Below are 115,343 nucleotides of genomic sequence, written 5' to 3'. Positions count from 1 at the left end.
CATTTTACAATAAAAATATTTCCGGGTAGGGAAAAGATTAATGGAAAAAACACGTATTAATAAATATTTATCAGAAGCAGGGTATTGTTCAAGAAGAGCAGCAGACAAGCTTCTGGAGGAGGGCAGAATAACAATTAACGGAAAGATTCCGGAAATGGGGACTAAAGTTTCAGATGAAGATGTTGTAGAAGTAGACGGCAAACCAATCAGAGAACCACAGGATCAACCGGTATATATTGTTTTCAATAAACCTGTCGGAATTGTATGTACTACTGATACAAAACGTGAAAAAAATAATATTGTAGATTATATCAACCATCCTAAAAGAATTTTTCCGATCGGAAGACTGGATAAGCCCAGTGAAGGATTGATTCTCTTAACCAGCGATGGTGATATCGTCAATAAAATTCTTAGAGCCAGAAACAATCACGAAAAAGAATATCTGGTACGGGTAGATAAACCTATCACACCAAGATTTCTGGAAAAAATGAGAAACGGGGTTCCGATTTTAGATACAGTAACCAGAAAATGCGAGGTTGAAAAAATTGATGATATGAACTTCAGGATTATTCTTACCCAAGGATTGAACAGACAAATCCGAAGAATGTGCGAATATCTGGGGTATGAGGTGAAAAAGCTAAAGCGGATCCGCATCATGAATATCAAACTTGATTTGCCTGTCGGAAAATGGAGAGACCTGACGAATGAAGAATTAAATACATTAAATTCTTTACTTTCAGACTCCAGCAAAACAGTAGATTAAAATGCAGTAAAAGCCTGGAATTGAAAGTGAATATTCATTTTTAATTCCAGGCTTTTATCTTGTATATTATAGGTTTGAACACTTAGCTATTTAATATAGAGTTTCATTCTTTCTTCATATTCCGGCTTCAGTTTCAAAAGTTTCCATATTTTTTTATCATCCGGATAGCTGGTGCGGTAGTAGATGATCTTATCCGCTGAATATTTAAAGTAAGGGTGATTCTTCAACCAGTCTTCAGGAGCGTCTGCTAAAGTATATTTCACAACGCCGGAAGGATCCAACGGGCAGGTTGAAATCAGTTTCTGAACCATTTCCCTATCAATGTTATACGTGTCTAAAATCTGTTGTTTAGTGACAAATCCGCCTAATTTCTTTCTGAATCCTATAATGGATCCGGCGCTTCTTTCATCCAGTCCGAACTCCAAAAGCTGTTTAAAACTAAGTATATTGAGATCTGTTTTCTGAAAATCAGTTTTTTCCTGTTTTATTTTTTCTGAAATTCTGATATAAGGTTTAAGTTCCAGGAATTTTTCCGGAGAAATAACAAAACATTTTTGCAGGTCTTCAGGCTTTTTAAAGCTCCCCTGTAAGTTTCGGTTACGGTAATTAATGATACTGTTTGCCTGTTTCTCCGAAAATCCTAAGGATTGCCATTCCTCCGTACTTAAGATGTTAGGATCAAAAGGATGGTAAGTCATTGTAGCTGTCGTATGTTTTTTTTTAATGTTTTCGGGAGATTTTACAGGCAGTAGTAGGTAAGGTTCAAGTTGTGTGTAGTTCTTGGGAGAAATAATAAAACATTCTTTAAACTTTTCCTTACTGATAAAGCTTCCTCCAAGATAGTTTTTGTATTTTAAAATGGCTTCCGCCTGCCGCTCGCTAAATCCCATTTTTACCCAGTCATTGATAGAGTAGAGATCAGGATTAAACTTTCCGGGAATGCTGATGCTCTTCTTTTCAAAGTTCTTTAATGCTGGGCTTTCTGTCTTTTCATGAATTTCGGGAAGTAAAATATAAGGTTTCAGCTCAGCAAATTTTTCTTCAGAAATAGCGTAACATTTCTTTAATTGTTCTTTTGATATAAAATGACCTCCCACTATCTCTTTGTATTTAATAATGGTAGAAATCTGTTTTTCGGAAAATCCCAGTTTTTGCCATTGCTGCCGGTCCAGTGTATTAGGGTCGAAATCTGATATACGAACAGGAACGGAAGATGCAGTAATGAATTTTACGTCAGGAAAAGATTCTTTTTCCCTGCTGATATACTTCTCAAAAGCCAAAAGGACGGTCAATACGATAACCATCAAAGCAATTGCCCGGTAATAACTTTTTCTCATCATAGGGTAAACATATCGATAAAAATAAAGCAGGGCAATGGTAGGTGACTGAATGAATTATTTTAGAATATAAATTTTTACTATTGGTTTTTAAAATGCATATAGAACCTTTAAAAATAGTAGTATTTAAAGATAAATCAGAAAAATAATAATAACAGTGAAATATATAGGCTGATAACCTATTCAGTACTTTCTCCTAAAGATTCTTTTAGCTTGATAAGTTCAGCTTTTACAAATTCAAGTCTGTCGATAAGAGTAATCGTCTCCGAAATCTTACTATTCGTTGTCAATGCAACACGGGCTCCGTCCAGCGTATATCCTTTTTCTTTTACCAGATGATAGATCATCTGTAAATTTTTGATATCTTCAGGGGTAAAGTACCGGTTTCCTTTCCGGTTTTTTTTCGGTTTTATAATAGGAAATTCCTGCTCCCAATAACGTATCAATGAAGTGTTTACATCGAATGCTTTAGCCACTTCTCCTATAGAATAATACAGCTTGTCAGGTAAATTTATTTTCATTTTACAGTTCCTAATCTTCAAAGATAAATATTTTTTAAAGTTTCATCCAAATATATCTTTCAAACTGGTATGGATCCTCTGTTCAGAAATAAATTTATTTTTTTTATTCCTATGAGTGTGAAAAAATGAATAAACTTATTTTTTTTATGTAACTTGGTGAAACACAAAAAAATACATTGATATGAAACATTATTTCTTTATTTTCGCACTGTTGGTGCCTTTCTTGGCGTTTTCACAGTGGACAAGAACTGAGCTGAGAGCTCAGAAAATTAAAAAGAATCAGGAAAAACTGGAATTTACGGGACTCTATACATTAGATACCAGTATTCTCAGGCAGAATTTAAAAAATGCACCTGCACGTTTTTCAAATGCAAAAGGAATTGTTATTTCAGTTCCTAATGTTCATGGAAGATTAGAACATTTTCAGGTTTGGGAGTCGTCCAATATGGCTAAAGAGTTACAGACTAAATTTCCGGATATTCAATCATATGTAGGGATGGGAGTGGAAGATCCAACGGCCTACTTAAGATTTAGCGTATCTCCGGTGGGGTTTTCCTCAATGATTACCCGGTCGGGTATATCTGAATTTATTGAACCCTACACTGAAGACAGAACCGTGTATGCTGTTTTTGATTCCAATGCCAGAAGAGGTCAGGATAAAGAACCTTTTGAGTGTTCTACCATAGATGAAGTAAAAAAGAATGCTCCAACAGAAAAAAAAAACGACATTGTCAATAAAAGGACATCTGGGTTTAATGTTTTCAGACTGGCACTTTCCTGTACAGGCGAGTATGCCCAATATCATCTAACCGCTGCAGGAACACCGGCAACAGCTACGGATGCAGAGAAAAAAGCAGTCGTTCTTGCTGCAATGAATGCTTCTTTAACAAGATTAAATGGCGTTTTTGAAAAAGAATTGTCTCTTCATTTTAATCTGATTGCCAATAATGATGCACTTATATTTTTAAATGCAGCTACAGATCCCTATCCTACAAGTGCAGGTCCGGACGCTGCCAATACAGGAATAACTTCTGTAGTGAGTGTTTCCAATTTTGACATGGGACATTTGCTGGATAAGAAAAACGGTAATGGAGCAGCATATCTCGATGCATTATGTGGAACCAGGCCGGGAAGAGGGTGGACTGCTCATAACTTTCCCGAAGGAGATAAATTTGATATTGATTATGTAGCCCATGAAATGGGACACCAAATGGGGGCTAATCATACTTTTTCTTATTATTTAGATGGGGATGGAACATCAGAAGTAGAACCCGGCGGCGGAAGTACTATTATGGCTTATACTGGAATTATGGGAGGTGTTTTTGATATTCAATACAATTCTAATGATTATTACCATACTTATAATTTAACAGAAATTAAAAATAGAATTAATAATGTAAGTTGTGGTACAACAACACCTTTTGGAACCGCTGCACCTACTGTTAATGCCGGAGCAGATTATATTATCCCAAAATCCACCCCGTACCTATTAAAGGGAACAACCGATGATAATAACACTGCTTCTTATACTTACACCTGGGAGCAAATGGATGTGGCAGGGAATTCTCAAACCGATACCAACAGCCTTGCTTATCAGGCGAAACCGGCAGGTCCTAACTTTAGAAGTGTAGTGCCCGTTAATAATCCAATACGATATATGCCGGACTTTAATAAAGTCTTAGCAGGTGTATTGTCAACACGTTGGGAATCGGTCTCCAATGTGGCAAGAAATATGAACTTCAGGCTAACAGTCAGAAATAATAATCCAATGGCACCCCAGACCAATAAAGACGAAATGATGGTCTCTGTAAATGCAGGATCAGGCCCTTTTCAGATAACAGCTCCGACATTTGGACAGTCATTAAGCTCAGGAAGTATAGTTAATGTGACCTGGGATGTAGCTAACACTAACCAGGCCCCCATTAATACGGCAAATGTAAACATTAAAATATCTACAGACGGAGGGCAGACCTTTACTACAATTGCTGCCAATACCCCTAATGATGGCAATGAACAGATTACCATTCCTGTAGGATCTACCTCAGCTAACGCCTTTATTATGATAGAAGCGGTAGGTAATATCTATTATGCTGTGAGCCCAAGTTTTGTTATCGACTATACGGTTACTGGTGAAACTTGTGCAACATATACCTATAACGGAACAGCGGTGGCTATTCCTGACGGGCCGGGAGGTTCCAATATATCTTCTCCAAGAATCAACATTCCGTTGATGGTTAATAATACCGGAACGATTACCAGAATTAAAGTAACTCCGGCTGTAACACATCCGAATATAAGACACCTTTCAATAGGTATTGAAAGTCCGGTAGGAACTTCAGCCTTGGTCTGGAACAGACTCTGTAACGGAAATTCAGGAATCACAGCTTCATTCAGCGATACAGGGAATGCTGTAGCCTGTGCTTCGCCGGTTCAGGGAGAAACGAAGTCACATGAATCTCTGGGTGTTTTTAAAGGCCACCAGGCTCAGGGACAATGGATATTGTATGCATCTGATAATAATCCGGGAAGTGCAGGCAGTATCACAGGATGGTCTCTTGAAGTATGCACTCAGCAGACCCAGACGTTGGAAACGAGGGAAGCGGGTTCTCCATTAGCCGATGATATTAAGATCTATCCTAATCCGAGTGATGGCAATTTCTTTGTGAAATCCAGGAATTTAAAAGGAGAGATCAGGGTATCAATGTTTGATGCCAGTGGAAGGATTGTTTATTCCTCAGCGTATCAGAGTGAAGGAAATATGACAAAAGAATTTAATGTAAATGCATCTAAGGGAGTCTATATAATCAGTATTAATTCTGCGAAAGGAATATACAACAGTAAATTGGTTATAAAGTAAATAATAGATTATTAAATTTTTATAAAGAAGGGGTTGGCAATTGCCGGCCCTTTTTGTTTGAAACTTGCAGTTTTTCTTTATTTATAGTATTTTTATAACCCTTCAATCTGTTTTCCCTATTATAGTATAGCGATGAATTCAATCTCTGTTCTTCATATTGACCTTTTCCAGTCTGGTAGAAATACTTCAGATTTTTATTTTAATACCATGAAGGACCATTTGGTGGTGGGACATCGCCATATAGAGAAACCACACAGGCATGATTTTTATGCCGCTGTTCTTTTTACGGAAGGAGAAGGCGTTCACGAAATTGATTTCCAAAAATATGAAGTTTCAAAAGGCAGCCTTTTCTTTTTATCTCCGGGGCAGGTTCATAGCTGGGAACTTTCGGAAAATATTGACGGGTATATTTTCTTTTGCTCTCAGGAATTTTATGAAATGCATTATGTGAATCAGAAACTGAGAAATTTTCCGTTTTTCGGTTCCGTATCTTTTCCCAGAAAGCTCCAGTTGAATGCCATAGAACTTGAGAAAAATATCCGTCTCTTTAAGGAGCTGGGTGATGAATTTCAAAGCAAAAGTATCATGAAAGAAGGGCTGATGCTTTCCCTGATGTCTCAGATATTTATTAATGCCACAAGATTATTTTCAAAAGATTTTGATACATTAGCTTCATCTGCCGGAATATCTTATTTTAAACGTTATCAGGATTTTGAAAACCTGATTGAACAACATTTCACCGAACAGAAATCTATTGCCTATTACGCTTCCTTAATGGGAATCTCTCCTAAGCATCTCAACAGAATCTCCCAGACCGTGGTTCAAAAAACAGCCACAGATGTAATGACTGAAAGAGTAGTGCTGGAAGCCAAAAGAATGCTGATGTACCTCGATGAAAGCCTTGTCGAAGTTGCTTTCAGACTTGGATATGAAGAATATTCTTACTTTGTGAGAGTCTTCCGGAAAAACTCAGGAATGACCCCCACTCAGTTTATAAAGAAATACAAGGCTTAGTTGGAATTAAGCTCAAAATTTGAAATTTATGATGATGGTTACCAGTTTATAATCATATAATAACTGTCCAAATCTCGAATCCCGGTCCTGTATCTCTGAAAATATCAAATATCAATGACTAATTCAAATTCTCTCCCTTGTTATAATGCAAGCTTGAAGGGGCCTTCAAAAGTAGTTTCAAATGAGTCTACCAATTTTCCTTTTTCATCAAAAACACCAATGACTATATTCTGTTTTGAAAATTTAATCTCATTTTCGGGGAACGTAATATTGATATTTCCTTTGAGAATCTGGTCTCCCTTTAAAATAATTTTTTCTGATCCGAAGTAGGTGATTTCTGCGTGGGCCGGACTGATGACTTTTATATGAAGTGTTCTCTTTTCATTGGATTTGTTGAGTAGTGTATAAATAAAGGTATTGGTTATTTTCCCGTTTTTAATGAAAAAAGTAGACCCCGCAGGTTTGATAAATTTGGCTTCCATAGAACCTCTGTCATACATCAGGAATCCAAGGAAACCTATGAGAAGAGCAAGAAAAACGGTGGTAGCCTTCATTCTGGAAGTAAATCTGAATTTTTCCTGATTTTCAATTTCTGCTTCTGTGGCATAACGGATCAGTCCTTTAGGCAGCCCTACTTTGTCCATAACTTCATCACAGGCATCAATACATGCAGTACAGTTGACACATTCCAGCTGTTGTCCGTTTCTGATATCAATTCCTGTAGGGCAAACCACCACACATTGGTTGCAATCAATACAGTCTCCTTTTCCTGCTGCTTTTCTGTCTTCATTATTTCTCCATTTTGAACGGCCTTCTCCTCGTTTAAAATCATAATAAACATTGATGGTCTGTTTGTCAATCAATACTCCCTGAAGCCTTCCGTAAGGACAAACCAGTGTACATACCTGCTCACGAAGCCATGCAAAAACAAAATAAAAGGTCATGGTAAAAAAGATCATGGTGATAAACTTTAGCGGGTGCTCTGAAGGACCCTCTATCATAATCCGGCAGACCTCTTCATATCCTACAATATACATAAACATAAAAGTAGAGATGATCAGTGAAATCAAAATGAATACAGACCACTTTGTCAGCCTTTTTCTTATTTTTTCGGTATCCCATTCCTGTCTGTCAAGTTTCATCTGTTTGTTTCGGTCGCCCTCTATCCAGTATTCTATTTTTCGGAAAACCATTTCCATAAAAAGAGTCTGCGGACATAGCCAGCCGCAGAAAATTCTACCGAATACCACTGTGAACAGCATAACAAAAATGACTGAAGTGACAGCACCTAATGCAAGAATAAAGAAATCCTGAAGATAAAATGGCTGCCCGATGATAAAGAACTTTCTGTCAATAACATTGAATAAGAAAAATGGATTGTTGTTGATTTTTATAAAAGGCAGTCCAAAAAATAGGGCAAGCAAAACATAGCTGGTATAATTCCTGTAATTGGTGTATTTTCCTTTGGGCTTCCGGGGAAAGATCCATTTTCTTTTTCCGGTTTCATCCATTGTTCCTACTGAATTTCTAAAATCTTCATTTTCAATCTCTAAAGACTTGATCGGGTTGGATTCTGCACTCATTATCGTACGCTATAAAAGTATTATGGTAATATTTTCACAAGATCAGTTCTGATTTTTAGCGGAAGAAAAATCCTGTTGATCCTGCTTTTGCAAAGCTCCGAAATCTGAGAACTGGCTCCTAATATGATCTACTTACGAAATAGGATAATTGGGACATTTATTTTTGAAACGTATAATGTATCAAAATGATAAAATAAGTTTGAATCCTGTGGCTGATGTTGTAAATTGCGGGTTTAAAAATGTCATATGAAGAATATCTGTAAAATAGGAATGATAGGTTGGGTTTTCGCATTGGTAAACTGCCAGTCAGTAAATAACGGTAATATGTTTTATGAAGGAGTACAACCGAAAATGATTTCAGATCAGTTCAGTTTTACAGAAGGGCCGTCTACGGATAAAGAAGGGAATGTTTATTTTACAGATCAGCCTAATGATAAAATTTATTATTGGGACTGGAAAAGTAATAAAGTGATCGAGTTTTTAAATAAAACGGGAAGAGCCAACGGAACTCATTTTGATAAAGACGGTTACCTGATCACCTGTTCCGATGATCAGGGGGAAATATGGAAAATATCAAAGGATAAAAAAGTGGAAGTAGTTCTGAAGGGATTTGAAGGGAAAAGACTGAATGGCCCCAATGACGTATGGAATGATTCCGTGGGCGGGATGTATTTTACCGATCCTTTGTATGTAAGGGATTACTGGGTGGATTTTAAACAGGAAACCGCTCACAAAAGCCTTTATTACAGAAACAAAGATGGGAAAGTTGATGAGCTGGATACTTTTACCCAGCCTAACGGAATCGTAGGCAGTGAGAAACTGAAAAAATTATACCTCTCGGATATTGATGCAGGAAAAACGTATGTGTATGATATTTTAGGAGAAGGCCGGCTTTCTGAGAAGAAATTGTTCTGTGAAATGGGATCGGACGGAATGACGCTGGATAAACAAGGAAACCTTTATTTAACAGGCGATGGAGTACATGTTTTCAACCGGGAAGGAAAGAAGATATACCATATTTCCATTCCTGAAAAATGGACCTCTAATGTGACATTCGGGGGAGAACATAATGATATTTTGTTTATTACCGCCTCAAAGTCTGTGTATACTTTCCCGATGAGAGTGAGAGGGATAAAATAATTGTTTGCCACAAATACACCAATGATTGATTCGTGTATTTGTGGCAATTAAAAACTTTTATTTATTAGCCGTATTTAGGTTGTCGGAGGTAACTCCCTGATCCTTAGCTTTTATTGTATTTTGATAAGCAATCTCCATTTTTACTTTTTTCCCCTTCAGTTTTTCATTCTGAAGCTTTCTCAAAACAGCATTCACTTTATTTCTGGAAACTGCCACATAAGAAGTGGTGTCTTTTACTTCAATAACACCTACATCTTCTTTCTGTAATTCTCCTTTTTTAATCAGGTATCCTACGATATCTACCTTGTTTACTTTATCTTTTTTTCCAGCGCTGATATAGATGGTTTGGAAAGGTGTTTTTTCAGGAACTTTAGTAAATCCGGCAACACTTTCTTCAGGTACATCATTTTTGATGAAAGGAAAGTTATCATCTTCATTCATGATCAGGTAGACAAAACCTTTGGCATTCATCCTTGCGGTACGTCCGTTTCTGTGGATGAAAGCATCTTCTTTTGGTGGCAATTGATAATGTACAATAGATTCCACTTCAGGAATATCCAGTCCACGCGCTGCAAGATCGGTGGTAATAAGAATCCTTGCAGAATCATTTCTGAATTTCAGTAAGGCACGTTCTCTTTCATCCTGTTCCATACCGCCGTGGAAAGTCTCTCTGTCGATTCCCATCTGATGAAGAAGTTCAGAGATACGGTCTACCGCGTCACGGTGGTTACAGAAGATTAAAGTTCTTTTATTTCCGATTTTACAAACCAGATTGAAAAGCGTGTCCAGCTTTTCTTCCGGAATAGTCATTACTTTTCTCAGTTGAAGATCTGGTTTTATGTTATTTTCTTTAAGGAAGCTGATGATTTTCTCATCTTTTAACCCTGTAAATGCTGGAATTTCATCCATCGCAGTTGCAGAGGTTAAAACTCTTTGAGAGAGTCCTTTTAAAGAATTGCATATAAATTCCATATCATCATGGAAACCGAGCTCCAAGGCCTTGTCAAACTCATCCAAAACTAATGTTTTAATCGTTTTGGGATCGAAATTATTATTTCTTACGTGATAAGTCACCCTTCCCGGAGTTCCGATTAACACAGCGGGAGCTTCAATGAGATTATTAACCTCAATCTTTTTATCATGTCCGCCATAGCAAACGGAAACCTTAAAATCTGTTCCCATCGCTTTGAAAACCTGCTCAATCTGCAAAGCAAGCTCCCTTGCAGGAACGAGTATTAAAGCCTGGACTCCCTGAACATTCTTTTTCAGGTTTCTCAGAACCGGAAATAAAAAGGCCAGTGTCTTTCCTGATCCGGTAGGAGAGAGCAGGACAATATCCGTATTGTTTTCCGAGGCTTTATAAGTAGATTTCTGCATCTGATTCATATCCTGAATCTGCAGCTTTTGATAGATTGATTGTAGTTCCATGGTGCAAAGGTAGTGAATTTATGAGTGAGAGAGTTTGGATGTTTTGGAGTTTGAGAGTCTTAGAATTTTAGGGTGGGGGAATTTGAAGTGAAGGAATGCTGAAAATTTATACAAAGTGTGACTGTCATTCTGAACGGAGCAAAGCGAAGTGAAGAATCTCAATGTCGTTTTTTTGAAAAGGTAAATAGATATTTTTCTTTGTAGAGTAGAGATGCTTCGACCCCGCTTAGCATGGCATTATTAATACCAACAAGTTGTTGTATTACGGAAAGCCGTAATGTATTTATATGCTCTTCAGATAATTTTGAGGCAATAAAATGAATACCATGAAACTCTACCAAACCCTGGAAAACCAAATTAAGAAAGAACCAAATTACGTTTCCGACAACGGAGAAATAAAAAAATGGGTTATCCTAAATAAAGCACAAAATTTTGATGAAGAACTGATTGGATTGCTATTAGAAGATACTGATTTGAAGGATAAATTTTTCGTAAAAATAAAAGATATATGGGTGTTTAAACAAAACCTTTTCGTCCAGTTTCTTGAACAAAAAAATTATCTGAATGACAGCTATACTCAGTTTAAAAACAAAGTGGGATTAACCATTGATGGAAAACACCTGAAGCAGCGCAATGAAGTATCATTGGTATGGCCATTTAAAGACTGTATTCTGGAGGGTGGACAAAGCCGTGAGGAAGATAAAAGAGAAGAGATTTTCTTCAATGAAGTCCTGGCGCAGGATGAAATTACCGAATTACTGGATCCCAAAGTATTAACCAACGCCAAACGGTTTGATAAAAATGGTGAACATGTTTTTGATCAATTCAGTAGAAATGAAAACGGAACCATTACAGATAACCTTATTATCAAAGGAAACAATCTTTTGGCATTGCATTCTTTGAAAAAAGAGTTTGCTGGAAAGGTAAAGCTGATTTATATAGATCCACCTTATTATTTTAATAATACGGTTGATTCAGATAGTTTTAAATATAATTCGAATTTTAAACTTTCAACCTGGTTAACGTTTATGAAAAATAGGTTAGAAATTGCTAAAGACTTATTAAAAGAAGATGGTTTTATGTTTATTCAAATTAAAACTGACGGTTATGCACATTTAAAAATTCTAGCAGATTCAATATTTGGTTCTGAAAATTTAATAAATAGTATTTCGGTTAAAATGAGCGAAAGTTCGGGAGTTAAAATGGCTCACATAGAGAAACGATTACCTAATGTTTTTGAGCATATTTTGGTTTACTCAAAAAGTAGAAATAGTAAAATAAATCCAATAAAAGTTGAAAAATCAAATGAAGAAGATAATTTAAAGTTTGAAAAGTACTTAAATTATTATTCTAAAATTATTATTGATAAGTCAAAACCTGTTGAGGAATGGAAGATTGTATCTATTGATAAATATTTTGAAATAAATAATTTAGAAAAGCCTGATGATAATTATAAAGAATTTAAAATACAAAATGCGGCAAGAATAATTTATCGAACAAACAATAACTCTTTTGAAAAATTGAATATAAAGGGAAAGCTTGCAAAAATTACTTCTGCAAGAGGTATAGAATATATATGGTGGGAAGGAAAACAAATGCTATTTTTAGAAGATTACATTAATGAATATTTATGTGATTTATGGCTAGATATTAGTACCATAAATTTGAATAAAGAAGGAGGGGTGAATCTTCCTAATGGGAAAAAGCCTGAAAAGTTAATACAAAGAATTATTAATTTGTCAATTGAAAAAAATGATATAGTGTTAGATTATCATTTAGGAAGCGGTACGACAGCTGCAGTTGCTCATAAGATGGGAAGACAATATATTGGTTTTGAACAACTAGATTATGGTAATAATGATAGTATAGTAAGAGTAAATAATGTTGTAAATGGCGAACAAGGCGGCATCTCCAAATCCGTGAACTGGCAAGGCGGTGGCTCATTCACTTACCTCGAGCTTAAAAAATACAACCAGACTTTTATTGAAAAAATAGAAGAAGCAAAAGATGGAGAAATGCTTCTTCAGATTTGGGAGGAAATGAAGGCGAAGTCTTTTCTGAATTATAATGTAGATATTCAGAAGCAGGAGCAGCATATTGAAGACTTTAAAACATTAAGTCTTCAGGAACAGAAGCAACACCTTTGTGAATTACTCGATAAAAATCAGCTTTATGTCAATCTTTCTTCCCTTAAAGATGAGAATTTTGAATGTACAGCGGAAGAGCAAAAAGTAACAAAAGCATTTTATCAACTTAAAAACTAAGCAGATGGCATTTTTACATGAAATATTCAATAATCCGTTTGCCCGTAGAGCTTTGGCAGAGGTTGCGTTACCCAATGAAATTACGGATAATCTGAAATTTGGAATCCGTCCTTATCAGGAAGAAGCATTCAGACGTTATTTATATACTGAAAGGGAAGATTTTGATGGTAAACCGAAGAAACCGCTTCATCTCCTTTATAATATGGCAACAGGAAGTGGAAAAACTTTGGTCATGGCCGGGCTGATGCTTCATCTTTATGAAAAAGGATATAGAAACTTTCTGTTTTTTGTGAACAGTAACAATATTATTCAAAAAACAAAAGATAATTTTCTCAATCCTTATACGTCCAAATATTTATTTAATGAAAAAATAACCATCAACGGTAAAGATGTTTTTTTGAAGCAGATTGATAATTTTGATGAATCAGATCATGAAAATATTAATATCAAGTTTACCACAATTCAGCAGCTTCATATGGATTTAAATAATACCAAAGAGAACAGTATTACTTATGAAGATTTTCAGGATAAAAAAATCGTTCTGATTGCAGATGAAGCGCATCACCTGAATAGCGGAACCAAAACCGGAAACCTGTTTGGAAGCTGGGAGGAAACCGTTTTACAGATTTTACATCAGAATTTTGAAAATATCCTTTTAGAATTTACAGCAACCTTAGATTATGAAAGTCGCGAGATTACAGAAAAATACAAGGATAAAGTTCTTTATAAATATGATCTGGCTCAGTTCAGAACAGATAAGTTTTCCAAAGAGATCAATCTTGTCCGCTCCATGTATGATGAACAGGAAAGAGTTATTCAGGCTTTGATTCTCAATTTGTACCGTCAGGAGCTGGCTGCTATGCATCATATTAATCTGAAACCGGTTATTCTTTTTAAGGCCAAAAAAACGATCAAAGAATCAGAACAGAATAAAGAAAACTTTCATAAGCTGATTGATGGTTTCTCTGAAGCAATGGTGGAGAAAATCAGAAAAACATCTACAGTCTCTGTTGTTCAAAAGGCTTTTGATTTTTTTAAAGCCAAAAATATTTCAAACAGTGAAATTGTAAAACGGATACAGGTTTATTTTAGAGAAGAAAATTGTCTGAGCGCGAATAATGACTTAGAAGCAGAGAAAAACCAGGTATTACTCAATACACTGGAAGAGGAAAATAACCCGATTCGGGCTGTATTTGCCGTTCAGAAGCTCAATGAAGGCTGGGATGTTCTCAACTTATTCGATATTGTAAGATTGTATGAAGACCGCGATGGAAAAGATGGAAGGCCTGGAAAAACAACCCTTTCCGAAGCTCAGCTGATTGGTCGTGGCGCAAGATACTATCCGTTTGTTGTGGAAGAAGGGGGAGATAAGTTTGTGCGAAAATATGATGATGATATTTCAAACGATCTGAAAATTTTAGAAGAATTGTATTATCATACCAAAGAAGACAGCCGCTATATCTCAGAACTTAAAAAAGCGTTGATAGATTCTGGAATATATGAAGATGAAACCAATCTTGAGACGAAATATTTAAAGTTAAAATCTACATTTAAAACCACAGAATTATATAAAAACGGAGTCGTATTTTCAAATAGGAAAATACCTAAAAATTTTGATCGGATAAAGTCCTTTAAAGATTTGGGAATTATAAAACCTAAGTTTAGCCACCAGCTTTCTTCGGGAAGCGGGAGAACTTCCAATGTCTTTTTTGAGTTAGAAAAACAGGTTCCTTTGGATGAAGGAATAAAATCTGAGGGAGTCAGAATTCATGATATTCAGAAACATGTTATCAGATATGCTTTAAGCCGGAATCCGTTCTATTATTTTGATAATCTTTCACGTTATTTTCCCAGTATTACTTCGATCTGGGAGTTTATAGAGGATGAAAAGTATCTGGGTGGAATGGAAATTATATTCTACGGGACTCAAAGTCGCCTTCAGGAAATTTCACATTTCGATTATCTTCAGGCATTGAATGGGTTGCTGCAAAATATAGAGGCAGATATTAAACATAATGCTCCAGATTATGAAGGTTCATCGTTTCAGGCACAGCCTATTCATCAGGTTTTCAGAGATAAAGAAATCAGAGTCAGTAAAGGCAGTGTAAAAGCAGACGGGCAGGAGAATGTGGTTGCTGATGAAGATTGGTATGCCTACAATGCCAATTATGGAACCAATGAGGAAAAACGATTTGTAGAATTATTTGCCAGACGATTTAAAGGATTGAACCAAAAGTTTCAGGATATTCATCTGATCCGTAATGAAAGAGAAATTAAGATCTTTGATAAGTTTGGACGTGCTTTTGAACCTGATTTTATCTTGTTCTGCAGTCAAAAGAAAGATAAGCAGCTGACCTATCAGGTTTTTATAGAACCCAAAGGAACTCATTTAATTGATTATGACAGATGGAAAGATGATTTTTTGAGAGAAATGGGAGATGGAAAGAACACCATTACCATTCATACGGATCATTATTTAATTACTGCTGTACCATTTTACAATCATGAAACTGAAAGAGAGTTTGAGCGAGCTTTAGAAAAAGTCTTTATGGGTTAATACGTTCATCCATCTGATTCGTGAATTTAATAGGGGTTAACAATCAGTGAGTTAATGACTGATTCTGTAAGTATATAACTATTGCTTATCTCAAATAAAAAACGTATCTTTGCAGCCACTTTTTGTGGTAAAGGTCTAAGAAAGTAAAATATTATATATTAATAACTTCCGTATTTTTCAGTCACATTGATTAAGACCGTTGAAAGAGAAGGAATACAAATTTATTTAGAATTATGTCAAAAGAGACAAATTCAGCAGAATTATTATTAAACCAAAACGTAGCACCTGAACAATTTGACTGGGATTCTTTCGAATCTGGTCTTGATGCTGATGCTAGAAAAGAGAAAAGCGATTTAGAAGAGATCTACAACGGATCATTAAACAACCTAGACGATAACGACGTTTTAGTTGGTAAAGTTGTAAGATTAACTGATAAAGAAGCTATCGTAGACATCAACTTCAAATCTGAAGGTGTTATTTCTCTTAACGAATTCCGTTACAACCAAGGCCTGAAAGTAGGTGATGAGGTTGAAGTAATGGTAGACAAGAGAGAAGACAAAACTGGTCAGTTACAATTATCTCACAGAAAAGCTAGAACGCTTAAAGCTTGGGATAAAGTAAACGAACTTCACGAAACTGGAGAAATCGTTAACGGTTTTGTTAAGTCTAGAACTAAAGGGGGTATGATCGTTGACGTTCACGGAATCGAAGCATTCTTACCTGGTTCTCAAATTGACGTTAAGCCAATTAAAGATTACGATCAGTTCGTAGGAAAAACTATGGAGTTCAAAGTTGTGAAAATCAACCCTGAGTTCAAAAACGTAGTTGTATCTCACAAAGCATTGATCGAAGCAGATATCGAAGGTCAGAAAAAAGAAATCATCGCTCAGCTTGAAAAAGGTCAGGTTCTTGAAGGTACTGTTAAGAACATCACTTCTTACGGTGTATTCATTGACTTAGGAGGTGTTGATGGATTGATCCACATTACAGACCTTTCTTGGTCTAGAGTGAACCACCCATCTGAAATCCTTGAGGACGGACAAACTGTAAAAGTTGTTATCCTTGATTTCGATGACGAGAAAACAAGAATCCAATTAGGTATGAAGCAATTAGAAGCTCATCCTTGGGATGCTCTTTCTGCTGACTTGAAAGTTGGTGACAAAGTAAAAGGAAAAGTAGTAGTTCTTGCTGACTATGGTGCATTCGTAGAAATCGCTCCAGGTGTTGAAGGATTAATCCACGTTTCTGAAATGTCTTGGTCTACTCACTTAAGATCTGCTGGAGATTTCGTAAAAGTAGGTGATGAAGTTGAAGCTGAAGTATTAACTTTAGACAGAGAAGAAAGAAAAATTTCTCTTGGTATCAAGCAATTATCTAAAGATCCATGGGAAAACATCGAAGCTAAGTATCCGGTAGGATCTCAGCATGTAGGAACTGTAAGAAACTTTACTAACTTTGGTGTATTCGTAGAGTTAGAAGAAGGTATCGACGGATTAATCTACATCTCTGATCTTTCTTGGACTAAGAAAATCAAGCACCCATCTGAGTTCTGTGCAGTAGGTGATAAATTAGATGTTGTAGTTCTTGAATTAGATATTCAGGCTAGAAGATTATCTCTAGGTCACAAGCAATTGACTGAAAACCCATGGGATAAATTCGAAACTAAATATGCTGAAGGAACTATCCACGCTGGTAAAGCAGTAGAAGTTCACGATAAAGGAGCTTCTGTACAATTCGAAGATGCTGAGGTTGAAGCTTTCTGCCCTTCAAGATTATTAGAGAAAGAAGATGGATCTAAAATCAAAAAAGGTGAAGATGCTCAATTCAAAGTAATCGAATTCAACAAAGAATTCAAGAGAGTAGTAGTATCTCACACAGGTATCTTCAGAGACGAAGAAAAGAAAAACGTTAAAGAATCTTCTTCTAGAAACGTATCTTCTTCTTCAAACAACGAAGAAAGATCTACTCTTGGAGACATCGATGCATTAGCAGAGTTGAAGAGAAAAATGGAAGAAGGTAAATAATCTTTCAACCATTGATCAATATAGAGAGCCGCTCATTTGAGCGGCTTTTTTTATTTAAATATTAAAACGTCTTTCGGAAAATGATAGATAATAGGTTATTAATGGTGTTTTTAACATAATAATACAACAAGACAAAGATTAATCTGTAAGGGCAGTCCAGACAAAAATCAGAAGAATTCTTTCTGTTGAAAAATGTTTAATTGCTCTGTTTTTATTTGTTTTTATTCGTGATTGTATTACTGTTAAATTAAATTTAGAATAATTTCAATTTATTTGTTAATTATTTGTAGATTAGCGGCTTTAATAGTAAATATGAAAAATAGAACTTTACCTCTTTTGTTTGCTGTATTTTCAGCGTTTCCGGCTTTTTTGTTTGGACAGGATAATGAAAAGCTAATTAAAGATTATATTTCTCAAAATAAAATCAGGGAATATAAAAAGTCTGACCTTAATAATATTATTATAGATAATGTAGATCCTTCAAAATCATTGAACGGTGATGTGGTGAAGTTTTTACAAACCTATAATGGTTTGCCGGTTTATAGCGCTGTAGGAACTGTACTTATTAAGGATAACAAGATTGTATATTATACAGACAATTTTATTAAAGATTATACAGCCTCTACACCCAGTACAGCCGTGATCGACAAATCAGCTGCTCTTCAAAAGATTGCCCAGGAACTTAATAATGCAGACATTGCTAATTTCAATATTCTGGGATATTTAGAAAAAAGTAAAGGAAAAGCATCCGCAAATCAAAGACTGGTGTATACAAGTGATACCAATGGTAACTTACGTTTGGCATACGAGTATACTTTGATGGAGCCTAAATCACCCAATTATTGGAATATTGTGGTGGATGCCAATAATGGAAAAATTCTTGAAAAAAATAACCTGACTTTATCTTGTAATTTCCATTCCGATGCCTATGCTTCCGATCACAATCATGCTGATCATTTTGTAAATACACTTATTGGCCCGCAAAATACTATTGCAGATAATAGTTTTTCATTATTTCTGCCTGATGATGCTTCCTATAACGTTTTTCCCTTACCTATAGAAGCTCCGACATTCGGATCGAGGTCAATTCTTAATAACCCCTGGAATTCTACTGCCTCTCCTGAAGGATGGCACTCTGATGGGACCAATCATTATACGGTAACAAGAGGTAATAACGTATTTGCTTACGAAGATGTTGCCGGTACAGCTTTAACAGCTCCTAATTATCTGCCGGGAACTCCCGCAGAAGGAGGTCCGACGAGAAATTTTGATTTTCCCTTTAGTATCAATGGAACGCCGGTAAATAACAGGAACGCATCCATTACCAATTTATTTTATCTGAACAATAAGATTCACGATGTTTTCTATCAGTTTGGGTTTACGGAATCTGCACGGAATTTTCAGCAAAATAACTTTGGAAAAGGCGGTGAAGACGATGATTCTGTATATGCAGAAGCTCAGGATGGCGGCGGAATAAACAATGCCAATTTCTCTTCTCCACAAGATGGATATAATCCTAGAATGCAGATGTATTTGTGGAGTCCCGTAAATCAAAAGTTTTTCTATAACGCACCTACTGCTGCAACATCAAGAACTCCGGGAGTAGGAACTGCTGATTTTGGTAACCCGCTGAGTGCAGCCGGGGTGACCGGAAATATAGCATTATCATCAGTCGCTGACGGATGTACTGCTTTACCCGCCGGATCGCTGGTAGAAAAAATCGGATTAGTTGAAAGGGGAACATGCTCATTTGTCGTGAAAACTAAAAACCTGCAGGATGCCGGTGCTTTAGCTGCTATTATCTATAATAATGCAGCTAATGGCAATACCCTGAATAATATGTCAGGTACTGACCCGTCAGTTACGATTCCTACTGTACTTGTTACAAAAGCTGAAGGAGATTATATCAAAGGCTTACTTGCTGCCAATACCCCCGTAAATGTCACTCTGAAAGATGATCCTGCAACAAGCGTAACTCCGGATGGAAGTTTTGATAACGGGATTGTAACTCATGAATACGGACATGGTATCTCCAATAGATTAACAGGTACCGGAGCCAATTGTTTAAATGCAAATGCAAGCTACGAACAAATGGGAGAAGGATGGTCAGATTTCTTTGCATTGATGCTAACAAACAAAGCCGGAGATAATGCTTCTGTTCCTAGAGGAATGGGAACTTATGCCGGAGGACAGGCTATTACCGGAGGCGGAATCAGACCTGCAAAATATTCTCCTGATTTTGCCATTAACAACTATACATACGGAAATACCAACGGAATGGTATATACCAATACCAGTGGAGGAGTATCCCTGGATGTTCACTCTATCGGGTTCGTTTGGGCTACCATGTTATGGGATCTTCATTGGAAATATGTTGAAAAATACGGCTATTCATCCAATGTACTGGCGAATACAACGAATGGAAGCACCAGAGTATTGCAATTGGTAACAAGTGCATTGAAACTTCAGGCCTGTAACCCTACTTTCGTTGATGGAAGGGATGCGATATTAGCAGCAGAAGCAGCGATTACCCAGGGGCAGGATAAATGCATGATCTGGAGTGTATTTGCAAAAAGAGGATTGGGAGTGACTGCTTCAGCAGGATCAAAAACCAATATCAATGACCAGATTCAGGACTTTACAGTACCTGCAGAATGTATGCTGGCAACGAACGAAGTGAAATCCGCTAAAGAAAGCAAGTTATCTATCTATCCAAATCCTGCTAAAGATGAATTCTTTATCAACTTCCCAAGCAATACTCTTGGAAAAGTAAGTGTAGAGCTTTACGATATGACAGGTAAACTGGTTTCTTCAGAAGATAAAATTTCACCGGATGCTAAAAAAGCAATTTCTACAAGCAATTTAGTGAACGGAACTTATATCGTAAAAGTAAAAGGACTTGGATTCGAAGGAACATCGAAAGTAATGGTAAAAAAATAATCAGATTATAAAGACTGATTTCAAAAATCGCTACAAGCTTGCTTGTGGCGATTTTATTTATCTATTAAAGCAATGCTAAGGTACTTTAATTTATATGTCGTAACTTTGCAGGCTGTTAAAAAAATTATGAAGAAGAAAAATATACTAAAAGGTGTTTTATTTGTCGGAATTGGAGCTAGTATATACGGTATGTTGGCCACTTTTGTGAAAATGGCCTATCATGATGGGTTTACAACTTCTGAAGTGACTACCTCTCAATTCGTATTAGGTTTGACCGGGCTTTTGATCCTGAATTTCATCCAAACCTTAACCTCAAAGCAGAAACTGTCTGTTCCGAGTTCCAAAGAGGTCAGAATGTTGATGCTTGCCGGAACTTCATTGGGCGGAACAAGTCTATTCTATTATATTGCGGTTCAGTATATCAACGTTTCCATCGCGATTGTATTATTGATGCAATCGGTGTGGTTCAGTGTGGTGGTGGAAAGTATCCTGACAAAAAAACTGCCTAATGCAAGAAAAGTAGTGGCCGTAGTGATTGTATTGCTGGGAACGATTCTGGCAACTAATCTTATCAATATGGAAATTGAACTTGACTGGCATGGAGTTTTCTGGGGGCTGATGGCAGCTGCTTCTTATACATTGACTATGTTTACATCTAATACACTGGCAACCCATCTTCCTGTATTCAGAAAAAGTATAATCATGCTGGCGGGAGGTTCTGTTATTGTTTTTGCATTCTTGTTTTTTGCTCAGATAGGGCCAATGTATTCTGAAGGTTTGAAATCCCTGTATTTAAACTTTACAGATAATACGGAACATATCCATCCGTTCAATTATTCAATATTTTTAACATACGGTTTTGTGCTGGCTTTGTTCGGTACTATTATTCCGCCTGTATTATTCAATGTAGGATTTCCGAATGCCGGGTTAGGACTGGGCAGTATTGTTTCGTCTCTGGAACTTCCGGTATCCGTGACAATGGCTTTCGTCTTATTAGGTGAAAAAGTATTTTTGATACAATGGGCTGGAATTGCACTGATTCTGTTTGCGATTGTTTTGATGAATCTGCCTTCTAAAAAAGAAAAAGAGATTTCAGTAGCAGAATTATCTTAAAAATAAGGTTATAAAATAAAAATAAAAACCACTTCTTTTGGAGTGGTTTTTTTTAATTTTAATGATTTAAAAATTAGTGTTATGAAGTACTTTAGAAATATACTATTGGCTGTAGTATTAATGTCAGTACCCAATGGGATGTCTTCGCAGGTAAAACCTTTAGACGCTGTGCTTTCGGAATATCAATATCCTTATGACGTTCATTTTATCAATCTGAAATCTCAGAATAATGATCTGAAAATGGCTTATATGGATGTAAAGCCTCAGAAGGCGAATGGAAAAACCATTATGTTACTTCACGGAAAAAATTTCAATGTAGCCTATTGGGAAAGAACGGCCAAAGATTTATCCGCTAAAGGTTTCAGAGTGATTATTCCTGATCAGATCGGATTTGGAAAATCATCCAAACCGGAACATTACCAGTTTTCTTTTTCACAATTGGCTGAAAATACAAAGGCAATTCTGGATGAACTTAAAATTGATAAAACCATAGTTCTGGGACATTCGATGGGCGGAATGGTTGCAACAAGATTTGCCTTACTTTACCCGGAAAAAGTTCAGCAGCTGATTCTTGAAAATCCCATCGGACTTGAAGACTATAAAACTTTTGCTTCTTATCAGAATATTGATCAGGCCTATCAGTCGGAACTTAAAAATACTGCCGAAACCTATAAAAATTATCAGCTCAAATTTTATTACGATAATCAATGGAAAGAAGAATATCAGCCCTGGCTGGATTTGATTGCCGGCTGGACCTTACATAAAGATTATCCAAAGGTAGCATGGGATGCGGCTTTAACTACAGATATGATCTATAATCAGCCGGTTTGTTATGAATTTAAAAATATTAAAACGCCTACTTTACTGATCATAGGAACAAGAGACAGAACCGCAATAGGAAAAGACAGAGCGCCTAAAGATCTTCAACCGAAAATGGGCCAGTATCAGGAACTTGGTAAGAAAACCCAACATGAAATTGCCGGATCAAAACTGGTGGAACTTGAAAATGTAGGACACCTGCCCCATATTGAGGTCTATCCGAAATTCTTTGATGCTCTGTATAATTTTATTAAATAAAGAACCGGCTCAGGCAATTCCGAAGCGAAAGATAGTTTCGGAGGTAATGATTTTTACATTTAAAAACAATGAATAAAAAGAGTATTAAACTCAAAAACAAGCAGGTAAAAAGCGATAATTTCTGGATAGTTTCTTTCTTCCTTATGTTTCTGCTTTTGTTCCTGGGAATGGGTGTTGGAGGTGTTTATTATAGTTATAGTAAATTCAGCAGAAATATCAATTTGGTATCTGATGGGGTCAAAACGGAAGCAAGAATTACAGGATATGAAGAAAGCTGGTCGAAGGATAGTGATGGGAATGGAAGTACCAGGATGTATTCTCCGGTTATCACTTATTATGATTCTTCCAATCATTCTTATACCCTCCACGCTGATTATAGCAGTAGCAGCAGGGAGTGGTCCAATGATGTAACCGTATATTTTGATAAAAAAGATCCGTCAAGAGCCATTCGTGGTGGCTTCTGGCATTTATGGTTCTGGCCTTTTATCATCCTTTGCCTTTCCATGATCCCATTAGGAATTGGATTGTTTATTCTTAATTACTATATCAGATCATTATTGAAAACAGAAAACCGTCTGTATTAAACGGTTTTCTCTTTTTGCTTACATAGTAATAGAGCTGATATTCCGGCTCCTGAAAAAAGAATGCATGAGAATCCTAAATTTTGAATACAACCTGTAATGACCAGTCCAGCACCTATCAATAAATAGTACATAAGGCCTAACAAAGCTCCTGCACTTCCTGTTTTGTTTTTATAACGGATTAAAGCGGTGCTTAGAATATTAGGAATTACTATACTGAAGGCCATTACAATAAAGAAATAAGGAATTAAAAAATAGATTCCGTAGCCCGTGAGTAACCAGACAAATAAGGAAGCGATAAATGATCCCAGTGTGCCTGTTTTAACCAAAGTATGGGGCAGTAGGTTTTTAGACAATAAAAAACGGTTCAGCTGAGCCCCTGCAAATGTTCCCAACGCCAGGATGATACTGCTGTACCCAAAAGCACGTGGTGAGTAATGCTGTTCTTTAAATATAAAAGGAGCCAGTGAATAGTATGAAAATAAAAGAACATTAAAACTCATAATCAGTATACATGATCTGATAATATCACGGTCTTTAACCATTTGTTTTAAGAGATTGAATAACGTAGCGAAGCCTGCTTCTTTTCCGGAATAATGTGTTTCAGAAATCCTTTTTAAAGAGAGTATGAAAAATAGAATAGCTAAAAGATGTAAAGTAACAAAAACCCCCTGATATCCGGTAGAAGAAGCGAGTAGAGATCCCGTAATCATACCGATAACTGGGCTAATAGAGAGGCCAATTCCGATCCAGGAAAATACTTTGCTGATATGTTCTTTGTCATAAGTATCCCGTAGAATGGTTTGGGTGACAATGGATCCTACAGCGATTCCAAACGCAGAAATAATTCTGGCAGCAAGAAGGAATATGAAATCAGAAGCGAATACAGCAGCCAGCGTGCCGATTCCATAGGTAATGAGCCCGTATTCCAATGATTTTTTTCTTCCTATTCTGTCACATTGAACTCCCCAGAAAGCGACTCCGATGGCGAAGGCTATAAAATATAAACTTATGGTAAAGGTCGCAGATTCTTCTTTTATATTAAACCGCTCCTGTACACCGGGTAAAACCGGGCTATAGATGGTTTCTACGAATTGAGGGAGCATTACCAGCAGGGTTAGCAGCCAGAGCGGATTTGTCTTTTTCATTTTTTCTGCAAAGTTTCGAAAAAACTAACGTATATTTATAATGATATAAAAACAAAAAATATCAAAAATAAGACATGGCTGTTTTGACTCAGAATGAAGAATTTAATGCGGATATCCTTAAGGAAAAAGTCATCGGAATTGCTTCGGATATGGTAATGCATGATTCCGGATTTCACTCTCATAAAACCAAGGCACAATTGCTATATGCTCCATCGGGTTGTATGACGGTAACGACTTCCGACAGACAATTGGTATTGCCACCCTTCAGAATGCTCTGGATTCCTTCCAATGAACCTCACAGAGTTAATTTTCGGAATGTTGTCGCTTACAGATCTGTTTATTTCGATGAAAATTATGCCGGAAAGTATATGGCTTCCGGTTTGAAAATTTTACATGTGAATTCTTTATTAAAAGAGCTTATAGAAAGAATTTGTTTTTGGGAATGGACGACTCCCGACGAAAGCCAGGAAGCTATTCTAAATGTATTCTGGAATGAAGTAAAAATAGCTCCGGAAGAGAAACTAACATTGAAAATGCCTGAAGACAGACGTTTTAAGAAACTGACAGAAAAGTGGACCCTGCGTTCTTCTATGCCGCCAATGCTGAAAAATCTTGCAGATCAACACGGAATTGTTGAAAAAACAATCAGCAGAATTTTTAAAAAAGAAACCGGTCTGTCTTATCAGGAGTGGAGACAGCAATGGCGCCTTCAAAGGTCAATTGAGTTATTGGTAGAAGGAAACTCAATAGGTGAGGTATCCCATATTTTAGACTTCTCCTCAGATAGTGCTTTTATTGAGTTTTTTAAAAAACATACGGGATCTACTCCATTGCAATATCTGATGAAAAATGTATAGGGGATATAGGAATTTTGTATCATTGATAATCATTTCGGCAGGCAGCTTGCCAAAGGTTTAACGGGGGTGTACCAGTATTAAACTTCTGTTTCTTGTCTTATGCAAAGACGTTTGAAAAATAATTTACATAACATTGTAGGACCTAACAAAATTACACTATGGAAAACTACAGTCATACAATTACAGTAACAACTACACCTGAGAAGGCTTATGATGCTCTTATACATAAAATTCCTCTCTGGTGGTCTGAGTTGTTTAAAGGATCTTCATCGCAAACCGGAGAGGTATTCACAATAAGATTTGGTGAGCATATTCATAAGACGATGAGAGTGAAAGAACTGAAAGTCAGTTCTAAGGTAATCTGGTATGTGGAAGACTCGCTGATTGCCATTCCGGAATTAAAAAATCAGACAGAATGGATAGGGACAACTATAATCTGGGATATTGAACATAAGGAAAGTAATACACAGATAAAGATTACACATATAGGATTGAATCCGGATATAGAATGTTATGAGATCTGTGCTAATGGCTGGATACAGTTTATCAACAGTCTGAAGCTGTTTCTGGAAACGGGAAAGGGAAATCCCTACAGAGAATATGCAGAAGAAAGCCCTGCCCGATCGTAAGTGGTATATAAAGACACTTATGATTGATTACAAAAAAAAGAAGCTGTTTACATGTAAACAGCTTCTTTTTGTATTTATTGTTGTCTGAATTATTTCTTCTTGTAAGCAGCGTCTTTAATTCTCGCTTTTTTACCTCTAAGGTCTCTGAAGTAGTAAATTCTAGCTCTTCTAACTCTACCTCTTCTGTCAACTTCAATTTTTTGAAGCGCTGGTAAGTTAATAGGGAATACTCTTTCTACACCTACATCACCACTCATTTTTCTGATTGTGAAAGTTTTTGTAGATCCAGTACCTCTTAATTGGATAACTGTTCCTTTGAAGAACTGAGTTCTTGTTTTTTGTCCTTCTTTAATTTCGTAATACACAGTAATTGTATCACCTGCTTTGAATTCAGGGAATTCTTTTTTCGCAATGTACTTATCTTGTACGTACTTTAATAAATCCATTATTAATAAATAAAATGTTAAAGCTAAGCAACTTACACGTTTTTCGTCAGAGGTTGAATAACAGGTTGCAAATGTACAAAATAGTTTTTGAATACACCAAATAATTAATGTATTAAAAACTATAAATTTTTCCTCTCAGTTTCAGTAAAAAATTAATGTTTTCTTTAAACTTCCATCAGCCAGAGTTTATACGGGAAGTCTACTTTTGCCCGAAATAAAAATCAGGATACTGGTTTTTAATGTATTGATTTACAAATTAAAATGCTATACACTATTTAAATATAATATCATTATGAAACATTATTTCTTCTTTTTTTGTTTCGCGGTCCAGATGGCGTTCGGACAGGTTTTGTATCCTTATTTACAAAACCCGGCACCGAATTCTATGATCGTCAACTGGAAAACGTCTTCCGATAACGAAACAACAGTAATTTACGGAGACTCTCCAACCAATCTGAATGTCACTGTGACAGGTACTACCAATATCTTTTCAGATACAGGATATAATAATAATTACTATTACCATACCGCAAAAATTACCAACCTGCAACCGAATACAAAGTATTATTATAAGATCAAAACAGGAACAAGCGTATCCGCTGTCTACAATTTCAGAACACTTCCTTTACCGGGACAAGCAGCAACGACAAACGGGAAAATCCGTTTTCTGATTATGGGAGATAATCAGATTAAAGCAGAGCCAAGATACGACAGCCTTACCCTGAATGCTTATAAAAAATTAAAGGAAAAGTTTGGAGCAGGTACAGATCCGTCGGATAATATTGCACTTACATTTATGGTGGGAGATCAGGTGGATGTAGGAACTCTGGATCATTATGAAAATGTTCACTTTAAAAAAAATATCAAATTATCACCTTATCTGCCGATTCAGACGACAGTAGGTAACCACGAGACCTATGGTACCTTAGGAATGAATTCCTATTATGCTCATTTTTATATCGATGAAATCAGATACAAAAATATCAGCTCAGGAAATGAAAATTATTATGCCCAGCAGGCAGGAAATGTATTATTTATAAGTCTGAGCTCCGAACATACCGGTGCTGCACAACAAACATGGCTGCAACAGATACTAAATGAAGCCAATAATGATCCTACAGTAGACTGGATTATTTCCTTAAGCCACAGACCTTATCAGGCAGAGCAGTATGTAGGAGATATTTCTACCTGGGTAAGAAACAATGCCGTACCGCTTTTGGTAACGTCAGATAAATATTTGATGCATGTTGGAGCGCATCATCATCTGTACCACAGAGGGCAGTTGAAAAATACACCGAATTATCAGATTATTTCCGGAGGAACAGCGTGGGACCAGTATTGGGGAATGTCTAATGAACAGGATTTTGATGATGTTCAGAAAACATTGACAGACTGGACATATCAGATCGTAGAAGTAGATGTACCAACAGGTAAAGTAGATATTGAATGCTATTCTATCGGTGGAATATACAATAAAAAGAATAATGAACTGGTAGACTCTTTTCATCGATATAAGAATCAGCCAAAACCCGCTAAACCTTCCGTTACCAATACTTTTTCAGGACCTGTTACATTACCTTTGACACTGGATGGAAGTGCCTTTTCATCTTCTAACGGAGAACTTTTGAATACCACGCAATTCCTGATCAGTAAAGCGTCCGACTTTTCCGTGATTGAAAAAGAAATTTACAGAGATTTTGAAAACTGGTTCGGAAAAGACGGAAACGGAACCCCGGACAAAACTAAAAATCTAAACGCAGGAGTAGATATCACCAAAGTAACATTAACAACTAACTCTATTCCTAACGGAATCTATTATGTGAAAACCCGCTACAGAGACAGAAATCTGGAATGGAGTGACTGGAGTGATGTAAAGCAGTTTGAAATTATCGGAAGTGTAGTCTCAAATCCCACTTTTACTTTAGATAAAACAGAATATACACAAAATGAACCTGTTGTTGCCACTTTTACAGGAGGACCCGGAAATCAGCAGGATTGGGTCGGAATCTATAAAAAAGGACAGACTCCCGCCACAACAACTTCCCAAAGCTATATGTATACCAACGGACAGACCGCAGGGACGGCAACTTTTACCAATGGACTGCCAAATAAAGGACAGTATTTTGCCGGATTTTTTGCCAATAACGGATATACGGAAATCACCCCGAGAAAGAATTTTTATGTAGGTCCAAAAGTTCAGTTACAGGCTACTGCAGATACTTATCCGGTAGGAGGTACGGTGGTCATCAACTTTGCCAATGGACCTAATCTGCAGAAAGACTGGATCGGAATTTATAAAATGGGGCAAAGTCCGGGAACCACCAATTCCATAAAATGGAGTTATGTGACCACAGCATCCGGAACCCTTAATTTTACAGGACTACCAAAAGGGTATTACTATGCACAGTATTTACTTGAAGATGGATACAACGGGATAGGAGAGAAAGTGTTTTTTAAAGTAGGAGATATCGTTACAGAATTATGGACCAATAAGCCGGTATATACACTGGGAGAAAATATAACCGCTTCATGGACAGATTCTCCGGGGATTATTAAAGACTGGCTGGGAATTTATCCGCAAAATATTCAGACTCCGGATGATAACTTTGTTTCTTACACTTATTTTGACGGAGTAACACAGGGTACCAAAACCATTCAGGGAACAGCAATACCTACAACTCCCGGAAATTACTATATGGTTATGTTTACTAATGATTCTTATACGGAGGTTTCAAACAGAGTACAGTTTCAGGTAACCTCTTCAAGTCTGGGAACTTCAGAAACAAAAAGCACAGAGAAAAATGTTGTTCTGTATCCGAACCCTACGAAACCGGGAGAGCCTACTTTCATTAAAAGTGATTATCCGATTGAAAAAATCGAATTGGTTTCAGCATCAGGAGAACTGCTTTATGTCTCTAAAAATATCAATAACCAGCGTTTTTCTTTAGTCAATGAAAACCTGCCAAAAGGGGTGTACTTTGTAAAAGTACACGGAAGAAAGCTATTTACTTTAAAGCTGATTATCCAGTAAAATCCATTTTTATAATATGAAAAAAAAAGCAGTTTCAGATTTTGAAACTGCTTTTTTGTAAAAATGATTTCCTGTTATTCGAAACCATTATATAAATCATCTTCCTGAATGACCGTTTGGCCGTCGGCAGATGCAAATTCATCTCCTGTATCAGCTAAAATCTTAGAATCCTGAATAAGTTTTCCGTCCGCATTATAAACTTTTAATAAAATCCATTTTCCGTTACGCTCCAGTTCTTTAGTTCCGCTTGTTGTTGTTAACCTGATTTTACCACTTTGAAGGGCGCCGTTTTTAACGACAGCTTTGTTACCGGCTTTGCCTTTTATATACTGCACAATGTTACCGGTAAAGTTATAAGAATTATCCTCTTCCTCTTTAACGGGTTGGGTAAAGGTATACACAATAGCTCCTTTACTATTGTATATGGTCCCTTCATATGTATTTTGTTTCGTATTAAGCTTCTTTTCAGAAATGAGCTTCTGGTCTTCAGAATAATTTTTCGTACTGATCGAAATCCCGTCTTTATATTGAATCTCATTGAGACCCTCATAAGAAGTACCGTTATAAGGCATATCATCCTTATAGGTTAAGGTTGATTTTAATTTTCCGTCCGGGCTATAGAATTTGATTTCCAGGGGAGAATCATCTTTCATTGTTTTCTCGGATACTAGTTTTCCGTTGTCATCAAAACTTTTATTCAGGATAACCGAACCGTTTTTATAAACATCAATAGATGAAATTTGGGTATTATCATAGCTAAACTGGTAATCTTCGCCTTCTATGGGCTTATAGCTGTCATTTTCCTTATCATATTGATAGATTAGATTGGCTATTTTTTTGCCGGATTCATCATAAGTGGTTTTATAACCGTCTTTTTTATTTCTTTTCTGTTCCTGCAGAACTTTTCCGCTTTTAGTATATATTACCCCTTCTTTTATAGTGCCGTCGCTTTTATATTTTTCGATTTTGGAAACTCTCATAGGGTTGTAATAGTAGTCTACCAGCAAATTTTCACCGGAACCTGAATTTCCGGCTCCTATAAATTTTCCTTTTTCTCCGTAGTATTTGGTTTCATAGCTGCTATCCTTACCAAAGGTGGATTCGTACCGGATCCCTTTAATATCCTCATCATAAATAAGAGTTCTGGATGGTAAGGAATTCTCGTAGGTCGTAATGCTGTTGTAGAAATATTCATTTTCAGGATCTTTATAGCTGTATATTTTTCCACTGAATACATCATCAGCTTTGTAGGTCATTTCTTCGATAAGTCTTCCTTTTGCATCATAGGATTGAGAGGGGCCTAGGTGCTTGCCGTTGGAATAAGTAGTTGAGCTCATAACTTTCCCTTCGGGGGTGTACCATGTTACTTTTCCGTCAAAAATTTCATTACTTGGAGTGGTGTCCGAAGCAAGACCTTCCATTTGTAATGTTCCGTTTTTATAATAATCTTTAATAAGGGTTAGTTTCCCTTTTGCAGATGTTTCACGGTAGTATTCCATTTTGTCTTTGGACGTTTTTTCCCAGTTTTCATCGAAATAAGTTCTTTCCTGTGCATATACGCTGACGCTGAGTACTAGTGCAAGTAATGCTGACGTAAATAGTTTTTTCATGTTTTTATTTAAGTTGATTTTTATATGATTAATGTGGTGATCGTATTGAAAATGAAAGCCATAAAAATGGCATATACAGAAACAGGCTGTTGCGAAATAATTTTACATTGAAATGGTGTTTACCTATAGTTATAATATCCGAAGACTATAAAATATACTGTGTTTTTGAATTTGAGCCCACAAATATAAATCAATTTCATGAGAAATACATTAAAAATGAACCGATCTGTTCGTTTTTTAATGTAAATATTTGATTATAAAGTTTTTAATTGCCTGTTGGGAAAGCGTGAGATTCAAGAGTATTTCTGATCATGGGATATATGAGAAAAATTATTAAATTTAGCCAACAGAAAAATCTAATATTTCATGATAGATAAAAGAGTAAAAAATGCAAAGGAGGCCATCGAAGGAATTAAAGATGGAATGACACTGATGCTTGGCGGATTCGGACTTTGCGGTATTCCTGAAAACTCAATCAACGCTTTGGTAGAAAGTGATGTGAAAGATCTTACCTGTATTTCAAATAATGCAGGAGTAGATGATTTCGGATTAGGACTCCTGCTGCATAAAAGACAAATAAAAAAAATGATCTCTTCTTATGTGGGAGAGAATGCCGAATTTGAGAGACAAATGCTTTCGGGAGAACTGGATGTTGAGCTTACTCCACAGGGAACTTTGGCAGAAAAATGCAGGGCTGCACAAGCTGGAATTCCCGCTTTTTATACTCCGGCCGGCTATGGAACTGAAATAGCAGAAGGAAAGGAGGTAAAAGAGTTCAACGGAAAACCTCATATTCTTGAACATGCCTATGATGCAGATTTTTCTATTGTAAAAGCATGGAAAGGAGATCATGCCGGAAACCTTATTTTTAAAGGATCTGCAAGAAACTTTAACCATCCTATGGCAGGTGCCGCTAAAATTACCATTGCGGAAGTGGAAGAATTAGTAGAGCCTGGAGAACTGGATCCTAACGAGATTCATATTCCGGGAATTATGATCCAGAGAATCTTTCAGGGAGAAAAATTTGAAAAAAGAATTGAGCAGAGAACCGTTCGAAGCAAAGAATAAATCTCTGATCATAAGAATATAAAAAAGCGCTGAAACTAAATTCAGCGCTTTTTTTATGCTTGCGGGCTAAGTGTTTTTCTTTCCCCGATTTGTTGCCGCCACATGGCATAATATAATCCTTTTTCAGCAATTAATTTTTCATGAGATCCGGTTTCTACGACCTGACCACGTTCAAGAACGTAGATTTTGTCCGCATGCATGATCGTACTCAGACGATGGGCAATAAGAACCGTAATCTGCTCTTTTTCTCTGGAAATATCTTTGATCGTAGAGGTTATTTCTTCTTCAGTAATACTGTCCAAAGCAGAAGTTGCTTCATCAAAAATTAATAAATGAGGCTTTCGTAAAAGAGCTCTTGCAATCGCTATTCTTTGCTTTTCACCACCACTCAGTTTCAATCCGCCTTCCCCGATAACGGTTTCAATTCCTTTTTCAGCTCTTTGTAACAAGGAGGTACAGCTTGATTTCTGTAAGGCGATCTGCAGCTCTGTTTCCGTAGCTTTTGGATTAACAAAAAGAAGATTTTCCCTAATGGTTCCTGCAAAAAGCTGGGTGTCCTGAGTCACAAAACCAATTTGATTTCTCAATTCATCAAAATCAAATTCTTTTCCGTTGATCTTATTATAAAGAATATTTCCTTCCTGAGGCCTGTAAAGCCCAACCAGTAATTTTACCAGTGTACTTTTCCCCGAACCGCTCGGTCCCACAAAAGCTATTGTTTCTCCATTCCTGACTTCAAAAGAAATATTGTTTAGCGCTTTGTACTGAGCAGTCTGATGTTTAAACGAAACATTCTTAAATTCTAATTCCTCAATAGCACCAATTATTTTCGGGTGAATAGGCTTTTCTTCCACCTCTTTTTTCATTAAACGGTCAAAATTCTGGAGAGAAGCTTCAGCTTCACGATAAGAAATGATGATGTTCCCGATTTCCTGCATCGGTCCGAAAATGAAGAACCCGTAAAACATAAGAGACAGATATTGCCCGGGAGTTACAATGTTTTTAAAAATAAGAAATAATAAAGTCAGGGTAATCATCTGCTGAAGAAAATTAACCATCGTTCCCTGAATAAAGCTTAAAGAACGGATGCTTTTAACCTTTCTGAGCTCAAGTCCAAGAATTTTATACGTATTATTGTTGAGACGGGTGATTTCCTGACTGGTTAATCCCAGACTTTTAACAATTTCTATATTTCTTAAACTTTCCGTAGTACTTCCTGCTAAAGCTGTAGTTTCCGAAACAATATTTTTCTGGATACTTTTTATTCTTTTGCTCAATAAATTGGTAACAATGGCAATAAAGAAAATCCCACAGATGTACACAGGCATAATGGACCAGTGTAAGCGGATTGCATATACTGAAACGAAAATAATACTGACTAAAATACCAAAGAAAATATTGATGAAATTGGTGATGAATTTTACCGTATCTTCTCTTACTTTTGTTAAAATAGATAAGGTTTCACCACTTCTCTGGTCCTCAAATTCCTGAAAGGGCAACGCCATAGAATGTTTTAAACCATCCGTAAAGATTTTAGCCCCGAACTTCTGAGTAATCACACTTACCACATAATCCTGAAAAGCTTTGGCAATTCTGCTGACCATGGCAGTTCCGATGAGTAGTCCTAAAAAATAAAAAGCACCATGGTAGATTTTATTTCCGTACAAATAATCGTTCAGATTTCTGGGAAGGAGCTTTTCCTTATCAAAAAAATTAGGATGAGTAACCAGCTGATCCAGGATATTTCCTGTAATAGCCGGAGCAAATAAAGAAAAAACCTGATTAACGGTTGCCAGAAATAAAGAAATGGCAATTAACCATTGGTAAGGTTTAAGGTATTTAAAAAGTATTTTCATTCTGCTAAATAATGATACAAAATTAAAGATATTATTTTGACTAACAGTGTTAATTGTTAAGCATCACAAAGTCCTTTTGTATTCTGGCGAAAATAATTAAATTGCAGTCTAAGTTTTTATTATGCTTACAAAAGAACAAATTGCCAAAAGAATTTCAAAAGAACTGAAAGATCGTTATTATGTAAACCTGGGAATCGGAATTCCTACTTTAGTTGCCAACTATGTTCCGGACGGTATTTCCGTAGAATTCCAGAGTGAAAACGGAGTGTTGGGAATGGGGCCGTTTCCTTTCGAGGGAGAAGAAGATGCAGACATCATCAATGCCGGAAAGCAAACCATAACCATCCTGCCTGGAGGCTCATTTTTTGATTCCGCATTTAGCTTCGGAATGATCCGTGGCCAAAAAGTGGATCTTACGATTCTTGGTGCAATGGAAGTTTCAGAAAACGGAGATATTGCTAACTGGAAAATTCCCGGAAAAATGGTGAAAGGAATGGGAGGAGCAATGGATCTTGTGGCTTCTGCTGAGAATATTATCGTAGCCATGATGCACGTAAACAAAGCTGGAGAAAGTAAAATCCTTAAAAAATGTACACTTCCTCTTACAGGTGTAAATTGTGTGAAAAAAGTTGTTACAGAATTAGCCGTATTAGAGGTGACACCGGCAGGTTTCAAACTAGTGGAAAGAGCACCGGCAGTTTCGGTAGAAGATATTATTAAAGCTACAGAAGCTGATCTGATTATTGAAGGGGAAGTTCCTGAAATGCAATTGTAGCCATCAGAAAAGTTAATGATTATAAATAATAAAGCAGTAGAGATTTTATCTTTACTGCTTTTCTTTTAATATCCTTTTAAACAGAGCTCCGTAGGAGCAATCTGTTCATAGTTTAATATATTGTTTAGAGGAAGAAGCTCCGTAGGAGCGACCTGATAATTTGATTAAACAACAGGTCATCTTATTTATTATCCTGAGCCCCAAAAACTTTCTGTAAAATATTCGTCGTTCTCATAGCAGGTGTATTTCTGATTCCGCTTTCTTTTTGGGCAACCATTTTGAATACTCCGTTGATGGTTTCTGTCGTTACATATTCGTTAAGGTCAGTAGTTACAGATTGTCCTGTAAAAGTATTGTATTTTGAAATCAGATTTTTCCATACCGTATCTGCTCCTACTTTTCCTAATGAGGCTTTTACTTTTGGCTGGAAAGCCGTAAATAGCTGGCTTTGTGTCTTTCCCTGAAGATAACTGGTGGCAGCGTTATCACTTCCCAACAAAATGTTTTTGGCATCGGTGATAGTCATGGTGGTAATAGCATTGGTAAAAATAGGTGCCGCTTCCGTTACAGCATCTTCGGCAGCTCTGTTCAGTAATTTTACACCTTCATCTGCAAGACTTCCCATTCCTATAGAACGCAGGGTAGTATCGATTTTTCTTAATTTTTCGGGCATTAAAATTTTTACCGCTTCATTTTTGAAAAAACCGTCTGTTAATGCAAGTTTTTTAACTCCGTCTGTCACCCCTATATTTAAAGCCTCTTTTAATCCTGATGAAATTTGAGTTGAGGTCAGATTTCCAAGATTGGCTGTAGAATGAGTGGAAATAGTAGCGGCGGGAGTAGTAGGATTGGCAGCTGTAGAACCTTTAGTCTTTATCGGGGTGTTAAGATCGACACCTGTTTTATCTTTAACCGTAGATTTTATAATATCTAAAAGTTGAGCCTGTGCAGAGATCGAAAATAATAATCCGGCTGCTAATAAAATGCTTTTTCTCATCGTATTTTTTTTACAAATTTAAATGTTTATTTGTTGTGGTCGCTTTGACTTATCAAAAAATAAACCATAAATTTTTCTTACTGTTTTAAACCGTTTTAAAAGTGCGATAAACAGTAAATCAAAGGTTTTTTTTTAAATATATTTCCAGATGTCAGGTTATTTTAATCATTCAGCCCGTTTTATGATATCTTCAATGTTTCTAACCTGTTTTCAGGTAAATACCTTATATTAATTTGTAAAAATGAGCCCATAAGTTTTAGAAAATAATTATCTTAGCTAAAACCTTAACCGTATCCCATGACACGAGTACTTTCAGTATTTTTTATATTGTTTTTAAACGTAATTTTTGCTCAGAATAAATTGAATTTAATTCCCTATCCCCAAAATATTCAGGTCAATGAAGGCAGTTTTCAGATTCCTGATGTATTGAATCTAAGTAGCGATTTGCCCGAAAATGAAACGGAGTATTTTAAAAAACGTTTATCATCAACGGTTAAATGTAAAGATTCACGGAAAGCAGATGCCCGGATAATATACTCAGAATTACCGAAAACTCCTGCCGGAAAAGAAGAAGCTTATATTCTTGAAGTCACTCCTCAGCAGATTCATATTAAATCTTATACTAAGCAGGGCTATTTTCTGGCTCTTCAGACCTTGATTCAATTGTTTGAAGAATATAAAACAGTTAAAAAAATTCCGGCTTTAAAAATTGAAGATCAGCCTAAGTTTGCATGGCGTGGAATGCATCTGGATGTTTGCCGTCATTTTTTTACGGTAGATGAAGTGAAACAATATATCGACTATTTGGCTATGTATAAGCTGAATACTTTTCACTGGCATTTAACGGATGATCAGGGATGGAGAATTGAAATCAAAAAATATCCGAAGCTGACACAGATCGGTTCAAAACGTAAAGAATCGATGATCGGGGCTTATGTGGATAATACTTTTGACGGAAAACCTTATGGGCCTTACTTTTATACCCAGGAACAAATCAAAGATGTGGTAAAATATGCTCAGGAAAGACATATTACAGTGGTTCCGGAAATAGAAATGCCGGGGCATGCACTGGCAGCATTATCGGCTTATCCGGAACTGGCTTGTACTAAAGGTCCTTTTGAAGCAGCTACCAAATGGGGAGTGTTTGATGATGTATTTTGCCCAAAGGATGAAACGTTTACCTTTTTGGAAAATGTTCTGGATGAGGTGATTCAATTGTTCCCGTCCCCATACATCCATATTGGGGGTGACGAATGTCCGAAAACAAGATGGAAAGAATGTGCACACTGCCAGGAATTGATCAAGAAAAATAATTTGAAGGATGAACATGGCTTACAGAGCTATTTTATTCAAAGAATTGAAAAATATGTGAACAGTAAAGGCAGAAAGATTATCGGTTGGGATGAAATTCTGGAAGGAGGACTAGCTCCGAATGCTGCGGTAATGAGCTGGACAGGAGTAAACGGTGGGATTGAAGCGGCAAAATCAAAACATTTTGCGGTGATGACACCAGGAGCATATTGCTATTTCGACCATTATCAGGGTGATCCGCAATCAGAACCGAACGCTTTCGGTGGATTTACTCCATTAGACAAAGTGTATTCTTATAACCCGATTCCTGGTGAATTGGATGCAGAGCAGGCAAAATACATTATGGGTGTTCAGGCTAATTTATGGACAGAATATATTTTAGATTTTAAACAGGTTCAGTATATGATATTCCCAAGATTGATGGCTCTTTCTGAAGTAGGGTGGGGAACATCAGATCCTAAAAATTATAAGGAATTTGAAAACAGGGTAATTGGTCAGTTTAAGGTTTTGGATAAAATGAATGTGAATTATGCCAAGAGTATTTATAATATTTCAGGAAAAGTAATTCCTTCCGATAACGGTATTGCCTACGAATTATCAACCTCACAAAATTCAGACGGTATCCGATATACGCTGGATGGGACAACGCCGACCATTAATTCTAAGACTTATCAGACTCCCGTTGCCATTCCAAGCTCTTTAACAATAAAATCGGCTTATTTTGAGAATGGGCAGCTGAAAAGTGCCATTTCTTCACAACAATTCACGATTTCAAAAACAACAGGTAAGAAAATTACTCTTGAACAACAGCCAAGCGAAAACTATTCTTTTGGTGGAGCATTTACCCTTATTGATGGGATTATCGGGAACACAAGACAGTTAGGAAAAACATGGTTAGGCTTCAATGGAAAAGATGTTGTGGCTACCATAGATTTTGGTCAGAAAACCAATTTTTCCGAAGTGTATTTTAATACCTTAGAAAATAAAGGAAGCTGGATTCATCTTGCAAAATCGGCAAAGATTTTTGTTTCCGATGATAATATGAATTTTAAACTGATCAAAGAGATCGGAAAAGAAGAAATTCAAAATGCTAAAGGAAAGATCAGGTTGAATGTAGGAGCACAAAATGCAAAATACCTAAAAATTTCTATTGAAAATGCAGGGATTATTCCAGCAGGAAATCCTGGAGCAGACTCAAAAGCATGGCTATTTGTTGATGAAATTGGCGTAAATTAGGCGAAGTAGAATTAAGTACCATGCAGGATACCACACTTTCTTCAGAATTTTCCTCTTCCCCGGACCTTGTCGAGAAGTTATACCAATACGGAATAACAAAAAACTACAAGGAAGGTGATGTTATACTGGATGAAAATACTTCCATCCGCTCCATTCCTATCGTTATGAAAGGAATGATTAAAGTAATCAGAACAGAAGAAGACGGACGGGAAATCCTGTTGTATTATATTCAGGCAGGAGAAAGCTGTATCATGTCTTTTCTGGGTGGAATGCACAATGAAAGGAGTATTGTGAAAGCTGAAATTGAAGAAGATGCAGAGATTCTTTTCCTTCCTGTAGATAAAGTTTCTTTATTCATAAAAGAGCATCCTGAGTGGCTGGATTATATTTTCAGATTATATCATAAACGCTTTGAAGAATTATTGGATATTATCAATGCCATTGCTTTCAAAAAAGTGGATGAAAGATTACTGAATCTTCTTCATAAAAAATCAGAACTTACCCATTCGGAAATCATCAATACAACCCACGAACAGCTTGCTAATGAATTGGGAACAGCCAGGGTAGTCGTATCAAGACTTCTCAAACAGTTGGAAGAAGAAGGAAAAGTTAAGCTAGGCAGAAACAAAATTGTTCTTCTGAAATAACCATTGTCATTGCGAGCTGAAAGCGAAGCAATCTCAAATCTCGTAAAAATTTTTATAAACCACAAAAGTCACAAAAGTTCTTTGAAAATCTCATATTTTCACAATCACCACAACTGAAAGTACTCATATTCCCTCTCCTCCGGAGCTAATCTTGTAGAGGTTTATAGTTCAGCTCCTTTTTTCAGATCATAAAAATGTTGTATTGTTTACGATGCTTTTTTGATGCTTTTTTTGGTTAAACACCATTAAAATTTACTTAATTCAATGATGAAATCTTTGATCATTTCAATGTTTTTGATATAGACGCAAAGACTAATTTCTTAAATACGATATTTTAAGGGAGCAAAGATTTGAATCAACTTTGTTGATTCTTATTAAGCAAACCTCTAACATATAGCTTCATCAGCGACTTTGTCGCTTTCTTTGCTCACTAGAATATACTATTCAAATTAAACCTTTGCGTTTCAAAAAAATAAATACCATTAATCACTATTGAGGTTTAGGCTTATATCGAATTCACATGATTTTAAAAACTCCTAGAAGATTAGCCTCCGGAGGGCGAAATCTATGATTTTGACGGGGTGTTAAGGCAAAACTTTTATCTCAGGTCTACAATCCCTTTGTGCCATTTGTGAATCCTTAGTGGCATTTGTGTTTAAACTCCTGTTATGTAACAAAAGTAGCTGTAGCTTCGTGCAAACATTTCCATTTTTGCATCAAATTAGTTGAATTAAAAAATGGAAATTATAGGGTATGCAGCATCAGTTTTAATAGGAATTTCTCTTGGACTGATAGGAGGAGGCGGAAGTATTTTGACGGTCCCTGTACTGGTTTATCTCTTTGGATTAGATGCTTTTCTCGCAACAGAATATTCTCTTTTTATCGTTGGAATCAGTAGTATAGTGGGCTCCTGGTCGTATTTCAAAAAAGGAATGGTTAATTTTAAGATAGCTTTTATATTTGGGTTGCCTTCTATTATTTCAATCTTTTTGACCCGGACCTATTTACTGCCTCTCATTCCTGAGGAACTTCTCAGTATACAAGGTTTTATATTGACCAGGAATATTTTTTTACTTCTGGTTTTTGCAGGGTTAATGATTCTGGCTTCTTACAAAATGATCAGAAATAATGTTTCTGTTGAAACGTCGGAACATGCTTCTGCTCAAAATAATATGCTGTTGGCCGCGGGAGAAGGTTCGCTAGTCGGTGTTTTAACCGGACTGGTTGGAGCAGGAGGAGGTTTTATGATCATCCCTGCGCTGGTTAATCTTTTGAAAGTTCAGATGAAAACAGCAATAGGAACTTCCCTGGTTATTATTTCCCTAAACTCTTTAATCGGATTCTCTTCATCCATGAATACAACGAAAATAGAATGGAATTTATTAATGTCTATTGCTGCTATTGCAGTTGCAGGGATTATAATAGGGTCACAGCTATCTAAGAAAATTGATGGCAAAAAACTGAAACCTGCATTTGGGTGGTTTATCCTGATTATGGGTATCTATATTATAGCTAAAGAAATTTTTTTTTAAATCTTCTTATGTAACAAAAGTAACTGTAGAGGAAAACAGAAAGCGGGAAATTTGTATCAAAAGAACAAAGTCAAAAATAAATAAGATGAAAATAGAACAGATTTATACGGGATGTTTAGCCCAGGGAGCATATTATATGAGCTCAGGTGGGGAGGCTGCTATTTTAGATCCTTTGAGAGAAACACAACCCTATCTTGAAAGACTGGAAAAGGATGGAGTAAAGTTGAAATATATTTTTGAAACGCACTTCCATGCTGATTTTGTGAGTGGTCATATTGATTTAAGTAAAAGAACAGGGGCTCCGATTGTTTACGGGCCTGCAGCAAAAACGGAGTTTGAAGCCATCATTGCTGAAGATAACCAGATATTTGAAATTGGAAACATTAAAATTAAAGTTCTTCATACACCTGGGCATACCCTGGAAAGCTCTTCCTATTTGTTGATTGATGAATCTGGAGTTGAAAAAGCGTTGTTCAGTGGTGATACTTTATTTCTGGGAGATGTAGGGCGTCCGGATTTGGCTCAGAAGGCAACAGATATGACCCAGGAAGAATTGGCTGGGTTGCTGTATGACAGTTTATATGAAAAAATTCTGCCTTTAAATGACAAAATTATAGTGTATCCGGCTCATGGAGCTGGTTCAGCATGTGGTAAAAATATGCAGAAAGAAACGGTAGACACTTTAGGAAACCAGAAGAAAACCAATTATGCTCTTAATCAAAAAGATAAAGAAAGTTTCATTAAAGAAGTGACCGATGGACTTTTACCTCCACCACCTTATTTTGGTATGAATGTGATGATGAATAAAAACGGATATCATTGTTTTGAAGAAGTATTATCAAAGGGTTTACGAGCTTTTGAACCAGAACAGTTTGCGGAAATGGCAGAAGCTTCAGGAGCTTTAATTTTAGATGTCAGAAGTAATTTGAAATTTGTTAAAGGGTTTATCCCACAATCTGTCAATATAGGATTGGATGGTGATTTTGCTCCCTGGGTAGGCGCTTTGATTGCTGATGTAAATCAACCTATTCTGCTGATAACGGAAGAAGGCGATGAAGAGGAAGCGGTAACCCGATTGAGCAGGGTAGGATTTGACCATGTTTTAGGGTTTTTGGAAGGCGGATTTGATGCATGGGAAAAAACAGATAAAGAAATGGATTCTGTCAACCGTATTTCTGCGGAACAATTTGAACAGGAAATAAAAGAAAAGGATGTGAAGATTATTGATATAAGAAGGGAAAGTGAATATAATGCAGAACATATTCATGAAGCATACAGTAAGCCCTTAGCTTATATTAATGAATGGATTCATGAAGTACAGCCTGAAGAACATTTTTATATGCATTGTGGAAGTGGTTATAGAAGTACAATGGCGGCAAGTATTCTTCAGGCAAGAGGATATAGGAATTTTACTGAAGTGGAAGGTGGTTTTAAAGCAATAGCTTCCACAGGTATTCCTACTAGTGATTTTGTATGTCAAACCAAAGTTTTAAATAAATTAGAATAAAAAATAAATATGTTGGAAATAATAAAAGAACCGTGGCCCTGGTATATTGCAGGCCCGTTGATTGGGCTTACCGTTCCTGCCTTGTTGATTATGGGAAATAAATCCTTTGGGATCAGTTCCTCGCTGAGACATTTGTGTGCCGCGTGTATACCGGCAAATGTGAGTTTTTTCAAATACGACTGGAAAAAAGAAGCCTGGAATTTATTTTTTGTACTGGGGATTTTCTTTGGAGGAATGATGGCCACTAATTTTATGTTAAACCCTGCAGAGATTACTGTGAATCCCAATCTGAAAACCGAGTTGGAAGGATATGGAATTACAGACTACAGTAATCTAGTACCTACGCAGTTGATGAGCTTTGAAAGCCTTCTTACATTACGCGGATTTATGATGATGGTCGTAGGTGGTTTCCTGGTAGGTTTCGGAACACGATATGCCGGAGGATGTACCAGTGGACATGCTATTATGGGACTTTCTAATTTACAATGGCCGTCTTTGGTAGCAACGATCTGCTTTATGACAGGAGGGTTTATTATGGCAAACCTTATTTTGCCTGTCATTCTTTCCTTATAAGTTAAATTTTAAAACGGAATTAAATCATGATAAAAGAAAAAGAACAGGATATTCACTACCAGGAGGCAGTTTGTGTGAATCAAAATGATGTTAGGCAAAAATGGTATCACAATCTGAAGTACCTTACAGCAGGCGTAATATTTGGAATTGTTTTTGTGAAGGCGGAAGTGATTAGCTGGTTCAGAATACAGGAAATGTTCAGACTCCAGTCTTTCCATATGTACGGAATTATTGGAAGTGCCGTTTTGGTGGGAGTGATTTCAGTATGGCTGATTAAAAAATTCAATATCAAAACAATCTATGGAGAACCCATTACCCTGACACCTAAAAAATTTAATAAAGGTCAAATTTACGGGGGACTGATATTCGGTTTTGGCTGGGCCATTACAGGAGCCTGCCCGGGACCGCTCTTTGCTCAGATCGGAACAGGAGCTTTAGCGGTTTCTGTCACTTTGTTGAGTGCTGTTGCCGGAACCTGGGTGTATGGGTATTTCAGAGACAAACTACCTCATTAAAGAATAAAAAAAATCAGATATTCTATCAAAGAGAATGAATTTTAAAATCAAATGATTTGATATATATTCAAATTTCAATAATGATTTTTTTAAACGCAAAGTTTTTTAATTCTAATTTTATATCCTAGTGAACAAAGAAAGCGACAAAGTCGCTGATGAAGTAATATGCTAAGAGTTCGCTTCATCAGAATCAACTTTGTTGATTCCAATCTTTGCTCCCTTACATATCAAAAATAATGATTATTAAACTTTGCGTTTTTATATAAGCAATAACAAGCAATTAATAATGTATATATGCTTTAAAAACTCTCGCAGATGATGCAGATTGTCATTGCGAACCAAAACTGAAAGTTTTCGAACGTAGTTCATGAAGCAATCTCAATTTGAGAAACGTAAGTTCGACGAAGCCCAATCTGCGAGAATATGATAAATCAATATTATTATTATTTCCTATAAGATAAGCTACTGGCGAGGCAAAGATTTGATAGGATGGTTGAAAAAATAAAAGACTGTAGGAAAACATCTACAGTCTTTTGAAGTATAAAACTATGAATATATAAAATTCTCTGCTCCTAAAGCCATATAAAGGTTGATGCGCTCAATCCTGTACTGTAACTCCAGATTGATAAGGCTCATTTCATTTTTAAGAAGATCACGTTGCTTACGGATCAGTACAAAACTGTTATTTGAACCTACTTTTATTTGCTTCTGTGTTAATTCAATATTATTTTTCAATTCATCTATAGCCTTAGTATTGTAAATTATTTGCTTCTCAATAGAATGTAAATTCGATAATGATGATTCTACTTCATTTAAGGCATTCAGGACCGCTTTGGAATACTCTTCAACTACTTGTTTTTGCTGTGAATTTTTTACTTCCACATTCTTTTTTAACTTTTCATTGTTGAATAACGGAGAAACCAATCCACTGCCTACCTTTAATAACGGATTTGAAAATAAAGAATTGATGGATTCCACATTACTTCCGGCAGTTCCCAAAGAAGAACTGATGCTTAATGAGGGAAGTCTTGCTGCTTTGGCTTGCTGTACTTCGTAAAAAGCCTTTTCTATCTGAAACTGGCTGGCTTGTATATCCGATCTGTTTTCCAAAAGCTGAAGCGGGAAAGACTCAGGAATATCATTTTTTACAGAATTAAAGAAATTTTGTGTGGCAAGTTTTCCTTCCGGATATTTTCCGGTGAGCAGCTCCAGCGATCTTCTGGATTGAACGTTTGCATTTTTTACCTTTTCCAGATATCCTTGTAGAGAAATAATTTCTGCTGATATATTGGACAAATCCAGGGCATTAGCTGTTCCTACTTTTTTCTGGATCAGATACAGCTTTTCCAGGTCTTTGGATTTCTGAATATAGCTTTCAATCTTATCTTCCTGAATATTTCCTGCAATATTCAGGAAATAGGCTTTAGCAATCATCCCGGCAATAGATTGATGCAATAATGCATTCTGATGCTTTGCAGAAAAATAATTGCTTGTACTGGCCATTTGTGACGACTTATTTTTACCCCAAAGGTCTATTTCCCAACTGGCTTTTAAGGCAAGACGTCGGATTTGAGCATCACTGACCAAATTGTTGGATGTATTAGCCACAGCACCTACACTTGGATAAAGATCACTTCCCGCAATTTCCATAGCCAGTTCAACCTGATTAAGTTTTTCCTTGGCAATGATGAGATCTGCATTATACAGCATTCCTTCATTAATCAAGGTTTCCAATTGAGGTGTTTTAAGAATCGTGATCCAGTCATAAGAAAGTGATCTTGAATTCGCTTGTCTGTCAAATATCCAGTCATCCGGAATTTCTATATGAGCAGCAATTTCACTTTTTTCTTTAAGTTGGTCCATATTTTCTTTAGTAGGTTCTTTATACCCTATACATGAACTTAAGCTTATGGAAAGTATCCCCAATACAACTAATTTTCTGTACATATTAATGAAGTTTAGGGATTAGGAAGTTGATTTTACTGTTCACACGTACCATTACTTTTCTGATAAGATGCAATGGCTTAATATGATCGGAATAGATTACAGCAGTTCCTCTCGCTCCCACAGTAAGCTGTTTCTGGTCGTCTTCCAATACAAACTTGGCAATAAGTTTTCCATCCGTTTCCGGTAATTGTCTGGCCGTATCGGGAAGCCCTGCAACAGATCCGTTCCCTCCAAGCATTCCTCCTGCATTATTCATAATTCCCTGGCTGGTTGCGTCAATAACATATTCAAGCTTGGCTTTAACAACTTTGCCGGGCTCTGTTTTAAGAGCCAGTTCAACTTCATCTCCCGGCTTTACCGTTTCCAGTTCGTTTTGAGCAAAAAATCCAATAACAGACTGTTGCTTCTGAATGAGAACAAAGGCCGACTTAAAGGGAGCCATAATCGCCCCTTCATTCAACTGAACATTGGGAATAATACCATCTGTAGGAGCCAAAACAACTGTTTGGGCTAAATTCCATTTTGCCTGGTCCAGTTTTGCCTGGATTTCGGAGACAGATGAATTTTCTCCACCATAAGACGCCATAGATTTTGTTTCCAAAGATTGCTGCTGAGATTGGGCAGCACTGATTCTGGATTGCAAGTCACGTACATTAGTGACGGCCTGTTCCAAATCAAATTTATTGGCTGCTCCTGCATCTACTAATTCCTGATACTGAACCACTCTTTTATTAGCGAGATCCAGTTGCGATTGTAAGCCGGTAATATTTTTTCTGGATGCAGAGATATCTGTATCGTAAGAACTTACCGTGGCTTTCATACTGCTGAGTTTAGCTTCCAGTGACTTGATTTCCTGTACATAAGGCTCTCTGTCCAAGACAAATAGAGTATCACCTTTCTTAACCTCCTGATTGGTGCTTACATACACTTTTTTGACTTTCCCAAGAACCTGAGTGGTGATATCCACACTTCTGTTTCCTACTTTAACGTCAGAGGTAATGGGACAAAAATAATTTAAACTTAATATCAACGCTATAGAACCGAAAATCGGCAATGAATACACAACCACCTGAGTAGTAAATGTCCAGGGGATCAGTTTTAATTTTTTGATGAGAAGCCAGCATATTCCGGCATATATTGCGACTAGTAATTCCAGCATGTCTGTTAATTTTCAGTTGTTATTAATTCTTCTTCGATAAGATTTGTGTCTTTTTTCGGGTCATTGGGAGTTTCGTAATCATAGTTGGCCCAGATTAAAGCAACCGGCCATAAAAGGCCTCCAAAAACAAGGGAAAGGAGGCACATACTTTTTATGGCTTTCAGCTGAGGATGATTCTTTTTCTCAGCTACTTTTTCCGGATAGATATGAACTTTCCAGAAAAGATAAATTCCTGCAACGGGTAAAACAAGTAAAATTAACCATGATGCAGCATTTGCTATATTATCTTCTAAGTTGCCTGTTGATGCCTGAACAAAATTGCATGATAACAGCAGGCAAAGAAGGATTGTAATTCTTTGCATAAAATAATTGTATAAGGTAAAATGATATTGAATGTAAAACAGAAGATAACCGGATTGTGGTTACTTTGAATGGTAATGAAAATTAAAGCTTATTCAATAATAGGCGGTGTTTTTCTCATTTTGTTTTTTAATTAATTGTGTGATAGTATTTTGATGAAGCAAAATTAGATTGAATAAAGTGAGAAAAAGTATTCCTAAGTTATTTTTTTCTTTCGTTCCTTTTTTTATGAATACGGGCTGTCATGCGTGAAAGTGAGTTGGGAGTAATGCCCAGAAAATTAGCAATATACTTTCTGTTGGCATTTTGAGAAGTGAAAGGTCTTGTTTCCAGAAATTCTTCATAACGGGAATGTGGAGTGGCAGAACAAAACTGTTCTATGCGGGTCTTTGAGATGTTAATGATCATCTTCAAAGATTTGAGGTATACATTATAAATGCCTCTGTACTGAAATGCGATGTCTTCGAATTCATTCTTGTTGAAGAGAAAGACCTGGCTTTCGATGACAGCTTCTATCGTATATTTTCTTTCGGTTTCTCCGGAATATGATTCAGGAGCAGCCATGATGGATGCTTCTTTTTCTGAGGGTAAAAAAAGATTGCTTTCAACCCCGTTTTCATCGTCAAAGAAAAATCTTAATAACCCATGAGACATGATGAATAAATGGTTAAAGGACTGACCGGGTTCTGCCAGCTTCTCTTTTTTGCGAAGAAGTCTCGGGGTACTGATACTAACCAGAATATTAATTTCCTCGTCAGATAATTCCTGAAAGAAAGCAATATTCCTGAAAGTTTTAAATAAGTCCATTACAGCAGTAAAGATATATAAAAATAATAGATGGATATTCCTTACATCGTGTTGAGGATTTCATAGAAGTTTTTTTTAGATTTGTGGGTATTAACAATTTGAGACACCATGAACAATAACCGAAGAAGTTTTATTAAAAAACTGGGAATTGCAACAGCAGCACTTGCCGTAAATCCATTGGACCTGATGGCTGCCGAATTACCGGAACATTTTGATACCAAAACAGTCAACAAACCCATCGTTCTTTCTACCTGGAATTTTGGATTAAAAGCCAATGAAGAAGCCTGGACTATTCTTGGAAAAGGAGGGAAAGCTTTGGATGCCGTTGAAAAAGGAGTCCGTATTGTGGAGTTAGATCCTAAAGAAAGAAGTGTAGGTTATGGAGGGCGTCCGGACAGAGACGGAAGAGTGACTCTGGATGCATGTATCATGGATGATAATTACAACATCGGTTCGGTGGCTTGTCTTGAACATGTTAAAAATCCAATTTCTGTGGCCAGAGCGGTAATGGAAAAAACGCCTCACGTAATGTTAGTCGGAGACGGTGCATTACAATTTGCCCTTTCACAAGGCTTTAAAAAAGAAAACCTTTTGACCCCGGAATCAGAAAAAGAATGGAAGGAGTGGCTGAAAACAAGCCAATATAAACCTATCGCAAACATTGAGAATCACGATACCATAGGAATGATTGCCTTAGACGCACAGGGAAATCTTTCAGGTGCCTGTACAACCAGCGGAATGGCATATAAAATGCATGGCAGAGTAGGAGATTCCCCGATTATCGGAGCAGGTTTGTTTGTCGATAACGAAGTAGGAGCCGCTACAGCAACAGGCCATGGTGAAGAAGTCATAAGAACGGTGGGAACTCATCTTGTAGTAGAACTCATGAGGCAGGGGAGAAATCCACAGGAAGCCTGTAAAGAAGCAGTAGACAGAATTGTAAAGATCAATCAGCGAAGAAACAAAAACTTGAAAGATATTCAGGTCGGTTTTATTGCAATCAACAAAAAAGGAGAATATGGTTCTTATTGTATTCAGGACGGATTTAACTTTGCCGTGTATGATCAGAAAGGGAACCGCCTTGAAACCCCTGAATTTGCTTTAAAATAATAAAAATATCAATAGATGCGGACTTTATCCGTTTTTACAAAATATCATATTCTTATTTAGCCAAAACTTTAGGATCAAAACAAAATATGAAAAGAACGATTATGGCTTCCTTGTTTTTAATGATAGCATGTAAGGAAGAAAAGAAGGAAAGAGCAGTACAGGCTCAGCCTCCGATAGAAGAGAAAACAATACAGGAAGCAACACCTCAGGCCAGTGAGGCGAAAGATGCGAAAAAATGGTTGGAAAAAAGTATTACAGACTATTTTAAAGGCGATCTCGGAAGCGAAGAAATGAACATGCAGAAGATGACAACGAAAGATTATTTCGATTATAAAACGGATGCTATGAATGTTGATCTGGATGTGGACGGAAGTCTTACTGAAAAAGAATTTCAGGATAAATGGAAATCTAAGTTTGATACAAAAAAGGCCGGAACTGGAGTTGGTTTTTTAATTGCCGGACAGGATTGGAATGAGGTGAAAGTAACAAAATGTCAGTTGATTTCTGAAAATGAAAATAGTCTTCTGTTTGACGTTATGCTTACTGATAAAGAACTTAAAGCTCAATATCCGATTAAAGTAAAAGTCATCAATGAGAACGGTTCTTTTTTAATTGCAGATGTCTATCAGGAAGAACCTAAGTTTAATTAAGTATACAAAAGTAGAAATGTCAAAAATAGAAATAGCATGCTTTAACCCGGAATCAGCAATGATTGCCTTTGAAAACGGAGCGGATAGAATAGAATTATGCGACGGATTGAGCGAAGGAGGAACCACTCCTGATTTTAGAGTGACTCAACAGCTCAGAGAAAAAATAAATATCCCGATTTTTGTGATGATTCGTCCGAGAGGAGGAGATTTTACCTATTCACATGCTGAGTTTGAACAGATGAAAAGTGATCTGATTCACTTAAAGTCTTTAAAGGTAGATGGTTTTGTGTTTGGTATTCTGGATGCTAATGATGAAGTTAATATGGAGCAAAATAAAGCCCTGGTAGAATTGGCAGCACCTTTTCCCTGTACTTTTCACCGGGCCTTTGACAGAGCTGAAGGGTTGGAGGATTCCTTAGAAAAAGTAATTGGGTGTGGTTTTAAAACAATTCTTACTTCAGGTCAGAAACCTAATGTATCCGAAGGAAAAGAAAATCTCAAAAAGTTAGTCGAACTTTCTAACGGGAGAATAGAAATTCTTATAGGAGGTGGGCTTCGTTCTTCAAACCTTGAAGGAATAAGAGCCTTGACAAAAGCAGGTTATTTCCATTCCTCTGCCATCACTGACGGTGGTGCTTTTGCCAATGCAGATGAGGTTGTGGCTTTGAAGAGTAAATAATAGATAAGTCAATTTGTCATTCAGGGTATAGTGAGGAAATTTTATCTGGTATAATTGAGATTCCTTCGTTCCAGGAACTATTAAGCTACATGAAGAATAATTATTTTAAATGCAAAGTTTAATAATCATTTATTTTGATGTTAAGCAGAGCAAAGATATGCGGCAAAGCCGCTGACGAAGCTATGGAGAAAAGATCGCTTCATCAAATCAATTGCAAATTGATCTAATCTTAGCTCCCTTAAAATATAACATTGTAAAAAATAACCTTTGCGTTAAAAAATAAATAATAATTATAAAAACACACGAATGAATGACAGAAAACGAACTATCCTACAAAATAATAGGTGCAGCTATAGAAGTACATAAAAACTTAGGAGTTGGTCTGCTAGAAAATGCATATGAAACTGCTTTGGCTTATGAATTGAAACGGCAAGGCTTTAATGTAAAACAACAAGTGTCTTTACCATTAAAATACAAAGAAATAATGGTAGAAAACGCTTATAAAATTGATCTGATTGTAGAAAATAAAGTAATTATAGAAGTGAAATCTGTATTGGAGCTACATCCGATCTTTCACTCACAGGTACTGACCTACTTGAAACAGGCTGATATAAAACTGGGATTACTTATTAACTTTAATACTGAACTTATTAAGTATGGAATCCATAGAATTGTAAATAAACTTATTAATGAATAAAACTATCCTTTTTGCTTTCCTTTTCATTCAAAATATCTTTTTTGCACAATCTTCAGATAGGAATTTATCTTCTGAAAACTGGCAATTCAAAAGCTCAAAAGATAATAACTGGCTTCCGGCCAAGGTGCCGGGGACTGTTCATCTGGACTTGATGAATAATAAAATTATTGAAGATCCTTTCAAAGATGAAAACGAAAAGAAAGTACAATGGATAGAGAATGAAGATTGGGAGTATCAGACCAACTTCAAGATCTCAGCAAAAGAATTAAAGAACGATAATGTTAACCTGGTTTTTAATGGATTAGATACTTTTTCGGAAATTTATCTTAACGGAAAACTCTTGAAAAAAACAGATAATATGTTCAGGAAATGGGAAATTCCTGTAAAGCAGAATCTGAAAATAGGAGATAATTTGTTGCAGATTAAATTTAAATCAGCAGTCAATACCGGAAAAGAACTGGCTAAAAAGGTTCCGTTTACCATGCCTGAATCACCGCGGAGTTTTGTAAGAAAAGCTCAATATCAGTTTGGATGGGATTGGGGCCCGAGATTGGTGACCACCGGCATTTGGAAAGATATACAACTTGAATTTTGGAATAATGCAAAATTTGAAAATATAAAAATAGAGCAGAAAAATTTATCCAATACCATTGCGGATCTAAATATCCATACTTCAATACAGGCAGATAAAGAAGGGAAATATGCGGTTGTCATTAATAATAAATCGAATATAATTCAATTAAAAAGAGGACAAAATCAGATAGATATTCCCTTTACCATTCAAAACCCTAAACTTTGGCAGCCTAACGGTTGGGGAGAAGCGTATCTGTATGATATGAAATTTTCGCTGCAAAAAGATTCGAAAAATCTTTCTGATAAAACCTTGAAACTAGGGTTGAGAACAATCGAACTGATTCAGGAAAAGGATGAAAAAGGAAAATCCTTTTATTTTAAAGTAAACGGAAATCCATTGTATATCAAAGGAACCAATTGGATTCCAGCGGATAGTTTTTCACCGAGAATTACCAAAGAAAAATATCAGAAACTGGTTAAAGATTCCAAAGAAGCCCATATGAATATGATCCGTATCTGGGGTGGTGGAATTTATGAAGATGATGAATTTTACAAAGCCTGTGATGAAAACGGGATTCTGGTATGGCAGGATTTTATGTTTGCGGGGAGCTTCTATCCTGCAGATGAAGAATTTTTAAATAACGTAAAGGAAGAAGTGAAAGATCAGGTCAAAAGGCTGCAAAATCATCCGTCGATTGCTTTATGGTGTGGAAATAATGAGATTGATGAAGCCATTGTCAACTGGGGATATCAGAAACAGTTCAACTATTCAAAAAATGATTCCATTCAGGTTTGGAAGGATTATAAAAAGTTGTTTCATGAGGTTATACCAGGAGCTTTAAAAGAAAATCTTACAGCAGATAAGAACATCTATTGGCCGAGTTCACCATCCATCGGATGGGGGCATAAGGAAAGTCTTACCGAAGGCGATTCCCATTATTGGGGCGTCTGGTGGGGAGAACAACCATTTGAAATTTATAATGAAAAAGTAGGGCGTTTTATGTCCGAATATGGATTTCAGGGAATGCCTACCTTAGAAACGACCACATCAATGTTTTCTGGAGTGCCGGATCTGAATCTGCAAAATTCAACCATTAAAGCTCACGAAAAACATGGAAGAGGCTGGGAAATCATTAACGGATATATGAAGCGGGATTACCAGACTCCAACTGATTTTGTAAAATACAATTACATTTCTCAATTGTTGCAGGCAAAAGGAATGCAGATGGCCATAGAAGCTCATCGCCGGGCAAGACCTTATAATATGGGAACCTTATATTGGCAGCTTAATGATTGCTGGCCGGTGGTTTCGTGGTCATCTATTGACTATCTGGGAAACTGGAAGGCTTTTCATTATCAGGCAAAAAGAAGTTTTGAACCGATGTTGGTATCTGTATCGGAAATGCCGGAAAGTTATGGTATTTATTGTATCAATGACTTGCTTGATGATATGCAGATTAATTCAAAAGTGGAATTGGTAGATTTTGAGGGTAGGGTTCTTTGGACCGCAGGGGCAACAGCTCGTTTATTGGCCAATACGGGTGAGAAACACATGGAGGTGAAAAAAGAAAACTTTTCAAAATTTGATTTATCAAAAGCGGTTTTAAAAGTTATTATTGAGAATGGCTCATCGAAGTCAGAGACGTTATTCTTCTTTAAGAAACCTAAAGATTTACAACTTTCGCGGCCCAATATTACAATAAAGAAAATATCTCCGACAGAAATTGAAATTTCAACAGATGTTCTTGCAAAAGATGTTTACCTGATCGGAAATACTCATTTTAGTGATAACTTTTTTGATCTTTTGCCTAAAACATCAAGAAAGATTATCCTTTCAAAACCTTTGGATACCATTGAGGTGATGAGTTTGTTTGATACTTTTCAAAATTGAGAAATCACGATATTTTGCAAATATGTTCTATTAGTTTGCCGGTAATTTTAAGAAGGAAATAAGCTTCTGCTTCTCAAAAAAAACAATTCAGGAAAGTATTGAAAGTGGAACAGCAAGTGATCCTGAAAAACATCCGGAATTATTAAAATCTAAAATGACAGAATGAGTGGGAAGCTCTTTAGTATTCGGGCCAGCAGAAATTCTACCCAAAAAAAGATGAATTTTACCTCTTTAACTCAAAAATCAGCCGTAAATTTGCCGTATATTTCTTTATAGTTATGGTAAATTTTGTTCTGATTGCAGTTTGCATTATTGCAGGAATGATATTCAAAGCAACAAAATCTATCCACCCGGATGCCCATAAAGGTATCAATACCTGGATTCTTTATCTTGCTCTGCCGGCAGTTTCCTTTAAATATCTGCCAAAAGTACAATGGACGACAGAAATGTTGTTTCCGATTGCAGCTACCTTTCTGGTTTCGGTGTTCTGTTTCTTTTATGTCATGTTTTATAGTAAAAGCAGGAGATATTCAAGACGGTCTAGAAGTACTTTAGAGCTGGCAAGCGGTTACAGCAATACTTCCTTTATCGGATTTCCGCTGATTAGTGCTTTCTATGGTGAAGGTCTTCTTAGTATTGCAATTATCTGTGACCAGACGATGTTTTTCGCACTTTCAACATTAGGAATTATTGCTGCTGTAAAAGGAGGAAGTAAATCAGGGAAAGTAAGCGCCGTGTTTATTTTGAAGCGGTTAATTACGTTTCCGCCATTGATAGGCTGTATTTCTGCACTGGTATTATCTCAGTTCTTTGATTTAACTTTTGCTGAGCCACTTTTCGATAAACTGGCTGCTACGGTGAGCCCGTTAGCGCTATTTTCTGTCGGATTACAGCTGAAATTTAACGGCTGGAAAAAATTAATTCCTCAAATGTCAGCTTCCATGCTCTATAAGCTGATTTTGGCTCCTGCAATGGTTTTGGGGATGGCTTTTTTATTTGGAATAAAGGGAGATGTGGCAAAAATTACCATATTTGAAGCAGCTATGCCTACGCTGGTTACTTCAAGTATCATCGCAGAACAGTTCAGGCTGAATACGAAACTGACCAACCTTATTATCGGTGTCAGTATTATTGTAGGGTTCTTTACCTCTGCATTTTGGTATGAAATAACTCAATATTTGTTTTAAAATAATTTATAAGATGAGCCTGCAGAGGACGGCAGATCAAAGATTTTATGAATTGGTCTCAGACAGCTCTTCAACAAAGTTGCAGTTTTCTCAGGAAAGATTTAATTTTACACTTTAAATATTTCCCTTGCAATACGTCCAAATTGTCTTACCCCTGAACTTGAAAGGATCTTTTACTTATAAGGTTCCTGAAGAACTAATGCCTGAAATCCAGCTGGGAATGCGTGTTCTGGTGCCTTTTGGAGGGAAAAAGATTTATACGGGACTTGTTTTTGAACTTCACGATAATGCTCCTGAAAACTTTACCGCAAAAGAAGTAATCAGTATTCTGGATGATAAACCTATTCTTCCGGAAGAACAGATCCGTTTCTGGAACTGGCTTTCCGATTATTATCTGTGCAGTCTGGGGGAAATTTACAGATTTGCTTTTCCTTCTTCATTGAAACTGGAGAGTGAAACATATTTAAAACTGAAGCCGGGTGCTGTCATCGATTTTGAAAACCTGGATGTGAACGAGATGTATCTTGTTCAGGCGTTGGAAGTCCGGCAGCTGATCAATCTGGCCGATATTGAAGCATTTATTCCCAAAAAAGATATTATTAAAACAATCAATTCTCTTATTGATCTGCAGTATATCGAAATTGACGAAAAAATTGCTGAAAAATATAAAGCTAAGGAAGTAGCATACGTAAGAATTAACGAAGAGGTTTTAGGCAACCGCAATCTTACTGAGATTCTTCTAAAACTTAATAAAGCTCCTAAACAGAAAGACCTGTTTCTGGCCATTCTGGAAAAGCAGACGGAACATCCCGAAAAGCAGATCAAAAAGGCAGATATGTTCGAAGATGGCTATTTCGGAAGCTCTCATCTTAAAGCTTTGGCAGATAAAGGTCTTGTGGAAGAATATTATATGCAGAAGGACAGGATTGAAAGTTATGAAGGTGAAATCGAAGAGCTGGAAGAGCTTTCCGAACAGCAGAAAATCGCCAAGTCTGAAATTGATGCCGCTTTTGAAGAAGGGAAAAATGTTTTGCTTCACGGGGTTACTTCATCAGGAAAGACCCATATCTATTTAGAAAAAATAGAGGAATGCATTCAAAGCGGAAAGAATGTTTTGTTTTTACTTCCTGAGATTTCACTGACGAAACAGATTACCCAAAGATTAGAAAAAAAATACGGCAGACAGCTGGGGTTTTATCATCAGAAACTTACCGATTTCGAAAGAGTAGAAGTTTGGCGGAGAATTAAGCAGAATGATATCAGGATTCTTATCGGAACCCGTAATGCTTTATTTTTGCCTTATCAGAATTTAGGTTTGATTGTTGTGGATGAAGAACATGATTCCGCTTATAAACCGAGAGAAGCTTCTCCTTATTTCAATGCCAAAGACGCTTCATTGATGCTCGGAGGATTTTATGAAGCGGGAGTGATATTGGGTTCTGCAACACCTTCTGTGGAAAGTTATTACCGGGCCAGAAAGGATAAAATGAAGTATATATTCCTGACCGAAAGATTCGGGAATGTGAATTTGCCTGAATATGAACTGATCAATTTCAAAGAGGCACAGGAATCCAAGAATGTGTCAGGGAATTTTTCTACAAAACTTATTGATGAAATTAAAAAGACAATAGATGAAAAAAATCAGGCTATTGTTCTTCATAACCGTCGCGGATATGCCAATGTGATAGAATGTGAGAGCTGTGGCTATGTTAATTATTGTTCCAACTGTGATGTGGTAATGACATATCATAAAGCAGCTAATGAAATGAAGTGCCATTACTGCGGACAAAGGGCTTCAAAACCAAGAACCTGCCCGAAATGTAATTCTGAAAAACTGAATGAAAGAGGAGTAGGGGTAGAACAGATTCACGAAGAAGTTTCCAAACTCTTTCCCGAAAATGAAGTGGACAGAATGGACGTAGATTCTATGCGCAAGAAGTTTGCCTATGAAAAGCTCTATGAAAAAATCGAAGAGGGCGAGACGGATATTGTTGTAGGAACCCAGATGATTTCAAAAGGATTGGATTTTGACCATATCGAGCTGGTGGCTATTCCCAAAGCTGACTCTTTATTATATGTACAGGATTTCAGAGCAGAAGAAAGAGCTTATCAGCTGATTACACAGGTTTCCGGAAGAGCCGGAAGAATTTCCGGAAAAGGGAAGATCCTGATTCAGACCTATAATCCTGATCATTCTGTCTTTCAGCTGATCAAGATGAACAATCCTGCAAAAATCTATAAATATATTCTTACGGAACGTCAGAAATTCCACTATCCTCCGTTTACCAAACTTATTATGATAGAGCTGAAGCACCGAAGAGAGGATAAAGTAGACCGTGCATCCCAGTTTTTAGGATCTATCCTAAGAAAATATCTGCCGGAAGACTGTGTTTTAGGACCGGAAAGAGCTCAGATTGCAAGGCTGAATAATTTATATCAGTTCCAGATTATGCTTAAACTTCCCCGCGGGAAAAACTATGAGAAGTTTAAAAGCCTGGTTTTGATAAGTTTGAAAGAATTTGATGAAATCACTGCATATCAAAGCATTAAAAAAGATGTTTTTGTTGATTTTTAACAATTTTTAACAAACTTTAAAGTCTTTTATAAGGCGGTTGTGATCCGTTTTATAACAATAATTTCTACTTTTGGACGTTGATTAAGTGTTTGGCCGTTTTATTGAATGATTTAACTTATCATTTTTTATAGCGTCAAAACTATAGAACAAAAAGAAGATAGATGGTAAATTTCAGAAAATATATTTCAAGCGCAGCGGTATTGGCTTCTGGTTTTTTCCTGGCTCAATCTACCGTTTCTACCGTTCTTTACTCTCAGGCTTACGATAATCAGAAAACCAGTTTAAATCTTCCTTCACCGGTAAGTTCGGTGGTGGAGAAAACTGTTTTGTCAGCCAAAGAATTAGTAGACATTAATGTAAACACGATGATGGCGGATCCTGTGCTGAAAAATGCAACCTGGGGATTCGTAGTGTATGACCCGAAAACGAAGAAAGTAATCTCTTCGTATAATGAAAATACTCCGTTGGTTCCTGCTTCTACCACAAAATTGCTCACCACCGAAACCGCTCTAAATTTATTGGGTGAAAATTACCGATGGATGACGCAGCTGGAATATTCGGGAAATGTGGATGAAAATGGGGTGTTGAATGGAAATCTTTATATTGTAGGCAGCGGCGACCCTTCTTTAGGTACTAATAAAGCAGGAGCATGGTCTTATAGGGATATTATTTCAGATTTTACAGGCGGACTTTCACGAGAAGGGATTAAAAAGGTAAATGGTGATATTATTATTCAGACAGCGCTTTTCAAAGGCAATATTTCAGTGCTTCCGGAAAATGTTGTGTGGTTAGAGAATAATAATTACTATCTGCCCGTAGGAACTACTCATGGAATAAATCCCGCGAATGAAAAACTGATTGTTAAAAAAGGAGGTTTTTCTACAGACAGAAAATTTTTCTATGTTTCCCCTTATGCCAATCAGATGGTATATGCTGAAAAATATGACGGAGACGGAGTTTTAACTACGAAACTTCCCGATGCACCGGCTTATCTGGCAAATTCATTCAGAACAGCACTTGTAAAAAGCGGAATTCCTGTGACCGGAAAAGTAACTCCAAAAATGACAGATGCCAGTCCGGAAAGCAGAAAAATGATCTCATCTTATAAATCACCTACATTAAGCGATATTATTTATTACACCAATCAGCATAGTGATAATTCATTAGCTGAAGCATTACTCAGAACCGTAGGATTCCAGAAAATGGGAGATCAGACTTCTGAATCAGGGAGAATAGTGGTGACTGGTCACCTGAAAAATGCCGGTTTTGATATGAATGGCCTGAATTATATAGACGGAAGCGGTCTTTCAAGAAGTAATAATGTGACGCCGATTTCTCAGGTGAAGTTTTTGACCTCTTTAATGGATGAGAAGTACTATAAGTCTTATCTGACTTCTTTACCGGTAGGCGGACAGTCCGGTACTCTGAAAAGAATGTTTATCGGAGGAGGAAACGGACAGGTTTTTGCAAAAACAGGAACTCTGAATAAAGTGAAAACATTGGCAGGTTACCTGAAAACTAATTCAGGAAAGACCCTGGTTTTTTCTTTAATGGTTAATAACTATGCCGGATCTGTAGATATGGTAAAGAAAAGAATGGAAAAAATTCTTGAGCCGGCTCTGGACCTTTAAAAAATATTTATTTTAATATTATAACAGCCTTTTAATCAATGATTAGAAGGTTTTTTTTATATTTGAATCTTACAATATTTCTAAATATGAGAAAATTTTACCTCCTGATGTTGGGATTGTTGCTGTCTCAACAGTATAACGGGCAAAAGCAAGATCAAAACATTGACAGGAAAGGGCTTATTAAAAAGGAAATGAAATCCTTTACCAATAGAATGACCGCCTCAAATGTGAATCCCAATACCTTAAATTATGATCTGCAGTATCAAAGAATGGACCTGACTATAGATCCTGCTTTTAATAGCGTTTCAGGTTCGGTAACTTCTCATTTTAAACCCAGTCAGGCTATGGGGAGTATTTATTTTGATCTTACGAATGTACTTACGGTTTCTCAGGTCCAGTATCACGGGACGAGTATCCCTTTTCAGCAGCTCGCTACAAAAGAAGTTAAAATTGATTTTCCGGCTTCTGTTCCTGCCAATGTTCTGGATTCGCTGACGATTCAGTATTCCGGTACTCCGGATCCTGTTTATAGTACTGTAATGACGGGAAGTCAGGGTGGAAATCCGATTTTTTCTACTCTCAACGAACCTTACGGTGCTCAGGACTGGTTTCCTACCAAACAGAGTCTTAATGATAAGATTGAACGATTTGATTTTAAAATTACAACACCTTCACAGTATAATGTCGCAGCCAACGGTAAAATGATGTCGGAAACATCTCTTCCCAACGGTAAGAAACTTACTTTCTGGAGAACAATGTATGCTACGCCGGCTTATCTGATTGCACTGGGCATAACCAATTATACGAAACTGAATGATACGATGGGAAATCCTCCTTTTCCATTCGTGAATTATGTCTATCCCTCAACAAGTTTAAACTCCGGAAGCATGGCAAATATCCAATGGACGAAACAGATTATGGATGCTTACGAAAATTATTTCGGCCCTTATCCTTTCAGGAATGAAAAATATGGTCATATGGAATACATCAATGGAGGAGGAATGGAACATCAGACCATGTCTTCTATGGGAAGCTGGGGGAAATCTCTTATCGCTCATGAGCTTGCCCATCAGTGGTTTGGAGATAAAGTAACCTGTGGTACATGGAATGACATCTGGCTGAATGAAGGGTTTGCTACATTCGGAGAACATTTTGCCAATGAAAAATTACTGATGAGCAATCAGGATTTTATGAATTTTTTATCGGGACAGATTAATTATATCACCAGCAGCACGGGAGGCAGTGTATATGTTCCGGATTCCGGCCTTTCCAGTATAGGAAGAATATTTGACAGCAGATTAACCTATTCGAAAGGAGGTTATGTTTTAAGAATGTTGAAATGGATGCTTGGAGATGCGTCCTTTTATCAGGCCCTTAAAGACTATCATGCAAGACCTGCTTTGGCTTATAATTATGTAGTAACTTCCGATTTCAAAGTATCACTGCTACAGTCTACCGGAAAAGATTTTACGGAGTTTTTTAATGACTGGATTTACGGACAGGGCTATCCGACTTATACTATTAAATGGCGACAATCCGGAAATCAGGTGATATTTAATATCAATCAGACTCAAAGTCATTCTTCCGTAAACTTTTTTGAAATGCTGCTGCCTGTCAAGGTTACAGGAACAGGAGGACAGACTGCTTATCTGGCATTGAATAATACATCCAATAATCAGTATATAACAGAAGCGGTATCATTTCCGGTAGCCAGTGTTCAGTTTAATTATGAATATCAGATTGTAGAAAAGAATTCTACGGTTTCGCAGGATAATACTTTGAGTGTTTCTTCAGTAGATAAAGAAGATTTTGGGTTGTATCCTAATCCTGCTAAAAATGAACTTTATATCAAAGGAATTAATAAAGCCGCTGAATTTTCTATTCATGCCATAGATGGAAAATTAATCAGAAAAGATATCTATCAGCCCGGAAAATCAATCGGAATTTCAGCGCTGATTCCGGGAACTTATATCTTTACCGTTAATGATAAAAATATTAAATTCATTAAACATTAAAAGGTATTGATACAACGGATCACAACAAAAAGCTTTCATACTTGAAAGCTTTTTTGTTTTCTGAACGCTTTACTGCCTCTTGTTTCAGCTTTCTTAACCTTGTATCTAAACCATTTTTCTTTAAAAATATTTCGCATAATATTGTCAAAATTTCGTGTAATCACCAGGTTTTTAAATCCCCGCCATTTTTCAAGCAGGCTTGATGGAAGTGCCCGGACTGAAACGGAGTATCCTTCCGTTTCGTATTGTATATAATGCCACCATCCGGAAGGGATATAAAGTGTTTCACCCGGGTGCAGAATGGCTTCATAACCCTTTAAGTGCAGAAGAGCGGGATATTGCCTGTAATCGGGAGTTTTAATATTGGCGAGGCTATGGAAATTATACGGGAGTTTATACATCAGATCAGACTGTTCCCAGGGAAATAGCCAAATCCTTTTGATTCCCTGAAATTGGGTGATGAATACATGAGACATGTCGATATCAATATGATTTCGGGTAACTGATCCTTTGCCGCCAAAAAACATAAACGGAAGCCATTTTAATATTTTACCGTTGGTAACATCATTGTAGTAAATATCATCCTTGAGTTCAGGTTTGATAGTTAATAAATTAAAAAGAAAAAGTCTGTGTTCTGTGGGGGTTGAATCTATCAGATCAAGATATTCCGAAAAGGATGTTTGTGCGATAGGGGGACTGGCGACTCTGTCTAAAGAATCAAGTTCACTGCCATATATATTTACTTTCCGGTCACCTGCGATCTCTTTGAAATAGGTGTAATTCCATTTTTTAAAAGCGGGACTTTCCTGATCTATAAAATTTTTGAGAATTACAGGAAGACCTGGCTTCATGTAGTTATTCATGAAATTTCTTGAACTTATATTTTTCATTTTCTGTACAGGGGTCAATCTCATATGTTATAAATTTATAACAAATATAAATATTATCCTACTAAATTAGTAGACTAATGCTGTTAAAACTGAAATCAAAGTCAGATTTGTAGAATAAAACTTATAAAAGGTTTTATTTTACTGCCTTTTTAGTAAATTAGCACATCTAAAAAATTACTAAAATGATCTCTGAAAAATACCTTCAACATTTACAGAATGAACTTCAGAATATTGAGAATGACGGACTTTACAAAAGAGAAAGAATCATCACCTCTCAGCAAAGTGCAGAAATCGAAGCCAACGGAAAGAAGCTTTTGAACTTTTGTGCCAACAATTATCTGGGATTATCCAATAATCCGGAAGTAATGAAAGCTTCTCAGGATATGATAGAATCTCATGGTTATGGAATGTCATCTGTACGTTTTATTTGCGGGACACAAGATATTCATAAACAACTGGAGAAGAAAATTGCTGATTTTCTGGGTCTTGAAGATACGATTCTGTATGCGGCTGCTTTTGATGCTAATGGTGGGGTTTTTGAACCGTTGTTTACCGAAGAAGATGCTATTATTTCAGATGAATTGAATCATGCATCTATCATTGATGGGGTTCGTCTTTGTAAAGCAGGAAGATACCGTTATAAAAATAACGATATGGCAGATCTTGAAGCTCAGTTAATTGCTGCTTCTGAAAAAAAACATAGATTCAAAATCATTGTTACAGACGGTGTTTTTTCTATGGATGGTATTGTGGCTAATCTAAAAGGAGTTTGTGATCTTGCAGATAAATATGATGCACTGGTAATGGTGGATGATTCTCATGCTACAGGATTTATCGGCAAAACGGGCCGTGGAACCCATGAAGCGAATGAGGTAATGGGCAGAGTAGATATTATTACTTCTACATTAGGAAAAGCTCTTGGGGGTGCGTTAGGTGGGTTTACTTCCGGTAAAAAAGAGATCATTGATATGCTGAGACAGCGTTCACGTCCTTATCTATTCTCCAATTCATTAGCTCCGGGAATTGTAGGAGCTGCCCTGAAAGTATTGGATATGATTTCTGATGATACAACACTTCGTGATCAGGTTATGGAAAATGCAGATTATTTCAGAACGGAAATGAAAGCTAAAGGTTTTGATATTCCTGATGGGGATGCTGCTATTGTTCCGGTCATGTTGTATGATGCTCCGCTTTCTCAGAAAATGGCGGAAAAGCTAATGGATGAAGGAATTTATGTAATTGGATTCTTCTATCCTGTAGTACCGAAAGGTAAGGCAAGAATCAGGGTTCAGCTATCTGCTGCGCATACAAGAGAACATTTAGATAAGGCAATTGCTGCTTTTGAAAAAGTAGGAAAGGAGCTGGGTGTGATTTCTTAGTCACTGTTTAGGCAGATTCGTAACATATTATCTTCGGCTCGGCAGCTTCGCTGCCCGAGCCGAAGTCTTTTTGGTATAAATACAGTTTTAATTATATTTTTCTGATCAAAAGAATTTTATTTTTAACAATTATAGAATAAGCTTATCTTTGCTCTTAATTTTTTCTGAATGCTTTATACAATAATCAAAGCGCTGCACATTATTTTTATGGTGAGTTATTTTGCGGGAATTTTTTATCTCGTAAGAATTTTTGTGTACTATAAAGATACCGATGAATTTCCGGAAGAAAAAAAGAAAATTCTGAGAGAGCAGTATACATTTATGGCCGGAAGGCTGTGGAATATCATTACAGTTCCTGCCGGTGTTATTATGGCGGTGTGTGGGCTGGTGATGATTTTTCTGAACCCAGGTCTCATGAAAATGCCGTGGTTTCATTTAAAATTAACCTTTCTTATCGGTCTGGCAGTTTATCACTTCTGGTGCTGGAAGAAAGTACTTCATTTAAAGATACTTAACGGAAATACACTGGAGATAGCCAACATCAAACTTAGACAGGCCAATGAGATTGCTACCTTCATTTTGTTTCTGGTGGTATTCACGGTGATTTTAAAATCGATGGTAATTGAATACTGGTGGCAATTAATTACAGGATTTTTCGTTCTTGTATTTCTGATCATGATGACAGTGAAACTCGTTAATAAAAATAAAAAAAACAAATAATTGTGAAGTAGGATGTACATGTTAGGACATGGCTACTTTTCACATTTTACAAAAAAACTATGATTGCAATTTTAAAGAAAGAACTCTGGAGTTACTTCGGAAACTGGAGCGCATGGGTAATTATCGCAGCATTCAGTCTGATAGCCACTCTTTTTCTGTTCTTTTTCGACAACGATTCTAATATCTTTGAGATCGGGATGGCTTCTTTACAGAGTTATTTCGTATTGGTTCCATGGCTGTTGATGTTTATTATTCCGGCCCTTTCGATGAAAACTTTTGCTGAAGAACAGCAAACGGGAACGCTGAACTGGCTCTTCTCACAACCGTTAAAAGTCTCCGATCTGGTAAGCGGGAAATTCCTTTCCGTATGGATTGTGGGCGTTTTATGCCTTATTCCATCACTGATTTATCTGTATACGGTATATGTTTTAGGAGTTCCGGAAGGAAATATAGATCTTGGGATGACCTTCGGAAGTTATATCGGACTGATCATTTTAATTGCAGCATTCTCCGGACTAGGAATTCTGGCATCTTCATTATCCCAAAATCAGATCATGGCTTACCTGTTGGGTGTTTTCATGTGTTTTATCATGTATTTCGGGATCGAGCAGCTGGCGAGTTATAAACTGCTGGGTGGTGCAGATTTTATTCTTCAGAATATTGGTTTCTACCAACATTTTTTAGGGTTTACCAGAGGCCTCATTGATTGTAAAGACGTAGCCTATTTCGTTCTCGTTATCGGGTTGTCATTAGTATTGTCTAATTATTTTATAAACAAAAAGAAGTAGAATTATGAAGAAGATCAATGCTAAATCTCCGTTTGGAATTTTCTTAATCGTTATTATTCCTTTGGTTATAATTCTGACATATTCTGGAATCAGATTAGATTTAACCCAAGAAAAAAGATATACACTTTCAGATAATACCATCAAGGTACTGGAGTCTGTTAAAAAGCCTTTGACTGTTGAAGTATACCTTGAAGGTGATTTTCCGGCAAGCTTTAAACAACTTCAAAGCGAAACAAAATTTATGCTGGAAGAGTTCCGAAAAATCAATCCTAAAATTGATTTTAAATTTATAGACCCTATCAAAACTAAAATGTCTCAGGATACTTTGATGGCAATGGGAATGCAGCCTTCCATTCTTCCTGACGTGAAAGACGGGAAAATCTCGCAGATTACCCTTTTTCCGTATGCGGTTATCAAATATAACGATGCAGGAGTTTCCATCCCGCTGGTCGTACAACAGGCAGGAATAGATGCAGACCAGCAGCTGACAAGATCCATTGAAGGGCTCGAATACAGCCTTGTTTCCAATATCAAAAATATTGCAGCTGACAGGAAAAAGAAAATAGGAATTCTGGTGAATCAGGATGAATTAAGTCCGGATGAATTTCAGGGATTCGTACATCTTGCAATGGAAAATTATGATGCCGGTCCCATTATTCCTAAAAATCAGACGGAACTTTCATTAGCAGATATTCCTTTACTGAAACAAATGAGTGCCCTTGTGATTGCAAAACCACGTAAAGCCTTTACAGATAATGAAAAAGTAATCCTTGATCAATATATCATGAACGGAGGGAAAACCCTTTGGATGATAGATGCTGTAAATGCAGAAATGGACACGCTCACAAGGTCTAAAAAAGTAATGCCTTTCCCGGTTGATATCAATATGACGGATTTCTTTTTCAATTACGGACTAAGAATCAATCCTGCATTGGTGAAAGATGTGAAGAAGTTTGCCTTATTAAGGCTGGTTACCGGTGAAGTAAGCGGAAATCCGCAGTATACGAGCCTGCCATGGCCTTATTATCCGCTGGGAATTGCTGAAAATAATAATCCGGTTACTAAAAATATCAATCCTGTAAAATTTGAATTTCCGACTTCCATAGACACTTTAGGAGGAAGAAAAAATATCAAAACAAAAGTCCTTTTCGAATCCAGTGAAAGAACATTACTGAAACAGGTGCCAAATTATGTAGATTTAAAAGAAATTGCCAGTGTAGACAGTCTTGGACAAATGGAAAAACCAAGTACACCAAAAATCTTTGCCGTTTCATTGGAAGGAAAGTTTAATTCTGCTTATGCTTCAAGGATTGAAAGAAAATCATACCCCGGTTTCAAAGCAACAAGTCCTGAAAATAAAATGATTGTCATTGCAGACGGAGACGTAGGAAGAAATAAAGTGATCAAAGGAAAGCCGCTTCCTCTTGGAGTAGATTTACTCACCAACGAGCAGTTCGGAAATGAGCAGTTCCTGAGAAATGCACTGGATTACCTGCTGGACGACAGTAATCTGATGGAATTAAGAAACAGAAATATTGAAGAAAGACTGCTGGACAGACATAGAATTACAGAAGAAAAAGCCAACTGGCAATGGCTGAACTTATTGCTTCCATTAGTAATTATCGGTCTTATCGGAGGATTGTTCTTCTGGCTGAGAAAAAGGAAGTTCGGATAAATAATAAAAAAAGAGAAGCGGTAAGCTTCTCTTTTTTATTTGGTATTTGCAGAAATAATAAAATAATCAGGAGTGATGAGGCATTGGCAAGACCTTAAATAAAAAAGAGAGATGTGAAAATCTCTCTTGTATTTTGTAGTATTAATTTTTCAAATTCAGGAAAAAGATTCCTGCTCAGATGATCCAGCTGTTTTTTATTTCTGTGCAATCTCAGAACAATTATTCTTACTTTTGGTAAGCTTCTTTCGGAAGCAGCTCAGCAGTTCTGTAGTAGCTGATATCTGTGTCAAATCGTTGCTGAAGATCACTGAATGTATTATAATCATAATTCTCCCAATTTTCTTCGTTTTCGGGATCTGATGTTTTATCAATGGCAAGTTCTAATGTTCCGTCTTCTTCATAACTGCATTCTATAGCCGCATATTTTTCACCATTTTCATTAGTGGTATACCAGCATTTAACTGTTTTTTCAAGCTGAGGTTGCTGAGTTTCATTATCAATGACCTGAGAACAGATGAAATTTTCAGGATCATCCACACCAAATACAGTTCTTGAAATCAACGGTAATTCATCCACAGAAAGCGAATAAAGCTTATTGGTTGAAATAATAAAACTATCTATAATTTCTCTTTTTTCAACATCAAAAAAGTCCGATTTCTCTTTCAGATATTCAAAAACCTGATTCTCATCTTCGTTTTCACTTATAAAATAATTGATGTTATAGATGCTGTCTTCACTGATGAATTCTATCTCTTTCAATAGATCCGAGTCTTTCTCGTAATAATAGAGATGATATTCATCCAGTTTTGCAGCATTACTTTTGGAGATAATCTCTCCAAAAATGTTTTTGTACACTTTTCTCATTTTTTATCATGTTATTTAGTTTCATCTATTAGTCTAAGTGGGTGAAAGCAAAGATAAGTTTCTTTTTTATTTTATAAGTACCTAGAAAATAGTATTTATTTCGCAAGTATTTTAAATATCCTTTATAAAATCCTCATATTCGTAGTAAAATCTTTCAAATCCTTCCATTTTATCAACGAAGAATTCAAAAATTTCCTGCCATTTATTTTTATTAAAAATTGAAACTCCCTGAATATCAACCCATATTCTGCTGATTACCTTTCCGTTTTCCAATGTAAAATATTCTTCTTTTTGAAAATCACCGATAAAATCTTTCAAAATGTCTTCCAGAGACCAGATCTTTTCATAATATGCATTCCGGAAGATTTCATCCTTCATTTCAATGTCTAAAGAAACCTCTGCTTTTTTGTTGTCTGCAAAGAATTTGAATGAGAGATCTTTAATTTTGGTATCATACAAGATCCATTTTCTGGGAAAAGACTTCCCAAAAGCGGTCCAAAATTCTTTTTTTAATTGTTGTGCCTCTTGTTTACTGAACATAAAGGCAAACTTAATGATTTAATGGCAAAAAGGCAAAAATGTGGGATTTAATACCGATAAAGTTATAATTCCTTCTTTCATTGCTTTGGGTTTTCCTTCCCTCGTTTTCTGTATGCCTTTCTATTCTATCTCTTTTTTCCAAATATTAAACAATTTTCGTATTTTTGCTGTAATGCTTTCAAAAAAATCTCAATATGCTTTTAAAGCGCTTTCATATCTTGTAGAAAAGAGAAATGAAGGCCCGGTTCTTATTTCCGAAATTGCGGAACATAAAAAGATTCCTTTAAAGTTTTTAGAAAATATCCTGCTGGAATTAAAAAAAGCGGAAATTCTGGACAGTAAAAAAGGAAAAGGAGGTGGATATTTTTTAAAAGAAAATCCTGAAAATGTGAAACTGGCCAAAATTATCAGACTGGTAAACGGCCCGATAGCAATGCTTCCCTGTGTAAGTCTTAACTTCTATGAAAAATGTGAAGACTGCAATGAAGATCATTGTGGTTTACATGATGTCCTGATTGAAGTCAGAGACGCTTCACTCAATATTCTGGAAAGAAAAACTTTAATGGATCTGGTTGATTAACCCGGTCCTTTTTTTTGAATTGATAGTCTACTTATTTTGTAGGATAATTATTTATTTGGATATTTGCAGAACTTCAAATGAATAAATTATGGTTTCAAAAGAAGACAGACTTATACCGGAGCAGATTGCAATATTAGTCTTTATTGGCTTTGAATATGGCGGAAGGATTTCTGTTACTATGAATTATGGAACGGGGAATAGAAAAGCTGTAAAAGACTTTACGATATGGTGATCTCAAGAAAAATTCAAATCAGGCTTAATGTTCTTTTTGTGACGCTTGCTCTCATGTCTCTAGTCGCTTTTTCAATGTATGAATTAGGCTATCTCGATGAGCTCTTAACCATTATGGCCAAAGACCATTATATATTCTACTGGATGCTTCTGGTCGGGGTTTTTGCTGAAATTGTAGCCGGATCCATGGGAATGGGCTATGGAGTTATCTGTACCACAACCCTTATGCTGCTGAACATCCCGCCACATATTGTGAGTGCAAGTATTCATTCGGCAGAAAGTTTTACAACTGCAGCAGGAAGCATAAGCCATATCAGATTAAAAAATGTAAGCAGGACGTTGGTAAAAAAACTGGCTGTTCCCGGAGTAATAGGGGCTGTTATAGGGGCTGTAAGTTTAACTTACCTGGGGGAATATTATTCTAAGATCACCAAAACACTTATTGCTTTTTATACTTTATATCTGGGATTCCAGATTCTGTCAAATGCTTTTAAAGAAAAACAAAATAAAGCCTTAAAAAGAAAAACCAATCTGACAAGGCTGGGTGTAATAGGTGGTTTTATAGATTCCTTTGCCGGAGGAGGATGGGGTCCGCTGGTAACCGGTACACTGATTAAAAATGCATTTACCCCAAGGTTTGCTGTAGGGAGTTCTACGGTAGCCAAATTTATTTTAACCATTACTGCCGCAGTTACTTTCTTCCTTACCCTGGGTATTCAGCACTGGAATATTATTCTGGGACTTTTGATCGGAGGAATTATCACAGCTCCCTTTTCGGCAATGCTTACCGCAAAGCTTCCGGTAAAGAAAATGTTTGTGGTGATTGGATTACTGGTGATTATAATGAGTTCTATAACTATTTATAAATCAGTGTTCAGCTGAAAATTTTGAAAAAGTGGGTGAAAATAAAAGCTGCAAAAACAAATTTGGGGTTGAAAATATTTTACTTTTACATCACTAAATAATAAAAAATGAATTTACATATCATTGCACTTTTTAAGTTTAATGAAAATTACCTGATGGAAGCTGTAGAGCTGTTTCAGAAGCTTGTAAAAGAAACAAGGAAAGAAGAAGGCTGCCTGCAGTATGATCTGGTTGAGGATAAAGATAATAAAGGAATTTTCTTCCTGATTGAACTCTGGGAGAGTGTGGATCATCATAACATCCACAATGGTCAGGATCATTTACTGGACTTCCGTAAGGATGCTTCTAAAATGATGGAAAGCTCAGCAGAAGTCTATAAAGGATTTAAAATCTATTAATATAAATGGCGGTTTCAGTATGCTGAAACCGCCATTTTATTAGAAAAAATAGAAAGTATTAAAATAAAAATTATTTCACGATAAGTTTTTTCGTTTCCGAATGACCGCCGTAAGTTATTGTTACAAGGTAATTTCCGGATATAAGGTGAGATAAATTTAAGTCTTGTTTATAAAAACCGGCCTGATTGGTCAGCTCAGCTGAATAAACTTTTTTTCCGCTAAGGTCGTAGACCGCTACATTTCCTTTGTTATTCACTTTTTCTTTGACATCAAACAGGACCGTTACATTTTTATCTGCCGTAGTAGGATTAGGATAAATACCAAAAGAAGCTTTTTTTCCTACTTCAGTGATTCCCAGCGTAGCAGTGATTTTTTTATACTTGAAATACATATCTCCGGTAGTTGCTCCTCCGTTGGTAGTAAAGTACATTCTGTAGTAATCACTTCCTTTTTTAATGTAATATACCACATCGTTTTTCACGTTTCCGATTCCTTTCCATGAATGCCCTATAGTAGTAATTTTGGATGAAAAGTCTGTGTCTGCCGGAATTACGGCTGCAGACGTTGCCTGGGTTTCAGGCTGTACCATGGCCACTTTGATATTAGGATTCTGGATGGCTCCCGAAAGCGGATACATCATGATGTTATTATAAAAAGTGAAGTATTTTGTAAACACTAAATCCCACGTACTTCTTGAAGGCTCCATATTGGGTACTTTAGCTCCTGTAGAGAAAGAAAAGTAATTAAAATAAGCATCGTCGGTACCATTGGCAATTGTTCTTGTTTCTGTAGGTCCCCATGCGTTACCATCCCATTTGGAATATTTGAATGTATACCCTGCATAAGAATCTACAATGGCAAATTTAATATAAGAACCTGTAGCGGTGTATTTGAGAACAAAAATCGCTTTTCCGTCGATATGATGAGTTCCGCCATTATATACTCCCCAACCTGTAGCCGGAAGAAATGGATTGCTGGAAGTTATAGGTCCCTGTTCAAAAGCCCCCTGGCTTAAAGAAGTGGTCTGATCCGGATTGTACAAAGGTTCACCCCATGAAGCCATATTATTAATATCAATATTATCCCATTCAGACAGGCTCGTAGCAGCTGAATACACTTCAATATTAAGAGCATCATTTATTCTTGATCCGAACTCAAAGCTTGAATTTCTATAAAAAGCGATATCCCAGCTGTTTGCCGGTTGAGAAACCATATTGCCATCAGCCAGACTAAAAAATACACGGTTCTGATACTGTGCTCCCATCGACATATTTGCCTGTGTATATCCTAAGGCGTCTGTTTGTGCCACAACGGTCTGCTGGACAGTAAGAGCCAATAATGAAGCCAATAGTAGTTTTGTTTTCATAATTATTTTCAGATTATTATTTAGAATTATTATACAAAAGTATATATATTATTTTTAATTATTCTAAATAAAAACATGACATTTGTCGTGTTTTGTTCCGACTGTATTGTAAAAACAGACAGATAAGCAATGAAAAAGCCGGTAGGAAGGCACCTACCGGCTTTATAAAGGCAAACAATAGTCTTGAAACCTTATTTTTTGATGAATTTGGATTTTACCGCTTTTCCTTCAGCCGTTTCAATAACGGTATAATAAACTCCGGTCTGAAGTCCACTGATGTCAAACTGTTGTCTGTTTAATTTTCCTTCAGCAGCTTTTTGTCCTGAAGCAGAATAAATCTGAACGCTTTTCGGATCTTTTTTACTGATGAATTCCAATGCTGTCTGATCTGTATTGACCACAAATTTAATGTCATCATTAGTTTTTGTATGGTCTGCTACGGAAAGAGTAGAGGAATTGTACACCACATTATCTATTTGTAAGGCTGTATGGGCAATCGTTGGAGTAAACTTAAATACAATATAGGTAGCTGAAGATGCCGGTACCTGGATCGTATAGGTCTGCATTGTTTCGCTGGTTAAAGAAATAGGAGCACCTAAAGAAACAAAAGTAGTCATATCAGTCGGGTTTGACGCCAGTCCAATTTCTATAGTTCCGTTTCCGTTGGTACCGGTACTTTTTGCAGCGGCAAATGACAACGTTTTATCCCCTGCTGGTGCCGCAATTTGCGGAGTAATCAGATAAGACGGTGCACTTGTATTATTCCCCGAATAAGCCTGCACTACTTTATCCGTAGCTGTCGTTACAATCATCAGCGGTGCCGGAGGGAAGGGAAGCGGATTCGTTGCTAGGATAACAGACCAGCCCTGTTGAGGGAAAGTATTGTTCCCGGAAGTAAAATTGTCAAAATTTTCATTGATAGAAGACATTTGTGCCTTTGATGTAATAGCTGTAAATGCTAAAGCTCCTAAAAGTAATTTTAACTTCATAACATTATTTTTATTTAGAATTATTCTACAAAAATATATATTTATTTTTACTTGTTCTAAATAAAGTTTTATATTTGTGAAAATTTTTTTTCCATCTATGAAGAAGAAAGTGCTAACCGTTTTGTCACTATCCATTGCTTTCTGGATGAACGCGCAACAAAAAGATTCTCTTAACAAGAAGAATATTGATGAAGTCGTTATTACAGGGCAATATATGCAACAATCGATTAATAAATCTATATATAAGGTAGAAGTGATTGATGCACAGCAAATTAAAAATATGGCTGTGACCAATGTGGCTGAAGTTTTAAATCAAAACCTGAATATCTTAATAGAACCTAATAAAGGCTCGGGAGATTCCAACGCTAATATTATGGGGTTAAGTGGTGAATATACCAAAATCCTTATTGATAACATTCCGGTAGTAAGTGACCAGGGGATGGGAAATTTAGTAGACCTTACCAAACTCAATGTCAACAATATTGAACGCATTGAAATTGTAAAAGGCTCCATGGGAGTGGAATACGGAAATAATGCGGTAGCCGGGGTAATTAATATTATTACCAAAAAGAGTTACAATAAGAAAGTGAGCATTCAGGCTTCTTTACAGGAAGAAACCGTTAATAAAGACTATGACTGGTTTAAAAAAGGAAACGGACGACATATCCAGTTTTTAAATGTGGGGTATAAAATTAATGATAACTGGTCTGTTTCTGCAGATATTAATCACAATGATTTTAAAGGATATAAAGGAACACTCAGAGGCTATAAATATTTTAGCGAAAGTAACGACGGACTTCGTGGTTATGACTGGCAGCCCAAAGAACAGGTAACGACAAACGGAATTGTCCGGTATAATAAGAACAATACCAGCTTTTATTATAAATTAAACTTCCTTTCAGAAAAGATCAATTATTATAATCCGTTGGTTAATGAGCTTTATCTTGGCGGCGGAAACAGAACATATACTTCTCAGGATATTGATTATAACACCAAAAGATGGATCCATCAGTTTAATATCCAGACCAAACTGGGAAGAATCAATTATAACGGAGACTTTTCTTACCAGACTCAGGAAAGAAAATCACAAAACTATATCTATGATGTTCCTAACAGAGAGGAAGTATCCAGAGATCAGAATCTGACATTTTATAAATCAGATGTCCTGTACTCAAGAGGAATGTTCAGTAATTTCCTGGATAGTGAGAAAATTAATTTCCAGCTGGGTTATGAGTTGGACAGAACAAAAGGTTTCGCCGGTGCCACTACTTTTGAAAGTAATAATAACGGAAAAAATATTGAGCGCTCTATATTCAATTATGCCAACTTCTTATCCGCAGAATGGAACGTCAACAAATGGTTCTCTGTTCGTCCGGGAGTAAGACTGGCGCTGAGTGATCAGTTTGATTCTCAATATAATTATTCAGCGACTCTAAGATTCAAAACCACTCAAAAATCGGATATCCGTGCCGTATTTGGTTCCGCAAACAGATTTCCGACTTATGATGAGCTGTACACTTTTGTAGTGGATAATAATCATGATATCAGAGGAAATGAAAAACTGAAACCGGAAACCGGATATTCAGCTGCTTTATTCTGGGATTATGCAACTGCCCATTCAAATGACTGGAAATTCAATTTCAGTCTCTCGGGAATGTTCCTGAATGTCAAAAACAGAATTGAAGATGTTATTATTAATAACAGCCCGTTACAGGTAACTTTCTTAAATGTAGATAATTATAAATCGATATTATTCGGAGGCGGATTAAATGTAAGGAAAGGTGATTTAACGGTAAATGCAGGAGTCTCATTGATGGGGATTTCCCAGTCTCTTAATACGGGAAATATAGAATCACCGAATGATTATAATTTTTATGGGGAAGCAAATTTAGCCGCCAATTATACGTTGCCTTCTACCAGAACGTTATTTGCTCTTTACTATAAATATACCGGAACTCAGAAGCGCTATACCCACAAAACCAATTCCCAGGATCCAAAAGATCCGGGACAGTATATTCTGGGAGAAATCGGTGATTTCAGTATGCTGAATTTTACACTGAGCCAGCCGTTTTTCAATAATCATTTTGAAATCAGTGCCGGAATCAAGAATATTTTTGATGTGACAAGTGTCAGAAATACAATACAATCAGGTAATGCACATAATGCGGCTGCCAATCAACAGAACCTATTCTACGGTAGAAGCTACTTCGCCAGATTAAACTATAATTTTTAAGGATTAAAATGAAAAAAATACTATTTTCCCTTTTAATAGGCGTTTCTTTTATTTCTCAGTCATGTATTAATGATAATGAGGATGCAGTGATGGTAGCCCCGTCTGACGGAGCTGTTGTAAACCCCGATGTAGGAGGAGCTGCTCAGCCTAACCAGGTCTGGTTTGATCTGGGAACTAATACAGAAGTACTTACTAAAAGAACAGACTGGGATTTTGCATTCTATTCAGGAAATGAGTTTAAAGTAGTGATCAATTCCTCAATTATGATGGCAGCCGGAAAAATTCCTAATGCTGCTAATATAGATCTAGTAACTGATGCAAGCGTTTCCGCATTAAAAGATAAAGTACAGGTAGCCAGTTTTGATCCTGCTAATGAAGCATATATTGATGATGTGAAAGGAAATTTCCCTTCAGGCTATACCGCTATTGAAGAAATCAAAGCTAATGATACTGAGAATGCCGTGTACCTTGTCAATATGGGGAAAAAGATTTTTACAGGTACCATAGCCACAGGATCTGTAGCGACAGGGGGAGACAGCAGAGGATGGATGAAAGTTCAGATCGTGAAATCGGGAGCAGATTATAAAATAAAGTATGCCGAACTCAATGCTACAACTCATAAAGAATTGATCGTTACTAAAAACAAAGCATACAACTACAGCTTTGTGAGTCTGGAAAAGAACAGCGAAGTTACCATACAGCCTGAAAAGAAGAAATGGGATATTTGTTTTACTGTTTTTACCAATATTATTCAGGGAGCAGGAAGCTATATTTATGCAGATTTTGTAACGACGAATAATGTTGCCGGTGCAGGGGCTTACGAAGTAAAAGTCAATTCGGGATCCGGAGTGGAAGCCTATAATAACTTTAAAACTTCAGATATTGATCCTTCTAAATTTGTTTACAATGACCAGAGAATAATCGGAGGGAACTGGAGAAATCCGGTAGGAACCAACGGACTTGAAGTATATGGTGACCGCTTCTACATTATTAAAGATGCAGAAGGCTATTACTTTAAATTAAGATTTACCAGACTTACCAATACTGCCGGAGAACGGGGAAGGCCTCAATTTGAATATAAACCTTTATAGAAATCAAATAATTGTATATCATGAAAAAATTCATCCTTGCAGCTTCTGTACTTATCGCAGTATACTCATGCAAAAAAGAAGAAGGTGCTAAACAAGAAAATACGACGGAAGCTGCTTCTGAAGCTCCCAAAAGCAATAATAAAATTGTAACGCTAAGCGGTGGAATTACAGAAATTGTGAGTGCTTTAGGGCATGAAAAAGAAATTGTAGGAACGGATGTTACCAGTACTTATCCTGCATCTTTGAAAGCGACAGCTAAAGATTTAGGGCACATGAGATCCATGACGATTGAGCCGATTATGGCTGTAAATCCTACCCTGATTCTTGCTTCCGATAAAGATATCAACCCGGAATTAATGGGGAAAATTAAATCTTCAGGCATTAAAACTGAAGTTTTCAAGCAGGAGTACACGGTGGAAGGAACCAAAAAACTGATTGAAGAAGTAGCAAAAACGATCGGAAATACAGATTATCAGAAACTGAATGATAAAATTGATGCGGACCTTAAACAGGTACAGCCTATTGCTAAAAAGCCCAAAGTATTATTCATCTATGCAAGAGGAAATATGCTGATGGTTGCCGGGAAAAAGACTCCAATGGCTTCATTAATCAATCTTGCAGGGGCTGACAATGCAGTGACGGAATTTGAAGACTTTAAGCCTCTAACACCTGAAGCCGTTGTAAAAGCTAATCCTGATGTATTATTCTTCTTTACAACAGGACTACAGGGAGCCGGAGGAAATGAAGGTGCTCTGAAAATGCCGGGTGTGTCTCAGACAAATGCCGGAAAAAATAAGAAAATCATCGCAATGGATGGAGGACTGGTTTCTGGTTTCGGACCAAGACTGGGAGAAGCTGCAGTTGGATTAAACAAACTTTTAATTGAAAACACAAAGTAAATTATACTTTTATCTTACTATAAGTGTGGTACTGCTTGTCATTATAGCGGTACTGTCACTTAATACAGGCGTTTACGACTTTGGCGGAACATCCGCATTCAAAGTACTGTGGCAGGTGATAAAAGGAGATACGACATTATCTTTAAGTGATAAATATGTGGTTTGGGATGTAAGAGCAGCCCGGATTATCATGGCTGTTTTAATAGGAAGCATGTTATCGGTTTCAGGAACAAGTCTGCAGGGACTGTTCAGAAATCCTTTAGCGACAGGCGATTTAATAGGACTCACATCAGGAGCTACCTTATTAGCGGCAATTGCTATTGTTTTAGGGACACATTTTAAGCAATATCTTCCTGAAGCCGTACAGTTTTCACTGGTTGGGATCTCTGCATTTTTAGGATCTCTTTTATCCATGATGCTGGTGTACAGAATTTCAACAAGCGGAGGAAAAACCAATGTAGTGATGATGTTATTAACAGGAGTTGCCATTACCGCTATCGGATTTTCAATTACCGGATTTCTGATTTATATTTCAAAAGATGAACAGCTCAGAGATCTTACATTCTGGAATTTAGGAAGCTTAGCTGCAGCTACATGGACTAAAAATATCATTCTGGCTATTGTTTTACTCACTTCATATATCATTCTGCTGCCTAAAGGAAAAGCCTTTAATGCCATGATGTTAGGTGAAAGAGATGCGCAGCATTTAGGAATTAATGTAGAACGGCTGAAAAAGCAGATCATTATTATTGTAGCTTTAATGGTGGGAACCTGTGTAGCTTTTTCAGGAACGATCGGTTTTGTAGGACTTATTGTGCCTTATATTTTAAGACTGTTATTTAAGTCCAATTATACATTTATTCTGCCATTGTCTGCGGTCTGCGGAAGTATTTTATTATTAACGGCAGATACGTTCAGCAGAAGTATTGTCGCACCGTCAGAGTTACCGATAGGAATTCTTACCGCTTTAATGGGAGGGCCTATCTTTATCGCGATTCTGATTAAATTTAAAAAAGCATTGTAATGATCAAGGCACACCAGATTAATTATAAGCATAAAGATTTTCATATTCTGGACGGAGTGGATGTTTCTCTTGAGTATGGTGAATTCCTGGCCATCGTGGGACCAAACGGTGCTGGAAAATCCAGCTTATTAAGCGTTTTGGCGGATGAAGTAAAATCCGGAAAGCAGAAAGTCTTATTTAAAAATAAACCCATTGCTGAATGGAATGTGAAAGAACTTTCAAAACATAAAGCAAAATTTTCCCAGCACAACAGTAATGATATTCCTCTGGAAGTAAAAGATGTTGTGATGATGGGAAGATACCCGTACTTTGATTCCCAACCGGGAAAGGAAGATCTTGAAGCGATGAATACTATGATGTACGAAACGGATATTTTTTATCTTAAAGAAAGAGAATACAACACCCTTTCAGGTGGAGAAAAACAACGGGTACATCTTTCGAGAGTAATGGCACAACTCCAGAACGAAATCGCTCATAAACTTGTATTTCTGGATGAACCTTTGAATAATTTAGATATTAAACATCAATATAAAGCACTGGAAATTATTAAAAAATTTACTCAGAAAGCAAACAGTGCTATCGTTGTTTTACATGATCTGAACCTTGCTGCACAATTTGCAGATAAGATTTTATTAATGAAATCAGGAAAAGTTTCCGCTTATGGAACACCGGAAGAAGTATTTACAGCTGAAAATATAACTAAAGCTTACAATTTTCCATGTACTATTTGCGGGCATCCTATTACCAATAACCCAATGATCATTTTTGGATAACCATGGAAAAAGATGAATTAAAGATCCTCGCTCAAAATCTTGCCAATCCTCAGGGGGAAAAAGGCAAAGAGATCGGTGAAATGATGAATGCCACTAATATCGGAATGACCTTAGAAAGCATCAAGGCACTGCTGATAGAAGACGATGAGCTCATTCTTGAAATAGGACACGGGAATGCAGCTCATGTAAAAAGTATCTTAAGTTTAGCCCGAAATCTGAAATATACAGGAATTGATATTTCTGAAACAATGCACCATGAAGCTCAAAGGCTGAACAAAGATTTCAGTAAACAGACTGATTTTGTGCTGTATGAAGGAAAAAAGCTTCCTTTTGATCATGAAATTTTTGACAAAATATTTACCGTCAATACCGTGTATTTCTGGGAAGATCCGGTAACATTCTTAAATGAAATTTACAGGGTCTTGAAAGATGACGGAACCTTCGTTCTTACTTTCGGGCAGAGGGATTTCATGGAAAAGCTTCCTTTCACAGCCTTTGATTTTAATCTTTATAATAATGATGAAATGGAAGAACTTATTTCCAAAAGTCATTTTAAAAGAATGAAAACTTCTGAAAAAGAAGAACAGATAAAAAGTAAAACAGGAGAAGAAACAATACAAAGAATTTATACAGTTTTAACCATAAAAAAATAAATAATGAGCACATTAGTTAATGATTTAAAGGAAAAATGGGAAGCTCTGAAAGCAGAAAATCCACATGTAAGAATAAGAAATGCTGCCGCACAATTCGGGGTAAGCGAAGCTGAATTACTGGTAACCGGTGTCGGAGAAGGAGTCACTGTTTTAAATCCTGAGTTTCCGGCTATTCTTACCGAAGCTGAACAGTTAGGAAAAGTAATGGCACTTACCCGTAATGATGAATGTGTTCATGAGAGAAAAGGAACTTACCTGAATGGTGATTTCAGCAGCCCTCACGCACAGCTTTTCGTAGGGGAAGATATTGACCTTAGAATTTTCCTGAACCACTGGAAATTTGCTTTTGCAGTAGTGGAAGGAGATAAGAAAAGTCTTCAGTTTTTCGGAAAAGATGGCCTGGCTCTGCATAAAATCTATCTGACGAAAGATAGTAATGAAGCCGCTTACAATACAATCGTTGAAAAATTCAGGGCTGAAGACCAGAACCAGACTTTTGTATTTGAAGCAGTAGCTCCGAAACAGATTGAAAAAGCAGATGCTGAAATTGATGTGGAAGGATTTAAAAAAGCTTGGACAGAATTAAAAGACACTCACGATTTCTTTATGATGACGAGAAAATTCGGGGTAAGCAGAACGCAGGCATTAAGGCTGGCTCCGGAAGGTTTTGCCCAAAAAATCGACAATGCTAAAGTAGTCAACATTCTTGAAGATGCTTCCGAAAAAAATACCCCAATCATGGTATTCGTAGGAAACAGAGGAATTATCCAGATCCATACGGGGAATGTCAAGAAAACTCTTTGGCATCAGCAATGGTTCAATGTAATGGATCCTGATTTTAACCTGCACCTGGACGTAACCAAAATCGCTGAAGCATGGATTGTAAAAAAACCAACAGAGGACGGAGAAGTAACAGCCATTGAAGTATTCAACAATGAAGGAGACTTTATCGTTCAGTTCTTTGGAAAAAGAAAACCCGGGATTCCCGAATTGCAAGAGTGGAAAGATCTGGTTGCAGCATTAGAAAAATAATAATTAGATAATTTGAACGGACCGTTTTGTTTTGTAAAATTCAAAGCGGTCTTTTTTATGGTGAAAAAAGATACAAACGAATGTATGATTCTGTTATCTGCACCAAAATATTTGTGTAATTTGTGTTTAAATAAAGAAAATGAAGAATATTCTTATTGCGATATTGCTTATCACCTTCTGTACCACAGAGGCACAGGATTTTAAAGCTTATCAGTTTTATGATCAGAAAGGAAAAGAAGTAAAGACAGAGAAACTCGTAAAAGAACTGGCAAATTATGATATCGTCTTTTTTGGTGAAAATCATAACAGCTCAATCAACCACTGGCTTCAGCTGAAAATTACAGAAGCATTATTTGAAAAGAAAAACGGCCAGCTTATGTTAGGGGCTGAAATGTTTGAAAGAGATAACCAGCCGCAGTTGAATCAGTATTTAACCGGTAAATTTGATGCCAAAACATTTAAAGACTCTGCCCGTTTATGGAATAATTATGCAACGGATTACAAACCTTTAGTTGATTTTGCCAAAAGTAAGAAACTGAATTTTATTGCCACGAATATTCCAAGGAAATATGCTTCACAAACAGCAAAAGAAGGTCTTGAATCTCTCAGTAAACTCAGCGAAAAAGAAAAGACTTACATCGCCCAGCTGCCTATCAAAGTAACATTGGATACACCGGGATATCCTGAAATGAAAGCCATGATGGGAGATCATGCGGAAGGAACCAAGGTCATGAACTTTATTTCAGCCCAGGCAACAAAAGATGCAACGATGGCAGAGTCTATTCTGAAAAGTTTTCAGGCAGGAAAAACTTTCATTCATTATAACGGAAACTATCACAGCAAAGAATTCGGAGGAATTTACTGGTACATCAAACAGAAAAACCCAAATCTTAAAATGGCCGTGATTTCTGTCTTTGAATCCGAAGATCCGGACCTGAAAGTACCCTCAAAAGATTATATTCCAACAAATTTTAATCTGGTCATTCCAGGAGATATGACCAAAACTTTTTAATCCGGAATTTGTAAGGGAAATATTGATTTTTGCCACGACTACACGAATTATTTTATCTGTGCATTCGTGGCAATTTATACATAATATAAGTTTAAGTTCCGTCAGTTTTTTAAAGTAAAAATCTGTATGAAATCATCATGCAGCCAATACCCGTTTTTCAGTCACAATTTTTACCTTTGTCATACAATCGAATAATATGAAAAAACTATCTGCTCTGTTGATTTTTACTGTAGGATTATGGCAGGCCCAAAAATTTACCGCCAATGAGATTTCAATTATTAATCAGGGAAACATAAATTCTGCATTGCCTATTTATCAGACGACAGATGCCAATCAGCATAAAACATTGTTGAGCCTTTCTTCAGAGGCAGACCCGATTGATTCAAATACTGCAATTTTAGTAAGGAGAATGAAAGAATCCCTACTCTCAACAGATGGTGGAGTAGGCATTGCTGCCCCACAGGTGGGAATCAACAGAAAAATAATCTGGGTGCAACGATTTGATAAAGAAGAAACTCCTTTGGAATATTTCATCAATCCGGTCATTGTATGGAGATCAGATCTTCAGAATCTGGGCCCGGAAGGCGATTTATCTATCCCCGATTTCAGAGATCAGTTTTACAGAAGTAAGGTCATCCAGCTGGAATATACAGATTTAAAAGGGCAGAAATATTCGGAAATTGTAGAAGGCTTCACTGCCGTTATTTTTCAACACGAAATTGACCACCTTTTCGGGATTCTGATCTCCGATAAAAAAGAAAAAGAAAAGAACGATTCCTATAAAAAAGTAGATGCCTATCAGAAAAATGGGTCCAACAAAAAATAGACGATGAGTACTATAAATACAACCGCACAAAATCTGCTTATTAGTCCTTTAGCTATTTCCTCATAAAATCTTTACCATCTGCAGTCAGGCTCATAATGAGTTTATCATTATCAGTAATCATTGCGCCTATCATTATTTTGTCAGGATTATCATGATGTTTATGCCAGTAAAAAGTCTCGTTGACGGAAGGAGTGTCAATAAAATAATTGATCATTTCATTCTTTAAAATATCAGGCTATTTTGAGGAACTAACGAATAAGAAGGAGCTTTTTAATTACCAAATGGCTTTTGAGTACTGCAGGTGATATTCTTTCCGGGATCCACTCCGAAATATTTACAAAAGTAGCGGTAGTATTCATAACGGTATTTTGTTTTGGGCTGTGTGGCAGGTTGTCCGCATTCAATACCACCATTGATAATATTGACAGTAGTTCCAAATCCGGGTGTTCTTCCGCTTTCTTTATCCTTTTCTGTAGGTTGCCATTTCCCGGTCATTACCTCATGACAGGAAGGTTTAGGAAATTGAGGCGTCATCCAGAACCAGATAGCAGAGGCAAAAGATAAAACATTGTTGCCGGCCAGAAGTCCGGGATTTTTTAAAAGTATATTTTTATCTCCAAACCAGGCTTCACTGAATTGTCCGTAGTTGTAATTCCAGCTGAGTTGTTTGGGACCGCGACCGTAATAAGCCTGTCCTGCTACCGGAGGATAGTTAACCTTAGAAGCATCAGAATAATCATTCCCATTGCCCTTATTATTTTCTTCGATAAAATAAAGCCCCCATTGATAGTAACCTCCCGGAGCGTCATCCCAGCCTCCGCTTGTTTCCTGGGCAATATTGGCCAAAAATGCCGCGAGCTCCCTCTTCTGATCTTCCGCTGTCCCTTCATTCAGAAAAATGGGGAAGTGAGCTGCCGCTTCTATAAATGCCTTATATGAATAAAAGTCCTGATGGCTGCTGGCTTTTCCCTGAATATTATTCCTGTTGGGAAATAAGGAATTCCAGGTTTTGGCATCTATCAGCCGGCTAATATGTGCTGCTGCTTTAGTATCATTAATGTGTTGCAAAAGATTGTTATCCTTGGTTTTCTGAGCATAAGACCGGTTGTAAGAAATCAAAACAAGTCCTAAAGAAACTATTATGGCTGGAAGTATTTTCATGATTTAAACAGATTCGGTTTTTTCCTTTGTTAAACAATTAAGTGGATGGGCTATTATAAATAATCTGCCAATTTCCCCTATAAACTCTGGCAGGGTTTAAAGCTTTTATTATCCTTTTATAGTTTTTGACAAACAAATATAAAGTTAGGATCTTTTATCTATATACTGCTTCAAAAATAAAAGGAGCTGTTTTTGAAATTAAAACAGCTCCTTTCGTAATAACTATGCTTAAAAAAATTGGATTAATTGTTGTTGGTTACCGAAAGTTTAACCTCAATATTATTTCTTGTAGCATTGGAATAAGGACAAATCTGGTGTGCTTTTTCTGTTAGTTCCTGCGCTTCTTCAATGGAAACTCCGGGAATATTAACATCCAGTTCTACGGCAAGACCAAATCCGCCGTTTTCAATCTGTCCTATGCTCACCTGTGCTGCAACACTTGTTTCGCCGGTCTGAACTTTAGATAAACTGATCACTCTGTTCAATGCGCTGTCGAAACATGCAGAATATCCGGCTGCAAAAAGCATTTCAGGATTGGTAAAATCATCACTAGCTCCTCCCAATGCCTTAGGCATTCTTACTTCAAGGTTTAAAACGTCATTATCGCTTTGTACATGACCGTTTCGTCCTCCTTTAGCAGTTACTTTGGTAGTATATAAGGTTTTCATTTATTTTTCGATTTTCTTTAATATTTTTAATACTGTGTCCTTAAGATGTAACAGCTCTTCAGGCTGTATCCCGATTTTTTCCTGGATTTTCCCGGGAATTTCGCAGGCTTTTTTTTGCAGTTGCTTTCCTGCATCAGTTAAAAATACTTCAACCACTCTTTCGTCTTCTTTTTTTCTTTTTCTGACAATAAATTCTTTAGCCTCCAGCCTTTTGAGCAGGGGAGTTAAAGTACCGCTGTCTAAAAACAGCTTTCCCCCGATATGAGTCACCGTATGACCATCACTTTCCCAAAGTATCATCATCACAAGATACTGGGGGTATGTAATATCCAGCTCATCAAGAAAAGGGCGGTAAAGCCCGGTAATTTCTTTAGCGATCACATATAACGGAAAGCAGATCTGGTTTTCTAATTTAGGCGGTTTTGAATTGTCCATGAGTTTGATTACGTACGAAAGATGCGATGAAGGTATTACTTTTTAATGATAAATTCATCCATTGGAATTCTGACTTTTTTCATAGAAGACAGCCAGTCATGAGTCTCATCACGATATCCAAGATATAAAAGACTTACACTTTTTAAACCTAATGCTTTCAGTCCCAATACTTCATCTACGACTTCATTACTGAAGCCCTCTGCCGGAGTACTGTCGATTTTAAGTTCTGCAGCCTGTGCAAGGGCGATTCCTAAAGCGATATAAGTCTGGCGGGCCGTATGTGCAAAATGCTGTTCAGGAGTCTGGGCTCCGTATATCTCTTTGATTTTATCGGTATAGCTCCCAAAACGTCCTCGTGGAAGAGCTCTTACATCCGTATGATGATCGTATACTTTATCTATTTTTTCATTGGAATAGCTGTCCCAGGCAGCAAAAACCAAAACATGTGACGAATCTCTCATGACCTCAGGATTTAAGGCTCCGGGTACCATTTTCTCTTTCAGTTCCTGATTTTCCACGACGATGATACGGAATGGCTGTAAGCCTGATGAAGTAGGAGCAAGTCTTGCCGCTTCTAATATAGTATGTAAATCTTTTTCCGAAACTTTTTTATTCGGGTCATATGCTTTTACAGCATGTCTCCAGTTAAGATCTTCTATTAATGACATTTTCTTTTTGTTTTAAATTAAATTACTTGGTGATTATTTATTTCCCCGATTTTATTTTGGGATAAAATAACAATGCAAATATACAATAAATTAAATTGTGTGCAATTTAATTTTGAAAAATTTTATTGTGCATTGTGTTTTTTTTTTTTCATGATTGATGATCAGTGAAGAAAGAAAATAAGTTTTTTACGGATTGGCTAGTTTTTTCCTGCTGAGAATAATGAAGTTAAAGAAATTTCGCAAGATCCGGATTTTTTCAGACTTCTGATATTTCAATCTTTGCATTAGAATTTAAAACTAAAAAACAATGCAGAGATTTAAAGACAAGACCGCTTTAATTACCGGTGGAACCAACGGAATGGGATTCGCCACGGCACAGAGATTAATAGAAGAGGGAGGAAGGGCAATTATTACAGGCAGAAGTGAGGCCACTGTAAATAATGCTTTAGAAATACTGGGAGAGAAGGCTTTTGGAATTGTGTCCAATGCCGGAGATATGAAAGACCTGATGAATTTACAACAGGAAGTAAGAAAATATACGGGACAGATTGATCTTCTTTTTCCCAATGCCGGTTACGGAAGGTTTGCTCCGGTTGAATATGTAGATGAAAATCAGTTTGATGAGCTTTTTAATATGCTGGTGAAAGGTCCTTTCTTCACAGTTCAGCAACTATTACCATTAATGGAACGTGGAAGTTCTGTTATTTTTAACACCTCAGTAGCCACAGAGATTGCGATGCCCAATTTTTCAGTCTATTCTGCAGCAAAATCGGCGGTACAGTCTTTTATTAAAACGTTTGCCGTTGAGCTTACAGAAAAGGGGATCCGGGTGAATGGAGTAAGCCCCGGACATATCAAAACAAATATTTTTAATAATACGGGCTTAACAACTGAACAGATTGAAAACGCAGTTCATGATATTATTCCTACCATCCCTTTTAAAAGACAGGGAGAGCCCGCTGAGATTGCCAGTACAGTCTTATTTCTTGCATCGGAAGAAGCGGCATATATTCATGGTGCTGAAATAAAAGTAGATGCAGGTATTTCTGTGATAAGATAACCCGTTAAAATTGATAAAATTCATTTGACCTCGTTGATTTGTCTGATCATATTGGTTTTAATTTCAACACCAATATTATAGGTTTTCCCTTTTTTAAAACTTCGGGTGGCTTTTTCTATCAATGTTTTATAATCGGAAGATTTCTTTGAAATATAAAAAACCTGGGCACTTATTCCAATGGCCACACGTACAACTTCTTCAGGCTTATCAGGATCTTCGAGGATATTGTTGATAGTCGCATTATTGTACCAGATTAATTTCTGGGATTCGGAATGAGAGGAACAGGAAGTGATCATGGTAAATGCTAATAATAAATAAGTCCAGACTTTCATAATAATAAAGTATTGGGTAAAAAGCTCCTGCAGTATATAAATAATGCAGGAGCTATATAAAAAGTTAGTTAGAATCCGCAATGGTCTGTACTAGGTACAGGAGCACTACACCCTGAAAGAGATGAAAATGCTGTTAATGTACAATTCGTATTAACAAGGTTGTTATCATATAATAAAGAGCCTGACGGACTTCTGTAATACACATTCCCAGCTGTATTAACAAAAGAAGAAACAGAAGTCGATCCGCAGGTAGAATTGGTACAAGCACTTCTCCATGCTGTATCGGTTATAGGGCCTGCTGAGTTTAATGAAGGATCTATTATCCTTTTTTCAACTACCCCGGAAGCATTTTTAAAGCTTACCAGAATAGCAACGTGATATACCCATGATACACAACAGGTACCGGTAGAAGCTCTTAAATTACCATATACAAATTGTTTTTCACACTCGTATCCTGCATTGTTCAGGATTTGTCTCATTTTATGAGCTCTTGCATAACATCCGTCTACAGGGTATCTAAAAGTAATACATGGTGAAGAAGCCGTAGAAGTTCCGCAAGACTGGTTTTTAATCTGGGCAAACAGGCTGTTTAAAGTAGCAAGATCAGGAATAACACTGGCCAGTCTGCTGGTTTCTCCTTGGTCTGCTTTTACTTCTTTTGTGAATGCAGATTTAAAAAAACGGATATCCTCTTCTGTCGCTTTTTCTACTTTTGAAATTTCAGTAGAGTTGGCCTTAAGGAAAATATGAACAGGAGACTCATTTTTAACAGCCTGGCTGATCATGGAGATATAGTTTTCATTTTCCTTAGTGTCTTTGATTTCATACGGCTGAGCTGAAAGAATAAAGGAGACTTTAAATTTACCATTTTCCTTTTCTATCCCTACCGGAACAGTTCTTCCAAAATCTTTCATCGCAATTTCTTTAGACTCTGAGGTAATGGTTTCCTGATTCGCTCCTGAATCTGAACACGAATTGAATGATAGTACTGACACAAATACCATCATTGATAACAAAAATTTTTTCATAATTCTCATAAATTATTTGGTGGGTTAATGAAGTTTTTCTTTAAGTGGTTTTAGTTCACTGTAAAGTGATATTAAAAGTAGAAAAATTTAATATACCTGCCAATTATTTTTAGAAAAATTTCAAAGTAAATGTTATTTTTTATATCTAAAGTGTTTTAAATATGTTTTTTACATGTATATTATTAATTATTTCATGGAAAATTTGTATTTTCTTAAATTGATAAAATAAGCAGCCTGAAAAATATAAAAACCGGTTTCAATATATTGAAACCGGTTTTTATATGATTTACTTTGATCAGTTATAACTCAGTTCTGCCTGAAATACGTCTGTAAAGTGTTTTCTGATCTTCGCTTTCAGATCTTCCATTTCTTGCGGGCTGAGTTGTCTTTCCAGCTCTCTTGCCAGAGAGGTTACCTGCTTATCTTTAATACCACACGGAATGATGTATTCAAAATATCTCATATCCGTATTGACATTCAGTGCAAAACCATGTAATGTTACCCATCGGGAAGCTTTTACTCCCATTGCACACATTTTTCTTGCATAAGGTTTTCCTACATCCAGCCAAACTCCGGTTTCCCCCTGAGAGCGTTCTCCCTTAAGGCCATACTCCCCAATAGTTCTGATAATGACTTCTTCCAGATTTCTCATATAAAGATGAATATCTGTAAAGAAATTCTCAAGGTCTAAAATAGGATAACCTACGACCTGGCCATATCCGTGATAAGTAATATCTCCACCACGGTTGGTTTTTACATAAGTGGCTTCAATTTCTTTTAACTTATCAATACCGGCAAGCATATTCTCTTCGTGTCCGCTTTTTCCTAAAGTATAGACATGCGGATGTTCTACAAAAAGAAGGTGATTCGGAGTGGTAATGTGTTGTTCTGCAGGAAGATCTCTGTTCTTTATTTTGGTGTCAATAATATCTTTCATCAGTTTTTCCTGATATTCCCATGCAGGCTGATATTCTTTAACTCCTAAATCTTCAAACTTTACTACTTTATTTTGATTTGTATTCATTTCAATTTTTGATATACAAATTTAGTGAATTTTAGCCTTTTATGGAATGGATAAAATCTATGGCATTTTTAGCCCAGTCTTTATGCTGCAATAAAATATTCACAAAAGCAGTCCCGATAATACCTCCGTCTGCTTTTTCCGTTACATTGTCAAAATCTTCTTTAGATTTGATCCCAAAACCGATCATGACAGGGTTTTGAAGCGGAAGACCGGCTAATCTGGAAAGATAATTTTCATTTTTAACAACGGCGTTTTCATTTCCTGTAGTAGAGGAAGAGCTTACCGCATAGAGAAAACCGGAACTTAAAGAATCAAGATATTTTATTCTTTCGTCAGAGGTTTCAGGGGTCACCAGAAAAGTAAAATTGAGATTGTACTTCTTTAAAATCTGCTGATAGTTTTTCTCAAATTCAATCGGAGGAAGATCCGGTAAAATTAATCCTGAAACTCCGCTTTCCGAACATTCTTTACAGAATTTTTCAAACCCGAAACTTAATACAGGGTTGATATATCCCATCAGAATAATGGGAATTCTTATTTCATTTTTAATGGTTTTTAATTGAGAAAACAGCTTTTCAATGGTCATCCCGTTTTGTAAAGCAAGTTCATGGGCCTGCTGAATCACGGGACCATCTGCAACGGGATCAGAATAAGGCATTCCGATCTCAATCATATCAGCTCCTGAGTCCTGAATCAGTTTTATAATATCGGCAGTATTTTCCAATTGAGGAATCCCTGCTGTGAAGTATATATTTAGTTTTTTCATTTCTTTATTATCATTATAGAGGTTAGAAATTAGAAGGTGAATGTTGTACGTTGAAATAATTAAAATAAATGTAAACTCAACATAAAAAATTTAAAAACGCAAAGGATTCGCAAGAGTTTGATGAAATCTTTTGGATATTTTCGTTCGCAAAGGCAGCCCATTCAGCGGTACACAACTGATTTTCTTGGTGAGTGTTAACATCATTGCAAACTATTTCAAAATAATTCATGATAGCATCTTTGCGAACATCGCGTTAAAAAATACATTTAGCTTATATTAACTAATACTCATCTCTTTTAAGTAAGTTTCCATATCTTTATCTCCACGTCCACTTAAGCAGATCACCACGACATCATCTTCATTAAATTTCTTTTTATCTAAAACAGCCAGCGCATGTGAACTTTCCAGCGCCGGAATGATTCCTTCAAGCTTCGTCAGTTCAAAAGCACTTTTTAAGGCTTCATCATCATTGATACTGAAAAACTCCGCTCTCTTGTCCTGAAACAGATGGGCATGGAAAGGTCCGATTCCAGGGTAGTCGAGTCCTGCAGAAATGGAATGCGGTTCAATGACCTGTCCGTCTGCAGTTTGCATAACAAGGCTTTTGCTTCCGTGAAGAACTCCTAAAGTTCCTAAAAAGGTTGTAGCTGCAGACTTTCCTGAGTGGACTCCCAAACCTCCGGCTTCCGCGGCAATAATTTTTACGTCCTTTTCTTCTACAAAATGATAAAAAGTTCCGGCCGCATTACTTCCTCCTCCCACACAGGCGATTACATAATCAGGGGTTTCTCTTCCAATCTTTTCTTTAAGCTGTTCCCTGATTTCTTTTGAAATAATACTCTGGAATCTGGCTACAAGATCCGGAAAAGGATGAGGGCCTACCACGCTTCCGATGACATAATGAGTCGTTACAGGGTTGTTGATCCAGTCTCTTAAGGCTTCATTTACAGCATCTTTCAGTGTTTTTGAACCTGAGGTAGCTGCAATGACTTCTGCGCCCAGCATCTTCATTCTTGCCACATTCGGGGCCTGTCTCTGGATATCAATTTCACCCATATATACAATGCATTCAAGGCCGAGAAGTGCACATGCTGTAGCAGTGGCTACACCGTGTTGTCCGGCACCGGTTTCAGCAATGATTCTTGTTTTTCCAAGTCGTTTGGCAAGAAGAACCTGTCCCAGTGCATTATTGATTTTATGGGCTCCCGTATGATTGAGGTCTTCTCTTTTCAGATAAATCTGAGTCTTATATTTTTTACTCAGATTCTTCGCAAAATAAAGAGGAGTCGCTCTTCCTACATAATGGGTAAGTAAATCCTGATATTCATTCTGAAAATCTTCAGATTCTATGATTGCAAGATAGTTTTTTTGTAATTCTTCTACATTCGGATAGAGCATTTCGGGAATAAAAGCGCCTCCAAACTCTCCATAATATCCGTTTTCATCGGGGTTTTTATAATTCATTTCTTTATTCTTTACTAATTAAATAAGCATTATTCTTTGTGCTCACCGTACTGAGCTTTTCTTTTATTTCTTCTGATACATAAAAAATTAAAATATCATCATCTTCGGAATTGACCCATTCGGAACCCACACTTTCTTTGATGTTTTTGGCCATATCACGCAGAATTTCAATATTACATTTCTGATAAAACGGACGAAGTTCTTCATGACAAAAACCTATGGTATCTATATTTCTTTCACGGGCATTGTCTTTAAAATACTGAACCAGCCGGGCTCCGTATCCCTTTTTCTTATGGGCGGCAACAAGTCCGACAGCTTCAGCAAAAGGGAGCTCTTCATGTGAAATTTTAAGTGTAAAATCAAAATTCATACGAATCACCGCGAGTATATTTTCATCTGTATCCAATAGCAAATGAAATTCCGAATCTTTAAAAAAACTACGGAAATAAGGAGATTTCATTGTGTTCCAGGCGGAGATGTCCCATAGTTGAAGAATATGTTCTATTTCACGTTCTGTTAATTCATTGGTTTGTTTGATCTGGTATTTCATGAGGGTAAAATTATAATCAAAGTTAATAAAGACTTCTGAAGAGACTAATCAATTAATGACAAGGGTTAAATTCTTTTATTTACTATTCTTTATATAGTATTGATCTGAATTTCTTTATTTTAGTTAAATCTTTATTTCCAGGTTCTGTTTCAAATTTTGAGTTGATATCCAGGGCAAAAGGCTGCTGGTCTAATTGTTTGATATCTTCTGTATTTTCTTCTGAAATACCACCACTCAGAAAGTAGGGCAGGGGGATTTCAAACTCATTCAGTAAGGTCCAGTCGAATTGTTTTCCGGTTCCTCCAAAAGCTTTGCTGTCTGTATCAAATAAATAATAGCTGAAATCTGAAAACTGGGTATTAAGGGCCTGCTTTATTTTATTTCTGTTTTCAGCAGTGTTTTTCCCGATCCTGATCACTTTAATAATTTGAATATCCGGATTTAGCCTTTCTCTCAGATGCGTAATAAAATCGGTGGTCTCATCCCCATGAAGCTGAATATAATTTAAATGGGCTCTTGTTGCGATATTTATGATTCTTTCGATATCTGCATTCACAAAAACTCCTGTTTTGCCGGAATGGTTTAGACTCGCAATATCCTCCGGACTCAGATGATTCAGAACATATCTCGGTGATTTTTCGTACAATATGAACCCGAGAAAATCTACATTCATAGCAATCAATTCCTGAATCTGATCTAACCGGGTGAGTCCGCAAACTTTGAGATGGGGTTGTTGATTTTTAATCATTATGAGAAGGATAAAAGGTTAAAGTGATACATGAGATATGAATTCAGCAAATTGGTTTCCCGGGTTTGCATGTTTCATAAAATATTCTCCCATTAGAAAAGCATCAAATCCTTTTTCCTTCAAGTAGCTGAAATCCGCCGTACTGTAAATTCCACTTTCAGCGACAGACAGGGTTTCTTTTGGAAGCATATTTTTTAACCGGACAGAATGTTGCAAATCCACTTTGAAATCTTTTAAATTCCGGTTATTAATTCCCACCAGATCAATATCAGAATAAAAATGCCTCAACTCCTCTTCCGTATGAATTTCCAGTAAAACTTCCAGTCCCAGTTCATGAGCCAATGCTGTAAATTCAGTAACCTGAACAGGAGAAAGACAGGCAGCAATCAGTAAAACAACATCCGCCCCCATACTTTTTGCTTCATAAAACTGATATTCATCAATCATAAAATCTTTTCTCAGAATGGGAATATGAATATGGTTTCTTATACTAAGAATGTCATCGAAATCTCCTCCGAAAAAATCTTTATCAGTGAGGATAGAAATTCCGCTGGCTCCGTATTGTTCATAAGCAGAAGCTACATCTAAAGGTAAAACACTGCTGTTGATAATCCCCTTTGACGGAGACTGTCTCTTAAATTCAGCAATAATTCCGCTTTTATTGATTACGGATTCTTTCAAAGAATAAGTGCTCCTCTCAAAAAAGGTGGTCTCTTTTAACTGATCAACGGAGATATTTGATTTTGATACGGCAACTTCTTCTTTTTTTCTTTCAATAATTGTATCCAGTATAGTCATTTTTTTGTGCTTAGAGGGTTAAAACAGTTTGGTGTTTTTGATTTTAACGTTTTTTAGTGAATTAAGAGTTCAAAACTATTTAATGCTTTTCCGCTTTCAAGACTTTCCTGTGCTAAAAGAAGGCAGTCATCATAAGTTCCGAATTTACGGGTATGATGAAGTGCTACGGAAGCATTCGCCAGTACTACTGAGTTCTGTTGTTCTGTACCGTTGCCTTCAAGAATATTTCTGAAGATTTTTGCTGTTTCCTGAATGCTAGTGCCTGCTTTAATATCTTCCGGCGTTACAGGATTGAATCCTAAATCTTCAGCTGAATAGATACTTTCTCCATTCTTGGTAATGATTTTACTGTCATGGGTAAGACTTATCTCATCATAGCCATCCAATCCGTGAACAAGCATAAAATCACGATCCTCTTTTTGCAGGAGATACTGATATATTCTTGCAATTTCAAGATTGTAAACTCCGATCACGGAGTATTGAGGTTGGGCCGGATTGACCAGTGGACCCAGGAGATTGAAAAAAGTTCTTAATCCCAGTGATTTTCTCAATAACCCAACCGATTGAAGAGCAGGATGGAAGTAGGGTGCATGTAAAAAACAGATATTGGCCTTTTCAAGGTCTTCGTTCAGCTGAGCTGAGCTGTTTTTGAATTCATACCCGAGTTCTTCCAGTACATTGGATGAGCCTGTAGTGGTTGAAGCCCCATAATTACCATGTTTTGTTACCTTCTGCCCGGCTCCGGCCACCACAAAGCTGGCCAATGTTGATATATTGATTGTGTTTTTTCCATCACCTCCTGTTCCTACGATGTCTATGGCATCCTGAGCGTCAATATTCACAGGGACAGCCATTTGTAAAAGAGCTTCTCTGAAACCTTCCAGTTCTTTCAGTGTTATATTACGCATCAGAAAAACGCTCATAAAGGCTGTTACTTCCGCAGAATTGAATTTATTCTGAGCAATTTCAATCATCGTAGCTTTTGCTTCAGATTTTGAAAGTGTATTATGATTAAACAGGTATTGCAGTATTTCTTTCATTTGAGGAGTTTTTATTGTTGATGAGATCTCTGTGGTATTCACTGTAAAAGAAAGTTTTTAATTATCATTTCTCCATCCGGAGTCAAAATACTTTCAGGGTGGAATTGTACTCCGTGTACATCGTAAGTTTTATGCTGTAATGCCATGATCATTCCGTCTTTATCTACCGCTGTAATTTCCAGTTCTGAAGGGAAATCTTCAGGATTAACAGCCCAGCTGTGGTATCTTCCTACTTCCAGTCCGGAAGCAATGTCCTTAAACAGTTTAGTGTTTTCTTTTACAACTTCTGTTGTGGTAGCCACTCCATGGAAAATTTCAGACAGGTTAATAAGGCTGCCTCCAAAAGCTTCTGCAATAGCCTGCTGTCCGAGACATACTCCCAAAATACTTTTTGTAGAAGCATATTCTCTGATCAGTTCCAGTAAAATTCCTGCTTCTTCAGGAATTCCGGGACCGGGAGAAAGAATTATTTTATCATATTTATTAATTTCTTCCAGGCTAATCTGATCATTTCTTACCACATCCACTTTTTGATTAAGGATTTTTTCGATGATCTGGACAAGGTTATACGTGAAACTGTCATAATTATCAAAAACCAGGACTTTAGATGCTGATTGCTGATTATCTATTGTATTGCTCATTTTTTTATTTTTTGATTTGCTAGCTGATGATGTTCCTGTTCAATTTTCCGAAATCAGTTTTCAACTATTTTTTCTGCTTTTTCTACTGCTTTTTTCAGCGCGTTCAATTTATTATTAACCTCCTGCAGTTCGTTTTCAGGAACTGATTTTGCAACAAGTCCTGCGCCGGCCTGATAATAAAGGGTATTGTTTTTACTTAAGAAAGTTCGGATCATAATAGCCTGATTACAGGTGCCGTTTAGACCAATCATACCGATGCAGCCCCCATAATATCCGCGAGAATCTTTTTCATACTGGTTGATTAATTGTAGAGCTTTGTGTTTGGGCGCTCCGCTTAACGTTCCCTGTGGAAAGGTTGCAGAAACCATTTCAAGAGGATTAATATTTTCAGGAAGATCTGCAGTTACTTCACTCACCATATGGATAACATGAGAAAATAACTGAATTTCTTTCAGTTTGGTAACCGTAACATTTTTGCCCAGTTTTCCAAGATCATTTCTGGCAAGGTCTACCAGCATGGTGTGTTCTGCATTTTCTTTCGGGTCTGCTTTTAAGGTTTCGATTGCCTGAAGATCTGTTTCAAAATGGCCCGTTCTTTTAGCCGTTCCGGCAATCGGGTGAATGACCGCTTTATTGTTTTTTATAATAAGCTGGCTCTCAGGACTGGATCCGAATAATTTATAGCTTCCGTAATCAAAATAAAAAAGATAAGGAGAAGGGTTGATATTTCTCAGGGCACGGTATACATTGAACTCATCTCCTTTAAATTTCTGTTCAAATCTTCTGCTTAAAACCAGCTGAAATACATCGCCTCTCATACAGTGTTTCTGGGCGGTTTTTACAAGATCGATATATTCTTCACTGGTAATATTGGAGGTTTCCCGGCCGTTTTTTTCAAAAGGATAAACCGGAGTATTCTGGTTTTTAATGAGGTTTTCTAAAAGATGAAGTTCAGATTTTATGCCTTTGATTTGATTCTCAATAATATACATTTCATCATTGAAATGATTGATAGCGATTACATACTGATACAATCTGTATCTGAGAATAGGTATTTCCACTTCAGGACTTTGCGCCTTTAGATTTATGTTTTCAAAAAACTGTACCGCTTCAAAACTCGTATAACCGAAAAGGCTCTGAGCCGTCTGCTCAATCGGGTCTTCTGTTTTTTCACATTGAAAAACGGTACGGAAGCCCTCAAAGATGTCGTTAAGGTCTCTTTCCATAATGAATTGTTTAACAGGAGCAGAATGAGGAAGTTTAACTTCAAATTCGTTAAGGTTCTTTACCTCAATCCCGGCAATAGCATTAATGGCAATAAAAGAAAAATTATTATCAATACTCTTTGAGTCAGAACTTTCCAGAAGGATAGTATCTCTGAATTTATCTCTGATTTTAAGGTAGATATTCATGGGTGTATGAAGATCACCCAGGGTCTTTTTCGAAACGGTTTTTATTGTAATAGGTTCAGTAAACATCTGTAGTTTTATTTTTTATGTGAGCGTAAGGAATAAAAAAAGGCTTCAACGGAATCCGTCAAAGCCTATATATTGTTTTTAATATTTCTGTTGTAAGTTAGCAACATGACAATACCTTCAGACCCGACGAAGAGTTTGAAAGCCACCACCAAATATTGTTGCTCATGTTAAACATGGGACAAATGTAAAAAAAAAATCAATACAAAAAATAGAAAAGTCAAAAAAACAAAAAAATTAATATGGAAATTTATTATTTCAACTGATCAAGTTCCTGTTTCAGATCGCTGAGTCTGGTTCTGTAACTTTCATCATCATAGTCTTTTAAATATTCTTCAAGAGCGGAAATATATTCTTTTACAAATTCTTTGTTGGTTCTGTCTGCCTCATATTTGATTTTGGCAGAATTTACCGGTGCAAGTTTTGAATACTTCAATACTCTTTTTCCTTCTTCAGACTGATTATAGAGAATGACGATATTTTTTTCATATCCCGGAATATATTTTACAGGAAATGATTCTTTCATCCGAGGAATTCTGATTGCATTTTCAATAGGATAAATAGCTGCAGTGGTAGTAGAGAAGTAAGTGGAAATGTATTTTCCGTCCTGTTTTTTTACAATAGCTTCATAATCATGGATGTACATTTCGTTCAATGTCGAATTAGTCTCCACATCATCGGTGATGATTGCCGTGCTTTCAACTCCGTATTTATTTAAAAACCAGGCATTCACAAACTGTCCGCCGATTCCGTTTAAGATTGCCAATGGAATAATAGGAATCAGAAACAATACTTTTTTTGTTAAAAAGGTGAGTAATCCAAAGAACAAAATAAGAATGATCACAGTGTAAAACCCATGATGACTGGCAAAAAACAGAATTTTTGAAATTAGAATCATGTTTATAATTCGGTTATCTTTATTAAAATCTAAAATCTCTTTAAAATTATTAAAAAAATTAATAAGATTACCGCTTGTTTTTCAGATAAAGTAAAGTCATTCATTCTCTTTTTTTAAAAGATGAGTCCGCAGGAGTCTGAAAGCGGTTTTCTGAATTAAATAAATATCCTGCGGCCCCGCTGTAAAATAAATTAGTGTACGGGCTCCGAAAGTGGTAGGTCTGGAGATCCGCTATAGAAAACAATTAAGGTTGCCCCCTGATCTCCGGTTTTGCCTCTGTGGGCAGCATTCACCATTTCCGGAAGTACCTGTCCTTGTTTTACCCATTGGGTTTTACCGTCCTCTTTTCTTTCAATCTGAATTTCCCCTTTTTCTACATAAGCCGCATTAATGACAGGATGCTTATGCCAGTCCAGGGCTTTATGAGGCGGAACAGAGATTTTAAGAACCGATATCTCCGGTTGCCCGTCCGGATACGCCGGATATACAGTACCATCCCATGATTTTGTTGTTTTTAATAAAGATACGGATTCAATTTTGTCGGAATATTCTGAATTGTGATTATCCGATGAAGAATTGTCACAGGATAGAGGCAATACAGATATTACAATACCTGAAGCAATGCCCAATAAATTTTTTCTGGTCATAGAAGTAAACTGATAATATGGATTGAGTTTGCCATAATCAATACAAAAATATTAAGCATAATTATAAAATATCTCCTATTGATGAATTATTTTATCGTTGTTATTTATTTAGCCTTTAAAAATATTTTTCAAAGAGAACATTTGTCATCAGTTTAAAAGTTTATTTTTTATATTTTTGCTACCAAATTAGAAAACAATGAAAAAAGTATTAGCAATCGCATTTATTGGTGGTTTATTAGTCGTTAACTGTTCTAAAAAGACAGATCACTCATTACAGGACAGCAATACAATGCTTGAAGAACCTGAAGCAACTACAGTGGTAGATTCTACGGCTAAGCCAGCTGCTCCTGCTGCTGCAACTCCGGCTACACCTGCTCCTGAAGCTGCTAAAAAAGATTCTACAGCGAAGAAATAATGAAAAAAATATTTTTGGCAGGAGCTTTAGGTCTTATGATCTTTTCCTGTTCTAAAAAAGAAAATACGACAGCTGTGGCTTCATCTTCTGAAACAGCAACTGTTTCAGAACCGGGAAAATCTAATCTTTCCGGTGCTCAGATCATCGAAACGTTAGACTGTTCAGGATGCCATTCTGCCAATGAGAGAATGATAGGACCTTCTTATCAAGAAATAGCAGGGAAATATTCTGACAAGGATGTTGAAATGCTTGCTTCCAAGATTATAGAAGGCGGAAGCGGAGTTTGGGGAGGTGTCCCTATGGCTGCCCATCCACAGGTATCTAAAGAAGATGCCAAAAAAATGGTGGAATATATTTTAAGTCAGAAGAAATAGAATATGTCTACTGAAAAATCCAGTCTGCACACAAGAAATCTGCATCGTTATCCCTATGATTTTGATCAGCTTATTTCTTGTGTGCCAGAACTGAAACAGTATGTTTTTACGAATGCTTATCAAACGGTAACCATTAACTTCAGTATTCCTCAGGCAGTTAAGCTGCTCAATAAAGCCTTACTGTTACATTATTATCATATAAAAAACTGGGATATTCCTGAGGCCAATTTATGCCCTCCCATCCCAGGGCGTGCAGACTATGTACATTATATTGCCGATCTGCTGGCTGAACATCAAAATAAAATTCCGGCAGGATCTTCCATAAAAGGCCTGGATATAGGAACCGGAGCCAATCTTGTTTATCCTTTAATCAGTCATAGTTCTTACGGCTGGAAAATGACAGGAACAGATATCAGTGAAGATTCACTGGCGAACGCCCGAAATATTTTAGACGCAAATCCCGATCTTTTATCAGCTATTCAGCTAAAGAAGCAACCGGATTCCGATCATATTTTTAAAAATATAATAAATGCCGGAGACCGGTTTACATTTTCTATGTGTAATCCTCCTTTCCATGATTCAGAAGAATCTGCAGTGAAAGGAAATATCCGGAAGACAAAGAACCTTAACCGCTCAAAAAAACAAAAACCATTACTTAACTTTGGCGGACAGCAGAATGAATTATGGTGTGAAGGTGGTGAAATCGCATTCATTACAAAAATGATCCATGAAAGTGCATTGTACCCGTCACAGGTACTCTGGTTTACCTGTCTGGTTTCTAAAAAAGATAACCTTCATAAGCTGACTGCTCTTGTAAAAAAACTAAAAGCTGCAGAATATAAAACCATTGATATGGCTCAGGGACAGAAAATAAGCCGGATTCTGGCCTGGACTTTCGCGCCTCAGAAAGACCGGAAAGACTGGTTTTAGTTCATAGTTGATGCTGTGTTGGCTTTGTCGTGTACTTTTGATTATTATTTTTCCGTTTCGGTATAGGTAAGAAACTCAATTCGCTATTAGAGTGTTATGATCTTAAAAATTTACGCTCCAGACTTCACATTTTAAAATTTCTGAAAAAACTAATTTGATGGTCAGCTCAAAAATGCCTAAATTTGTACGCTTTTAGAAAAATAAGAAATGCAATTATCAGAACAAGAAATCATTAGAAGAGAAAAGCTGAATAAGCTGACTGAAATGGGGATTAATGCGTTCCCTGCGGATGAGTATACCATTACAGATACTACAGAATCTATAAAACAGGACTTTTCTGAAAGTAAACAGGTGAAGATCGCTGGTAGACTGATGTCCCGCAGAATTCAAGGGAAGGCTTCTTTTGCCGAATTGCAGGATTCTAAAGGAAAAATTCAGGTGTATTTCAACAGAGACGAGATCTGTCCGGGTGAAGATAAAGAATTATATAATGAAGTATACAAACACCTTTTGGATATCGGGGATATTATCGGTATCGAAGGTGAACTGTTTACGACTCAGGTAGGAGAGAAGACGGTCTTAGTAAAGAATTTTACCCTTCTTACAAAGGCTCTTCGTCCGCTTCCTCAGGCTAAAACAGATGAAAACGGTGTTGTACATGACGGATTTACAGATCCTGAATTAAGATACAGACAACGTTATGTAGATTTAACGGTAAATCCACAGGTAAAGGAAATTTTCGTGAAGAGAACAAAACTGTTCAATGCGATGAGAACTTTCTTTAACGATGCAGGTTATTTTGAAGTGGAAACTCCAATTTTACAGTCAATTCCTGGTGGAGCGGCTGCTAAGCCATTCATCACACACCACAATGCATTAGACATTCCGTTATATTTAAGAATTGCGAACGAATTATATCTGAAAAGATTGATCGTAGGTGGTTTTGACGGCGTATATGAGTTTTCTAAAAACTTCAGAAATGAAGGGATGGACAGAACTCACAATCCGGAATTTACAGCTATGGAAATTTATGTAGCTTATAAAGACTACAACTGGATGATGGATTTTACAGAAAAACTATTGGAATTCTGTGCCATTCAGGTAAATGGAACTACAACAGCTACCTTCGGAGAGCATGAAGTAGATTTCAAAGCACCTTATCCAAGAGTGTCCATGACAGAAGCGATTCTGAAGTTCACAGGTTTCGATATCACTGGAAAAACAGAGAAGGAATTATTCGATTTCGCAAAGTCTATCGGAATTGAAGTGAATGAAACCATGGGGAAAGGAAAGTTAATCGATGAGATTTTCGGTGAGAAGTGTGAAGGAAACTTCATTCAGCCGACTTTCATTACAGATTATCCGGTTGAAATGTCTCCATTGACAAAGAAACACAGAAGTAAAGAAGGCTTAACTGAACGTTTTGAGTTAATGGTTTGTGGAAAAGAAATTGCCAATGCTTATTCCGAGCTTAATGATCCGATTGATCAGAGGGAACGTTTTGAAGCTCAGATGGCTTTGTCTGAAAGAGGGGATGATGAAGCAATGTTCATCGATCAGGATTTCTTAAGAGCTTTGGAGTACGGTATGCCGCCAACTTCAGGATTGGGAATCGGAATGGACAGATTAATTATGTTCCTGACGAATAACGCTTCTATTCAGGAAGTATTATTCTTCCCGCAGATGAGACCGGAGAAGGCGGTTCCGCAAATTGAATTGGGAGAAGATGAAAAAGTAATCCTTGAAATCCTTAATTCTCAGGAAGAACCGATAGCATTAGCTGAGGTAAAAGAAAGAAGCCGGTTATCCGGTAAAAAATGGGATAAAGCCTCCAAAACACTGACAAAAAACAATATTGTAAAAGTGGAGAAGATTGATGAAAATCTTTTGATGAAACTGGCTTAGTTTCATTATGAAATATAAAAGAAACCGGTACAGGGTAAATCTGTATCGGTTTTTTTTTGTTTTTATAGATATGTTGAAATTTTTAAACCATGCTAGGCTTTTCTATTTTACTTAAGGTTGAGGGATCCCGTTTCAATTAATTTCTTAATAAACTAGTGGAGATTCACTCTAAAAGTATACCTATAGAAATACTTGATTTTATTTTTAAAAGAGTGAAATTTATACATAATAATCGAATTTTTAATTTATTAAATATTTGTTAATTTATTTAATTATTAATATTATTCTCATTTATTGTTTATTTTTTTTAAAAAAAATAATCATTTAAATATATTTTAATAAAATAAATGTAATTTATAATATTTCAAATTGTTCTTTTTACTACATTTGATATGGAAATGAATAGAACACACAAAAAAAAACCAGATAATTTTATAAAGAGACAGGGTCTTTATGAGCCGGAATTTGAATTTGATTCCTGTGGCATTGGCTTTGTCGCCAATATCAAAGGAGGCAAAAGTTATAAAATTATAAGTGATGCCATTACCATGCTGGAAAACATGGAACATCGTGGGGCTACCGGATATGAAAGTAACACTGGCGATGGTGCGGGGATACAAATCCAGATTCCTCATGAGCTTTTATACGATGAGGCACTAAATGTCGGAATAGATTTGCCCGAGGCAGGATATTACGGAGTGGGGATGCTATTTTTTTCTCAGAATAATTTTATTAGGGAAGAGTGCAAAGAAATCATTGCGCAATCTGCAGAAAAACTTCATCTTAAGATATTAGGATATCGGCCTGTTCCGGTAAGTAATATTGATCTTGGAGATTTGGCAAAAAGTGTAGAACCGGTGATGGAAATGCTTTTTATTGAGCGTCCTTTTGATCTGGAAACCGAAAAAGATTTTGAAAGAAAGTTATTTATTTTTAAAAATTATATCTCTCATCAGGTTATCAGCATTACAAATAATGATCCTGTTGGATTTTACGTGGCCTCTTTCTCCTGTAAAAAACTGATTTACAAAGGACAGCTAAGAAGTATTCAGGTGCGGAACTATTTTAAAGATCTTACGAATCCTAAAATTCGTTCTGCATTTGGTATGGTGCATTCCCGATTTGCCACTAATACTTCACCTACATGGAGCCTCGCACAACCCTTCAGATTTTTAGCGCATAATGGAGAAATAAACACTTTAGGAGGAAACCTTAACTGGCTTAGATCTTCTGAGAAAATGTTCCAAAGCCCATTTTTTACTCTTCAGGAAATGGATATGCTTCTTCCTTTAACAAAACCAGGACAATCCGATTCTTCTTATCTCGATAATATGGTCGAGTTATTGTATCATTCAGGAAGGTCGCTTCCTCACACCATGATGATGCTGATCCCTGAAGCATGGGATGGACACGAGCAAATGGAGCCCTACAAAAAAGACTTTTATGAGTTTCATGCTTGCCTGATGGAGCCTTGGGATGGACCCGCTTCTATTTCCTTTACTGATGGTGATATTATTGGAGCCACTTTAGATAGAAACGGACTTCGCCCCTCGCGATATTGTGTCACGTCGGATGATTTAGTAATTATGGCATCCGAATCAGGAGTTTTATCTGTAGATCCCAAAAAGATAATTAAAAGAGGCCACCTTCAGCCAGGGAAGATGTTTCTCGTGGATATGAAAAAGGGGACAATCATCAGCGATGATGAATTGAAAAAGGAAATATGTACTTCAAAACCTTATCGTGAGTGGTTGGATAGTATGAGGATTAATATCACCGAATTACCCGACCCTAAAATTCGATTCAATAAACTTCAGACAGAAGATATTTTTAAATATCAGAAGGCATTTGGGTATTCCAGAGAAGATCTGGAAGGAATCATTAAAGAAATGGCTTCGCATGGTAAAGAACCGATGGGTTCAATGGGATTTGATGTTCCATTAGCTGTGTTGAGTGAAAAGCCACAACATTTGAGTTCATATTTCAAACAGCTATTTGCCCAGGTAACAAATCCCCCGATAGATCCTATAAGGGAAAAATTGGTAATGTCTTTAACTACCATTATCGGTGGAAACGGAAATCTTTTGGAAGAAGATAAAAATTTTGCACATTCTATCAAACTGGAGAATCCTGTTATCAATAATAATCAGCTTGAAAAATTAAGAAGCGTTGATACAGGAAGGTTTCAAGCCAAAACGATTTATACTTATTTTAATGCGAATGGAAAAGAAGGAGAGCTTAAAAAAGCGATTGAGAGGATTTGCAGGTATGCAGTAGACGCAGTAGATGATGGGTTTCAGGTAATTATACTTTCCGATCGGTCGTTGGATTCTCAGCATGCTTCGATTCCTTCATTATTGGCATGTTCAGCAGTACATCATCATTTGATTAGAAAAGGTATCCGAAGGAAAATAGGTCTGGTCATGGAGGTTGGGGATGTTTGGGAGGTTCATCATTTTGCAGCCCTATTGGGTTTTGGAGCAACAGCAATTAATCCTTATCTCGCATTGGCAAGTATCAGGCAAATGTTTGATGATGGGGAATTTGAAGGAGAAGAAGACTTGGTAAAGTTGAGAGAAAACTATAAAAAAGCTGTCGGAGATGGGCTTTTAAAGATATTTTCTAAAATGGGAGTTTCCACTTTGCAATCTTACCATGGAGCACAAATTTTTGAGATTATAGGGTTGAATAAACTTGTCGTCAATACCTGTTTTACAGGAGCGGTCTCCAGAATTGAAGGAATTGGGTTTGATGAAATTGCAAAAGAAGCTTTGGTAAAGCATCAGAGTGCATTTAATACAGATATAGAAAACTCTTTACTCGATACAGGCGGTATTTACCAGTGGAGAAGTAATAATGAGTATCATCAGTTTAACCCGCAGTCTATTCACTTACTTCAACAGTCTGCCTGGAATAATGACTATGATACCTTTAAAAAATATTCAAGACTTGTCAATCAGCAAACGGGTAAGGTGTCTTTATTGAGAGGTTTGTTGGAATTTAAAAATGATAGAAAGCCCATTGCTTTGGAAGAAGTTGAATCTATAGACCATATAATGAAGCGCTTCGCAACAGGTGCGATGTCTTTTGGGTCTATTTCCTGGGAGGCGCACACCACATTGGCTATTGCAATGAATAGGATAGGGGCCAAAAGCAATACAGGAGAAGGAGGAGAAGATGAAGTAAGATATTCCCTTGATGAAAATGGAGATAATTTGCGTTCTTCCATTAAACAGGTGGCTTCCGGAAGGTTTGGGGTTACAGCCAGGTATCTGGCAGAAGCAGATGAAATTCAAATAAAGATGGCTCAAGGTGCTAAACCCGGTGAAGGTGGGCAGTTGTCGGGAGATAAAGTAGATTCATGGATTGGTAAAACGAGACACTCAACGCCGGGTGTTGGATTGATTTCTCCACCACCACATCATGACATTTATTCTATTGAAGATCTAGCTCAGCTTATCTTTGATTTAAAAAATGCTAATCGCCATGCGCGTTTATCGGTGAAATTAGTTTCAAAAGCTGGAGTAGGAACCATTGCTTCAGGAGTTGCTAAGGCCAAAGCAGATCATATTCTGATCTCAGGATATGATGGAGGTACAGGTGCATCTCCCTTAAGCTCAATCCGTCATACCGGATTACCTTGGGAACTCGGATTAGCCGAAACTCAACAGACTTTAATTAAAAATAAATTGAGACAAAGAGTCACTTTACAGGTTGATGGACAGATGAAGACAGGACGTGATTTGGCCATAGCAACTTTGTTAGGGGCTGAGGAATGGGGGATTGCTACTTCTGCACTGATTGTGGAAGGTTGTATACTGATGAGAAAATGTCATTTAAATACCTGCCCTGTCGGAATTGCTACTCAAAAAGAGGAGTTGAGAGAAAAATTCAAAGGAAAAGCTGAGCATCTCGTAAATTATTTTAGATTTCTTGCTATGGAAGTTCGTGAAATCATGGCTAATTTAGGCTTCAGAACTATTGATGATATGGTGGGTCAATCTCAATGCCTTGAACGAAAAGCAAATATTACCTTCTGGAAACATCAAGGCATAGACCTGAGCAGGATTCTGTATAAAGTGGAAACCAGTTTACCGGTGATTAAATCTGAAAAACAAGATGCGGGATTAGGGCATTCTATATCCTGGAAAATGATTGAAGCGGCTCAATATGCTTTTCAAAATAATACAGTAATGGAGGTAGGGTTTGATATAAAAAACACAGACCGTTCTGTAGGAACTATTCTTTCTCATGAAGTAACCAAGATTTATAAATCCCAGGGAATGGCGGAAAACTCATTGCTATTTAATTTTAAAGGAACAGCGGGGCAAAGCTTTGGAGCATTCTGTAATAAAGGAATTACCATGCGTTTAGAAGGGGATGCTAATGATTATTTAGGAAAAGGACTTTCTGGTGCTCAGCTAATCGTTTTTCCGGATAAAGAGGCTGTTATTCATGCTAATGAAAATAGTATTGTTGGAAATGTTGCTTTATATGGAGCTACTTCCGGAAAGGTATTTATCAATGGGATGGCAGGAGAACGTTTTGCTGTTCGGAATTCCGGAGCTATCGCAGTGGTAGAAGGGATTGGTGACCATGGATGTGAATATATGACCGGAGGAAAAATTATTGTTCTAGGAGGTGTTGGAAGAAATTTTGGAGCAGGAATGAGCGGAGGTGTTGCCTATGTATGGGATGTTAATGAAACTTTAGAATATCATTTTAATGCTGACATGGCGGATCTGGAGTCTATTACAGAGCATGATAAAGAATTGATCTTTACCCTGATCAAAGAACATTCTGAAAATACAGGAAGTGTGTTAGCGGAATACATCATAAGCGATTGGGATAAAAGCTGTATGCATTTTAAAAAAGTGTATCCAAGGGAATATAAAAAAGTGATCGAAAACCGGATAAATGAAATTAGATAATGGGCAAGATAGATGGATTTTTATTGTATGATAGGGAGCTTCCCTCTAAATTAGCTGTGGAAAGGAGATTGAAAGATTATAAAGAATTTATTCAAAAGCCTTCTGATCAGCAGTTGAATTGTCAATCGGCAAGATGCATGGATTGTGGAGTTCCTTTTTGTCAGAATGGTTGCCCCCTGGGGAATCTTATTCCTGAATTTAATGAGTCTGTCTATAAAAAACAATGGAAAAGAGCCTATCAGATTTTAATATCTACCAATAATTTTCCTGAGTTTACCGGCAGAATTTGTCCTGCTCCCTGCGAAAGTGCATGTGTTTTAGGAATTAATGATGAGGCTGTTACCATTGAGGAAATAGAAAAAAATATTGTTGAAATAGCTTTTGAGCAAGGTTTCGCTAAACCAAAACTTCCTAAGCTGAAGATCGATAAAAATGTCGCTATAGTAGGTTCTGGACCTGCAGGGTTGGCGGCGGCCTATCAATTGAATCAAATGGGATATACTGTTACTGTTTTTGAACGAGATGCTGAAATAGGAGGATTACTAAGATTTGGAATACCGGATTTTAAATTGGATAAAACTATTGTAGAACGTAGGGTGCAGTGGATGAAAGAAGAAGGAGTTGAATTTTGTACAGGAATTAATGTTGGTGTTAATTATGCTGTAGAAGAATTGAACCGTAATTTTGATGCCATTGTATTGGCAACGGGAAGTACTGTTCCCAAAGATCTGATCATCCCCAACCGGGATGCAAAAGGAATTTATTTCGCAATGGATTTTCTTAAACAGAGCAATAAAAAGGTAAGCGGAATTCCTTTCGAAGAAGAAGAAATTAATACAGAAGGAAAAAAAGTAGTGGTAATAGGAGGGGGAGATACAGGGTCTGATTGTATAGGAACTTCTAATCGTCAGGGAGCAGAAGTGGTTTATCAGATCTATTATAAACCTATGCAACCCACAGAAAGAGATGAAACGATGCCATGGCCAAGTTATCCGGCACTCCTGCAGACTACTTCCTCCCATGAAGAGGGATGCGATCGTATGTGGTCTGTGAATTCAAAAGAATTTGTAAAAGATGAAAGCGGAAACCTAAAGGGAATTCGTCTGGTGGAGGCAGAATGGACTAAAGATTCTGATGAAGGGAAGTGGAATTTGTATACTGAAAAACCAGCATCTGAATTTGTACTCGAGTGTGATATTGTCTTTATTGCCTTAGGGTATACCCACGTTGAGCATAAGGGAGTGGTTGAAGCTTTAGACATTCATCTGGATCCAAAAGGGAATTTAATCGGGAATAATAAAGAATATAAAACCAATCAAGATAAAATTTTCACCTGTGGTGATGCCCGGAAAGGACAAAGTCTTGTCGTATGGGCAATTGCAGAGGGGCGGCAATGTGCAGGAAAAATTGATGAATTTTTTAAAAATAAGTCCTGAAGTAATCTGAATTCTGATTGGGTATTTAAGAAAAATAGATGGGCAGCTTAAAGAATGAATAAGGTGATTTTATACAGCTTCGAGCCTTTGATTCCGAATTTATTTTCTTCAATAGTCAAATGAGGTCACCAGACAAAATTGATAAGAAATAAAAATAGCAGGTACAGAGCTAGTCTGTACCGGTTTCTTTTTTCCATTTCCGGAGCTGTGTCCTGAAGTTTTTAAAGGGAGCTACGGTATTGATATGAACCCACTTCCAGACCGGCCATTTCGCAGGAGTTGTTGCCCATTGTCTCTGTTCCGGAGTAAATAAGGTTTCGTGATCCAGACTTTCTATCCATTCTATGATTTCATTAACCTGTTTTTGTAACAATTCTCTTTGCTCTGCCAAATGGTAAGAACCGTATTGATCATAGAAAGACTGATATAATCCCTTTAAATTATTCCATTTGTATTCAGAAGTGGGAGTTTTTACTTCAATTCCTCCTTTTTCATCAGATTCCCATCGTAACAGTAAGCCTGTCCATCCTAACTGATAAGAAATATTCTGTGAAGGAGTTTTGTCAATTCCCGGTGCATCCCTGTTTTTTTCATCTTCTTTAATTCCATCAAATTCATTGTCATAAAACCGATACGTTTTCTTGATTGCTTCAATAAGCTCTGTTTTATCTTTATAGGTCTGCATCATTGATTTATTTTCTCAGCTTACTAAATGAGGCCATCAGATAGAATAAGAAAGGAAGGATAAATAAAGATCCGAGCATTAACGCCCATCCTAATGCAGAAATGGTTTTATCAGGGGCCATATGTTCCAGAAGAGAAAGATGCTGCCCGTTTCCTAATAATATGATGTTCGGATTGTGCTGATAGGTTGCTGCTACAAGGATCATGACCATTTGAAAACCTGCAAGAGCACGTACCGGAAGTAATTTCTGCCTGTTCAGAGCCCGCAGAATAAGGAATAAAGCAATTGTAGCAAAAGCAATCGCCATCATTCCCAAAGGTTTTGAAAATACCCACATCAAAAGTGGAATATCAGAAATGTAAGCGGTGAAAAATACCAGAATTCCTGTAACGACCACGAAGATCATGGTCTGTTTGGACTTTCTGATCATCAGCATCAGATCTGCCTTATCTCTGGTTTCTCTTAAAGAAAAGATAGAAGCAAGATATGCGCAAAGTGCTACAGTAAACAATCCTACAGAAACACCAAACCAGTTAAGCCAGCTGAAGATATAAAGATCAAGAAATCCTACAGCATCCGGATTGATAGAATGTGATACGGTGGCTGCAGCAATTAACCCCAAAAAGAAAGGTGTTAAAAGACTGGCATAATAGAAAATATGGGTATATAAAACCTGCCACTGATCTTTTACAGCATCATAATGTCTGAATGTAAAAGCGGTTCCCCTCGCAATAATTCCCAATAACATTAAGACTAAAGGGATATGGAGATAAGTGGAGAGGGTGGTATAGATTTCAGGAAACCCTACAAAAAGAATTACAATAGCAATGATGAGCCACATATGATTGGCTTCCCACACAGGAGCGATGGATTCATACATGATCTCCTGTGTTTTGTGGCGGGCTTTTTTATTGGTAAAAAGCTCCACAATACCTGCCCCGAAATCAGCGCCACCCAGGATAATATAAAGACAAATGGAAAGCCATAGAAAGCCTATAACAATGTAGATCATGATTTCTTGTTTTTAGTATTGAACTGAGCGTCTGAAGGGTCGTAAAGTATCGGAACCATCTGGATCTGTCTTCTTAAAAGAAAAACCAGAATCAGGGATAATGAGATGAAGATGGCCGTAAAGAAATAAAATGAATATTGTATTCCCGGCATCGGGGTTACCGCGTCTATTGTTCTCATGACTCCGTAAATGATCCATGGCTGTCTTCCTACTTCGGTAACGGTCCAGCCGGCTTCCAGAGCAATATATCCAAAAGGAGTGGCGATAAGGAAAGTCTTTAACAGCCAGTTTTTAGTGAGCCATTCTTTTCTGAAAAAGAAAGCATATAAATAAATGACTCCGATACCAATCATAACGACTCCAAAAAAGATCATAATCTGGAATGCATAATGGGTAACCGCTATTGGCGGCCATTCATCTCTCGGAAAATCTTTCAGTCCTTTTACTTCAGCATTAAAATCATTACTCACTAAGAAACTTAATACCTTTGGGATTTTTACTGCATATTGGACTTCCTCTTTTTTTTCATCCGGTATTCCGCCAATGATGAAAGAGGCTCCTTTTTCCGTTTCAAAATGAGCTTCCATAGCTGCTAATTTAATGGGCTGTCTTTCCGCAACAGATTTTGCAGCGATATCTCCGCTTAAAGGAGCGCCAAAGGCTCCGATAAGGGCAAAACCAACAGCTATTCTGAAAGCCTTAGTGTGGAATTCAATATTTCTTTTTCTTATAATTAATAAGGCATGTACACCTGCTACTGCAAATCCCGTGGCACAAAATGCAGCTACTGTCATATGAAGCGCCTGTGGAAACCAGGCATCGTTGAACATGGCCTTGATAGGATCAATATTCAGGTATTGTCCGTTGATATAATCAAAACCGCTGGGAGAATTCATCCAGGAATTGGCTGCTACGACAAGGATTCCGGATGCCAGTCCGCTTAATCCCACCAGAAAACCGCAGAACCAGTGAAACCATTTGTTAAATCTTTCCCATCCGTATAAAAAGAATCCAATCGCAATTGCCTCAATAAAAAATGCTGTTCCCTCTAATGAGAACGGCATTCCGAAGATAGGACCCGCATGTTTCATAAAGCCGGGCCACAGAAGGCCAAGTTCAAAGGATAACATCGTTCCTGAAACCGCACCGGTAGCAAAAAGAATGGCTACTCCTTTACTCCAGGCTTTGGTAAGGCCTTTATATACTTCATTATTGGTTTTTAAATATTTCCAGTGTGCGAAAGCCATTAAGAAAGGCATCACCATCCCTACACAGGAAAAAATGATATGGAAGCCCAGAGATAAGGCCATCTGCGCACGTGCCGCAATAAAATCATCCATAATTTCAACTTTTGAGTAAATAAATTTACGTATAAATTATTGATGTTAAGCATGATTTAAAACAGTTGATATTTCAGAAATAGAATTTAATTTTGATTCTTTTATAGATCCGTGATCATTTATGTTTCCAATAAGAAAACTCCACATTTTTTGACATTTTTTAACTTTCATAATTCGAAAAAAATCACGATATTTGTAAGTCTTTGCGAAAAATAAAAAAAGATACATTTAGGGAGGTGATAAGAGGTTAAAAATCAATGGTTAAATCTCAATCCCGGCTCTTCAAATCTAAAAAAATATATGAGTCAAAAACAATATACAGCTAGTAGTATTCAGGCATTGGAAGGAATGGAGCACGTACGTATGCGTCCTTCAATGTACATTGGTGATGTCGGGACAAGAGGTCTCCATCATTTGGTTTATGAAGTAGTAGATAACTCTATCGATGAGGCATTGGCAGGATTCTGCGACACGATCTTTGTTGCCATTAAAGAAGGAAACGGAATCGAGGTGAGTGATAATGGTAGAGGTATTCCCGTTGACTTCCACGAAAAAGAACAAAAATCTGCTCTTGAAGTTGTAATGACGAAAATTGGAGCCGGTGGTAAGTTTGATAAAGATTCTTACAAGGTTTCCGGAGGTCTTCACGGAGTTGGGGTTTCGTGTGTGAATGCACTTTCCAACGAAATGATTACTACTGTTTACAGAGACGGAAACGTTTATCAGCAGGTATATTCCAAAGGAAAAGCTCAAACAGGAGTTGAAGAAATTGGTAATAGTGACAAAAGAGGAACTAAGCAGTTTTTCCAGCCGGATGATACTATCTTTACAGAATTAGTTTACAACTATGATACTCTGGCAAGCCGTTTAAGAGAACTTTCTTACCTTAATAAGGGAATTACGATTACCCTTACTGATGAGAGAGAGAAATTGGAAGACGGTTCTTTCAGATCAGAAGTTTTTCACTCTGAAGGAGGATTAAAAGAGTTTGTTGCTTATATTGATGGCAACCGTGAGTCTATTATGGAACACGTGATCTTCATGGAAGGTGAAAGAGATGATATCCCTGTAGAAGTAGCGATGCGTTACAATACATCTTTCAACGAGAATCTTCACTCATATGTAAACAACATCAACACTCACGAAGGAGGAACTCACTTAGCAGGTTTCAGAAGAGCTTTAACAAGAACTTTAAAGAAATATGCAGACGAATTAGGAATTCCGGCAAAAGAAAAAGTAGAAATTACAGGAGATGATTTCCGTGAAGGGCTAACAGCTGTAATTTCTGTAAAAGTAATGGAACCTCAGTTTGAAGGCCAGACTAAAACAAAATTAGGAAACTCCGAAGTATCCGGAGCGGTAGATAAAATCGTAGGGGAAATGTTAACTAATTTCCTTGAAGAAAACCCTACTGAAGCCAAGCTGATCGTACAGAAAGTGGTATTGGCTGCAAAAGCAAGACAGGCAGCTAAGAAAGCACGTGAAATGGTGCAGAGAAAATCTCCGATGGGAGGCTCAGGTCTTCCCGGAAAATTATCTGACTGTTCATCCAAAGATCCGGCAGAATCTGAAATTTTCCTTGTAGAGGGAGATTCCGCAGGGGGTACTGCTAAACAAGGACGTGACAGACACTTCCAGGCGATTTTACCTCTAAGAGGTAAAATTCTGAATGTTGAAAAATCCATGCTTCATAAAGTATATGATAATGAGGAAATCAGAAATATCTATACTGCTCTTGGGGTTTCTGTAGGAACAGAAGAAGATAGTAAAGCATTGAATATGGCGAAACTGAGATATCACAAAATCGTCATTATGACCGATGCCGATATCGATGGATCCCACATTTCTACCCTAATCCTTACTTTCTTCTTCAGATATATGAAGGAACTTATTGAGAACGGATATATTTATATTGCCCAACCTCCGTTATATCTATTGAAAAGAGGTAACAAGAAGGTATATGCTTATAACGAGAAAGAACGTGAGGAGTTTACATTAGAAATGTCTCCGGACGGAAAAGGAGTAGAGGTGCAACGTTACAAAGGTCTTGGAGAAATGAACCCTGAGCAGCTTTGGGAAACAACACTTAACCCAGAGCATAGAATCTTAAAACAGGTAACGATTGACAATGCCGTTGAAGCAGATAGTGTTTTCTCAATGTTGATGGGGGATGAAGTTCCTCCAAGAAGAGAGTTTATTGAGAAAAATGCAAAATATGCAAAAATTGATGCATAAAATATCATTCAAATATAAAAGAAAGCTTCTAATTATTTAGAAGCTTTTTTTTATATTTGACTAAACCAAAAAAAATAATAATATGTTAACTCTTTTACAAACAGATTCTTATGAAAATGTAAATGCGGTTTCAGGTGCCGCTGCCGCAGGATTAGGAATCGGAACCATGATTTTCAGTTTACTTATCTATATATTTTATGGATATTGTATGTATAAGATCTTCCAGAAAGCAGGCAGAGAAGATGCCTGGGCTGGTTTTATTCCCATTTATAATACGATTGTGATGCTGGATATTGTAAAGAAACCTATTTGGTGGATTATCTTATTCTTTATTCCTTTAGTTAATCTATTTATTGCATGGATAGTCTATGACAGGCTGGCAAAGGGCTTTGGAAAAGAAACTCCTCTATACACAATCTTGTTATTTTTCCTTGGATGTATTTTTATTCCTGTATTAGGACTCGGAAGTGATTCTTATGATAAAAATAGAATTCCGGATGATTTTAAATAATAAACCTAAAAGACAAGACTTCAGCAATGAAGTCTTTTTTTTGTAGAATTAATTTTATATTGATTGTAAATTAATTATAGATTTAATGAAATATTTGAAATAGAAATAATATTAATTTTGAGCCCGTAGAATGTGTATAAAATTATTCAGTGTATTTATAAAAATATGAATTAATACATTGAAAAATACCTTCTGTATGACGAAACTGGAAATGTGTAATTTAAACAAAGAAAAATTTTAATTGTCCACTTATAAGATTTCTACAGATAGATTTTAAGATAATACTTATGAGTATTAGTGAAGGCTTCATTAAATGAAGTTTTTTTGGTTAAACTATTTTAACAGTTATTAAGATTTTCTTATGTTTGCATAATTTTAATAACCATGATGAAGATCTTATTTCTTGGGGCTTTAACTGCCACAGCTTCAATGTACTTTGCGCAGATATATCCCGTTTCTGCAATTCCTGAAAATTTAAAGAAGAATGCAAATATTGTCATCCGAAAAGAACTGACAACCATTCAGATTAATAAAATTGATGATATAAAATATCAGTATAACACGATTACTACTGTTTTAAATAAGGATGGAAATGAAAAAGCAATAGCTTATATTCCTTATGATAAAGACAATAGTATCTCAGATATAAAAGTGACTATCTATGACGAGGCCGGTAAAAAAGTAAAAAGTTTCTCTAAATCTGACTTTAGTGATTTTGCCAATAACCGGCAAGGTGTATTTTATTCTGATAACCGACTTTTAGTACTTAATTATACTCCTGTTCAATATCCGTATACGATAGATTTTTCATATCAGATAACCGATAAAAAAACCATTTTCCTTCCCGATTTTGTACCGTTCTATTCTACCAACACCTCGTTGGAAGAAGCGGAATTTAAAGTAATTAATACCTCTGGTATTGAACTGCGGTCTAAAATTTACCCTTCACCATATAATTATGCTGCTGTAAGCGAAAATGGCAGTGGCGGTGAAAAAAAGTATTCCTATAAAAATGTTCCTGCAGTAAATGATGTTTCACTTTTGCCGCAACCTTTAAAAATCTTACCTAAGGTAAGTTTTGCTCTGGCAAAATTCAATTTATCGGGAAGACAGGGAGATTTAAATAACTGGACAGATTTCGGGAGCTGGTATTATAAAAACCTCATAGAACCTGTTGCCGTTTCTACCCCGGAAATCAAATCTGAAATTGCAGCGTTGCAGCTTCAGGGGTCTGTTGAAGATAGAGTGAAAAAGATTTATCAGTATATGCAGGCCAAAACCAGATACATTTATGTAGGATTAGGAATCGGAGGCTGGCTTCCGATGATGCCTAATGAAGTTCATAAAAAAGGATACGGAGATTGCAAAGGCCTTACCAATTATATGAAAACTTTATTGGATGAAGCTGGAATACCGTCCTATTACTGTGTAATCAATTCAGGATTTTCTCAGGTATCTTTTGACCCTGATTTTCCAAAAATGGGCGGAAATCATGCTATCTTAATGGTACCTACAGAGAAAGGGAATATCTGGCTTGAAAATACCTCACAACAAACGGCATTTAATCACCTGAGTTACAGTACTACTGACAGAAATGTACTTTCTGTAAAGAAAAATGGTATTGAGCTTATCTCTACTCCTGTTTATACTGCTGAACAGAATAAAGAAAAACAAATTCTTAAAATTAAGCTGGCGGAAGATAACAGTATCACCGGAGAGGTAAACTTTTCATATACCGGAAGTCAGTATGATTATAATCTTGTATATGCCAACCTTGATTCTAAAGAGAGAAATGAAACCTTGAAAGAGAGATTAAATGTTTTAAACTTTGAAAAGGTGGAAATGAAAAATTTCGTCAATGACAGAGATAAAGCTGTTATTACCTATGATATTGATTTTAAAACCAATAATTTTTCAAAAAGAGCAGGCAATAGTCTGATATTCAGAGCGGTTCCTATATTCTCTGATAATGTTTATAAAACAGAAGAAAACAGAGAACTGCCCTTTGAAATCGGACAATCTTTTGAAGATGAATATGAGATTAGTTTTAGTATTCCTGCAGGATATAAAATTGATGAGACGCCTGAAGATGCCCATATAAAATCTGAATTCGGATACTATAAACTAAGCTTTGCCAAGAATGGGGAACAAGTGAAAGTGATCAGAAAAATACAAATCAATAAAGGGACATATCCCAAAGAGAAATTCAATGAGTACATTAATTTCAGAAAGAAAACAATAAACATGGACAATTCAAAAATTTTAATTACAAAAATCTAAGATGAAGAAAATAGTGATGCTAATCGTTTGTGCGGCCAATATAATGTTGGTGACGGCACAAAAACATGAGTTTCTGGATCCCCCTAAATTTAATGAGGCAGATTTGTCTAAAACAAAATCAGCGCTGGATGAAAATGCTCCGGCAGAAATTCTTTATAAATCGGTTCATTTTTTAGTAGATATAACTACAGGAGATTTACACAAGAAATACTTTTACAGAGTAAAAATATATAATAAAGATAAAGCAGAAGATTGGTTGAATGTAGAAGTTCCGCTTTATCAGAATGCTACAGAGCAGGAAGTTTTAAATAAGTTTAAAGCTTTTACTTACAATCTTGAAAACGGGAAAACAGTTCCTGTAAAAGTTGAGAAGAGCTCCCAGTATAAAAGTAAAGAAAGCAAATATACTACAGTAACTAAATTTGCTTTTCCTAATGTGAAGAATGGTTCTGTTCTGGAATATCAGTATGAGGTGCTGTCTCCGTTTTTATATGCAATCCCTGAGTTTTTAGTAGAATCGGATACTCCTTCTCTTTATACGGAATATGTTATTGATTCTCCGCTTAATATTGCCTATAATATGAATTATACCGGAAGCTTAACTCCTAAATACAGAGATGTAAGTGATAAGTACCTGTATAACAATCAGTATAAAACATACAGATTTGGTTTTGAAAATTTAAAAGGTTTTAAGACTGAGAAATTTGTACGAAATGACAGAAATTACCGTACAAAGATCAGTGCGGAGCTTCATTCTACCAACTTTAAAGAGCTTAAACTATATTCATCTTCCTGGGATCAGATCGGGAAAAGACTTTATGAGCGTGAAGACTTTGGTGAG

97 protein-coding genes (1 of these 97 running past the window's edge) are annotated in these 115,343 nt (G+C 36.7%); 58 read left to right on the top strand and 39 right to left on the bottom strand.

The window, feature by feature from the left end; translation table 11 throughout:
• The first annotated feature begins 40 nt into the window (after positions 1-40).
• On the top strand, positions 41-763 hold the full coding sequence (gene rluF / locus JO178_RS04145; RefSeq protein ID WP_291932072.1) for a 23S rRNA pseudouridine(2604) synthase RluF: 723 nt from the start codon (positions 41-43) through the stop codon (positions 761-763).
• 86 nt (positions 764-849) lie between these two features.
• Here the strand turns inward: rluF and JO178_RS04140 are convergent, their stop codons facing one another.
• Positions 850-2,103, bottom strand: a complete 1,254-nt coding sequence (locus tag JO178_RS04140; protein ID WP_291932070.1) for a helix-hairpin-helix domain-containing protein — start codon at positions 2,101-2,103, stop codon at positions 850-852.
• A gap of 176 nt (positions 2,104-2,279) precedes the next feature.
• Positions 2,280-2,621 (bottom strand): MerR family transcriptional regulator, encoded by a 342-nt coding sequence (locus JO178_RS04135; protein ID WP_291932067.1) that lies wholly within the window; start codon positions 2,619-2,621, stop codon positions 2,280-2,282.
• A gap of 181 nt (positions 2,622-2,802) precedes the next feature.
• On the opposite strand from JO178_RS04135, the gene JO178_RS04130 reads away from it, so the two are divergent.
• Together JO178_RS04130 and JO178_RS04125 are read left to right on the top strand one after the other, a co-directional pair.
• Positions 2,803-5,478, top strand: coding sequence for a reprolysin-like metallopeptidase (locus tag JO178_RS04130; RefSeq protein WP_291932064.1), 2,676 nt, complete (start codon positions 2,803-2,805; stop codon positions 5,476-5,478).
• 132 nt (positions 5,479-5,610) lie between these two features.
• Positions 5,611-6,492, top strand: a complete 882-nt coding sequence (locus JO178_RS04125) for a helix-turn-helix transcriptional regulator (protein WP_291932061.1) — start codon at positions 5,611-5,613, stop codon at positions 6,490-6,492.
• A 140-nt stretch (positions 6,493-6,632) separates the two neighbouring features.
• Here JO178_RS04125 and ccoG read toward each other — a convergent pair whose 3' ends face one another.
• Positions 6,633-8,075, bottom strand: a complete 1,443-nt coding sequence (ccoG, locus tag JO178_RS04120; protein WP_291932058.1) for a cytochrome c oxidase accessory protein CcoG — start codon at positions 8,073-8,075, stop codon at positions 6,633-6,635.
• Positions 8,076-8,321: 246 nt separating this feature from the next.
• Here ccoG and JO178_RS04115 point away from each other — a divergent pair, with 246 nt between their 5' ends.
• The gene (locus tag JO178_RS04115) at positions 8,322-9,215 is read left to right on the top strand and encodes an SMP-30/gluconolactonase/LRE family protein (RefSeq protein WP_291932054.1); all 894 of its coding nucleotides are present in this window, start codon (positions 8,322-8,324) and stop codon (positions 9,213-9,215) included.
• A 57-nt stretch (positions 9,216-9,272) separates the two neighbouring features.
• On the opposite strand, the gene JO178_RS04110 is transcribed toward JO178_RS04115, so the two are convergent.
• Positions 9,273-10,643, bottom strand: coding sequence for a DEAD/DEAH box helicase (locus JO178_RS04110; protein ID WP_291932051.1), 1,371 nt, complete (start codon positions 10,641-10,643; stop codon positions 9,273-9,275).
• Between the two features lie 326 nt (positions 10,644-10,969).
• Here JO178_RS04110 and JO178_RS04105 point away from each other — a divergent pair, with 326 nt between their 5' ends.
• From JO178_RS04105 to JO178_RS04075, 7 genes are all read left to right on the top strand, one after another.
• Positions 10,970-12,907, top strand: coding sequence for a site-specific DNA-methyltransferase (locus JO178_RS04105; RefSeq protein ID WP_291932048.1), 1,938 nt, complete (start codon positions 10,970-10,972; stop codon positions 12,905-12,907).
• Positions 12,908-12,911: 4 nt separating this feature from the next.
• A complete protein-coding gene (locus JO178_RS04100) occupies positions 12,912-15,464 on the top strand; it encodes a DEAD/DEAH box helicase family protein (RefSeq protein WP_291932046.1) in 2,553 nt (850 codons plus the stop codon).
• Positions 15,465-15,697: 233 nt separating this feature from the next.
• On the top strand, positions 15,698-17,488 hold the full coding sequence (rpsA, locus tag JO178_RS04095; RefSeq protein WP_068942351.1) for a 30S ribosomal protein S1: 1,791 nt from the start codon (positions 15,698-15,700) through the stop codon (positions 17,486-17,488).
• Between the two features lie 312 nt (positions 17,489-17,800).
• A complete protein-coding gene (locus tag JO178_RS04090) occupies positions 17,801-20,428 on the top strand; it encodes a T9SS-dependent M36 family metallopeptidase (protein WP_291932039.1) in 2,628 nt (875 codons plus the stop codon).
• Positions 20,429-20,554: 126 nt separating this feature from the next.
• Positions 20,555-21,541 carry a DMT family transporter gene (locus tag JO178_RS04085; protein ID WP_291932036.1) on the top strand — a complete coding sequence of 329 codons (987 nt, stop codon included), beginning with the start codon at positions 20,555-20,557 and terminating at the stop codon, positions 21,539-21,541.
• An 81-nt stretch (positions 21,542-21,622) separates the two neighbouring features.
• On the top strand, positions 21,623-22,618 hold the full coding sequence (locus JO178_RS04080) for an alpha/beta hydrolase (protein ID WP_291932033.1): 996 nt from the start codon (positions 21,623-21,625) through the stop codon (positions 22,616-22,618).
• 68 nt (positions 22,619-22,686) lie between these two features.
• Positions 22,687-23,202, top strand: a complete 516-nt coding sequence (locus tag JO178_RS04075; RefSeq protein WP_291932031.1) for a DUF3592 domain-containing protein — start codon at positions 22,687-22,689, stop codon at positions 23,200-23,202.
• Here JO178_RS04075 and JO178_RS04070 read toward each other — a convergent pair.
• Positions 23,199-24,347, bottom strand: coding sequence for a multidrug effflux MFS transporter (locus tag JO178_RS04070; RefSeq protein ID WP_291932029.1), 1,149 nt, complete (start codon positions 24,345-24,347; stop codon positions 23,199-23,201). The genes JO178_RS04075 and JO178_RS04070 overlap by 4 nt on opposite strands.
• A 74-nt stretch (positions 24,348-24,421) precedes the next feature.
• On the opposite strand from JO178_RS04070, the gene JO178_RS04065 reads away from it, so the two are divergent.
• Both JO178_RS04065 and JO178_RS04060 read left to right on the top strand, forming a co-directional pair.
• Positions 24,422-25,204, top strand: a complete 783-nt coding sequence (locus JO178_RS04065; protein ID WP_291932026.1) for a helix-turn-helix transcriptional regulator — start codon at positions 24,422-24,424, stop codon at positions 25,202-25,204.
• A 158-nt stretch (positions 25,205-25,362) separates the two neighbouring features.
• Complete coding sequence (locus JO178_RS04060) at positions 25,363-25,833, top strand: hypothetical protein (RefSeq protein WP_291932024.1); 471 nt, start codon at positions 25,363-25,365, stop codon at positions 25,831-25,833.
• Positions 25,834-25,922: 89 nt separating this feature from the next.
• Here JO178_RS04060 and rplS read toward each other — a convergent pair whose 3' ends face one another.
• Positions 25,923-26,279, bottom strand: coding sequence for a 50S ribosomal protein L19 (rplS, locus tag JO178_RS04055; RefSeq protein ID WP_068942389.1), 357 nt, complete (start codon positions 26,277-26,279; stop codon positions 25,923-25,925).
• Between the two features lie 292 nt (positions 26,280-26,571).
• Here rplS and JO178_RS04050 point away from each other — a divergent pair, with 292 nt between their 5' ends.
• On the top strand, positions 26,572-29,310 hold the full coding sequence (locus JO178_RS04050; protein WP_291932000.1) for a fibronectin type III domain-containing protein: 2,739 nt from the start codon (positions 26,572-26,574) through the stop codon (positions 29,308-29,310).
• Positions 29,311-29,384: 74 nt separating this feature from the next.
• Here JO178_RS04050 and JO178_RS04045 read toward each other — a convergent pair whose 3' ends face one another.
• Positions 29,385-30,920: a membrane-binding protein gene (locus tag JO178_RS04045; protein ID WP_291931997.1), complete on the bottom strand. Its 1,536-nt coding sequence runs from the start codon at positions 30,918-30,920 to the stop codon at positions 29,385-29,387.
• A 366-nt stretch (positions 30,921-31,286) separates the two neighbouring features.
• Between JO178_RS04045 and JO178_RS04040 the strand changes: the two genes are divergently transcribed.
• Positions 31,287-31,988 carry a CoA transferase subunit A gene (locus JO178_RS04040; protein ID WP_291931995.1) on the top strand — a complete coding sequence of 234 codons (702 nt, stop codon included), beginning with the start codon at positions 31,287-31,289 and terminating at the stop codon, positions 31,986-31,988.
• Between the two features lie 53 nt (positions 31,989-32,041).
• Here the strand turns inward: JO178_RS04040 and JO178_RS04035 are convergent, their stop codons facing one another.
• Positions 32,042-33,844: an ABC transporter ATP-binding protein gene (locus tag JO178_RS04035; RefSeq protein ID WP_291931991.1), complete on the bottom strand. Its 1,803-nt coding sequence runs from the start codon at positions 33,842-33,844 to the stop codon at positions 32,042-32,044.
• A 121-nt stretch (positions 33,845-33,965) separates the two neighbouring features.
• On the opposite strand from JO178_RS04035, the gene JO178_RS04030 reads away from it, so the two are divergent.
• The gene (locus tag JO178_RS04030) at positions 33,966-34,619 is read left to right on the top strand and encodes a CoA transferase subunit B (RefSeq protein WP_291931989.1); all 654 of its coding nucleotides are present in this window, start codon (positions 33,966-33,968) and stop codon (positions 34,617-34,619) included.
• Positions 34,620-34,800: 181 nt separating this feature from the next.
• On the opposite strand, the gene JO178_RS04025 is transcribed toward JO178_RS04030, so the two are convergent.
• Positions 34,801-35,616, bottom strand: coding sequence for a DUF4197 domain-containing protein (locus JO178_RS04025; RefSeq protein ID WP_291931986.1), 816 nt, complete (start codon positions 35,614-35,616; stop codon positions 34,801-34,803).
• Between the two features lie 297 nt (positions 35,617-35,913).
• Between JO178_RS04025 and JO178_RS04020 the strand changes: the two genes are divergently transcribed.
• The 6 genes from JO178_RS04020 to JO178_RS03995 all read left to right on the top strand — a co-directional run bounded on the left by JO178_RS04020 (position 35,914) and on the right by JO178_RS03995 (position 42,937).
• Positions 35,914-38,163 carry a family 20 glycosylhydrolase gene (locus JO178_RS04020; RefSeq protein WP_291931983.1) on the top strand — a complete coding sequence of 750 codons (2,250 nt, stop codon included), beginning with the start codon at positions 35,914-35,916 and terminating at the stop codon, positions 38,161-38,163.
• A gap of 20 nt (positions 38,164-38,183) precedes the next feature.
• Positions 38,184-38,810, top strand: coding sequence for a Crp/Fnr family transcriptional regulator (locus tag JO178_RS04015; RefSeq protein ID WP_291931981.1), 627 nt, complete (start codon positions 38,184-38,186; stop codon positions 38,808-38,810).
• Between the two features lie 737 nt (positions 38,811-39,547).
• Complete coding sequence (locus tag JO178_RS04010; protein WP_291931978.1) at positions 39,548-40,342, top strand: sulfite exporter TauE/SafE family protein; 795 nt, start codon at positions 39,548-39,550, stop codon at positions 40,340-40,342.
• 85 nt (positions 40,343-40,427) lie between these two features.
• A complete protein-coding gene (locus JO178_RS04005; protein ID WP_291931975.1) occupies positions 40,428-41,849 on the top strand; it encodes an MBL fold metallo-hydrolase in 1,422 nt (473 codons plus the stop codon).
• Between the two features lie 9 nt (positions 41,850-41,858).
• Positions 41,859-42,422: a YeeE/YedE thiosulfate transporter family protein gene (locus JO178_RS04000; protein WP_291931973.1), complete on the top strand. Its 564-nt coding sequence runs from the start codon at positions 41,859-41,861 to the stop codon at positions 42,420-42,422.
• Positions 42,423-42,448: 26 nt separating this feature from the next.
• Positions 42,449-42,937 carry a DUF6691 family protein gene (locus tag JO178_RS03995; RefSeq protein ID WP_291931970.1) on the top strand — a complete coding sequence of 163 codons (489 nt, stop codon included), beginning with the start codon at positions 42,449-42,451 and terminating at the stop codon, positions 42,935-42,937.
• A gap of 546 nt (positions 42,938-43,483) precedes the next feature.
• Here JO178_RS03995 and JO178_RS03990 read toward each other — a convergent pair.
• The 4 genes from JO178_RS03990 to JO178_RS03975 form a co-directional block, all read right to left on the bottom strand.
• Entirely contained in the window at positions 43,484-44,884 is a 1,401-nt protein-coding gene (locus JO178_RS03990) for a TolC family protein (RefSeq protein ID WP_291931967.1), read from the bottom strand.
• A gap of 1 nt (position 44,885) precedes the next feature.
• Positions 44,886-46,043, bottom strand: a complete 1,158-nt coding sequence (locus tag JO178_RS03985) for a biotin/lipoyl-binding protein (RefSeq protein ID WP_291931964.1) — start codon at positions 46,041-46,043, stop codon at positions 44,886-44,888.
• Positions 46,044-46,048: 5 nt separating this feature from the next.
• On the bottom strand, positions 46,049-46,405 hold the full coding sequence (locus JO178_RS03980; RefSeq protein ID WP_291931962.1) for a DUF3302 domain-containing protein: 357 nt from the start codon (positions 46,403-46,405) through the stop codon (positions 46,049-46,051).
• A gap of 199 nt (positions 46,406-46,604) precedes the next feature.
• Complete coding sequence (locus tag JO178_RS03975) at positions 46,605-47,210, bottom strand: Crp/Fnr family transcriptional regulator (protein ID WP_291931959.1); 606 nt, start codon at positions 47,208-47,210, stop codon at positions 46,605-46,607.
• A gap of 108 nt (positions 47,211-47,318) precedes the next feature.
• Between JO178_RS03975 and JO178_RS03970 the strand changes: the two genes are divergently transcribed.
• The 9 genes from JO178_RS03970 to JO178_RS03930 all read left to right on the top strand — a co-directional run bounded on the left by JO178_RS03970 (position 47,319) and on the right by JO178_RS03930 (position 60,218).
• Entirely contained in the window at positions 47,319-48,320 is a 1,002-nt protein-coding gene (locus tag JO178_RS03970; protein ID WP_291931956.1) for a N(4)-(beta-N-acetylglucosaminyl)-L-asparaginase, read from the top strand.
• An 86-nt stretch (positions 48,321-48,406) separates the two neighbouring features.
• A complete protein-coding gene (locus JO178_RS03965) occupies positions 48,407-48,970 on the top strand; it encodes a hypothetical protein (protein ID WP_291931952.1) in 564 nt (187 codons plus the stop codon).
• 16 nt (positions 48,971-48,986) lie between these two features.
• A complete protein-coding gene (locus JO178_RS03960) occupies positions 48,987-49,649 on the top strand; it encodes a copper homeostasis protein CutC (protein ID WP_291931950.1) in 663 nt (220 codons plus the stop codon).
• Positions 49,650-49,959: 310 nt separating this feature from the next.
• Positions 49,960-50,346 carry a GxxExxY protein gene (locus tag JO178_RS03955; RefSeq protein WP_291931947.1) on the top strand — a complete coding sequence of 129 codons (387 nt, stop codon included), beginning with the start codon at positions 49,960-49,962 and terminating at the stop codon, positions 50,344-50,346.
• Positions 50,339-52,810 carry a glycoside hydrolase family 2 protein gene (locus JO178_RS03950; protein ID WP_291931945.1) on the top strand — a complete coding sequence of 824 codons (2,472 nt, stop codon included), beginning with the start codon at positions 50,339-50,341 and terminating at the stop codon, positions 52,808-52,810. Before JO178_RS03955 ends, JO178_RS03950 begins: the two co-directional genes overlap by 8 nt.
• 278 nt (positions 52,811-53,088) lie before the next feature.
• Positions 53,089-53,997, top strand: a complete 909-nt coding sequence (locus tag JO178_RS03945) for an AEC family transporter (RefSeq protein ID WP_291931942.1) — start codon at positions 53,089-53,091, stop codon at positions 53,995-53,997.
• Between the two features lie 127 nt (positions 53,998-54,124).
• On the top strand, positions 54,125-56,572 hold the full coding sequence (gene priA / locus JO178_RS03940; protein ID WP_291931938.1) for a primosomal protein N': 2,448 nt from the start codon (positions 54,125-54,127) through the stop codon (positions 56,570-56,572).
• A 161-nt stretch (positions 56,573-56,733) separates the two neighbouring features.
• Positions 56,734-58,203: a D-alanyl-D-alanine carboxypeptidase/D-alanyl-D-alanine-endopeptidase gene (gene dacB, locus JO178_RS03935; protein WP_291931935.1), complete on the top strand. Its 1,470-nt coding sequence runs from the start codon at positions 56,734-56,736 to the stop codon at positions 58,201-58,203.
• Between the two features lie 86 nt (positions 58,204-58,289).
• Positions 58,290-60,218, top strand: a complete 1,929-nt coding sequence (locus tag JO178_RS03930; protein ID WP_291931932.1) for a M1 family aminopeptidase — start codon at positions 58,290-58,292, stop codon at positions 60,216-60,218.
• Between the two features lie 35 nt (positions 60,219-60,253).
• On the opposite strand, the gene JO178_RS03925 is transcribed toward JO178_RS03930, so the two are convergent.
• Complete coding sequence (locus JO178_RS03925; RefSeq protein WP_291931929.1) at positions 60,254-61,108, bottom strand: cupin-like domain-containing protein; 855 nt, start codon at positions 61,106-61,108, stop codon at positions 60,254-60,256.
• A gap of 182 nt (positions 61,109-61,290) precedes the next feature.
• Here JO178_RS03925 and kbl point away from each other — a divergent pair, with 182 nt between their 5' ends.
• The 4 genes from kbl (at position 61,291) to gldG (ending at position 65,670) form a co-directional block, all read left to right on the top strand.
• Complete coding sequence (gene kbl, locus JO178_RS03920) at positions 61,291-62,487, top strand: glycine C-acetyltransferase (protein ID WP_291931926.1); 1,197 nt, start codon at positions 61,291-61,293, stop codon at positions 62,485-62,487.
• Positions 62,488-62,655: 168 nt separating this feature from the next.
• Positions 62,656-63,207 carry a CopD family protein gene (locus JO178_RS03915; RefSeq protein ID WP_291931922.1) on the top strand — a complete coding sequence of 184 codons (552 nt, stop codon included), beginning with the start codon at positions 62,656-62,658 and terminating at the stop codon, positions 63,205-63,207.
• Between the two features lie 59 nt (positions 63,208-63,266).
• Positions 63,267-63,995 carry an ABC transporter permease gene (locus JO178_RS03910; protein ID WP_291931919.1) on the top strand — a complete coding sequence of 243 codons (729 nt, stop codon included), beginning with the start codon at positions 63,267-63,269 and terminating at the stop codon, positions 63,993-63,995.
• 4 nt (positions 63,996-63,999) lie between these two features.
• The gene (gldG, locus tag JO178_RS03905; RefSeq protein WP_291931916.1) at positions 64,000-65,670 is read left to right on the top strand and encodes a gliding motility-associated ABC transporter substrate-binding protein GldG; all 1,671 of its coding nucleotides are present in this window, start codon (positions 64,000-64,002) and stop codon (positions 65,668-65,670) included.
• Positions 65,671-65,895: 225 nt separating this feature from the next.
• On the opposite strand, the gene JO178_RS03900 is transcribed toward gldG, so the two are convergent.
• Together JO178_RS03900 and JO178_RS03895 are read right to left on the bottom strand one after the other, a co-directional pair.
• A complete protein-coding gene (locus JO178_RS03900; protein ID WP_291931913.1) occupies positions 65,896-66,534 on the bottom strand; it encodes a hypothetical protein in 639 nt (212 codons plus the stop codon).
• A 111-nt stretch (positions 66,535-66,645) separates the two neighbouring features.
• On the bottom strand, positions 66,646-67,074 hold the full coding sequence (locus JO178_RS03895) for a DUF4268 domain-containing protein (protein ID WP_291931910.1): 429 nt from the start codon (positions 67,072-67,074) through the stop codon (positions 66,646-66,648).
• A 172-nt stretch (positions 67,075-67,246) separates the two neighbouring features.
• Here JO178_RS03895 and JO178_RS03890 point away from each other — a divergent pair, with 172 nt between their 5' ends.
• The 3 genes from JO178_RS03890 to JO178_RS03880 all read left to right on the top strand — a co-directional run bounded on the left by JO178_RS03890 (position 67,247) and on the right by JO178_RS03880 (position 69,147).
• Entirely contained in the window at positions 67,247-67,654 is a 408-nt protein-coding gene (locus JO178_RS03890) for an Rrf2 family transcriptional regulator (RefSeq protein ID WP_291931907.1), read from the top strand.
• Between the two features lie 225 nt (positions 67,655-67,879).
• Complete coding sequence (locus tag JO178_RS03885) at positions 67,880-68,767, top strand: sulfite exporter TauE/SafE family protein (RefSeq protein ID WP_291931904.1); 888 nt, start codon at positions 67,880-67,882, stop codon at positions 68,765-68,767.
• Positions 68,768-68,856: 89 nt separating this feature from the next.
• Entirely contained in the window at positions 68,857-69,147 is a 291-nt protein-coding gene (locus tag JO178_RS03880; protein WP_291931901.1) for a putative quinol monooxygenase, read from the top strand.
• 70 nt (positions 69,148-69,217) lie between these two features.
• Here the strand turns inward: JO178_RS03880 and JO178_RS03875 are convergent, their stop codons facing one another.
• Both JO178_RS03875 and JO178_RS03870 read right to left on the bottom strand, forming a co-directional pair.
• The gene (locus JO178_RS03875; RefSeq protein ID WP_291931898.1) at positions 69,218-70,513 is read right to left on the bottom strand and encodes a T9SS type A sorting domain-containing protein; all 1,296 of its coding nucleotides are present in this window, start codon (positions 70,511-70,513) and stop codon (positions 69,218-69,220) included.
• A gap of 191 nt (positions 70,514-70,704) precedes the next feature.
• Positions 70,705-71,502 (bottom strand): T9SS type A sorting domain-containing protein, encoded by a 798-nt coding sequence (locus tag JO178_RS03870; protein WP_291931895.1) that lies wholly within the window; start codon positions 71,500-71,502, stop codon positions 70,705-70,707.
• 97 nt (positions 71,503-71,599) lie between these two features.
• Here JO178_RS03870 and JO178_RS03865 point away from each other — a divergent pair, with 97 nt between their 5' ends.
• The 9 genes from JO178_RS03865 (at position 71,600) to JO178_RS03825 (ending at position 81,045) form a co-directional block, all read left to right on the top strand.
• Positions 71,600-73,735: a TonB-dependent receptor gene (locus tag JO178_RS03865; protein WP_291931892.1), complete on the top strand. Its 2,136-nt coding sequence runs from the start codon at positions 71,600-71,602 to the stop codon at positions 73,733-73,735.
• 8 nt (positions 73,736-73,743) lie between these two features.
• Positions 73,744-74,826: an HmuY family protein gene (locus JO178_RS03860; RefSeq protein WP_291931890.1), complete on the top strand. Its 1,083-nt coding sequence runs from the start codon at positions 73,744-73,746 to the stop codon at positions 74,824-74,826.
• Positions 74,827-74,846: 20 nt separating this feature from the next.
• Positions 74,847-75,725 (top strand): ABC transporter substrate-binding protein, encoded by an 879-nt coding sequence (locus tag JO178_RS03855; RefSeq protein WP_291931887.1) that lies wholly within the window; start codon positions 74,847-74,849, stop codon positions 75,723-75,725.
• Complete coding sequence (locus tag JO178_RS03850) at positions 75,709-76,749, top strand: iron ABC transporter permease (RefSeq protein ID WP_291931885.1); 1,041 nt, start codon at positions 75,709-75,711, stop codon at positions 76,747-76,749. Before JO178_RS03855 ends, JO178_RS03850 begins: the two co-directional genes overlap by 17 nt.
• Positions 76,749-77,522, top strand: coding sequence for a heme ABC transporter ATP-binding protein (locus tag JO178_RS03845; RefSeq protein WP_291931882.1), 774 nt, complete (start codon positions 76,749-76,751; stop codon positions 77,520-77,522). The genes JO178_RS03850 and JO178_RS03845 overlap by 1 nt, the downstream gene beginning before the upstream one ends.
• A gap of 2 nt (positions 77,523-77,524) precedes the next feature.
• The gene (locus JO178_RS03840) at positions 77,525-78,175 is read left to right on the top strand and encodes a class I SAM-dependent methyltransferase (RefSeq protein WP_291931879.1); all 651 of its coding nucleotides are present in this window, start codon (positions 77,525-77,527) and stop codon (positions 78,173-78,175) included.
• 3 nt (positions 78,176-78,178) lie between these two features.
• Positions 78,179-79,207 carry a ChuX/HutX family heme-like substrate-binding protein gene (locus JO178_RS03835; protein WP_291931876.1) on the top strand — a complete coding sequence of 343 codons (1,029 nt, stop codon included), beginning with the start codon at positions 78,179-78,181 and terminating at the stop codon, positions 79,205-79,207.
• Positions 79,208-79,346: 139 nt separating this feature from the next.
• Positions 79,347-80,219, top strand: a complete 873-nt coding sequence (locus JO178_RS03830; protein ID WP_291931873.1) for a ChaN family lipoprotein — start codon at positions 79,347-79,349, stop codon at positions 80,217-80,219.
• Positions 80,220-80,415: 196 nt separating this feature from the next.
• On the top strand, positions 80,416-81,045 hold the full coding sequence (locus tag JO178_RS03825; RefSeq protein ID WP_291931870.1) for a peptide deformylase: 630 nt from the start codon (positions 80,416-80,418) through the stop codon (positions 81,043-81,045).
• A 52-nt stretch (positions 81,046-81,097) separates the two neighbouring features.
• On the opposite strand, the gene JO178_RS03820 is transcribed toward JO178_RS03825, so the two are convergent.
• From JO178_RS03820 to JO178_RS03800, 5 genes are all read right to left on the bottom strand, one after another.
• Complete coding sequence (locus JO178_RS03820) at positions 81,098-81,259, bottom strand: hypothetical protein (protein WP_291931867.1); 162 nt, start codon at positions 81,257-81,259, stop codon at positions 81,098-81,100.
• Between the two features lie 56 nt (positions 81,260-81,315).
• A complete protein-coding gene (locus JO178_RS03815; protein WP_291931864.1) occupies positions 81,316-82,206 on the bottom strand; it encodes a chitinase in 891 nt (296 codons plus the stop codon).
• Between the two features lie 242 nt (positions 82,207-82,448).
• Positions 82,449-82,874 (bottom strand): organic hydroperoxide resistance protein, encoded by a 426-nt coding sequence (locus JO178_RS03810; RefSeq protein ID WP_291931861.1) that lies wholly within the window; start codon positions 82,872-82,874, stop codon positions 82,449-82,451.
• Positions 82,875-83,309: a MarR family transcriptional regulator gene (locus JO178_RS03805; protein ID WP_291931859.1), complete on the bottom strand. Its 435-nt coding sequence runs from the start codon at positions 83,307-83,309 to the stop codon at positions 82,875-82,877.
• Between the two features lie 35 nt (positions 83,310-83,344).
• Positions 83,345-83,977 carry an NAD(P)H-dependent oxidoreductase gene (locus JO178_RS03800; protein WP_291931856.1) on the bottom strand — a complete coding sequence of 211 codons (633 nt, stop codon included), beginning with the start codon at positions 83,975-83,977 and terminating at the stop codon, positions 83,345-83,347.
• 307 nt (positions 83,978-84,284) lie between these two features.
• Between JO178_RS03800 and JO178_RS03795 the strand changes: the two genes are divergently transcribed.
• Positions 84,285-85,037 carry an SDR family oxidoreductase gene (locus tag JO178_RS03795; protein ID WP_291931853.1) on the top strand — a complete coding sequence of 251 codons (753 nt, stop codon included), beginning with the start codon at positions 84,285-84,287 and terminating at the stop codon, positions 85,035-85,037.
• Between the two features lie 20 nt (positions 85,038-85,057).
• Here the strand turns inward: JO178_RS03795 and JO178_RS03790 are convergent, their stop codons facing one another.
• From JO178_RS03790 to JO178_RS03730, 13 genes are all read right to left on the bottom strand, one after another.
• Positions 85,058-85,369 (bottom strand): hypothetical protein, encoded by a 312-nt coding sequence (locus tag JO178_RS03790; RefSeq protein ID WP_291931850.1) that lies wholly within the window; start codon positions 85,367-85,369, stop codon positions 85,058-85,060.
• Between the two features lie 68 nt (positions 85,370-85,437).
• Positions 85,438-86,397: a protein-glutamine glutaminase gene (locus JO178_RS03785; RefSeq protein WP_291931847.1), complete on the bottom strand. Its 960-nt coding sequence runs from the start codon at positions 86,395-86,397 to the stop codon at positions 85,438-85,440.
• A gap of 295 nt (positions 86,398-86,692) precedes the next feature.
• Positions 86,693-87,421 carry a lipoyl(octanoyl) transferase LipB gene (lipB, locus tag JO178_RS03780; protein WP_291931844.1) on the bottom strand — a complete coding sequence of 243 codons (729 nt, stop codon included), beginning with the start codon at positions 87,419-87,421 and terminating at the stop codon, positions 86,693-86,695.
• Positions 87,422-87,452: 31 nt separating this feature from the next.
• Entirely contained in the window at positions 87,453-88,187 is a 735-nt protein-coding gene (gene trpA / locus JO178_RS03775; RefSeq protein ID WP_291931841.1) for a tryptophan synthase subunit alpha, read from the bottom strand.
• 276 nt (positions 88,188-88,463) lie between these two features.
• On the bottom strand, positions 88,464-89,651 hold the full coding sequence (gene trpB, locus JO178_RS03770; RefSeq protein ID WP_291931839.1) for a tryptophan synthase subunit beta: 1,188 nt from the start codon (positions 89,649-89,651) through the stop codon (positions 88,464-88,466).
• A gap of 4 nt (positions 89,652-89,655) precedes the next feature.
• Positions 89,656-90,201, bottom strand: a complete 546-nt coding sequence (locus tag JO178_RS03765; RefSeq protein WP_291931836.1) for a GNAT family N-acetyltransferase — start codon at positions 90,199-90,201, stop codon at positions 89,656-89,658.
• Between the two features lie 82 nt (positions 90,202-90,283).
• Positions 90,284-90,949 (bottom strand): phosphoribosylanthranilate isomerase, encoded by a 666-nt coding sequence (locus tag JO178_RS03760; RefSeq protein ID WP_291931832.1) that lies wholly within the window; start codon positions 90,947-90,949, stop codon positions 90,284-90,286.
• 18 nt (positions 90,950-90,967) lie between these two features.
• Complete coding sequence (gene trpC / locus JO178_RS03755) at positions 90,968-91,747, bottom strand: indole-3-glycerol phosphate synthase TrpC (protein WP_291931829.1); 780 nt, start codon at positions 91,745-91,747, stop codon at positions 90,968-90,970.
• 53 nt (positions 91,748-91,800) lie between these two features.
• Positions 91,801-92,787: an anthranilate phosphoribosyltransferase gene (gene trpD, locus JO178_RS03750; protein WP_291931826.1), complete on the bottom strand. Its 987-nt coding sequence runs from the start codon at positions 92,785-92,787 to the stop codon at positions 91,801-91,803.
• Positions 92,788-92,825: 38 nt separating this feature from the next.
• A complete protein-coding gene (locus JO178_RS03745; protein WP_291931822.1) occupies positions 92,826-93,428 on the bottom strand; it encodes an aminodeoxychorismate/anthranilate synthase component II in 603 nt (200 codons plus the stop codon).
• 53 nt (positions 93,429-93,481) lie between these two features.
• Positions 93,482-94,906, bottom strand: a complete 1,425-nt coding sequence (locus JO178_RS03740; RefSeq protein ID WP_291931818.1) for an anthranilate synthase component I family protein — start codon at positions 94,904-94,906, stop codon at positions 93,482-93,484.
• Between the two features lie 250 nt (positions 94,907-95,156).
• Positions 95,157-95,801: a hypothetical protein gene (locus JO178_RS03735; RefSeq protein ID WP_291931815.1), complete on the bottom strand. Its 645-nt coding sequence runs from the start codon at positions 95,799-95,801 to the stop codon at positions 95,157-95,159.
• Positions 95,802-95,992: 191 nt separating this feature from the next.
• Positions 95,993-96,448: a cupin domain-containing protein gene (locus JO178_RS03730; RefSeq protein WP_291931812.1), complete on the bottom strand. Its 456-nt coding sequence runs from the start codon at positions 96,446-96,448 to the stop codon at positions 95,993-95,995.
• A 196-nt stretch (positions 96,449-96,644) separates the two neighbouring features.
• On the opposite strand from JO178_RS03730, the gene JO178_RS03725 reads away from it, so the two are divergent.
• The 6 genes from JO178_RS03725 (at position 96,645) to JO178_RS03700 (ending at position 106,439) form a co-directional block, all read left to right on the top strand.
• A complete protein-coding gene (locus JO178_RS03725) occupies positions 96,645-96,863 on the top strand; it encodes a hypothetical protein (RefSeq protein ID WP_291931809.1) in 219 nt (72 codons plus the stop codon).
• Entirely contained in the window at positions 96,863-97,237 is a 375-nt protein-coding gene (locus tag JO178_RS03720) for a c-type cytochrome (RefSeq protein WP_291931807.1), read from the top strand. Before JO178_RS03725 ends, JO178_RS03720 begins: the two co-directional genes overlap by 1 nt.
• A gap of 3 nt (positions 97,238-97,240) precedes the next feature.
• A complete protein-coding gene (rlmF, locus tag JO178_RS03715; protein WP_291931804.1) occupies positions 97,241-98,167 on the top strand; it encodes a 23S rRNA (adenine(1618)-N(6))-methyltransferase RlmF in 927 nt (308 codons plus the stop codon).
• A gap of 207 nt (positions 98,168-98,374) precedes the next feature.
• Entirely contained in the window at positions 98,375-100,072 is a 1,698-nt protein-coding gene (gene lysS / locus JO178_RS03710) for a lysine--tRNA ligase (protein WP_291931801.1), read from the top strand.
• 398 nt (positions 100,073-100,470) lie between these two features.
• Positions 100,471-105,003, top strand: coding sequence for a glutamate synthase large subunit (gene gltB / locus JO178_RS03705; RefSeq protein WP_291931798.1), 4,533 nt, complete (start codon positions 100,471-100,473; stop codon positions 105,001-105,003).
• The gene (locus tag JO178_RS03700; RefSeq protein WP_291931796.1) at positions 105,003-106,439 is read left to right on the top strand and encodes a glutamate synthase subunit beta; all 1,437 of its coding nucleotides are present in this window, start codon (positions 105,003-105,005) and stop codon (positions 106,437-106,439) included. Before gltB ends, JO178_RS03700 begins: the two co-directional genes overlap by 1 nt.
• Positions 106,440-106,608: 169 nt before the next feature.
• Here the strand turns inward: JO178_RS03700 and JO178_RS03695 are convergent, their stop codons facing one another.
• From JO178_RS03695 to JO178_RS03685, 3 genes are read right to left on the bottom strand one after another with little or no spacing between them, the layout of a single operon-like run.
• Positions 106,609-107,127, bottom strand: a complete 519-nt coding sequence (locus tag JO178_RS03695; protein WP_291931791.1) for a ClbS/DfsB family four-helix bundle protein — start codon at positions 107,125-107,127, stop codon at positions 106,609-106,611.
• A gap of 4 nt (positions 107,128-107,131) precedes the next feature.
• A complete protein-coding gene (locus JO178_RS03690; RefSeq protein WP_291931788.1) occupies positions 107,132-108,136 on the bottom strand; it encodes a cytochrome d ubiquinol oxidase subunit II in 1,005 nt (334 codons plus the stop codon).
• Positions 108,133-109,476, bottom strand: a complete 1,344-nt coding sequence (locus JO178_RS03685; RefSeq protein WP_291931784.1) for a cytochrome ubiquinol oxidase subunit I — start codon at positions 109,474-109,476, stop codon at positions 108,133-108,135. The genes JO178_RS03690 and JO178_RS03685 overlap by 4 nt, the downstream gene beginning before the upstream one ends.
• Before the next feature lie 300 nt (positions 109,477-109,776).
• Between JO178_RS03685 and gyrB the strand changes: the two genes are divergently transcribed.
• The 4 genes from gyrB to JO178_RS03665 form a co-directional block, all read left to right on the top strand.
• Positions 109,777-111,711 (top strand): DNA topoisomerase (ATP-hydrolyzing) subunit B, encoded by a 1,935-nt coding sequence (gene gyrB, locus JO178_RS03680; RefSeq protein WP_291931781.1) that lies wholly within the window; start codon positions 109,777-109,779, stop codon positions 111,709-111,711.
• An 82-nt stretch (positions 111,712-111,793) separates the two neighbouring features.
• The gene (locus tag JO178_RS03675) at positions 111,794-112,222 is read left to right on the top strand and encodes a DUF5684 domain-containing protein (RefSeq protein WP_291931777.1); all 429 of its coding nucleotides are present in this window, start codon (positions 111,794-111,796) and stop codon (positions 112,220-112,222) included.
• Positions 112,223-112,606: 384 nt separating this feature from the next.
• Positions 112,607-114,502, top strand: coding sequence for a DUF3857 domain-containing protein (locus tag JO178_RS03670; RefSeq protein WP_291931774.1), 1,896 nt, complete (start codon positions 112,607-112,609; stop codon positions 114,500-114,502).
• Position 114,503: 1 nt separating this feature from the next.
• Positions 114,504-115,343, top strand: partial view of a DUF3857 domain-containing protein gene (locus JO178_RS03665; RefSeq protein WP_291931771.1) — the 5' portion only. It continues 1,095 nt past the right edge of the window; 840 of the gene's 1,935 nt are visible here — the first part of the coding sequence; its start codon is at positions 114,504-114,506; the stop codon falls past the right edge of the window.

The sequence above is a fragment of the Chryseobacterium sp. genome (assembly GCF_019236175.1).
Taxonomy (GTDB): Bacteria; Bacteroidota; Bacteroidia; order Flavobacteriales; family Weeksellaceae; genus Chryseobacterium.
This window is presented reverse-complemented; position numbering and strand designations above follow the sequence as displayed.

Coding starts and splice junctions, on each gene's coding strand:
- rluF (WP_291932072.1), top strand. CDS start 41: ATGGAAAAAACACGTATTAATAAATATTTATCAGAAGCAGGGTATTGT.
- JO178_RS04140 (WP_291932070.1), bottom strand. CDS start 2,103: ATGATGAGAAAAAGTTATTACCGGGCAATTGCTTTGATGGTTATCGTA.
- JO178_RS04135 (WP_291932067.1), bottom strand. CDS start 2,621: ATGAAAATAAATTTACCTGACAAGCTGTATTATTCTATAGGAGAAGTG.
- JO178_RS04130 (WP_291932064.1), top strand. CDS start 2,803: ATGAAACATTATTTCTTTATTTTCGCACTGTTGGTGCCTTTCTTGGCG.
- JO178_RS04125 (WP_291932061.1), top strand. CDS start 5,611: ATGAATTCAATCTCTGTTCTTCATATTGACCTTTTCCAGTCTGGTAGA.
- ccoG (WP_291932058.1), bottom strand. CDS start 8,075: ATGAGTGCAGAATCCAACCCGATCAAGTCTTTAGAGATTGAAAATGAA.
- JO178_RS04115 (WP_291932054.1), top strand. CDS start 8,322: ATGAAGAATATCTGTAAAATAGGAATGATAGGTTGGGTTTTCGCATTG.
- JO178_RS04110 (WP_291932051.1), bottom strand. CDS start 10,643: ATGGAACTACAATCAATCTATCAAAAGCTGCAGATTCAGGATATGAAT.
- JO178_RS04105 (WP_291932048.1), top strand. CDS start 10,970: ATGAAACTCTACCAAACCCTGGAAAACCAAATTAAGAAAGAACCAAAT.
- JO178_RS04100 (WP_291932046.1), top strand. CDS start 12,912: ATGGCATTTTTACATGAAATATTCAATAATCCGTTTGCCCGTAGAGCT.
- rpsA (WP_068942351.1), top strand. CDS start 15,698: ATGTCAAAAGAGACAAATTCAGCAGAATTATTATTAAACCAAAACGTA.
- JO178_RS04090 (WP_291932039.1), top strand. CDS start 17,801: ATGAAAAATAGAACTTTACCTCTTTTGTTTGCTGTATTTTCAGCGTTT.
- JO178_RS04085 (WP_291932036.1), top strand. CDS start 20,555: ATGAAGAAGAAAAATATACTAAAAGGTGTTTTATTTGTCGGAATTGGA.
- JO178_RS04080 (WP_291932033.1), top strand. CDS start 21,623: ATGAAGTACTTTAGAAATATACTATTGGCTGTAGTATTAATGTCAGTA.
- JO178_RS04075 (WP_291932031.1), top strand. CDS start 22,687: ATGAATAAAAAGAGTATTAAACTCAAAAACAAGCAGGTAAAAAGCGAT.
- JO178_RS04070 (WP_291932029.1), bottom strand. CDS start 24,347: ATGAAAAAGACAAATCCGCTCTGGCTGCTAACCCTGCTGGTAATGCTC.
- JO178_RS04065 (WP_291932026.1), top strand. CDS start 24,422: ATGGCTGTTTTGACTCAGAATGAAGAATTTAATGCGGATATCCTTAAG.
- JO178_RS04060 (WP_291932024.1), top strand. CDS start 25,363: ATGGAAAACTACAGTCATACAATTACAGTAACAACTACACCTGAGAAG.
- rplS (WP_068942389.1), bottom strand. CDS start 26,279: ATGGATTTATTAAAGTACGTACAAGATAAGTACATTGCGAAAAAAGAA.
- JO178_RS04050 (WP_291932000.1), top strand. CDS start 26,572: ATGAAACATTATTTCTTCTTTTTTTGTTTCGCGGTCCAGATGGCGTTC.
- JO178_RS04045 (WP_291931997.1), bottom strand. CDS start 30,920: ATGAAAAAACTATTTACGTCAGCATTACTTGCACTAGTACTCAGCGTC.
- JO178_RS04040 (WP_291931995.1), top strand. CDS start 31,287: ATGATAGATAAAAGAGTAAAAAATGCAAAGGAGGCCATCGAAGGAATT.
- JO178_RS04035 (WP_291931991.1), bottom strand. CDS start 33,844: ATGAAAATACTTTTTAAATACCTTAAACCTTACCAATGGTTAATTGCC.
- JO178_RS04030 (WP_291931989.1), top strand. CDS start 33,966: ATGCTTACAAAAGAACAAATTGCCAAAAGAATTTCAAAAGAACTGAAA.
- JO178_RS04025 (WP_291931986.1), bottom strand. CDS start 35,616: ATGAGAAAAAGCATTTTATTAGCAGCCGGATTATTATTTTCGATCTCT.
- JO178_RS04020 (WP_291931983.1), top strand. CDS start 35,914: ATGACACGAGTACTTTCAGTATTTTTTATATTGTTTTTAAACGTAATT.
- JO178_RS04015 (WP_291931981.1), top strand. CDS start 38,184: ATGCAGGATACCACACTTTCTTCAGAATTTTCCTCTTCCCCGGACCTT.
- JO178_RS04010 (WP_291931978.1), top strand. CDS start 39,548: ATGGAAATTATAGGGTATGCAGCATCAGTTTTAATAGGAATTTCTCTT.
- JO178_RS04005 (WP_291931975.1), top strand. CDS start 40,428: ATGAAAATAGAACAGATTTATACGGGATGTTTAGCCCAGGGAGCATAT.
- JO178_RS04000 (WP_291931973.1), top strand. CDS start 41,859: ATGTTGGAAATAATAAAAGAACCGTGGCCCTGGTATATTGCAGGCCCG.
- JO178_RS03995 (WP_291931970.1), top strand. CDS start 42,449: ATGATAAAAGAAAAAGAACAGGATATTCACTACCAGGAGGCAGTTTGT.
- JO178_RS03990 (WP_291931967.1), bottom strand. CDS start 44,884: ATGTACAGAAAATTAGTTGTATTGGGGATACTTTCCATAAGCTTAAGT.
- JO178_RS03985 (WP_291931964.1), bottom strand. CDS start 46,043: ATGCTGGAATTACTAGTCGCAATATATGCCGGAATATGCTGGCTTCTC.
- JO178_RS03980 (WP_291931962.1), bottom strand. CDS start 46,405: ATGCAAAGAATTACAATCCTTCTTTGCCTGCTGTTATCATGCAATTTT.
- JO178_RS03975 (WP_291931959.1), bottom strand. CDS start 47,210: ATGGACTTATTTAAAACTTTCAGGAATATTGCTTTCTTTCAGGAATTA.
- JO178_RS03970 (WP_291931956.1), top strand. CDS start 47,319: ATGAACAATAACCGAAGAAGTTTTATTAAAAAACTGGGAATTGCAACA.
- JO178_RS03965 (WP_291931952.1), top strand. CDS start 48,407: ATGAAAAGAACGATTATGGCTTCCTTGTTTTTAATGATAGCATGTAAG.
- JO178_RS03960 (WP_291931950.1), top strand. CDS start 48,987: ATGTCAAAAATAGAAATAGCATGCTTTAACCCGGAATCAGCAATGATT.
- JO178_RS03955 (WP_291931947.1), top strand. CDS start 49,960: ATGACAGAAAACGAACTATCCTACAAAATAATAGGTGCAGCTATAGAA.
- JO178_RS03950 (WP_291931945.1), top strand. CDS start 50,339: ATGAATAAAACTATCCTTTTTGCTTTCCTTTTCATTCAAAATATCTTT.
- JO178_RS03945 (WP_291931942.1), top strand. CDS start 53,089: ATGGTAAATTTTGTTCTGATTGCAGTTTGCATTATTGCAGGAATGATA.
- dacB (WP_291931935.1), top strand. CDS start 56,734: ATGGTAAATTTCAGAAAATATATTTCAAGCGCAGCGGTATTGGCTTCT.
- JO178_RS03930 (WP_291931932.1), top strand. CDS start 58,290: ATGAGAAAATTTTACCTCCTGATGTTGGGATTGTTGCTGTCTCAACAG.
- JO178_RS03925 (WP_291931929.1), bottom strand. CDS start 61,108: ATGAAAAATATAAGTTCAAGAAATTTCATGAATAACTACATGAAGCCA.
- kbl (WP_291931926.1), top strand. CDS start 61,291: ATGATCTCTGAAAAATACCTTCAACATTTACAGAATGAACTTCAGAAT.
- JO178_RS03915 (WP_291931922.1), top strand. CDS start 62,656: ATGCTTTATACAATAATCAAAGCGCTGCACATTATTTTTATGGTGAGT.
- JO178_RS03910 (WP_291931919.1), top strand. CDS start 63,267: ATGATTGCAATTTTAAAGAAAGAACTCTGGAGTTACTTCGGAAACTGG.
- gldG (WP_291931916.1), top strand. CDS start 64,000: ATGAAGAAGATCAATGCTAAATCTCCGTTTGGAATTTTCTTAATCGTT.
- JO178_RS03900 (WP_291931913.1), bottom strand. CDS start 66,534: ATGAGAAAAGTGTACAAAAACATTTTTGGAGAGATTATCTCCAAAAGT.
- JO178_RS03895 (WP_291931910.1), bottom strand. CDS start 67,074: ATGTTCAGTAAACAAGAGGCACAACAATTAAAAAAAGAATTTTGGACC.
- JO178_RS03890 (WP_291931907.1), top strand. CDS start 67,247: ATGCTTTCAAAAAAATCTCAATATGCTTTTAAAGCGCTTTCATATCTT.
- JO178_RS03885 (WP_291931904.1), top strand. CDS start 67,880: ATGGTGATCTCAAGAAAAATTCAAATCAGGCTTAATGTTCTTTTTGTG.
- JO178_RS03880 (WP_291931901.1), top strand. CDS start 68,857: ATGAATTTACATATCATTGCACTTTTTAAGTTTAATGAAAATTACCTG.
- JO178_RS03875 (WP_291931898.1), bottom strand. CDS start 70,513: ATGAAAACAAAACTACTATTGGCTTCATTATTGGCTCTTACTGTCCAG.
- JO178_RS03870 (WP_291931895.1), bottom strand. CDS start 71,502: ATGAAGTTAAAATTACTTTTAGGAGCTTTAGCATTTACAGCTATTACA.
- JO178_RS03865 (WP_291931892.1), top strand. CDS start 71,600: ATGAAGAAGAAAGTGCTAACCGTTTTGTCACTATCCATTGCTTTCTGG.
- JO178_RS03860 (WP_291931890.1), top strand. CDS start 73,744: ATGAAAAAAATACTATTTTCCCTTTTAATAGGCGTTTCTTTTATTTCT.
- JO178_RS03855 (WP_291931887.1), top strand. CDS start 74,847: ATGAAAAAATTCATCCTTGCAGCTTCTGTACTTATCGCAGTATACTCA.
- JO178_RS03845 (WP_291931882.1), top strand. CDS start 76,749: ATGATCAAGGCACACCAGATTAATTATAAGCATAAAGATTTTCATATT.
- JO178_RS03840 (WP_291931879.1), top strand. CDS start 77,525: ATGGAAAAAGATGAATTAAAGATCCTCGCTCAAAATCTTGCCAATCCT.
- JO178_RS03835 (WP_291931876.1), top strand. CDS start 78,179: ATGAGCACATTAGTTAATGATTTAAAGGAAAAATGGGAAGCTCTGAAA.
- JO178_RS03830 (WP_291931873.1), top strand. CDS start 79,347: ATGAAGAATATTCTTATTGCGATATTGCTTATCACCTTCTGTACCACA.
- JO178_RS03825 (WP_291931870.1), top strand. CDS start 80,416: ATGAAAAAACTATCTGCTCTGTTGATTTTTACTGTAGGATTATGGCAG.
- JO178_RS03820 (WP_291931867.1), bottom strand. CDS start 81,259: ATGATCAATTATTTTATTGACACTCCTTCCGTCAACGAGACTTTTTAC.
- JO178_RS03815 (WP_291931864.1), bottom strand. CDS start 82,206: ATGAAAATACTTCCAGCCATAATAGTTTCTTTAGGACTTGTTTTGATT.
- JO178_RS03810 (WP_291931861.1), bottom strand. CDS start 82,874: ATGAAAACCTTATATACTACCAAAGTAACTGCTAAAGGAGGACGAAAC.
- JO178_RS03805 (WP_291931859.1), bottom strand. CDS start 83,309: ATGGACAATTCAAAACCGCCTAAATTAGAAAACCAGATCTGCTTTCCG.
- JO178_RS03800 (WP_291931856.1), bottom strand. CDS start 83,977: ATGTCATTAATAGAAGATCTTAACTGGAGACATGCTGTAAAAGCATAT.
- JO178_RS03795 (WP_291931853.1), top strand. CDS start 84,285: ATGCAGAGATTTAAAGACAAGACCGCTTTAATTACCGGTGGAACCAAC.
- JO178_RS03790 (WP_291931850.1), bottom strand. CDS start 85,369: ATGAAAGTCTGGACTTATTTATTATTAGCATTTACCATGATCACTTCC.
- JO178_RS03785 (WP_291931847.1), bottom strand. CDS start 86,397: ATGAAAAAATTTTTGTTATCAATGATGGTATTTGTGTCAGTACTATCA.
- lipB (WP_291931844.1), bottom strand. CDS start 87,421: ATGAATACAAATCAAAATAAAGTAGTAAAGTTTGAAGATTTAGGAGTT.
- trpA (WP_291931841.1), bottom strand. CDS start 88,187: ATGAAAAAACTAAATATATACTTCACAGCAGGGATTCCTCAATTGGAA.
- trpB (WP_291931839.1), bottom strand. CDS start 89,651: ATGAATTATAAAAACCCCGATGAAAACGGATATTATGGAGAGTTTGGA.
- JO178_RS03765 (WP_291931836.1), bottom strand. CDS start 90,201: ATGAAATACCAGATCAAACAAACCAATGAATTAACAGAACGTGAAATA.
- JO178_RS03760 (WP_291931832.1), bottom strand. CDS start 90,949: ATGATTAAAAATCAACAACCCCATCTCAAAGTTTGCGGACTCACCCGG.
- trpC (WP_291931829.1), bottom strand. CDS start 91,747: ATGACTATACTGGATACAATTATTGAAAGAAAAAAAGAAGAAGTTGCC.
- trpD (WP_291931826.1), bottom strand. CDS start 92,787: ATGAAAGAAATACTGCAATACCTGTTTAATCATAATACACTTTCAAAA.
- JO178_RS03745 (WP_291931822.1), bottom strand. CDS start 93,428: ATGAGCAATACAATAGATAATCAGCAATCAGCATCTAAAGTCCTGGTT.
- JO178_RS03740 (WP_291931818.1), bottom strand. CDS start 94,906: ATGTTTACTGAACCTATTACAATAAAAACCGTTTCGAAAAAGACCCTG.
- JO178_RS03735 (WP_291931815.1), bottom strand. CDS start 95,801: ATGATTCTAATTTCAAAAATTCTGTTTTTTGCCAGTCATCATGGGTTT.
- JO178_RS03730 (WP_291931812.1), bottom strand. CDS start 96,448: ATGACCAGAAAAAATTTATTGGGCATTGCTTCAGGTATTGTAATATCT.
- JO178_RS03725 (WP_291931809.1), top strand. CDS start 96,645: ATGAAAAAAGTATTAGCAATCGCATTTATTGGTGGTTTATTAGTCGTT.
- JO178_RS03720 (WP_291931807.1), top strand. CDS start 96,863: ATGAAAAAAATATTTTTGGCAGGAGCTTTAGGTCTTATGATCTTTTCC.
- rlmF (WP_291931804.1), top strand. CDS start 97,241: ATGTCTACTGAAAAATCCAGTCTGCACACAAGAAATCTGCATCGTTAT.
- lysS (WP_291931801.1), top strand. CDS start 98,375: ATGCAATTATCAGAACAAGAAATCATTAGAAGAGAAAAGCTGAATAAG.
- gltB (WP_291931798.1), top strand. CDS start 100,471: ATGAATAGAACACACAAAAAAAAACCAGATAATTTTATAAAGAGACAG.
- JO178_RS03700 (WP_291931796.1), top strand. CDS start 105,003: ATGGGCAAGATAGATGGATTTTTATTGTATGATAGGGAGCTTCCCTCT.
- JO178_RS03695 (WP_291931791.1), bottom strand. CDS start 107,127: ATGATGCAGACCTATAAAGATAAAACAGAGCTTATTGAAGCAATCAAG.
- JO178_RS03690 (WP_291931788.1), bottom strand. CDS start 108,136: ATGATCTACATTGTTATAGGCTTTCTATGGCTTTCCATTTGTCTTTAT.
- JO178_RS03685 (WP_291931784.1), bottom strand. CDS start 109,476: ATGGATGATTTTATTGCGGCACGTGCGCAGATGGCCTTATCTCTGGGC.
- gyrB (WP_291931781.1), top strand. CDS start 109,777: ATGAGTCAAAAACAATATACAGCTAGTAGTATTCAGGCATTGGAAGGA.
- JO178_RS03675 (WP_291931777.1), top strand. CDS start 111,794: ATGTTAACTCTTTTACAAACAGATTCTTATGAAAATGTAAATGCGGTT.
- JO178_RS03670 (WP_291931774.1), top strand. CDS start 112,607: ATGATGAAGATCTTATTTCTTGGGGCTTTAACTGCCACAGCTTCAATG.